Origin of the sequence: Chitinophaga sp. Ak27, assembly GCF_012726295.1 — a bacterium.
Lineage (GTDB): Bacteria > Bacteroidota > Bacteroidia > Chitinophagales > Chitinophagaceae > Chitinophaga.
On the sequence record NZ_JABAOB010000003.1, the window covers coordinates 749,728 to 865,070 of the forward strand.

90 protein-coding genes, 2 tRNA genes and 1 pseudogene (2 of these 93 only partly in view) are annotated in these 115,343 nt (G+C 45.7%); 49 read left to right on the top strand and 44 right to left on the bottom strand.

The window, feature by feature from the left end:
* The 6 genes in view from HGH90_RS14385 to HGH90_RS14410 are tightly spaced (at most 52 nt apart) and all read right to left on the bottom strand, a layout consistent with a single transcriptional unit that may run on beyond the window.
* Positions 1–1,421, bottom strand: the start of a protein-coding gene (locus HGH90_RS14385) for a discoidin domain-containing protein (protein WP_168762094.1). Its footprint begins 2,854 nt before the window's first position; only the first 1,421 of its 4,275 coding nucleotides appear in the window; the start codon lies at positions 1,419–1,421; its stop codon lies beyond the left edge, outside the window.
* A gap of 52 nt (positions 1,422–1,473) precedes the next feature.
* On the bottom strand, positions 1,474–1,995 hold the full coding sequence (locus tag HGH90_RS14390; protein ID WP_168762095.1) for a hypothetical protein: 522 nt from the start codon (positions 1,993–1,995) through the stop codon (positions 1,474–1,476).
* Between the two features lie 35 nt (positions 1,996–2,030).
* The gene (locus HGH90_RS14395) at positions 2,031–2,804 is read right to left on the bottom strand and encodes a heme ABC transporter ATP-binding protein (protein WP_168762096.1); all 774 of its coding nucleotides are present in this window, start codon (positions 2,802–2,804) and stop codon (positions 2,031–2,033) included.
* Complete coding sequence (locus HGH90_RS14400) at positions 2,804–3,835, bottom strand: FecCD family ABC transporter permease (protein WP_168762097.1); 1,032 nt, start codon at positions 3,833–3,835, stop codon at positions 2,804–2,806. The genes HGH90_RS14395 and HGH90_RS14400 overlap by 1 nt, the downstream gene beginning before the upstream one ends.
* Positions 3,822–4,691, bottom strand: a complete 870-nt coding sequence (locus HGH90_RS14405; RefSeq protein WP_168762098.1) for a hemin ABC transporter substrate-binding protein — start codon at positions 4,689–4,691, stop codon at positions 3,822–3,824. Before HGH90_RS14405 ends, HGH90_RS14400 begins: the two co-directional genes overlap by 14 nt.
* 2 nt (positions 4,692–4,693) lie before the next feature.
* Positions 4,694–7,015 carry a TonB-dependent receptor gene (locus HGH90_RS14410; RefSeq protein WP_169191374.1) on the bottom strand — a complete coding sequence of 774 codons (2,322 nt, stop codon included), beginning with the start codon at positions 7,013–7,015 and terminating at the stop codon, positions 4,694–4,696.
* Between the two features lie 672 nt (positions 7,016–7,687).
* On the opposite strand from HGH90_RS14410, the gene HGH90_RS14415 reads away from it, so the two are divergent.
* Both HGH90_RS14415 and HGH90_RS14420 read left to right on the top strand, forming a co-directional pair.
* Positions 7,688–9,400 (top strand): hypothetical protein, encoded by a 1,713-nt coding sequence (locus HGH90_RS14415; protein WP_168762100.1) that lies wholly within the window; start codon positions 7,688–7,690, stop codon positions 9,398–9,400.
* A 181-nt stretch (positions 9,401–9,581) separates the two neighbouring features.
* On the top strand, positions 9,582–11,639 hold the full coding sequence (locus HGH90_RS14420; RefSeq protein ID WP_168762101.1) for a hypothetical protein: 2,058 nt from the start codon (positions 9,582–9,584) through the stop codon (positions 11,637–11,639).
* Between the two features lie 108 nt (positions 11,640–11,747).
* Here the strand turns inward: HGH90_RS14420 and HGH90_RS14425 are convergent, their stop codons facing one another.
* The 6 genes from HGH90_RS14425 to HGH90_RS14450 all read right to left on the bottom strand — a co-directional run bounded on the left by HGH90_RS14425 (position 11,748) and on the right by HGH90_RS14450 (position 25,711).
* On the bottom strand, positions 11,748–13,508 hold the full coding sequence (locus HGH90_RS14425) for a RagB/SusD family nutrient uptake outer membrane protein (RefSeq protein ID WP_169191375.1): 1,761 nt from the start codon (positions 13,506–13,508) through the stop codon (positions 11,748–11,750).
* 19 nt (positions 13,509–13,527) lie between these two features.
* Positions 13,528–16,422: a SusC/RagA family TonB-linked outer membrane protein gene (locus HGH90_RS14430; RefSeq protein ID WP_169191376.1), complete on the bottom strand. Its 2,895-nt coding sequence runs from the start codon at positions 16,420–16,422 to the stop codon at positions 13,528–13,530.
* Between the two features lie 35 nt (positions 16,423–16,457).
* Complete coding sequence (locus HGH90_RS14435; protein WP_168762104.1) at positions 16,458–18,353, bottom strand: RagB/SusD family nutrient uptake outer membrane protein; 1,896 nt, start codon at positions 18,351–18,353, stop codon at positions 16,458–16,460.
* Positions 18,354–18,370: 17 nt separating this feature from the next.
* Positions 18,371–21,541, bottom strand: a complete 3,171-nt coding sequence (locus HGH90_RS14440; RefSeq protein ID WP_169191377.1) for a SusC/RagA family TonB-linked outer membrane protein — start codon at positions 21,539–21,541, stop codon at positions 18,371–18,373.
* An 86-nt stretch (positions 21,542–21,627) separates the two neighbouring features.
* A complete protein-coding gene (locus HGH90_RS14445) occupies positions 21,628–23,397 on the bottom strand; it encodes a hypothetical protein (RefSeq protein WP_169191378.1) in 1,770 nt (589 codons plus the stop codon).
* Between the two features lie 217 nt (positions 23,398–23,614).
* Complete coding sequence (locus HGH90_RS14450; RefSeq protein WP_169191379.1) at positions 23,615–25,711, bottom strand: sensor histidine kinase; 2,097 nt, start codon at positions 25,709–25,711, stop codon at positions 23,615–23,617.
* A gap of 179 nt (positions 25,712–25,890) precedes the next feature.
* Here HGH90_RS14450 and HGH90_RS32120 point away from each other — a divergent pair, with 179 nt between their 5' ends.
* Both HGH90_RS32120 and HGH90_RS14460 read left to right on the top strand, forming a co-directional pair.
* Positions 25,891–26,781: a DMT family transporter gene (locus HGH90_RS32120; RefSeq protein WP_169191380.1), complete on the top strand. Its 891-nt coding sequence runs from the start codon at positions 25,891–25,893 to the stop codon at positions 26,779–26,781.
* Between the two features lie 93 nt (positions 26,782–26,874).
* Complete coding sequence (locus HGH90_RS14460; protein WP_169191381.1) at positions 26,875–28,056, top strand: MFS transporter; 1,182 nt, start codon at positions 26,875–26,877, stop codon at positions 28,054–28,056.
* Positions 28,057–28,416: 360 nt separating this feature from the next.
* Here HGH90_RS14460 and HGH90_RS14465 read toward each other — a convergent pair whose 3' ends face one another.
* From HGH90_RS14465 to HGH90_RS14490, 6 genes and pseudogenes are all read right to left on the bottom strand, one after another.
* Positions 28,417–28,737, bottom strand: coding sequence for a barstar family protein (locus HGH90_RS14465; RefSeq protein ID WP_168762110.1), 321 nt, complete (start codon positions 28,735–28,737; stop codon positions 28,417–28,419).
* Between the two features lie 8 nt (positions 28,738–28,745).
* Positions 28,746–32,927: a DUF6531 domain-containing protein gene (locus HGH90_RS14470; RefSeq protein WP_169191382.1), complete on the bottom strand. Its 4,182-nt coding sequence runs from the start codon at positions 32,925–32,927 to the stop codon at positions 28,746–28,748.
* Between the two features lie 12 nt (positions 32,928–32,939).
* Entirely contained in the window at positions 32,940–33,275 is a 336-nt protein-coding gene (locus tag HGH90_RS14475; RefSeq protein ID WP_168762112.1) for a DUF3592 domain-containing protein, read from the bottom strand.
* Between the two features lie 30 nt (positions 33,276–33,305).
* On the bottom strand, positions 33,306–34,652 hold the full coding sequence (locus HGH90_RS14480; RefSeq protein ID WP_169191383.1) for a hypothetical protein: 1,347 nt from the start codon (positions 34,650–34,652) through the stop codon (positions 33,306–33,308).
* Positions 34,653–34,657: 5 nt separating this feature from the next.
* Positions 34,658–36,499 carry a type VI secretion system Vgr family protein gene (locus tag HGH90_RS14485; RefSeq protein WP_169191384.1) on the bottom strand — a complete coding sequence of 614 codons (1,842 nt, stop codon included), beginning with the start codon at positions 36,497–36,499 and terminating at the stop codon, positions 34,658–34,660.
* Between the two features lie 431 nt (positions 36,500–36,930).
* Positions 36,931–37,347 (bottom strand): annotated as a pseudogene (locus HGH90_RS14490) (hypothetical protein); the annotation flags it as partial.
* Between the two features lie 129 nt (positions 37,348–37,476).
* Between HGH90_RS14490 and HGH90_RS32270 the strand changes: the two are divergent.
* Positions 37,477–37,881: an integrase core domain-containing protein gene (locus HGH90_RS32270; RefSeq protein WP_169191386.1), complete on the top strand. Its 405-nt coding sequence runs from the start codon at positions 37,477–37,479 to the stop codon at positions 37,879–37,881.
* A 681-nt stretch (positions 37,882–38,562) separates the two neighbouring features.
* Here the strand turns inward: HGH90_RS32270 and HGH90_RS14500 are convergent.
* From HGH90_RS14500 to HGH90_RS14510, 3 genes are all read right to left on the bottom strand, one after another.
* A tRNA-Asp gene (locus HGH90_RS14500) sits at positions 38,563–38,636 on the bottom strand.
* Positions 38,627–38,974 carry a hypothetical protein gene (locus HGH90_RS14505; RefSeq protein ID WP_169191387.1) on the bottom strand — a complete coding sequence of 116 codons (348 nt, stop codon included), beginning with the start codon at positions 38,972–38,974 and terminating at the stop codon, positions 38,627–38,629. The genes HGH90_RS14500 and HGH90_RS14505 overlap by 10 nt, the downstream gene beginning before the upstream one ends.
* 58 nt (positions 38,975–39,032) lie before the next feature.
* On the bottom strand, positions 39,033–39,284 hold the full coding sequence (locus tag HGH90_RS14510; RefSeq protein ID WP_169191388.1) for a hypothetical protein: 252 nt from the start codon (positions 39,282–39,284) through the stop codon (positions 39,033–39,035).
* Between the two features lie 319 nt (positions 39,285–39,603).
* Between HGH90_RS14510 and HGH90_RS14515 the strand changes: the two genes are divergently transcribed.
* Positions 39,604–40,437 carry a rhomboid family protein gene (locus HGH90_RS14515; RefSeq protein WP_169191389.1) on the top strand — a complete coding sequence of 278 codons (834 nt, stop codon included), beginning with the start codon at positions 39,604–39,606 and terminating at the stop codon, positions 40,435–40,437.
* Positions 40,438–40,718: 281 nt separating this feature from the next.
* Positions 40,719–43,622: a triple tyrosine motif-containing protein gene (locus HGH90_RS14520; protein ID WP_169191390.1), complete on the top strand. Its 2,904-nt coding sequence runs from the start codon at positions 40,719–40,721 to the stop codon at positions 43,620–43,622.
* A gap of 18 nt (positions 43,623–43,640) precedes the next feature.
* On the opposite strand, the gene HGH90_RS14525 is transcribed toward HGH90_RS14520, so the two are convergent.
* Complete coding sequence (locus HGH90_RS14525) at positions 43,641–43,838, bottom strand: KTSC domain-containing protein (RefSeq protein ID WP_169191391.1); 198 nt, start codon at positions 43,836–43,838, stop codon at positions 43,641–43,643.
* A 239-nt stretch (positions 43,839–44,077) separates the two neighbouring features.
* Here HGH90_RS14525 and HGH90_RS14530 point away from each other — a divergent pair, with 239 nt between their 5' ends.
* Positions 44,078–45,271 carry an ROK family protein gene (locus HGH90_RS14530; protein WP_169191392.1) on the top strand — a complete coding sequence of 398 codons (1,194 nt, stop codon included), beginning with the start codon at positions 44,078–44,080 and terminating at the stop codon, positions 45,269–45,271.
* Positions 45,272–45,311: 40 nt separating this feature from the next.
* Here HGH90_RS14530 and HGH90_RS14535 read toward each other — a convergent pair whose 3' ends face one another.
* Positions 45,312–48,089: a substrate-binding domain-containing protein gene (locus HGH90_RS14535; protein ID WP_169191393.1), complete on the bottom strand. Its 2,778-nt coding sequence runs from the start codon at positions 48,087–48,089 to the stop codon at positions 45,312–45,314.
* A 282-nt stretch (positions 48,090–48,371) separates the two neighbouring features.
* Between HGH90_RS14535 and HGH90_RS14540 the strand changes: the two genes are divergently transcribed.
* The 10 genes from HGH90_RS14540 (at position 48,372) to HGH90_RS14580 (ending at position 59,411) form a co-directional block, all read left to right on the top strand.
* The gene (locus HGH90_RS14540) at positions 48,372–49,697 is read left to right on the top strand and encodes a sugar porter family MFS transporter (protein WP_169191394.1); all 1,326 of its coding nucleotides are present in this window, start codon (positions 48,372–48,374) and stop codon (positions 49,695–49,697) included.
* 10 nt (positions 49,698–49,707) lie between these two features.
* On the top strand, positions 49,708–50,610 hold the full coding sequence (locus HGH90_RS14545) for a carbohydrate kinase family protein (RefSeq protein WP_169191395.1): 903 nt from the start codon (positions 49,708–49,710) through the stop codon (positions 50,608–50,610).
* 31 nt (positions 50,611–50,641) lie between these two features.
* Positions 50,642–52,888, top strand: coding sequence for a SusC/RagA family TonB-linked outer membrane protein (locus HGH90_RS14550; RefSeq protein WP_211172640.1), 2,247 nt, complete (start codon positions 50,642–50,644; stop codon positions 52,886–52,888).
* Between the two features lie 11 nt (positions 52,889–52,899).
* A complete protein-coding gene (locus HGH90_RS31670) occupies positions 52,900–53,715 on the top strand; it encodes a hypothetical protein (RefSeq protein WP_211172641.1) in 816 nt (271 codons plus the stop codon).
* Between the two features lie 18 nt (positions 53,716–53,733).
* Positions 53,734–55,452, top strand: coding sequence for a RagB/SusD family nutrient uptake outer membrane protein (locus HGH90_RS14555; protein WP_169191396.1), 1,719 nt, complete (start codon positions 53,734–53,736; stop codon positions 55,450–55,452).
* Positions 55,453–55,490: 38 nt separating this feature from the next.
* A complete protein-coding gene (locus tag HGH90_RS14560; RefSeq protein WP_168762147.1) occupies positions 55,491–56,990 on the top strand; it encodes a glycoside hydrolase family 32 protein in 1,500 nt (499 codons plus the stop codon).
* Positions 56,991–57,160: 170 nt separating this feature from the next.
* Entirely contained in the window at positions 57,161–57,535 is a 375-nt protein-coding gene (locus HGH90_RS14565; RefSeq protein ID WP_169191397.1) for a DoxX-like family protein, read from the top strand.
* A 7-nt stretch (positions 57,536–57,542) separates the two neighbouring features.
* Complete coding sequence (locus tag HGH90_RS14570; protein WP_168762149.1) at positions 57,543–58,283, top strand: DUF2071 domain-containing protein; 741 nt, start codon at positions 57,543–57,545, stop codon at positions 58,281–58,283.
* Complete coding sequence (locus HGH90_RS14575) at positions 58,271–59,020, top strand: class I SAM-dependent methyltransferase (RefSeq protein ID WP_169191398.1); 750 nt, start codon at positions 58,271–58,273, stop codon at positions 59,018–59,020. The genes HGH90_RS14570 and HGH90_RS14575 overlap by 13 nt, the downstream gene beginning before the upstream one ends.
* Entirely contained in the window at positions 59,004–59,411 is a 408-nt protein-coding gene (locus tag HGH90_RS14580) for a hypothetical protein (RefSeq protein WP_168762151.1), read from the top strand. Before HGH90_RS14575 ends, HGH90_RS14580 begins: the two co-directional genes overlap by 17 nt.
* On the opposite strand, the gene HGH90_RS14585 is transcribed toward HGH90_RS14580, so the two are convergent.
* The 6 genes from HGH90_RS14585 to HGH90_RS14610 form a co-directional block, all read right to left on the bottom strand.
* The gene (locus tag HGH90_RS14585) at positions 59,401–60,027 is read right to left on the bottom strand and encodes an alpha-ketoglutarate-dependent dioxygenase AlkB family protein (RefSeq protein ID WP_169191399.1); all 627 of its coding nucleotides are present in this window, start codon (positions 60,025–60,027) and stop codon (positions 59,401–59,403) included. The two genes, HGH90_RS14580 and HGH90_RS14585, sit on opposite strands and share 11 nt — an antisense overlap.
* A 115-nt stretch (positions 60,028–60,142) precedes the next feature.
* Entirely contained in the window at positions 60,143–60,556 is a 414-nt protein-coding gene (locus HGH90_RS14590; RefSeq protein WP_168762153.1) for an SRPBCC family protein, read from the bottom strand.
* A 3-nt stretch (positions 60,557–60,559) separates the two neighbouring features.
* A complete protein-coding gene (locus HGH90_RS14595; protein ID WP_168762154.1) occupies positions 60,560–61,063 on the bottom strand; it encodes an SRPBCC family protein in 504 nt (167 codons plus the stop codon).
* A complete protein-coding gene (locus HGH90_RS14600; protein ID WP_145671618.1) occupies positions 61,063–61,380 on the bottom strand; it encodes an ArsR/SmtB family transcription factor in 318 nt (105 codons plus the stop codon). Before HGH90_RS14600 ends, HGH90_RS14595 begins: the two co-directional genes overlap by 1 nt.
* Before the next feature lie 60 nt (positions 61,381–61,440).
* Positions 61,441–61,818, bottom strand: a complete 378-nt coding sequence (locus HGH90_RS14605; RefSeq protein WP_169191400.1) for a DoxX family membrane protein — start codon at positions 61,816–61,818, stop codon at positions 61,441–61,443.
* Positions 61,819–62,201: 383 nt separating this feature from the next.
* Positions 62,202–63,332, bottom strand: a complete 1,131-nt coding sequence (locus tag HGH90_RS14610; RefSeq protein WP_169191401.1) for an acyltransferase family protein — start codon at positions 63,330–63,332, stop codon at positions 62,202–62,204.
* A 402-nt stretch (positions 63,333–63,734) separates the two neighbouring features.
* Between HGH90_RS14610 and HGH90_RS14615 the strand changes: the two genes are divergently transcribed.
* The 3 genes from HGH90_RS14615 (at position 63,735) to HGH90_RS14625 (ending at position 65,227) form a co-directional block, all read left to right on the top strand.
* Positions 63,735–64,259 carry a hypothetical protein gene (locus HGH90_RS14615; protein WP_169191402.1) on the top strand — a complete coding sequence of 175 codons (525 nt, stop codon included), beginning with the start codon at positions 63,735–63,737 and terminating at the stop codon, positions 64,257–64,259.
* Positions 64,260–64,432: 173 nt separating this feature from the next.
* Positions 64,433–64,672: a hypothetical protein gene (locus HGH90_RS14620; protein WP_169191403.1), complete on the top strand. Its 240-nt coding sequence runs from the start codon at positions 64,433–64,435 to the stop codon at positions 64,670–64,672.
* 366 nt (positions 64,673–65,038) lie between these two features.
* On the top strand, positions 65,039–65,227 hold the full coding sequence (locus HGH90_RS14625) for a hypothetical protein (protein ID WP_169191404.1): 189 nt from the start codon (positions 65,039–65,041) through the stop codon (positions 65,225–65,227).
* 134 nt (positions 65,228–65,361) lie between these two features.
* Here HGH90_RS14625 and HGH90_RS14630 read toward each other — a convergent pair.
* Positions 65,362–65,435: transfer RNA gene (locus tag HGH90_RS14630), tRNA-Asp, on the bottom strand.
* Positions 65,436–65,607: 172 nt separating this feature from the next.
* Here HGH90_RS14630 and HGH90_RS14635 point away from each other — a divergent pair.
* Positions 65,608–66,561 (top strand): acetyl-CoA carboxylase carboxyltransferase subunit alpha, encoded by a 954-nt coding sequence (locus HGH90_RS14635; protein WP_186452553.1) that lies wholly within the window; start codon positions 65,608–65,610, stop codon positions 66,559–66,561.
* 79 nt (positions 66,562–66,640) lie between these two features.
* Positions 66,641–67,519 carry a 4-hydroxy-tetrahydrodipicolinate synthase gene (dapA, locus tag HGH90_RS14640; RefSeq protein WP_168762160.1) on the top strand — a complete coding sequence of 293 codons (879 nt, stop codon included), beginning with the start codon at positions 66,641–66,643 and terminating at the stop codon, positions 67,517–67,519.
* Between the two features lie 119 nt (positions 67,520–67,638).
* Here dapA and HGH90_RS14645 read toward each other — a convergent pair whose 3' ends face one another.
* Both HGH90_RS14645 and HGH90_RS14650 read right to left on the bottom strand, forming a co-directional pair.
* Positions 67,639–68,547, bottom strand: a complete 909-nt coding sequence (locus HGH90_RS14645) for a ribonuclease Z (protein ID WP_168762161.1) — start codon at positions 68,545–68,547, stop codon at positions 67,639–67,641.
* A 74-nt stretch (positions 68,548–68,621) separates the two neighbouring features.
* Entirely contained in the window at positions 68,622–68,996 is a 375-nt protein-coding gene (locus tag HGH90_RS14650) for a hypothetical protein (protein WP_168762162.1), read from the bottom strand.
* Between the two features lie 293 nt (positions 68,997–69,289).
* Between HGH90_RS14650 and HGH90_RS14655 the strand changes: the two genes are divergently transcribed.
* From HGH90_RS14655 to HGH90_RS14685, 7 genes are all read left to right on the top strand, one after another.
* Entirely contained in the window at positions 69,290–71,824 is a 2,535-nt protein-coding gene (locus tag HGH90_RS14655; RefSeq protein ID WP_168762163.1) for an ATP-dependent Clp protease ATP-binding subunit, read from the top strand.
* Positions 71,825–72,303: 479 nt separating this feature from the next.
* Positions 72,304–74,148, top strand: coding sequence for a hypothetical protein (locus tag HGH90_RS14660; protein WP_168762164.1), 1,845 nt, complete (start codon positions 72,304–72,306; stop codon positions 74,146–74,148).
* Positions 74,149–74,226: 78 nt separating this feature from the next.
* A complete protein-coding gene (locus HGH90_RS14665; protein ID WP_169191405.1) occupies positions 74,227–76,071 on the top strand; it encodes a hypothetical protein in 1,845 nt (614 codons plus the stop codon).
* A gap of 3 nt (positions 76,072–76,074) precedes the next feature.
* Positions 76,075–77,646 carry a T9SS type A sorting domain-containing protein gene (locus tag HGH90_RS14670; RefSeq protein WP_168762166.1) on the top strand — a complete coding sequence of 524 codons (1,572 nt, stop codon included), beginning with the start codon at positions 76,075–76,077 and terminating at the stop codon, positions 77,644–77,646.
* Positions 77,647–77,785: 139 nt separating this feature from the next.
* The gene (gene cmk, locus HGH90_RS14675; protein ID WP_168762167.1) at positions 77,786–78,472 is read left to right on the top strand and encodes a (d)CMP kinase; all 687 of its coding nucleotides are present in this window, start codon (positions 77,786–77,788) and stop codon (positions 78,470–78,472) included.
* 629 nt (positions 78,473–79,101) lie between these two features.
* Positions 79,102–81,054 (top strand): tetratricopeptide repeat protein, encoded by a 1,953-nt coding sequence (locus HGH90_RS14680; protein WP_169191406.1) that lies wholly within the window; start codon positions 79,102–79,104, stop codon positions 81,052–81,054.
* A 61-nt stretch (positions 81,055–81,115) separates the two neighbouring features.
* Complete coding sequence (locus HGH90_RS14685; RefSeq protein ID WP_168762169.1) at positions 81,116–81,886, top strand: LytR/AlgR family response regulator transcription factor; 771 nt, start codon at positions 81,116–81,118, stop codon at positions 81,884–81,886.
* A 260-nt stretch (positions 81,887–82,146) separates the two neighbouring features.
* Here HGH90_RS14685 and HGH90_RS14690 read toward each other — a convergent pair whose 3' ends face one another.
* Together HGH90_RS14690 and HGH90_RS14695 are read right to left on the bottom strand one after the other, a co-directional pair.
* Entirely contained in the window at positions 82,147–83,376 is a 1,230-nt protein-coding gene (locus HGH90_RS14690) for a 4-hydroxy-3-methylbut-2-enyl diphosphate reductase (RefSeq protein WP_168762170.1), read from the bottom strand.
* Between the two features lie 35 nt (positions 83,377–83,411).
* The gene (locus HGH90_RS14695; RefSeq protein WP_169191407.1) at positions 83,412–84,290 is read right to left on the bottom strand and encodes a rhomboid family intramembrane serine protease; all 879 of its coding nucleotides are present in this window, start codon (positions 84,288–84,290) and stop codon (positions 83,412–83,414) included.
* A 355-nt stretch (positions 84,291–84,645) separates the two neighbouring features.
* On the opposite strand from HGH90_RS14695, the gene rpsA reads away from it, so the two are divergent.
* From rpsA to HGH90_RS14715, 4 genes are all read left to right on the top strand, one after another.
* Positions 84,646–86,544: a 30S ribosomal protein S1 gene (gene rpsA, locus HGH90_RS14700; protein WP_168762172.1), complete on the top strand. Its 1,899-nt coding sequence runs from the start codon at positions 84,646–84,648 to the stop codon at positions 86,542–86,544.
* Between the two features lie 345 nt (positions 86,545–86,889).
* A complete protein-coding gene (locus HGH90_RS14705; protein WP_168762173.1) occupies positions 86,890–87,198 on the top strand; it encodes a type II toxin-antitoxin system HigB family toxin in 309 nt (102 codons plus the stop codon).
* Positions 87,199–87,218: 20 nt separating this feature from the next.
* Entirely contained in the window at positions 87,219–87,584 is a 366-nt protein-coding gene (locus HGH90_RS14710; protein ID WP_168762174.1) for a helix-turn-helix domain-containing protein, read from the top strand.
* 427 nt (positions 87,585–88,011) lie between these two features.
* Entirely contained in the window at positions 88,012–88,167 is a 156-nt protein-coding gene (locus HGH90_RS14715; protein ID WP_168762175.1) for a hypothetical protein, read from the top strand.
* Between the two features lie 103 nt (positions 88,168–88,270).
* Here HGH90_RS14715 and HGH90_RS14720 read toward each other — a convergent pair whose 3' ends face one another.
* Together HGH90_RS14720 and hxpB are read right to left on the bottom strand one after the other, a co-directional pair.
* Positions 88,271–89,035: a cyclase family protein gene (locus HGH90_RS14720; RefSeq protein WP_169191408.1), complete on the bottom strand. Its 765-nt coding sequence runs from the start codon at positions 89,033–89,035 to the stop codon at positions 88,271–88,273.
* 62 nt (positions 89,036–89,097) lie between these two features.
* Positions 89,098–89,757, bottom strand: coding sequence for a hexitol phosphatase HxpB (gene hxpB, locus HGH90_RS14725; RefSeq protein ID WP_168762177.1), 660 nt, complete (start codon positions 89,755–89,757; stop codon positions 89,098–89,100).
* 536 nt (positions 89,758–90,293) lie between these two features.
* Between hxpB and HGH90_RS14730 the strand changes: the two genes are divergently transcribed.
* Genes HGH90_RS14730 through HGH90_RS14740 form a run of 3 tightly spaced genes read left to right on the top strand, consistent with a single transcriptional unit; the run spans position 90,294 to position 93,802 of the window.
* On the top strand, positions 90,294–92,405 hold the full coding sequence (locus HGH90_RS14730) for a nitrite reductase (protein WP_168762178.1): 2,112 nt from the start codon (positions 90,294–90,296) through the stop codon (positions 92,403–92,405).
* A 27-nt stretch (positions 92,406–92,432) separates the two neighbouring features.
* Positions 92,433–93,209, top strand: a complete 777-nt coding sequence (gene cobA, locus HGH90_RS14735) for a uroporphyrinogen-III C-methyltransferase (protein ID WP_145671579.1) — start codon at positions 92,433–92,435, stop codon at positions 93,207–93,209.
* A complete protein-coding gene (locus tag HGH90_RS14740) occupies positions 93,209–93,802 on the top strand; it encodes a bifunctional precorrin-2 dehydrogenase/sirohydrochlorin ferrochelatase (protein ID WP_168739658.1) in 594 nt (197 codons plus the stop codon). Before cobA ends, HGH90_RS14740 begins: the two co-directional genes overlap by 1 nt.
* A 4-nt stretch (positions 93,803–93,806) precedes the next feature.
* Here HGH90_RS14740 and HGH90_RS14745 read toward each other — a convergent pair whose 3' ends face one another.
* Positions 93,807–94,148: a DUF488 domain-containing protein gene (locus HGH90_RS14745; protein ID WP_168762179.1), complete on the bottom strand. Its 342-nt coding sequence runs from the start codon at positions 94,146–94,148 to the stop codon at positions 93,807–93,809.
* A gap of 162 nt (positions 94,149–94,310) precedes the next feature.
* Between HGH90_RS14745 and HGH90_RS14750 the strand changes: the two genes are divergently transcribed.
* The gene (locus tag HGH90_RS14750) at positions 94,311–94,967 is read left to right on the top strand and encodes an HD domain-containing protein (RefSeq protein WP_168762180.1); all 657 of its coding nucleotides are present in this window, start codon (positions 94,311–94,313) and stop codon (positions 94,965–94,967) included.
* 97 nt (positions 94,968–95,064) lie between these two features.
* Here HGH90_RS14750 and HGH90_RS14755 read toward each other — a convergent pair whose 3' ends face one another.
* Positions 95,065–95,583, bottom strand: a complete 519-nt coding sequence (locus tag HGH90_RS14755; RefSeq protein ID WP_168739653.1) for an acyl-CoA thioesterase — start codon at positions 95,581–95,583, stop codon at positions 95,065–95,067.
* Positions 95,584–95,918: 335 nt separating this feature from the next.
* On the opposite strand from HGH90_RS14755, the gene HGH90_RS14760 reads away from it, so the two are divergent.
* The 3 genes from HGH90_RS14760 (at position 95,919) to HGH90_RS14770 (ending at position 100,737) form a co-directional block, all read left to right on the top strand.
* Positions 95,919–97,562: a CTP synthase gene (locus HGH90_RS14760; RefSeq protein WP_168762181.1), complete on the top strand. Its 1,644-nt coding sequence runs from the start codon at positions 95,919–95,921 to the stop codon at positions 97,560–97,562.
* Positions 97,563–97,867: 305 nt separating this feature from the next.
* The gene (yidC, locus tag HGH90_RS14765; RefSeq protein WP_168762182.1) at positions 97,868–99,721 is read left to right on the top strand and encodes a membrane protein insertase YidC; all 1,854 of its coding nucleotides are present in this window, start codon (positions 97,868–97,870) and stop codon (positions 99,719–99,721) included.
* A gap of 83 nt (positions 99,722–99,804) precedes the next feature.
* Positions 99,805–100,737: a M20/M25/M40 family metallo-hydrolase gene (locus HGH90_RS14770; RefSeq protein WP_169191409.1), complete on the top strand. Its 933-nt coding sequence runs from the start codon at positions 99,805–99,807 to the stop codon at positions 100,735–100,737.
* Positions 100,738–100,828: 91 nt separating this feature from the next.
* On the opposite strand, the gene HGH90_RS14775 is transcribed toward HGH90_RS14770, so the two are convergent.
* The 5 genes from HGH90_RS14775 to HGH90_RS14795 all read right to left on the bottom strand — a co-directional run bounded on the left by HGH90_RS14775 (position 100,829) and on the right by HGH90_RS14795 (position 103,034).
* Entirely contained in the window at positions 100,829–101,476 is a 648-nt protein-coding gene (locus tag HGH90_RS14775) for a SprT-like domain-containing protein (RefSeq protein ID WP_168762184.1), read from the bottom strand.
* Between the two features lie 5 nt (positions 101,477–101,481).
* Entirely contained in the window at positions 101,482–101,868 is a 387-nt protein-coding gene (locus HGH90_RS14780) for a hypothetical protein (RefSeq protein ID WP_168739645.1), read from the bottom strand.
* Positions 101,861–102,097 carry an AtpZ/AtpI family protein gene (locus HGH90_RS14785; protein WP_168762185.1) on the bottom strand — a complete coding sequence of 79 codons (237 nt, stop codon included), beginning with the start codon at positions 102,095–102,097 and terminating at the stop codon, positions 101,861–101,863. The genes HGH90_RS14780 and HGH90_RS14785 overlap by 8 nt, the downstream gene beginning before the upstream one ends.
* On the bottom strand, positions 102,066–102,488 hold the full coding sequence (locus HGH90_RS14790; RefSeq protein WP_211092314.1) for a polymer-forming cytoskeletal protein: 423 nt from the start codon (positions 102,486–102,488) through the stop codon (positions 102,066–102,068). The genes HGH90_RS14785 and HGH90_RS14790 overlap by 32 nt, the downstream gene beginning before the upstream one ends.
* Before the next feature lie 141 nt (positions 102,489–102,629).
* A complete protein-coding gene (locus HGH90_RS14795; RefSeq protein ID WP_168762186.1) occupies positions 102,630–103,034 on the bottom strand; it encodes a hypothetical protein in 405 nt (134 codons plus the stop codon).
* Between the two features lie 453 nt (positions 103,035–103,487).
* Here HGH90_RS14795 and HGH90_RS14800 point away from each other — a divergent pair, with 453 nt between their 5' ends.
* Together HGH90_RS14800 and HGH90_RS14805 are read left to right on the top strand one after the other, a co-directional pair.
* On the top strand, positions 103,488–106,379 hold the full coding sequence (locus HGH90_RS14800; protein WP_169191410.1) for a tetratricopeptide repeat protein: 2,892 nt from the start codon (positions 103,488–103,490) through the stop codon (positions 106,377–106,379).
* 170 nt (positions 106,380–106,549) lie between these two features.
* Positions 106,550–108,931, top strand: a complete 2,382-nt coding sequence (locus HGH90_RS14805; RefSeq protein ID WP_168762188.1) for a transglycosylase domain-containing protein — start codon at positions 106,550–106,552, stop codon at positions 108,929–108,931.
* A gap of 80 nt (positions 108,932–109,011) precedes the next feature.
* Here HGH90_RS14805 and sucC read toward each other — a convergent pair whose 3' ends face one another.
* A complete protein-coding gene (sucC, locus tag HGH90_RS14810) occupies positions 109,012–110,223 on the bottom strand; it encodes an ADP-forming succinate--CoA ligase subunit beta (protein ID WP_168739639.1) in 1,212 nt (403 codons plus the stop codon).
* Positions 110,224–110,350: 127 nt separating this feature from the next.
* Here sucC and HGH90_RS14815 point away from each other — a divergent pair, with 127 nt between their 5' ends.
* The 6 genes from HGH90_RS14815 to HGH90_RS14840 form a co-directional block, all read left to right on the top strand.
* Positions 110,351–111,172 carry a purine-nucleoside phosphorylase gene (locus HGH90_RS14815; protein WP_168762189.1) on the top strand — a complete coding sequence of 274 codons (822 nt, stop codon included), beginning with the start codon at positions 110,351–110,353 and terminating at the stop codon, positions 111,170–111,172.
* 19 nt (positions 111,173–111,191) lie between these two features.
* The gene (locus HGH90_RS14820) at positions 111,192–113,177 is read left to right on the top strand and encodes a putative porin (RefSeq protein WP_169191411.1); all 1,986 of its coding nucleotides are present in this window, start codon (positions 111,192–111,194) and stop codon (positions 113,175–113,177) included.
* Between the two features lie 146 nt (positions 113,178–113,323).
* Entirely contained in the window at positions 113,324–113,716 is a 393-nt protein-coding gene (locus HGH90_RS14825; protein ID WP_168762191.1) for an HYC_CC_PP family protein, read from the top strand.
* Between the two features lie 82 nt (positions 113,717–113,798).
* Positions 113,799–114,347: a heavy-metal-associated domain-containing protein gene (locus HGH90_RS14830; RefSeq protein ID WP_169191412.1), complete on the top strand. Its 549-nt coding sequence runs from the start codon at positions 113,799–113,801 to the stop codon at positions 114,345–114,347.
* 14 nt (positions 114,348–114,361) lie between these two features.
* On the top strand, positions 114,362–115,225 hold the full coding sequence (locus HGH90_RS14835) for a hypothetical protein (RefSeq protein ID WP_169191413.1): 864 nt from the start codon (positions 114,362–114,364) through the stop codon (positions 115,223–115,225).
* Positions 115,226–115,228: 3 nt separating this feature from the next.
* On the top strand, positions 115,229–115,343 hold the 5' portion of the coding sequence (locus tag HGH90_RS14840) for a helix-turn-helix domain-containing protein (protein WP_247679784.1). Its footprint extends 458 nt past the window's final position; the window shows 115 of its 573 coding nt (coding positions 1–115); it begins with the start codon at positions 115,229–115,231; the stop codon falls past the right edge of the window.

The window sequence follows — 115,343 nt, forward strand, 5'->3', positions numbered from 1 at the left end:
TTTTGCGGGGTGAATTCCAGCTGCATATTATTGGTACCGGTGAAGGGCAGGTTGTAGGAGGCATCACTGCCGGTAACGGACCTTCTTTTCCCGTTGTAATAATACACCTGGCTATTATTGTTGTAGTCGAAGTTGGAGCGTGCGCCCCAGTCGCCGCCCCTGTTGGTAAACCAGGGATTGGTAGAATATTTATAATATAGCTCGCCATTGTCCTGGGTACCAATGCTGATCATATCTCTCCTGATGGGACTATTGGAGGCATGGTACACCTCTGTGGATGAAAGCCCGTTGCTTTTTGGCGTCCAGGTGGTACCGCCGTCGGTGCAGAGCCATACGCCGCCATCGTTGTAGTTAAATAGCCGGCTGTTGTTATAGGGGTCTACTTTAATACCATGCATATCAGTGTGGATCACAGAAGCCCAGTTGGGTTCCATTTGTGTCCAGGTGCTGCCGCCATTGGTACTTTTCCATATGAGGTGACCCACTACATATACGGTATTGGCATTGGTGGGATCGCCGCACATGGACCAGTTGTAGTTGCCCTGACCGGTGGTTGTGCTGGAATAGCCGTTGAGGTTGGGAGAAACGTCGCCCTTCACCTGGGTGAAAGAGGCGCCGCCATTGGTTGATTGGTAGATAACGCCTCCCGCGGAACCGCTATTGGAGCCTACCATGCCCACATATACGCGGTTAGAATCGGCACGGGTAACGCCCAGCCGGGTGCCCTTGGCGCCATTTGCCGGCAGCGTGAGGGTGGTGGCCGTCCAGGTATCTCCCATATTATTGGAAGTATAAAAACTACCATCCATGGTAACCGCAAACAGGGTAGTGGTGTTGGTAACGGCTTTGAATACCATGTCGGTAAACTGGCCACCGACCAATTGCTGCGACCAGGAAATACCGCCATCGGTGGTTTTCCAGATACCATCATTGGTAGCAGCTACAAGCACATTGTGGTCCGTAGGCGACATCAGCAGTTCCACGGCCATACGGGTGCCGATGCTGCTGTTAGCCGGCAACCACGACTGTCCGCCGTCTGTGGTTTTGTAAACACCCAGGGAGGAGCCGTAATAGTTGGGATCTCCGGTGCCCAGGTAAATGATCTGATCATTGGTATTATCGATACACACGGAAGCGCAGGTGGCTTTCGGCAGGTCATCCGTACCGAGCAATTGCCAGGTATTGGCGGTGTCAGTACTTTTCCACAATCCCCATACACTGGTGGCATAAAGCGTACCGGAAGTAGTGGGATGGAATTTCATTTGTGTAACGCGGCCGATACCATTGATCTGACCGGAAGAATTGACCGGGAAGAGCACCGGCCCTATATTCCGCCAGCTGCCATAGTTCTGGGCAAGTGCTGCTGATGATAGCAACAGGCAGGCGGGTAAAAGTAATAACAGGTATTTACGTATATGCATTTTAGTTATTTCTGGTTGATGGGGAAATTATTGTTTCATGCAATGGCTATGTTTAATAGCGTTGCCGGGAGGTACCGGTGTCTTTTTTCTCTTTTTCCATCCTGTCCCTGGCCTGCTTTGCATTAATATTAGTCTTCAATTCTTTTTGCTGCTGCCAGATCCGTATCTGCTGATCCTTGCTGAGAATAGTACCATCTGGTTGCACATAGGGGAGTACCTGCCTTCGCCACCATTGGTATTTTTTATATTCAAATGCATATTGCTGCCCTTCTTTTCTTTCTTCAGATGCTTTTCGTTTAAACAAGCCAAGGAAGCCGCGCTTTCTTTCCGAGTTATTTTTTACATCCAGTATTTCATCTTCTTCTACGGGCAATTCCTTTCCTCTCCAGTAATCATTAAAAGATTTTTCAATGACGAAAAAGTTGACGTTCGGATCATCCATCATGGTAATCCATTCGGGAGCTTTGGTACTTTGGCGAGCATGTTGTTGCGCGGGTGATGCTATACCGGAAAGCAAAAGTGCCACCAGTAAAACATAGCGCCATAGCGGCCTTTTTACGGATTTTGTTTTCATTTGTATTGATTGTTGTGAGTGGATAAATACAATTTTCAAAAGGCCAGGAAATACCGGTCATCTTTTTCATAGATCACCGGCTCCAGCTGATAAACAGCTCTGATGTTTCTTGTTGTCAGTACTTCTTCCCGGCAGCCCTGTGCTATTAATTTCCCCTGGTGCAACAACAGGAGGTTGTCGGCAAACCTGGCGGCGATGTTAAGATCGTGTACTACGCCAACGACCAACAGGTTGGGTTGCTGCAATAACCGCTTCAACAACTCCATCAGCTGAAACTGGTAGTGCACATCCAGGAAAGTAAGTGGTTCATCGAGGAACAGGTAGCGACAGGTATCCGGAATAGGCTCCCATATCTGCGAGAGGATACGGGCAAAGTGTACCCGTTGTTTTTCTCCCCCGGACAAACTCATATAGTCCCGGTCGGCCAGTGCTTCGAGGTCGAAGAGTTGCATCGCTTCCCGGCAGTACTGTATATCCTTAGGGCCGGGGTTTTCCCGTACATGTGGGTATCTTCCCATGATTACCACCTCCCATACCTTTAGCGGGAACGACAATTCCTGGTGTTGGGAAAGCGACGCGCGTATACGCGCCAGCTCCCTGCATCCAAATGCAGCAATATTTTTATCAGCATACCGGATAGTACCGGAAGAAGGCGGGATTTGCCCGCCCATCGCTTTTAATAAAGTGGATTTTCCTGCGCCATTGGGACCTATTACGAGGTGCAGTTTGCCGGCATCCAGTTGCATATTGACAGATTGCAGCAATGGGCGCTTGCCGGCAACAAAGGTCAGATCAGATACTACCAACATCAGTAATAATATTTTTTTCTCCTTAAGAGATAAATGAAAACAGGTACACCGGTAACGGAAGTAACGATACCAATAGGCAGTTCAGCGGGGCGCAGCAGCACTCTCGCGGCAATATCGGCCAGGCTTAACAGGATGGCGCCTGCCAGTGCGCTGCCAATAAGCAGGTAGCGATTATCGGCTCCTTTCCATATCCGCATCAGGTGAGGAACTACCAATCCTACAAAACTGATCACACCAGCGAAAGAAGTGACCACGGCCACCATGATAACGTTGATCAACAGTATCTCTCTTTTGAGCCGTTGAACAGCCACACCTGCCAGCATGGCTTCATCTTCACCGAGTATCAGCAGGTTCAATTGTTTGGCATAAGAAAGTGCGCGCCAGCAGCAGATTACAAGCACTATCGCAGTAATTGTTACTGCATGCCAATTTGCGCCGGAGAGGGTACCCAAGTTCCAGAAAGTAATGGAGCGGGCCTGCGGATCGCGGGCTAAGTAAGAAAGAAAACCGGTGCCGCTCAGGAATAATGCATTCACCGCAATTCCCATCAGCAACAGCGTTCCGATGGCTGCTTTCCCTGTCTGCTTTTTTTCTGATAAACCCAGCACCAGGAAAGTGGCTACCAGCGCGCCAACAGCCGCTGCAATGGGCAGCGTCCATTCTCCGGCATTAAAATGAAGGGATGCCCCCAATACGAAATAAAGCGCTGCTCCAAAAGCAGCGCCACTGGAAGTGCCTATCAGCCCTGGTTCCACAATGGGGTTTCTGAAAAGCGCTTGCAGCAACACCCCACCTACAGACAACGCCGATCCGGCCAGCAAACAGAAAAGCACCCTCGGTAAACGTATCTCCATAAAAATGCGTTCATGTAAGGAGAGATCGCTATGCCCTGAGATGGTTTTACTCATAGCATCCACTATTTCAGCGGTACTGATATTAATAGCGCCATAACAGGCAGATAATAATGCCGTTACTATCAATAACGCTATCAGAACCGGGTACACGCCTTGATATTGTTTATTTACCTGCATGTATCAGTTTTTGAAAACCTTGCACATTGGCGCCTGTACGTGGACCGAGGTATACAATGTCGTGTTCTTCTATCCTGTAGATGCGATGATGCAATGCTGCTTTGGTGCCCGAAACGCCTGGCAGTTCTTTTATTTTTTCGAAAGTTCCCAGCCTGTCATAACCGAAGTCGGTGAGTAGTATAACATCAGGATCAGCCTGCGCAATGAGCTCTGCTGATACCTGTTGCATGCCTTTGTCGCCATCGATGGGAATACGTCCGCCAGCCCATCCTATCAGTTGAGCAGCCGTGCTTTTTTGGGTAAGCGCCAGGTAGATATTCATGGCGCGTCCGAAATGAATAATGACTACTTTGGGGGTATCCGTATATTGATGCGCGTTGGTTAATGCCTGGTTCATTTCCGCATCCAGCTTTTTACAGAGGCTGTCGGCCTTTGGTTCCTTGTGGAAATAAGCACCCAGCTGCTGTATCATGGCTTTGGTCTGCGCGATGGTGAATACGCTGTCCATAAAAGTTTTCATAGGGACTTTCATTTTTTCCAGTTGGCGCATTACATTCTCCGGCCCTATGTTATTGTCGTGTATCACCAGCGTTGGATTTTGCGCCAGTAGTCCTTCCGCACTTAAGGCCCGGTGATAACCTACAGTAGGTAATGCTTTGATAGCGGGAGGATAGGTGCTGGACAAGTCTACTGCTACCAGGTTCTTTTCTGCTCCCAGGGCATAAATCACTTCATTGTATTGTTTGGATAAACAAACAATGCGGGTGCTGTCGTTATGCTGTTGGGGCTGATGACCAAATCTTCCGCAGGAAGTGAGCAGTATCATCACCCATGGAAGGTGTATATTTTTTTTCATGACTAGAATTTATAGTTGAGATTAAACCCGCCATACCAGGTGGCTTTATAAGGACCGGGTAAATAGATATTGGGCGCCGCGCCGCTGAAGTTGGCATTCAAGAATACCATGGTGTAGTATCGGCTGCCAGTGAGGTTGTTGCCGCCAGCAAATACATCCAGCTGAAAATGCTGGCCGATAGCATGACGGTAACCCAGTTTGGCCTGCAATAGCGTATAGGCGTCTGCATAATGCCGGTTGTCGTAAGTAATTGGCATCTTGTCTACGAACTGCCAGGTGGTGTTCAGGTAAACGCCCCATTTGGAGATGAAGTCTACCCCTGCGTTCAGGAGTTGAGGAGGTACACCGGAAGCCTTATTGCCGCTGTAGTCAATAGTTTTGGTATTGTTGTTATTATCGCTCCGGAACTGTTTGTAGATGAAGCTGGAATATGTATAACTTACAAATGGCCGTATGAGGGAGAATATCTTCGGTTGTACGGGCTGTATCGTATAGGCTGCTTCCGCTTCGATGCCACGGTTTTGCTGCCCGCCGGCATTAGTGGTCATGGTATACAGGACGGTGCCGGTATTGTCCGTTACTGCCTGTGAGGTCAGCTTATCTGTTATTTCCATATCAAATACAGCTACCTGGAATGATAGTTTTTTTTGCAACAGGGTGCCTTTGGCGCCCGCTTCGTATTGTATGGATTTTTCGGGCCGCAGGCCTGTGTTCACCTGGCTGATCTGCGGAATAACGACCTGCCCGGATGTAGGCGGGGAGTAACCTTTGCTGATACCGGCATATACCGACACCTTTTCATTCAGCGATTTCAGTACACTGAGCTGCGGCGTGAGCACGGGGGTAAATGTTTTATGGCCCGACTGGTCCTTATGTGCAGGATTGGCGCTATTGGTGAGGCGGTCGGTGATGCCGTATTCAATGTAGTTATTGCCTACGCCGGCGGTAACTATAAATCCCTGCGGCAGTTTCAATTCCCATTGTGTGAAAATGTTGTATTGCATGGCCGACAATTCGATGTCTCCTGTGAGTGCGCCGGTGATATTATTAGACAGCCCGTAGCTTTTTTTGAAGGAGTTAGTTTTCTGAAGCTCAGCGCCTATGGCGCCACTCAGGGTAATAGTTTTGCCGGTGAAATTGAGTCCGAATGCTGTGCGGGCGCCAATGTTCTGCGACAGGTTGCTGGATAGTCCAACTGCAAAAGCCTGCGATTGTTTATACCCTGTAAACCAGGCGCTGGTTTGGTTATTAACATGTGTGGAGAATTGATAGTTGTGAGAGAGCCCGGCGCGATAGGATTCGAAGGCGACATAGCCTTTATTTTTCAGGTAAGGTACTTCCCCGGTATCTTTTCGCTGTGCAAACTGTATGCTATCCAGTTGCCCTGCCAGCTGGTCGTTGGAATTGTTGTAGGCCGCGTACACAGAGAATGTTTGTCTATCATTACTATGAAAATCGCCGATAAAGGAAACAAAGTCTTTCTTAGAGCCGCTTTGAATGCGGTAGCTGTCGTAATTCTGATGGCCATAGTTGAGCATTACCGCTGATTTTTCATCAGCATATTCTACCCGGGTATTGGTTCTAAACAGGCCATAACTCCCAGCTAGCGCTTCCTGTGAGATGCGGGTGCCATAGGTGGCAGGCTTCAGGGTATACATTTTCAATACGCCACCAATACCGCTGCCGTACAAACTGGAGGCAGGCCCTTTAATAACTTCTACTTTCCCCAGTATGGAGAAATCAATATCATCCAGTATGGTGGTACCTTCTGCATCGGTAACGGGAATGCCATTCAGGTAAGCCTTATAGCCGGTGCCATTAAAATTGGTGCTGTTACCATATCCACGGATGGTAATACGCTGGCCGCCAGACATAGTTCTTTTTTCCATGCGTACACCGGGTACGAGGTTCAGCGAGTTTTCGAGAAAGAGGCCATCGTTGCGGTGCAGGTCCTGATGGGTGAGTACGGCTACCGATTTAGGCTGTTGCAGGTTTATGCCAGACTTGCCGGCATACACCTTTACTTCATTCAGGTTGTACGATGCAGCGGTAAGCCCGATCATCAGTTGTGTACTGCTATTTTTAACGGTAATCGTTTGGGATTCATATCCCATGGCGGTTATCGTCACTGTGCAGTTGGAACAGTCTACGGCGAAGCGGCCGCTGATATCTGTGGAAGACAAAAGTTTACCATTGGAATACAGGCCAGCGCCTTTAATGGGCGTTTGTGTGTACAGATCATATACGCTACCATGTGTTGGTTGCTGGGCATAGCTATGGAGGGACCATACTGTTGCCAGTAAGGAATAGACCAGGATTTTCATCAGGGTGTTAATTTGGGTTTTGAAAGAAATTTAACGTGTATACAATGCCGTTAGGCATAGCCACGCTATAGCCGGGGAGTAAATTTTTTCATTGTTTATATGTGATTTGGTTAATTACATGGATAACAAAATTAAAAGTTGATAAAGGCAACTTGTATCAGTTCATTTGTTCACAGTAAAAATCAAGTTCACAGAGCCTTTTGGTTTACAGAAATATCTTACTGTGCGCTGGCACGTCACAATTACATTAGTGCTCAAGGTTCTCTTCTCGTTGTGCTGATGTGTCTGGCCTGTTATAGGGTTACTTTTCCCGTGGTACTCAGGTATTTTAAACAGGATTTTTTGTTGATTGCTTACATTCGTTTCAGAAATTGGTCGTTCGTATCTAGATAAAGTTAATAAAAAAAGTTATCTGAATATCCTCTTTTTTCCTTTGTTTATTTTTTATGACAATAATGCGCGGTTTTGAAAAAGCGATTATCATATAAATGTAATCGACTGTAAGGAGTGGCCCGGATACATGACAGTACAGGATAGTTGTACAGTCATTTCTTTCTAACTTGGGTTAGCATACAGATACGGCTATAGAAGACCTCCGATTTTTCTCTTTGTTATCAACATACTGATATAATATCCCGGCGATTCATATTTCACGTTCATAAATTCCGTCTTATGAGACTTTACGCAGTTTTTTTTATGGCCGCTGTTGTTGCGTTTTTCGGATGCGAGAAAGCGGCATTGCAGCGGATAGCCGCCCCGCAGGCAATGACAACCCAACAAGTGGTTGTATTTGAAAGCACAGATATTCCGGTAACGAGCGTTGCGGCATCATCGGCCTTATGGCCGGTGGCCGCATTGAAAGACAGCAATGATGCTACCATATGGAGTTCCGTCACGCACAGCAGCGCAGGGGTAACCGAATGGGCAGCCTATTGGTTTAATGGCCTTGATAGCGTGAACTACATAAAGATGCTTCCCCGCTATGGTAGCACAGGCGCCCTTGGATTTCCGGTCAGCTTCAGTATTTATACTTCCAATGGAAGCAACTGGGTACTTGCCGCTACTGATACTGCCTTTCCCACACCCCAGAAGGGATGGGTAATATTGCAGTTGCCATCTGCTGTTTATACCAATGGTATTCAGATCGTTGCTACAACATTAGGGAAGGACGATGTAAACAATTATGTATTCCAGCTCGCGGAAGTGGGAGCCGGCTATGATGCGAATTTTGATCATTTTAAACTCATAGGGAATAACAATGTTTATCAACAGAATGAGATCAGGAACATCGGCTCAGGTACTTTCAATCCTGGTAAAATGGCCAATTGGAATTATGACGAACGGAATCCTGTTATAATAGCGCAGCCCGGTGGAAACAGCAACATATATGCACCCAGTATCCAGGCCAACGGGGGCGCATGGAATGTTTATTTTGGCGGCTGGGATGGAACAACCGATGGCCACGATCGCATATCAGTTACGGTTACTAACGATAACTTCCTTACGTTTAATCCGCATGTATTGGTGATCGATAAAGGAGTAATGACGCATATGAATAATGAAACGGTGGTCAAAACGGCGGATGGTATCTGGCGTATGTTTTATACCACTTACGGCGGCTCGCCGGCGATCAATAAACCAGGCTATGCCACTTCCACTAACGGGGTAAACTGGGTGCCCTCTTCGGGTAATGCATCTTACCTGCTTAATATGAACGGTTACGCCAACTGGAGCAATGCCGATGTAAATGGTTCTAATGTGCTTTATTATGAAGGGGGAACCTACCATCTTTACTTTAACGACTTTAATTATACCAGCACCGGTCACGCCTTTGCAGTTCATCATGCTACCAGTACAGATATGGTGAACTTTTCCTATACCGGTGATGTGTTAAACGAAGGTTTGGTAGCGCAGGATGTCAAGAAATTCACTTACAACAACAGCAGCTATTACCTGATGGCGATGCATATTAACAGCAACCAGTTGAGATACAGTATTGGTACAAGCCCCACAAATTTTGCCGCCAGCCAGCAGCTTACTACCAATCTCGGTTCGGCAGACCAGTATATCACCGCTGCAGGGTTCGTGACCAAAGACAATCGGCTGTATGGCGTATTGTATGGCGCCGGGCCGGTGTCTACACTTGATCATAATGCCATCCATGCAAAATGGATGCAGAAAAAAGTGCTTTTTATCAGTGATGCCACTGGGGCACAGTGGGGAGATATAGAAAGAGCCTATGGTCCCGACCGGATTAAGTTGTATATGAATACCAATATTGAGACCGGACATTTTTACGTGTATGATACAGATGGCTCAACCCTATTATACACCAGTCCCCGTGTAACGATGCGCTCAGGAGATATCTGGGAGTATCGCCCATAAACGTTAGCCTGGATAAGAAAACATCTTTCGATAATATCATAATGGATAGGGCAGTCCTGCCACGGGCTGCCCTATCCATTGCACCCCCGTGCTGAAATAGCATGAATATGCGAGGTCAGGATAGTACAGGTTGCCACGATGAATGCAAAGCGATATTTTATTAAACCAATTCTTTCATACTATGCACTATAACATCTTCCTCAGAAATATTTTTATGGGCTCCTTTTTATTTATTGCTTTGAGTGGAGCAACGGTAAATACCTATCATACTGCCGCTGAAGAAAATACGCCGCGGCCTTTGCCTGATACTACCGGCGGCGAAAACTACTACCGCGATCTCTATGCTGACACCTGGGTAGCGTCTGATGCGCTGGGGCGAACCATGCCCGGCATTCGCGAAGCCGGTCCTGTAAAGAAAGACCAGCGACGTGTAGTGGGCATGTTTTATATCACCTGGCATAGTGATGGTAACGCTAACGTAAAAAGCCCTTATACAGCCGATGTTACCAAAGTGCTTTCCGAAGATCCGGAAGCCCGTACCAACGCGCAACACCCGCTGTGGACATACGGCTCCTATCACTGGGGAGAGCCCGAGATGGGGTATTTTCTGAGTAAGGATGAATATGTAATCTGGAAAGATATGTCCATGTTGTCAGATGCCGGTGTAGACGTGTTGGTAATGGACGTTACCAATGCCGTGAGGTACTGGGATGAATGGGAAGTACTTTTTAATACGATGCAAAAAATGAAGGCAGCAGGAAATAAAGTACCAAAATTCTGCTTCTGGGCATTTAATGGCGACGTGATAACAGTTGTACAAGATCTTTACGACCGGATCTATAAAAACAATCGCTTTAGTGACCTGTGGTTTTATTGGGATGGTAAGCCATTATTACTATACAACGGCAACCCGGAATACGACGCCAACGGCAGAGGGGCAAAACAACCCAATCGCCATTATGATTCCACGGCCAAAACAAATGTAAACCATCCACATTACGGCGACCCTGATTATACCGATGTTTTTTATAAAGACTATACCAGGGAAGTGAAACATTTCTTTACCCTACGCGGCATGTGGTGGGGATATTACGAATGGGCGGGCAAACGCTTTATAGGCACGGAAGACAACTGGAGCTTTGGCTATGATCTCGGCAATGAAAAGGTGAGGGGCATGAATGCCGACAGTCTTGTATCGAGGCATAAAGGGATAAAAGAAGAAGCCGCTGTTACACCGGCACAACATCCTGCTTCCCTCATAGGTAAGTCATGGTCAAGAGCCAAAGGCGAACCACTGTTGAATCAATATGATCTTCCTGAACCCACCTACGTGCCCTGGCTGAAAAAGACAGTGAGTAACCCGGAAGGCTTTGGTATTTATTTCCAGGAGAGATGGGACGAAGCACTTAAAGCCGATCCCCAGTTCCTGTATATTAACGACTGGAATGAATGGACTGCCGGGAAATACCAGCCGGAAGGCGGAAAAACGACCTCTTTTATGCGGCGGAACAATGGATACTTCTTTGTAGACCAGTACAACGCCGAATTTAATCGCTCTATCCAACCCATGAAAGATGGGTATACGGACAACTATTATATGCAGATGGCACAAAATATCCGCCGCTACAAAGGCGTACGGCCCATCCCTGAGTTGAAAGGATTATCCAGGATAAAAATTGACGGAGGCTTTGCGGAATGGAAAAATATAAGGGTAGAATACCGGGATACAAAGGGAGATATTGTTCACCGGGATAACAAGGGGTATGGAGGTACCCACTACAAAGATACATCAGGGCGCAATGATATTATCGCCAGTAAGGTGATGGTAGACCGGGAAAGAGTTGCCTTCTATGTAGAAACCGCAGGAAAGCTCTCCTCCTATAAAGATAATAATTGGATGTTGTTGCTAATTGACGCCGATAACAACCCCCAAACTGGTTGGTATGGGTACGACTATCTTATCAACAAGCATATAAAGAGTGAAAGCATTACCACGTTGATGCATTATGATAACAATCATCAGTGGATGAAAGTGGCCGATTTACCTTACCGCTATGCCGGGAATCAATTAGAGCTGGCCATTCCCAGGAAATTGCTGGGGCTTGCGGGCGACAAACTTACATTTGATTTCAAATGGTGCGACAATGTCGCTGCCCTGCAAAATCCGATATCACTATGTACCAATGGAGATGCTGCGCCTAACCGGAGATTTAACTACCGTTGTGTATGGCATAAATAACCGCGGTACCAGATAGTGGATAAAAGAAGCCCGGCAATAACAACATTGCCGGGCATTTCATTTTGCCGTTTCGTCTATTCTCCACTGGCTTTCAGCGCATCTGTCCTGCTAATCCAGCCAACCTGGGTTTTGCCAGTTCTTACCGGTAAGCTGAAATACTTTATTTATTTCTGACTGGTCGATAGGATACATTAAAAACCTGTCTGAGGAGCAACCGCGCCCGGTGAACTTAAAGCGGGTATAGATGAGGTCTGTACCGCTTTTGGTAATGCGCATGCCCGTCACGAATTTATCTGTCTTATCCAGGATTTTCCAACGGCGCACATCGAAAAAGCGATGTTCTTCAAAGGCTAGTTCCACACTTCTTTCATTACGGTATTTTTTTTCGAAAGCTTCTTTAGACATACCTGCAGGAAATGCCGGCATGCCTGCCCTGCTGCGTATGGCGCTCACAGCATCTCTTGCGCTCATAGAGAAATTGCCGCTGGTTACCGCTACGTCGGGACCTACGGATTGATAGGCTGCTTCCGCGAAATTCAGGTACAACTCTGCCAGCCTGAATAAACGGATAGCGCCATCTGCATTGTTATTCTGATCTGATTTGAAATTATTGAATTTGCGGAGATAGTAGCCGGTACGGGTGTACTTCCGGTTGTTGGAAGAAATACCTTCTGCACCGTTCACAAATGTTTCCACTTTTTTGCCGGCGGGCTGGTCGAGGTAGCGCAATGCGCCATTGTAATAAATAGAAGCGTAGAAACGTGGGTCCCTGCCGGCATAAGGATTTTTAGGATCGTAACCGGCTGCCGGGTTGATAATAGGTTGTAACCTGTCGGCATCTGAATAGCCCAGGAAGGCGGGTTCTCCATTGGCCATTTCATACCGGTCTATCAATTCCTGGGTAGGACAGGGACCAGCCTTCTCCATCCCTCCTGTGCCGGGCATGCCGGCGTACTTCCATACTTGCATGGGTACGCCCACCTGCAAAATAGTTTCCTTATCCCTGGCACGCTGGTCATTGGAGGTGATGAAATGATACAATGCATATCCATTTTGTGCGATACCATCGTCGGGCGTTTCATTAAACAGCTGGTAGTCATTTGCCAGGCACTCCGATAACGCCTCGGCTGTAATAGTTTTCGCCTGCTCCCATGTATAGGTGCCGTCGGTCCATAAAGGGCTGGCGGCATAAGTAACAGCTTCCGATTTGATGGCATATGCCACTGCGCGCGACATAATACCGTATTGGTTATCATAGATGCCCCAGGGGAATCCGGTTCTCGTTGCCGGTACCATCAATGCGGTGTCGCAATCTTTCAGGATAAAGGTAACGATGGTGCTGAAGCTGGCCTTCGTATCTTTCGAGAAGTCATAATTCACCGGTAAAGGTTTATCAAACAAAGGCACGCCGCCATACCTTTTGATTAGCTGCAGGTAGTAGAGCGCCCGCAGCACATGTGCCTGTGCTATCCAGGAAGCTTTTTCTTCCGGTGAAGCAATTGTCTTTGAGGCGCCAATGTTGGCCAGGAAATAATTGCATTTGCGGATACCTTCATACAAACTTCCCCAAGGGCTGCCATCTTCCGAAATACTGGCATAGCTCTGCGCGGTAACGCTGCCAGAATACCAGTTGCTGTATTTGGAATTGGGCGTAATATCGTCCGCATCCTGCGCCTCATCGGTATAGGAAGCACGGTCCATATAAGGTGGGGGACAATACCCGTAACATGAATTCAGGTATCCTCTTACGCGGTCATAGTCATTAAATACCTCACTCATGGTGATACGGCCATCGCTTGGCAAATCAAGCTGCTTCTGACAGGAAGAAAGACCTGCTATAGCTAATAATAGGATGATATATTTTTTCATACCAGTAATGTTATGTTAGTTAAAAACCTACGCTCACGCCTACGTTATATACTTTGTAAACCGGGAAGGAAGTGTACCCGCCACCTTCCGGGCCGAAGTCGCCCGATTTCATATGGTGCCAGGTAAGGAGGTTCTGGCCACTTATCAATATCCGGATTTTATCCGCCGCAATACGCCGGGCAACAGATGCAGGTAATACATATGACAACTCAACATTTTTAAGCCGGATGTACGACCTGTTATAACTGAAGAAATCATTGGCTTCGTGATTTACCGTCTTTTGTAATGATAGTGCTGGATAGCTGATCACCTGGTGGTTATCATATCTTTCCTGGGTCCAGGCATTGGCATGTAATGCGCCAAACACGCCATCGTAGTCGGTTTCGTATACTCCCTGCCCACCGTAGATAGAAGAAAATTCACCTACTCCCTGGAACAGGAAGCTGAGGTCGAAAGCTTTGTAGCGCATACCACCATTGATAGCGTATGTTGTGCGCGGCAACATACCATTACCAATGGGGCCCTTATCCCGGTCGTCGATGATGTTATCCCCATTCAGATCACGGTACTTCAGGTCGCCTACACGGGGAGTACCCATGCCATAAGTCAGACCGCTCTTTTCAATTTCGTCTTTTGAGTTAAAGAAGCCATTGCCGTTACGATAGTCCACCAGGTAGCCGAATTCCTGGCCGAAAGAATATCCTTCTTCTCTTTTTACATAAGCATAGTCCGCTGTTCTTACCGCTTCATTCCAGCTGATGATGGTGTTTTTCTGGTAGCTCAGCATGGCACCCAAGGATATTGTCAGATGGCGATTGATGTTTTTAATATAGTTCGCTGTTATTTCATAACCTTTATTTTCAAAGATGCCGGAATTCGTCTGGGGATAGTTATCCAGCGGGATGCCCTGGTAGAGCGGGATCTTGGAAGAAGCGCCTACCACCATGTTCTCCATCCTTTCTTTAAATACATCGAGGGTAATAGTTAACGCATGAAATAGTCCAAGGTCGATTCCGGCATTTTGTTTTGTAGAAATTTCTGCCTGTATTGACGGGTTACCCACTTGATTTTCTTTCACGAGGTACTGCAGGTACCCGATAGGACCGCCACCACTCATCGTTACATTATCCAGGTAGGCAAACCGGGCCAGGCCGCTTTGGTCATTGCCGGTTTTGCCCCAGGAAGCGCGTACTTTCAATTGGCTCAGCCAGGAGAGGCCTTTCATAAAATGTTCATTAGAGAGTTCCCATCCTGCTGAAATGGCAGGTGTAGCTATATAGCGGCTGTTCCTGGCATATTGCTCAGAACCGGAATAACCTGCATCTAGTTTTATGAAGTACCTGTTGTCATATGCATAGGCTACTTCCGCACCCGAGCTCACCCTGTTATAGGGTAGCAACGCAGGAGAGCTCACGTCGGCTTTCGTTAGGTTCTGATAAAACATATACCCCAATCCGCTGATGCTATGTTTATTAAATTGCCGCTTATAATTGAGCATAGCATTGTAAGTAAGATGATAATAATAAGAGCTGCTCTTACTATAAGCCAGGGGCGTATTATTATCGCCTCCTTTTTTTACGAAAACCAGTGTGTCGGGATCATCCGTCCGGATCCAACGCTCATAGTTTTGCCTGGTAGCCAGGCTGCCAACGGCATTTGTCTGATAGGCGAAGGTTCCTGTTAAACTTAGTCCTTTGGTGAGAAAGCCGAGATCCACCTCCAGCCCTGCCTGAGAAGATATATTGGTAACAGTATGCCTGTAATAGCCGGAGCGGTTAAGCATACCATAGGTAGGCGCACCAATCCGCTCAGTAGTAATCACATTTCCATCGGGGGTAAGCGGTCCGTAGGTCGTAGGCGGCATCTGAAAAATGCTGCCATATATAGTCGCATTGCCGGAGCCGGGAGTACGTTCTCTTTTAATGTTGCCGCTTAAACGTAAGAATCCTTTAATATACTTATTGAGCGTCATATCCAGGTTGGTCCGGTAGTTTACCCATACATTGTTGGCGTTGGGATTATACTTGGTCTGATCCGTTTTAAACTGTCCACCCTGGTGCATTACATTGATATTGGAGAAGAACTGCACCCGGTCATTTCCTGCCGATAAGTTTACCGCCACGCGCTGCATAAAGGCAACGTCTTTCATGTATTGTTCATACCAATTATTATTAGGAAAGAGTTGTTTATCTGTTCCGCTGCGGTAACCTGCTATTTGTTTTTCAGAGAATAAATAATGATCACCCAGCCCGTCATTAAATGCGGCCTGGTTTCTCATGGTAGCATAGTCAGCGGAATTGTAGAAAGTGGGTTTGGTAGTTACCTGCTGGAAAGACTGGTCCATGCGGACGTTCACTTTCAGGTTGCCTTTCTGTCCCCTTTTTGTGGTAACCACTATAATGCCATTAGCGCCTTGTATGCCGTATAGTGCCTGTGTAGAGGCGTCTTTTAATATAGAGATGGATTCAATTTCACTGGCGGAAATGTATTCTAATGTCTGGTTGCTGTTGTAGGAGCAGATGATGCCATCGATGATTACCAGTGGGCCATTTTGACGGGCGGAGGAAATACCTCTTACAAAGAGGTTCGTATTGGCCCTGGATAATTCGGAGAACGTTTCCATGGTAGTTAGCCCAGCCAGGCGACCAGCCAGCGTTTGGGTGAGATTGGCTACCGGAGATCTTTCCAGTGTTTCGCCGCTAACGGTGGATACCGCCCCGGTTACTTCTCGGCGTAACTGGGTGCTGTACCCCAGCTGTATTATCTCATCCCGGTAATGTGCATCTCGTTGTAATGTAGTATCTGTTGCTATGGGGATAGTGCCCCGTTGCTGTGCCTGAAGCGTTGCTTCCTGCGAAGCAATGGAAACAATCGTAAAGGTGAGTATGATATGGGTGGTTAATTTAGCTCTCATGTTTTTGGTATTACAAGCATTTACAAAAGTGTTTACTACCAACCTGGGTTTTGCCAGTTATTACCGGTGATGGCCTGTAGACGGTTAGCCTCTTGCAGCGGAACTGGCAGGAGGAGAAATTTGTTGGTGTAATTCCTGCGCGCTGTTTCACGTACCGGCCGGCGTTTATAACTAAAAGTGCCATCGGGGTTGCGGGTAATTTCCATGGCGGTAACCCACTTGTCTGTTTTGGAGAGATCTGCTGTTGGTGTACACCAGCGGCGCACATCAAAGTAGCGGTTTTCTTCCATAGCTAGTTCCACCCTGCGTTCACTGTATACGCGTTTAATCAGTGCTGCCTGGGATAAGCCTGCAGGCAGATCGGGCATGCCTGCCCGGGTTCTGATTTCATTAACAGCGGCCGTTGCTTCTTCGAGCTTGCCTGCTTCTGCAGCGGCTTCCGCAAAATTGAGGATCACTTCGCCCAAACGGAAAAGTTTGCAGTTGGCGCCACCTACCGGGTTATCATTGCCTGCATTGGGATGCTGGAATTTTCTTTCGAAGTACCCGGTGCGAGTAGCTTTTCTGACAGATGGATGAATACCTGTTTGCGGTTCGCCTACATAGGTAGCAATTACCCGTACCCTGTTGCCTATGCCGCCTGGATAATTTTCAAAGGATGCCGGCGTTTCATTGAATGTCCACCAGGCCTTCCTCTTAGAGCCATTGTAATAGATGGAGGCGTAAAAGCGCGGGTCCCGGTTTTCATAAGGCTTGTTTGGATTGTACAGGGTATTGGCAGTGTTGTAATTAGGTTGTGTATGTTTTTCATCTGCATAAGGATTATCTATGTCGAGCACAGACAGCCCATTACTTGTTTCGTAGGCATCCACCAGTTCCTGAGTAGGACAGGTACCTGATTTATAGCCATCCTGTGCTCCAATGCCATCAATATCCCAAATATTTCCCTGCCCGTCCCTGCTCTGGTAAATAGTTTCCTTATCGGTTGGATTGGAAGTGTATGCCATTGTTTGCGTGAAATACTCATTATAGAGGGCGGTGTGTACATCCTTATTAGGTCCAAGGTATGCTTCGTCAGCAAGATAGATCTGCGGCAGGTTTACTTTGTTGTATAATTGGTATCCATTTGCCCGGAGATGAGTGAGCGCTGCTTTGTTGATAGTATATGCTTCCTGCCAGTAATTTTTCCCTGCGTTATATAACGGGCTGGCTGCAAACAGGATCATCCGGGATTTTATGGCTTCTGCCATGGCTTTGTTGACTCTGCCGGCTTCTCCATCTGTAGTAATCCTCCAGGGTAGTTCCGCTGTTGCGAGCGCAGCATCACAATCTTCAATAATAAATTTCACCACATCGTAATAACTTGCCCTGGTAATTTTGGAGAAATCGTCTGTAAAATTACGAGGCTCACGTTCTATTGGCACAGCGCCACCGTACCATCTTAGTAATTCCGCATAATAATAAGCCCTGAGTAAGTGGGCCTCTGCCCTCCACCGGTTACGATCGGCGGGGTTGGTAACATTGGCACTATCAATCCGGCTTATAAATACGGTGCAGTTACGGATAGCGTTCCAGTACCTGGCCCAGTAATCGCCGTTGCCCGCGTCTGCGCTGATATTAACAACGGGATGATTACCTGCGGAGGCATCCCCGTTGTACATGCGTCCTGCCATGATCCAGGGCTCTGCTTCTGCATCGGTGTCCCATGCTTCATCACTCCACACTACAGGACCTCGGCTCCAGAAGAAATATCTGGCGCCTTTTGCAGGCATATTATTATAACAGCTGTTTAAAAATGCGCCTACTTTGGTGTTATCTGCAAAAATGTCGTTCATTGAGATCTTACCGTCCGGCGCCATGTCCAGTGCTTTTTTGCAGGCGCCCACGGCCAATAACAGCAGTAGCAGCAAATATGTATATATCGTTTTCATAACTTCTTTATTGAGTGTTAGAATGTGGCGTTGAATCCGAAATTCATCATGCGGGTAACTGGATAGCCAATGCTGTTAGTCGATTCCGGATCAAGATGACCCATCTTCAGCTTATCCCAGGTAAGCAGGTTCTGTGCGCTGACGTATATCCGAACGGCTTTTATACTGGCTCTCTTTAACCAGCCCGGAGGAAGGGTATAGGCTAATTCTATATTTTTGAGACGGAGGAAAGACCTGTCCATGATGAAAAAATCATTCGCCGTATGATTGGTATTACTTCTTGTACTCAGCGCCGGATACGTAATTTTTTCCCCTTTCGCATATCGCTCTGCGGTCCATGCCGTTTTATGGTAATCGAAATAGGTACCCTGGATAATATATTCATACACCCCCTGGTTAGCGTAATTAGAAGAATACCTGCCTACACCCTGGAAGAAAATAGTGAGATCGACACCTTTGTAACCCAGCGCCAGCGTGGTACCGTAAACGATGCCCGGGATGCTGGTGTATTTGATTGGGGCCAGGTCTTTATCATCTACGATGCCATCGCCATTCAGATCAATGTATTTGAAATCACCTACCCTCGGGCTACCAAAGCCATAAGCGGTATGTGAAAGGTATTTATCCAGTTCTTCCTGCGAGTTAAAGTAGCCGTTCCCATTACTATAGTCAATCTTATATCCCCAGCTTTGACCCAATGAAAAGCCGGTTTGCCGGTACCTGTATGCATAGGCATCACTATTAATGGCTTCATCGATAAACTTCACCGTGTTGTGATTATATCCAAAGTTGCCCCTGAAATTGAGGTGCAGGTCCCTGGTGATACTTTTATTGTAGGTCAGTTCAATTTCAAATCCTTTATTATCCACCTGCCCCATATTAATCCTCGGGATTTTATCGAGTGGCACACCCTGTAGCTGTGGAATGGTACCACGGCTTATCAGGATATCCGAGCGGTTTTCAATGAAGTAATCAAAGGTAATTCCCAGGCTGCCCAGCAATTCGAGGTCCACGCCATAGTTTTGTTTTTTTGCCAGTTCCCAGGTAATGTTTGTATTCCCCAATAATCCCTGGTTGATCCCTTGTCCCATTCCTAAACTTCCCAATGGACCGCCACCCATGGTAATATCACTCAGGTAGAGGAAACGGGCATCTCCCATTTTATCATTTCCTACTTTACCATAGGAAGCCCTTAATTTCAGATTGGTCAGGAGCTGATTTCCTTTCAGGAATTTTTCATTACTCACCGCCCATCCGATGGATACGGCCGGGAAGAAGCCGTAGCGTTTGCCGGGAGCAAATTGCTCTGAACCATTATAACCCATGTTTACTTCTGCCAGGTACCTGTTATCATATCCATAGGTAGCCCTGGCGGCTACGCCTACCACGTTAAAAGGTATTTCTCCGGATGGCGATTCCCAGTAATCGCGTTGTGCCAGCACCATACCGCCCACATCGTGTTTACCCCCAAAGGTCCTGTTATAGTTGATCCCACCCTGGAGATTGATGTTATACCGGGAATCGGCCCCTTTGACCAGGGAGAGCCGGTTTTCACCAGATCGTTTTAAGGCATAGCTTAATTCATTTGTCTGGTAGTTGACCTGGGCCAGGTACAGTTGTTCTGTTTTGTAGCCCTGCATGGCAGTTGTTGCCTTGGAGTCGTAGGAAATCATGCCTTTCAGGCTGAGTCCTTTGGTGACTGTTTTGCTGAGGTCCCACTCCAGGCCCAGTGTGCTGTTAAGGTTGGACCTTACTTCATTCCGGTAGCCGAACCGGTTCATAATTTCAAATGCAGAGCGGTCCATGTAGCCAGGATCTACGATCTTTCCGGCGGGTACGCCAAATCCATCTATTGTAGTAGGACCGGGGGTAATAGGCAGAATGGTTTGCGCCTGGTAAATAAGATCTGTGATCATCCAATCGGTGGAACTGCCGGGATATAAGCCTGCGGAAGGCATATTCACCCGTTCTATATAGGTGCCGATATTTAAGAATGCTTTGAGGGAGCGCGTTATTTTGTAATCGAGGTTAGATCTGAAGCTATAGCGATCCAGTTTGGAGGAAGGGTCATATCCGAGCTGTGATTTGGGTTCTGTTTTAAGGTTGCCACCCTGGTGAAGGTAAGTGGCATTGGCAAAATAAGCCACTTTATCAGTACCTCCGTTAAGACTTACATTCACGCGTGTTTGCGGCGAGTACCTGGAAATATATTCACGGTAGTAGTCATGATCCGGATAAATATAGTTCCGGATCCTGACTTTATTGGCATAATCCGGATCTCTAGGGTCCAGTCCTGCTAAAGGGTTGGCGTATTTATCTATTATTTCCTGCGGGAAAGGAGGGGTAGTGATGCCATCATTTTTTGCGGCCTCATTGCGTAGCGCCATGTATTCAACGGAGTGTAGTCGCTCCGGCTCCCTGGTAAAGGAGGAGTAACTCTGATCCACGCTGATGTTCAGTTCTGCTTTGCCGGGCTGCCCTCTCCTGGTGGTAATGAGTATCACGCCGTTGGCACCGCGTACGCCAAATACGGCCGTAGCGGAAGCATCTTTTAATACGGTTACAGAGGCTACTTCATTAGGGTCTATTGTACGGATATTATCACGGGGTACTCCGTCTATCAGGATAAGTGGATTGGTGCCATTGGTGGTAGCGGCGCCCCGCAGGTACATGGTGGCATCGTCGCGTCCTGGTTGTCCTCCGCCCGACTGTATAGCGGTGAGGCCGGGCAAGCGGCCCGACAATGCATTTGCGAGACTGGCGGAGGAACTTTGTCTGATGTCTTTGGTTTGTACAGAAGACACCGCGCCGGTAACAGAAATCTTTTTCTGTTGCCCGTAGCCGACGACGACCACTTCATTTAATTTTTCATTCGATGCGGCCAGCTGTACGTACAGATGTGGATTGTTGTTTACCATTATGATTTTCCGGTTATAGCCCATGTAACTAAAAACCAGGATGGCATCGGGCGCGGCATCTATGGTAAACCGGCCCTCTCCGTTTGTTTGGGTGCCTTTATCCACTCCCTGTACTTTCACGGTAACACCGGGCAGCGGACTGGCGCCTAAGGAATCTATGACAGTACCTGAAATTTTAATTTTGTCCTGGGCAAGAGTGGCAAATGAGCAGCAAACTCCCAGCAGGAGCAAGCATAAAGTTGCCCCGTGACGGTTAAAATTCTTTTTCATATCGTGGTCTTTTTAGACTTTTCTGCTAACTTGATTTTGGTTTGGTAAAACTTGATTCGGTGAGCCTGTTATCGATGGATCTATTGCTATTCTTTAAAAAAATAGTTGAAACGGCCGGCGGGCGCCACATCTCCGTTTATAAGGAAGTCTATAATGTTTCCTTCCTGTTGCATATTATCCGACCATTTAAACTCGAAGTCCAGCGGATTGTTCCCTGTTTGTAATAGTTTGCGGGGTATGCGTATTTCCAGCTGGTTACCGGCATAGCGATAATCCACTGCTGCTACTGTTTCCCAGTTCCAGCCATGTAGAGACCTTTCTAAAACGGCTTTGGCGCCGGGAGATTTCCGGTTGATCACATAGTCGTATCCTTCCCAGCCGGATTGTTTGTTACGGTCTGTATCAATAAATAATCTCATCCAGGCAGGGTCGTTGGGAGAGGTCAGTTTGTCTGCCGTTTCCACCAAGAAGTATACATACTTTTTGTCGCGGGCCACTTTGGTGGTTACAATATCATTACGACCGGAAGTATTGGTATAATGTGTACCGGGGTAGCCATCGGCATCGCGATGCAGCGTACTCCCGCGGTGTGCTTTATAGATAGGGCGTATATCGGTCCAGTCAGTGAATTTGCCATCGATCTGTATTGTTTTTTCGGAAGATATTTTTCCGGGGGCGGGCATGCCTTTGAAGCGGCGAATATTGGCCACCAGCTGATAATAGTAGTTGTCGTTATGGCCTCCCTTCATGGGCTCAATATCGCGGCTGTTCTCTGTATCAAATTCGTCGGGGAAAGCATTGGGCTGACCGCACCATGTTTCATAACGACCGGCAATCCATTCGTTCCATCCTGTTACGAAGGCCAGTTCTACATTTTGTGTTAGTACATAGTCCCATTGTTCCTGGAAGTTCAGCCCATACTGATGAGCATCCGGCCGGGGATCATGGCCATTTTTATCTGTATAGCTTCTGCCAAAAGCGCCCTTGGCATTCATAGGGTTTAAACCGTTGGCCTTCGTCCAGTTTTGGGAAACACCTACAGTCATCTGCTCAAAACTACCATCCGGATTCTTCGCAAATCCGTGTTGTGGGTATATCTCCAGCCAACCCCATTGGTCGTTCCGTTGAGGCCCTTTATTATATACCGGTTGCCCGGGCCGGAAAGTGAAGAAGTTTTTTATCTCTTCACTGATATTATCCGGATAGGCCATGATGAGCGGCTTTCCCTTCCATTGAAACCATAGGTCTTTGTACAGACCTGGTTTATACAGGTCATTGTATACCTGGTTAATCGCGCTTTTACTATCATTGCTGGCGCCGAATCCCATCATAAAAGCGATTTGCGGTGTGCGGATACCATTTTTCCGCGCTTCTGTAAACACCTCACATAACTTCATGTAAGCCGATTTCCATACGATATCACCATTGGTACAGTCAAACATGATCATGTCTACACCAGCATCTGCGAGCATTTCTGCATGTTTCCATATCACCCATTTATCCAGGCTGGTATAGTAGCCAAAGAGTGGTTCATTCCAGAAATTCATGATGTTTTTTGGCCAGGCCGGGTGATGGAAATCATATAACGCCTCGGGGTGTTGTTGTAAGAAAACCGTGGTGTTATGAGGCCTTAAATTTTTGCTCTGGTCCTGGTGCCAGGTCCAGTAAAACATACCCACAAACCTGTCTTTTTTTTCATCACCTGCTTCCTCATAGGTGGGGAGTTTTCTGCCGAGTGCATCCGTGGCAGGCAATGTGGCGGAATAATTTGTCAGTAGCTGCTGTGCGGAGGCAATAGATGCCGGGGTAATCAGCAGCAGGGCGCCGCTGAAAAACTTTAGCAGAACATTTTTCATGATAGTGGAATTGATTTGGCTGATATTATCCGCTACATAATTACTCACTGTCCCACCGTAGCGTCATCAATATTAAGCGATAAAATCAATTCCGGCAACCTGCTCTATCCTGAACTATCCTGCACTATCCTGCGCTGTATGGGAAGTTATCTGACCAATAACATAACAGGCTAAGATGATGAAGGGCGGAGCGCGATGCTGGGATGGTTGATGGCTATTACTCCAACGGCAGTTTAACATAAAACGTGGTTCCTTTACCGGGGGAGCTTTCAAACCATATGGTGCCGCCGTGGGCCTCCGTAATTTGTTTGGAGATGGCCAATCCCATTCCAAAGGGCCGTTCGCCGCTGGTGCCGGTTCTTTTGGCTTCTGTAAAAAGATCAAAGATCTTGCTTTCGATGGCGGAAGGGATGCCGATGCCCTGGTCCTGCACGGAAACGGTAACGTGATCCGATTCGGTGCTGGTAGCAATATCTATGCTGCTATTGTGTGGACTAAATTTAATAGCATTCGAGAGCAGGTTGCTGAATACCCGCCATATTTTTTCCCGGTTGATATTAAGTGTCAGTTGCATGGTTTGCAGTTCAATATGCTGTTGTTTTTCCATCGCTTTGAGTCGCATCATGTCTACTGAATAGCGAAGCAACTCACTCAGATCTACGGGTTCTTTTTGCAGTTCATACTGTACGCTGTAGTACAGGAGATCGTTAATGAGGTTCAGCGAGCTATGTCCCGACGACTCAATCATCTTCAGCATGTTCCGGTCTTTTTCCTGGTGATGCTGATCGGTAAGCATAATGGCACAAAGGCCGGTAATAGCGCCTATTGGGTTTCTGAGGTCATGGGCCACTACTTTCATAATCCGTGTATTTTCTTCGTAACTCTGTTCCAGCGCTTTGAGTGTTTCTACAGTCTGATGGTTTTTTTCTTCTACCTGTTGGTTGAGGGTAATCAGTTCGGCTATATTCCTGCGGGAGCGTTGAAGATTTTTCCATAGTAAAAACAGGATCAGGATGGTTAATATAGAAAATATCGTGGCCGCCAAAAGATATACAGTTTTGAGCTGATTGTTTTTATGCAGAAGGGCTATCTGGTACTGCTGCCCGGCATCCCTGATACCTGCTTCCAGGTCAGCTTCTTTTAATCCGGCATTGACGTTATTGAGCGAGTCCCTGAGCTGGTAATAGCGCTGGCTGTAATGGTAGGCGCCGGCAAGATCACCGGTGGCTTCATCGTAGTGCCATTTTAATTCATGCCATCGTAACCGGATATTATCATTTAAGATGCTTTTGCCACGTTCAGAATGGATATCCTGCCCGACCTGGTCGAGTAATGCTGATGCTGCGGGGAGGCGGTGATTGTCGAGGTAAAGCCGGATCAATTTAATTTTGGCCGTTTGTGCATCTTCAACAGCGGCACCTGTGCGATCGTTAAGCCGGATGTCTTCTTTCAGATATTGTTCGGCCAGCTCAAAATTGCCTTTCCTGGCATAAGTTCCTCCAAGATTGCCGTATACAACTCCCAGGGCCGTTTCTGCGAAAAGCTTTTTATGAGGAAATTGAATAAGCGCTTCCTGGATAAATTGCTCTGCCTTTTTATAATAGAAGATGGCACTGTCTGGCATGTTTGCTTTTTCAAAACAGAGTGCGATAGCGTTCAAGGCTGACTGGGGGAAAAGAAAGCGGTTGTCGAAATCACGTAGGGCGCCGGCTTTACAGTGCTGGAATTCAGAAAAGGCCTGCTTGAAGTGAACAATCGCCTCCTGGTATTTTTCCTGGCCATATTCAGTAAGTCCGAGTTTACTGCTGAACCGTCCATAGTCGCAGGTATCCAGGTGCTGTTGTACAAATTGCCTGCCGCTGAAATAACTTTTATACGCCTGGGAGTATTGTTTATCTGCCATATCCAGGTCTCCTTTTGCATATAAAGTGCTGGCATACTCCATGGGATAAATCTTCTCTTTACCTTTTAGCACAAAAAACATGCTGTCCAGGTTAGTCTTTGCCAGGGGAATATTTTTTGTATAAAAGGTATACAGGTCAACCAGGTGGTTGTATTTTATCCAGAGATCATGAGGACCCGGTTCCTTAAGTCTTGCATATGCTGAATCCAGGAAATGTGGGATGTTGTTCATTTGTCCGCTGGTAAGCATGCTATCTGCCATCCAGGAAATAGGGTCAACAATCTGGGGATGATCGGGATTGTCTTTGGGTTGTTTACAGGAGGCCATCAAAAGGAAAAAAATCACCACCAGGCACGCAGACTGGCATTTAGAAGGTTTGGCGGATATGGCGCTCATATCTGGTACGGCCATTTGGAGTAAAATAAGTATAAAAATCGGGTTGATATATAAATATAACAAATGTTAGCTTTCCTAAGTTCACAATTTATGCGGAAAGCTGCGCTGTTTAGAATGGCTGCAGGGGAAGCCGCCCACATCTACAATTCCCCCGCAGGTATAGTTTTCGAAATATTCTCGTTTATCTTTGTTGCGTGAAAAATATTATTACCGGCTTACTGTTCGCGATGTTATGGGCATCGGCGTCTGTAGCAACAAAAGTAGGGATCCATTCGGCACCTCCATTGGTGCTTGGCAATGTTCGTTTTTTTATCGCAGGTTTTGTGTTATTAGGTTTCTGTTACCTGGTAAGCAGGGATAAGCAGTACCGCATGCCTGATCGGGTTGAATGGCGGCAGCTGGCTATTTTCGGGGCTTTAAATACCACGGTTTACCTGGGGCTGTATGTGTATGCCATGAAATACATTGCCGCCGGAATTGGTAGCCTGGCAGCATCCACTAATCCGCTGATGATTGTATTGCTTTCCTCCTGGCTGATGGGGCGCAAACCTGGAAAAGGGGAGATATGGAGTATTATCATCGGGATGGCGGGTATTGGGCTGGCCACGTATCCGCTGCTCAACGGCGGTGGTACCAGTTTACCGGGAGTGATAGTATTAGTGACCAGTATGGTGGCAGTTTCCTTTGCCAGCGTTTATTACGCCAGGGTACAATGGGTGCTGCCTAATCTTTTGATCAATGGCTGGCAGGTAACATTGGGTGGTCTTTTCCTGCTGCCGTTTACCCTCTTGTTCAGCGATTTTTCGTCTGTACATTTAGATACAAGGTTTATCTATTCAGTGCTATGGTTAAGCCTGGCGGTATCCGTTACCGGTTTGATCTGCTGGTTTTATTTGCTGAAGATAGATACTGTAAGAGCCTCCCTATGGCTTTTTCTTTGCCCGCTTTTTGGTTTCTTCTATGCCTGGTGGCTGCTGGACGAACCTATTACCTGGTATACTGTGGCCGGTACGCTGATGGTGATTGCGGGGCTATATATCGGGCAGCGGAAAAAATTGGGGCTGGCGCTGCCGGGGGAAGTTTAGTAAGGTTGCAAGGCAACAATTTTGTAGGTTGCCTAAGCGAATATCACATATCTTTAGTAAAAGAGATTTCGAACTGCCTTATTGCCTAAGCGAATGAAATACTTAACGCGCACTGTCTGGATACTTTCGGTCGTCAGTTTACTGACGGACATTGCCAGTGAAATGCTTTATCCCATTATGCCTATTTATTTAAAAAGTATTGGCTTTTCAGTACTGTTGATCGGCATTTTAGAAGGGGTGGCAGAGGCCTCCGCCGGGTTAAGCAAAGGGTATTTCGGAAAATTATCTGACCATGCCGGTAAGCGCGCGCCGTTTGTCCGGCTGGGTTATACATTCAGTGCGCTATCGAAACCTATGATGGCCTTAACCGTATATCCGTTATGGATATTTCTTGCGCGTACGGTTGATCGTGTGGGTAAAGGTATCCGCACCGGGGCGAGAGATGCCATGTTATCAGATGAAGCAACACCGGCGACCAAAGGCCGCATTTTCGGTTTTCACCGGTCTATGGACACGCTGGGAGCAGTAATAGGACCTGCACTGGCCTTGTTGTACCTGTATTTTTATCCGGCTAACTACCGCATGCTGTTTCTATTGGCATTTTTTCCCGGAGTGCTGGCTATCGGCTGCTCTCTTTTACTGAAAGACAAAAAAAGAGCAATGCCTGAAAATAGCACACGTGTGGGCTTTTTTTCTTTTCTGCATTACTGGAAAAGTAGCCCGGTTATTTATCGTCGACTGGTGGCGGGATTGCTGATATTTACTTTGTGTAATAGTTCAGATGTGTTCCTGTTACTAAAAATAAAACAAGCGGGATTAAGCGATACTTCCACGATAGGCGTATATATTTTTTACAATATGGTATATGCGCTTGCTTCATTTCCGCTCGGAGTGCTGGCAGACCAGATAGGGCTAAAAAAGATATTTGTTGCAGGGTTATTGTTATTTACTATCGTATATGCCGGTATGGCCGCTGCCGGGGACTGGTATTGGTATGGACTGTTGTTCTTCCTGTATGGACTATACGCTGCCGCAACAGAAGGCATCTCCAAAGCCTGGATCAGTAATATAACCAGTAAGGATGATACAGCTACCGCCATCGGCACCTATACGGCCTTCCAAAGTGTTTGTACTATGCTGGCAAGTTCCGTTACCGGTTTATTATGGTTTGAGTTTGGTGCAGGCAGCGCACTTTTGACTACAGCCGCCATTGCATTCATGGTGGTGCTTTATCTTTTAATCATCGTTCCTGAACCGGAAAAATTTAGTCATTAATCTTACCGTATTTGTACGTATAAGAGAAAACGGATCAAGTTGAAAGCTTGACCCGTTTTTAACTTGATTTTTATCCGCGCTCATCGCCCACTAGCAGGGCAATCCCCTGAAAGCGAAAAAGGAACGGGGCTATTCAAAATCCTGAAATCAACTATCGAAATGCACTTGTTATGCTATCCAGATAATGTTATACTTATGCCTGTTGATACCTGCTCTTAAAATCTTCAGCGAATTGATTCAGCTTGATTCTTCCGGTCACATTTCCGCCTTGTGCAAAAAAGTCCTTCATCACGATGCCGGCTCTAACACCCGTGAGCAGCTTTATCGTTTAATTAATTAATAATTTAATGATTTTTTACCCTATAGCATACACATGTAGATGCTTGGTGTTCTTCCTCTGCTTAACTCCCGGTTATTGACGTTTTCAATAGCTACGAGTAAATTATTTAAAATAACAACGTTTGATTGAGACAACCCTATTACTTCGATCAATAATATTTCAGTTAGAGATAAAGTAATTTTGCTCATTCCTTCGTCGGGATATCTCATGCTGGATAAACAATCTATCAGCGCATTTACATTAGCACCATAAAAATCAGGGAATCCCATGATACTTTTCATTTCGCTATGGAAATGTTCAATTGATGTTATTTTCCTAAAGTCTAATTGTATTTTTTTCATTATTTGAATTATTGCCAACCTGATAGGTCAATTTTAATATAAGAGTCATAATGGTCATGAGAATAAAAAGCTTCTTTTGTTTGGTTGTTTACCACTATTCGTCTGGCTCCATTATTTCCCACACCTGGTGTTTTAACCGTCCATTCAGTGTAGGTATTCGAGGTGTTTAATCTTTGAGCATCAGGATTACCTATTGTATGGCTATTCGAAAAAGGTGTTCCGTCATTGCTGTAATTTGGAGAATTAGTTTTAATTCTATCAATTGTCTTTTGTAGCTCTCTCATTTCCTGGGCAGACATTTCATGCCCCCATTTGTCTTTGATGGCTGCGTAGGCTTCTTTAGGATTATTAGCTGTATGGCTGCAGATTAATCCGAAGATATCTACCCAGGTATTGGTGTCATGAGCATAAGCGTAGAGGCTGGACTTTCCAGCGGCTAACCCGATTGGATCCTGACTTATATACACTCCTTCTTCCACGTTATAATATCTAAAACGATTATACGCCAGCCCTGTTTCCTGATCCGACACTTGCCCCTGATAAAGATACCCACAAAACCCCGCATCTCCATGTAACATCCTGACATTTCCACAGCTATCAATTTCCCGCTGCCAGATTAACGCCCCGGCCTCATCATATCCTTGTATGGGCGTGCCTAAATGATCGGCAACGATACTATATTTCTTGTCGCCTTTTATCTTGGCTGTTGGCGAGAAATTATTTTCATTAAACACCCAGGTGATCAAATCATCCGCACTGCTTTCCCTGGCATCAAATTCCTTCCATTCGTGCAATGGCTTATTCCCATCCCAGACCCAACGGGTGATCGTATGTTTATATCGTTTTTCGATCCGCCTGCCTAAAGCATCATATTTAAAATTCACCTTCTCTCCGTCTGGCCGCAATACACCCGACAGCATACCGGCGGGATTCCATTCGTATTCCCATACCCGGCCGGTAAGTTCTACTTTGCGTACCAGGTTGCCCATTTGATCGTATTTATAAGTGGCTTTTTTACTTTTCAGCAACCTGCCACCTTTATCGTAGGTCCGGTCCTTTTGCGCAGGGGTTTCAAACAGATTTCCTACGGTATCGGGCATACGATATTCCACGCTGCCATCACCATAGATCACCTCTGCCAGGTTACCATAGGTATCATGTCTGAACTGTTTAGCACCGGTGGTGCTGTCGTGGATACCCGACAGCCGGTCACCATCCCAGGAGTAGCGCCGCTGCAGCCGTTTGTTGCCCCGGGTGGTTACCTGGTCTGCCAGCCGTCCTGAAAGATCGTATTGATTCTGTTGGGTCACGCGACCGGTCATTGATCGTTCGGTTACCTGGCCCTGGTTATTGTATTTTAATTGAGTATGCCAACCATTCGCCTCCATTTGTTCCAGCCAGCTCATGGTGTTGTTATATTGCATGCTCAATGTAGCGCCCATACTGCTTTTTAGTGCAGTGCGTTGCCCCAGCTGGTTGTATTCGCTGCTGAGTACCGTTTCATTGCTGGTTTCCTGGGTAATTGATCCCAACAGGTCACGCTGCAACTGTACGGATGCATGGCTGTTTTGTGCACTGATGAGCTGTCCCATAGCATTATAGCCAAAGGTTTCAGCGCTGCCATCTTTCTCATAATATACTGTTGCTACCTGCCCGGCAGCGGTATATTCATAGGCCTGCTGGCTGCCATCCGGCAGAATGGTACGCATTACCTGGCCCCCCGCATTACGTATATACTGACGCGTTAGTCCATCAAAACCTTTTTCAGTAACGACATTACCTTCTTCATCCAGTTCAAAGCTATAGATTTCCCGGTGTTCATTGATAATATGAAGTAATTGCCCTTCTTTATCGTAGCCGAGTTGAATGACGGTATTACCTTGCCGGCGCTCTACCACATCTCCGAAGAAATTGTAACGAAAGGCGACCGACTGATGCCGGTCCTTGATAACAATGGTATTACCCATGCTGTCGTATTGCAGTTCGACGATATTACCGCTACTGTCTTTTGTCTGAACCGTGTGGCCGAGCAGATTGCACTCCCGCTGGGAAATAGCCCCGGCCGGGTCTGTAATCGCTGTCAGCCGCCCCAGGAAATCATAGTTATATTTGATCCTGCTCCTATTCGGTAAAATAACATCGCTCAGCAATAGCTGACTGTTATATTGCAGGTGGGTAACTGCTCCCAGTGGATTAATGATCCTGCTTTGCAGGCCGTCAGTATATTCAAACTTCGTAGTTGCACCCAGCGGATTGGTGTGCTGCAGCAGGTTACCGGCTTCATCATAATCATACTGCCATATCCCTCCATTTGGTTGTGTAACGCTAACAGGCTGCTGTTGCTGGTTATAAGTGATACGTATTGCCCCCTTTCCTGGCAGTTGCAGGCTGGTCATATTACCGCGGTCATCGTATTCATAGGTAGTTGCAACGCCCAGTTCATTGGTTTCAGCTACCAGGTTATCTGCTTCATCGTAGGTAAATAGTTGTGTGGCGCCATAGCCATTCACTATTTTGTTGACGATACCGCCTGTATGGTAATATGTTTTTTTATGCCCCAGGCTATTGGTGGCAACTGTAAAGCCTTCCAGGTATTCAAATGTATAGCTGTACAGGCCATGTGGGCCCAAAGCGGCTGTACAACGACCCTGCCGGTCGTAATGAAACATAAACGTAGTGCCGTCGTTAAATCGGCGGGAGATGATGTGACGGTTCTCCCACTGAAAAGCATTGTGATACTCTTCTGCATTGTACATTTCATGGAGATTACCTTTGCTGTCGTAGGTATAACGCATCATTTCCACCGTTATGCCGCGATCTCCCAGTTGCGGGTGTGGGGCCTGCACTGCGGTGATCAGGTGATCCTCATTATACCGGATATGGATATTTCGCTGAACGCTGTCAATGATCTTTTCCAACAGGCCGTCCTGGTTATAATAAAAGCGGATAGCAAACCCGTTACGATTGGTGATGCTGCTCAGTTTACCGTGTCCTTGATCATTGTAGGCAGGGCGATTAAAATGATACCGTAATTGATCTTTACCACTTACATAATATTCGCCCGTTTCTGTCCGATGTAATTCATACTTTTCCTTGGGATGGTAAAAGCTGCTACCCCGCTCCAAGATGGGGAATACCACCGGCCTGCCGGCAGTATCGCTCATCACTACGGCGCCATCTTCCTCACTTACCAGCAGCGATATATCGTAGCTATGATATATATTTTTCCCCAGCGGGCCATCGTAGTGGCTATCGCTGTAGTAATTAGCTTCCCAGGTAAAGGGAATCGGGCCAGGCAAACTGAAACCTTCCAGGTAACTGGCCATATGACCGCTGGCAGCATCTACCGGTTCTCCTAAATACTTACAGATAGCCGGTTGTACAGCCGCCCTGAACTTGCTGAATTTAGGGAGACGGGATTCTATTTTTGCCAGTATTTTGGTGAATAGTTTACCCAGCATTTTCAACGAAAACTTCAACCCGTGTAGTAACGCCATAAAAAACAGGGCGTTCATCAGGTCTGAAAGCTTTAGCTGCTGTTCTTCTTTAGGACCTCCTATCATTACCGGTTTACCTATCGGCAATACCACCATCACCGCCGTCAGGAAGTTGAGATAGAATCCCCTAACCGGGTTATTCATCAGGATTTTCCCGATATCCTGACAGGAATAGGCCCGACATAGCCAGGTACTCTGATACATGCCCTGGCTGAGCACTGTTTTACTACCGTGTGATAGCTGGCCTTCATGCGGATGAAAGAACTTGGGCAACAAAAATAATGGATGTGGTATAACAGAATGCAGCAGATTCAGTTTGCTAACAACTTTACCCAGACCTTTGAATTTGCCCATGAAGGGAGGAACAGATGGCATCCCCCAGAGTGCGCCCTGGGCAACACCTTTATGCATGCCGTTGAAATATACTGTTCCACCCATTGGCACATTCCGTGCAATCTCAAATCCCTTATCAGGGGTATACACCGGTATGGCAGGCAGGGTGATATGGATGTAATCCAACGGATCAAAGATCAGCGCTGCAAAGGGAGTGATAGGGCATGGAGTGAACGGCCACGGCACTTTCAGCATGTGAAAATCGAGTCCGAGGACAATATCAAAATGTTTGGCCACCGGTTTCGGGTCAACCGGTGGGTGGGGAGTTAACGGGTTGTTCTTTATTTTTATATATGCCATCAGAAAATTGGATTAAGGTAATCGTGGTACCACTTCATCCTCAGGGTTAGTGGGGTTGTAATAAACGGTAACAGTATCGCCAGGGTTCATATTGGCTCCCAGTTCTATATTGGAAGCAAAATGTTCTTTTCCATCTTTCGTTTTGAATACAACGTGGTAACGGGTTGGCTTGGCGCCATACCTGCTTACTCTGCCTGCGAGTTTATCTGTTATGGTGGCAGTTACTGGCTGATACTCTTTGTATTTCTTTTTATCGGGCTGCTGGCCGATAAAACTCCAGGCAGTATAGGCCAATGAAATGACAACTCCTGTTACAATGAGATAAATGATCGTTTTAGATTTTTCCATGGTTTAAATTCTTTTTTAATCCGCCGTCGGCTAATTTTCACCGGCTCCAGTATAACCTTGATATACCTGGCTATTCCTGATCTTCTGCAACCAATTGTTGCCCCAAAGCCGGTTCATAAACGATTCATGTTTTTTCAACTCCGGGTCATTCAATTCGACCATATCTCTTCCATAGAACATGGCCATTGCATTTTCCTTTAATTCTTCTTCAGGCAGCCGGGACAGCAATTCCCAACCTGCCAGTAAGCTACTGGCTGTTGCCTTATGGCTTTCGGTATGGCGTTGGCACGAAGCCAGCATCTGATAAAGGCCAGCCAGCATCATTGGGTTGGCATCTTTTGCGTCCAGTGCCAATGCTGATTTGTACACGGACGCAGCTTCAGACAGTTTTTTATCGAAATAGTAAAGGTTGCCTTTCGCAATGCGATAGTGAAACTGCTCCTGGTTAGTGTCTGTCAGCCCCTTATGCATTGCTTCATCCGCTAGTTGAATGGCCTTGTTGATACTTTCGATAGCTTTCTCTTTGTTATTATAGGCGTAGAAGTTATGCACAAAGAAATAAACAATAGCCTCTCTTTGCAGCCATCGATACCGGCTGGTAATGTTGCAGCATTGTTCTTTATAAAACAGTAAATCCTTTTCGCTGGTGTAAGTAGCCGCCTCATTTAGTTTAATGAGGTACTGCTGGAACTGGATAATATCTATTTCCTCCTGCGACGTTTTTTGAGCTTTTGTTTCTTCCAGTATCTGGTTCATGGCTCCGGGAATATCCAGGTCGGGTTTAATATACCGTGCGGTGGAATTATGTTTTATGAGCTCTTCATACATTCTCGCTTCTGTGTTATCATATAATAACAACCGTATGGTTGAAGGGATCTTGATAGCGGTCAGTAACGACACCCATTCCACCAGCTTGTCAAAATCGCTTACTTGTTCCGGGAACAAGGCAATAACTAATACGCTGTGTTTTCCATCTATCTTCAAGGTAGCGGACAAGGTGGTCAGGGCCGATATAAATTCCTGTTGAGTAACAGCCGATTTTCCCAGGTAAGGATATTCCCACAAGATCTTTCCTCCATACTCTTTGACCAGGCTGGCGTCCTGATTAAACGCTTGGAAATACTGATGGAGATTTTGTAACAACTCAGCGGCATATGTCGCACCGTCACCTTCAAAGGGGCGTTGATGCAACAGAAAAGTATCGGGCAGCGTTTTCTCAACAGATGCCTGGAACATCACAAAACCCTTTATCGTCTTATATTCCACCAGGTTGGCCCCCATCATGATAAATGAGCGTACCTCCGGATGATCTTTTACTTCCTGGCTCCACAGATCACTTAGCTGCAGTATCCTTTGTGTAATGGCGTTATTCTCCATCTGTATTAATTGATGTTCACTTTTTTACCATTAAGAAAGGATTCGCCGCCTGCCTGCATAGTTAATTTACCAACACAACCTATCTCTGTTTCAGTTTCTGCGGCAATGCTCAGTTTCTTTTTTGCGCCGATATTTACATTGTCCGGGTCTAGCGAGAAGCCGGAACCGCTAAAGGAATCCCCCTCTCCACTGCCAGATCCCATAGTCACCAGTTTAGCGCCCATTGCAGAAACATTTTGTGCCTTCAGCATAATATCTTTTTCTGCAACAATAGTTATTTCTCCCTCTTTATTCAGGGTGATAGAGCTTTTACCAGCGTCCCCTTCTCCACATACAATCGTTACGGTTACTTTACTTTTCAAATGCACATTTCCCGCGCCATCCATTTTCATGCTGTTACCATCCTTGTCTTCTACGAATACACTGCCATCCTTGTCATTCAGGATAACCTTATTACCGCTTCTGGTTTGCAATGCTTTGACATCATTGGCGGCATTGCCAAAACTGTTATTGGCTTTGCTATGGTATACAGCTCCGATGATATAGGGCCTGGTTGCATTGTCTCCTTCAAATCCTACAATGACCTCTTCGTCTTTTTCAGGGATAAAGAACAGGCCTTTACCACCTCCGGCATGTGGGGTTGTAACTCTTACCCATGGTGTTTTTTCTTCACCATTCATCCAGTGAAGTTTTACACGGATCCTGCCTAATCCCTGCGGGTCATGGTTATCTGTTACAATAGCGCTCTGAGCTTCACAAACGGGAATTTCCGGAACTGTTACGGGAGGTAGATGAACTGAAGAAGGAACCGCTGTAAACTGATTATGGTATTCACCCTTGGTATCAACAAAGTGTTCTACGGCCGTCACGAGGTATTCACCAAATGCTTCGGCACTATCATTGAATAAATTATTATTGGTTAAATCAGTTATCGACCCTAACGCTACACCCGGATGACCACTCCTGCCAGTTAACCGCACCATTTTGCTGCTTTCCATGGCGTTGTATAAAGTCGCCATATCGTCCTGTTGTTTTTTACTGCTGGAATATCTGAAACTCCATTGTTTAGGTTGCGTACCATAAACGGTTTTGGCTTTCTCCTGTATTTTTTCACCCAATGCATTAAGCCCTGCCTTTTGGCCAATGGCATCATTTTGTGGGGTACTGGTATATAACTGGCTATTTTTATAATCCCAACCGATGTATTGACGTTGGGTAGGTCTTGCATTCAGGTTGATGGCAAAATGACTGAGCGTACTACCATATAACAACGTTGTTTTAATATCTCCTTTTGGGGGTCCTACTACCAGTCCCTGGCCGTCCCAGAAAAGCCATTCACCATTTTCTGCTGTCAGCCGTTTTAAAAATGACCAGGCTGTTTCCTTATATTGTACGGTATATTCAAGATTTTCCTTGGATAAAGGCTGTAATTTAGGTGATAATACATTTTGCGGGAAATATTTCAACACATCTTGTGCGATATCCTTTACTGCCTTGTTCTCCCAGCTTTTGCAGTGAGGGCCGCTCTCAAGCATAATAGTAGGGCTATATCCGGCAATAATAACGTCTCCGTATTCACCGTTAAGACGGGAGGTCTCCACACTGGTTACAATGCCATTAAATGCGAGATCACCTTTCAGTCCAACACCTGAAATATGTGCACTGAACAACGCGCCTATCAGGTCTCTCGATGAGGTAAAAATACCTGTTACACCATCTATTGTCTGGGCGGGACAAACCAATTCAAATTCGTGGTGATCAAAAATGCTTTGTTTCAGGGCAAAGGTTCTGAATTGAGATACTGGGTTACCATTAATACTAAATATGGCATCTGTTAACTGGGTCATAAAGAAACGGGTTTAACTCAATACTATTAAATGGTGAACGGTTTTTCAAACGATAAAACTACATTAAATAACAGAAATTATGTGCAGAAAAGGTGAACTTTTTTATAGACTGTTAGCATACCAAACTGATGTCCTGGTAGCTATAAAAACAGGCACATCACTATAAAATCAATACAGCAAAGGTGTAAGCAGCCGTGTGGGGATGAAATATGGTGTCACTGTATTTACTTTTGCCCCACCGATGGATACTTCCAATCCGTCGCACGCATCGCTCACCTGTTGGACAATACGCTGAAAATGCAAAAGGGACAAACCATCCAGCGGATCATTTGTCCCTTTTTTGCGGGGTGGGGAATAATGTTCGAACCGTTTTGCAAATACTTTATCTGAAATTGATCGATTCTCAGGGGCAGAAATCAAAGAAATATCAATCAATACCCCCTGATTATTGCATAGACCCCATAGGATTGTTGATTGATATCACTTAACGGGCGCAAAACAAAAGTCTTTCCTCCATTCTTCAACTGGAAAACATTCCCGCCAGCAACGGTTATGTTTTTTAAGATTTTGTCCCTGGGTCCTTTCAATATGAATTCTGAATCCGTTTCAGCCGCCAGCATAACAGGGCCATAAAAAATGGCAAAAACGTTTTCATCGTCGGGCATTGGCTTCAGATAAAAATCGTAATGGAATACCAACCTGATCTTATCATTTTTTTTCCATACCCGCTGTAATGACAGATAAGTGCCTGGACGGACATTGATCGTTTGTTGCTGATCATTGACGTACATCTCAAATTTTTTCGACCAATTCGGAATCAATAGATTTAATGTAAGCGTTGTCGTTTTCGCCTCTTTGAAAGGTAAATTCTACAACTGAGTCAACCGGGAAGTTTCCGCTTTGTTCCAAAGAAAGCGATCGTACTTTCCAATTTACCAGAGATGGGAGTACATATTCACCCATAATGTCGAATCGTTATGATAATAAATACCGCTGTTCAATGCTGCAAATGCCTCAACGGACGACCCGTTACAGCACCGGAAATTAAACTGGTTTATATCCAACCGGGGAAACCGACACAGAATGCGTTTATAGAGCGAAGAAAAGGAAGTCTGCGCAGAGGACTGTTAAATGCTTATTTGTTCTACAGTCTTGCAGAAGTTCGCCTTATGGCGGAAGAATGGAGAATAGATTACAATACTGAAAGGCCTCATAAGGCTCTCGGCTATCTGGCGCAAGCAAATATGCCGAGCGTTTTTATCAAGGACTATTACATCTGGAACTCTAATCCCGACTGGCCTAGTTTTATGGGAAGCTTACAATTAGAACACAGCTTCTGTTGCCTTTTCTATAATGGGTCATATTTTTTGTTACACTCCTGAAAAGTTAGTTCATAGTTTACAACAGATTGATGTGGGAAGTCATGGTACTATATTCCATTAATGTAAACCTACCAGCTCTATTCCGTTTTGCGGTTATTCCCCTGAAATGAATGAACTTATCAAATAGAGTGGGAATGGGGCTTTTAATTTGATCTGGTATTGGTGGAATAAATACATCTGGAAATAGTGCCTACTGTCTATTCTGTCAGAGCTTATAATTCAGCAGCTAAAAAAAACGCAACCAAGGCGGGAAGAATTAAAAAAGGAAATGCGGAGTCTTTAAGAAGAGCTGCACTCTACTGATAGTGCTCGGAAGTAGTCCAATGGCTAACAGTGTTTACTAAACGAGGGTTTAATGCGGTTTAAAAACACGGCTAAGCCGCCACACGAGGCTATGACATAAAGTATGTCAGTAAAAAGCTCTTTAACTTTAGATTTCCATACGAATATTGAAAAGCAAAACTTTAATTTCGAAGCCTTCAAGAAGCAAGCAGTGAGCCGTTTGAAGAACGGAGACAAGGGAGAAAGGAAAAATCAGTAATTAATAGTCGTATCATTTGTAAATGACAGTTAATATTAATAAGGTAGTATAAAAAACGAGAGAGAGTTAATCGGAACTCGGTTAAATACTCGACTTAAAATAGAAAACCCGCAACTAGTGCGGGTTTGTAAAGATCCTTGCGGACCGGACGGGACTCGAACCCGCGACCTCCGCCGTGACAGGGCGGCATTCTAACCAACTGAACTACCGATCCTCGCTACAGACAAGCCTTTCGGCCGATCTATATCCCCCGATTGGGATTGCAAATGTAGCAACATTATTTTTAATCAACCAAATAAATTTGCAAAAAAATTTAAATTTCTTGTTCCAAGCAGCGATGTCCGGGCAGTGGGTCACAGCTGCCGCAAAGGCTTCGGTTTGCCCATAACGGGTTTTCAATAGCCTCCGGTAGGGAGAATAATATTGTTCGGTATCTGTTTTAAACAATTGTACTGCCTCGTCGCAGGTGGCCAGCATGATGGTTGCCTGGGCCGCTATTTCTTTATCAGTGCCTGCCCGAGTACCTGATGGTACATGAGCATCAACCTGCACTCATCCGGCATATGTTCTGGTTCGCAGCTAGTAGTGCGGGGCGTCCTGGATAATTTTTTCATATTTGTTGGTTGTAGGTAAATACGTAATTGATCGCCTTCCCGGAAATAGTGTTGTCAATCACCGTATCCCGCTGGAAGCGGTAGCGATGTGGCGCTGATGTAGTCAGCAAAGTAGTATCGGCCACAAACTGTTCCTCCTGGTGTACAATGCTTTTAAACCGGCCATCACGGAACCAGACATACCAACCAAATACAGGGAAGGCCAGGTCTAATGGCCATATGAAGCGACTCGCTCCAGTCAACGTCAAAATAATGAAGATAGATGCGGCCCGTTTGCCAGCTCTTCAATTGTTCTACCTCTTCGGAAGACATTTCAAATGTGGGCTTCCAATAATAAAAGGAATGGCCGTTCTGGTGCTTCGTCCCGGGCTTGCAGGAAAAAAGCAGCAACAGTAAGAGATACAGGCAATATCGCTTGGGATACATGAAGTAAAGAAGTATACCTTAAAGCTAGGTGGTTTTTTCGAATTAACCTCTTTGTTATCTAGCGCAAATTTTAATGTATTTTAAGTATTTTACATGTCACTTATATACCCGACATCAGACCCATAAAAAATTCCCTGATCCATGAATAACACCGGAATGATAAGCCTGGCTATTGCCCTTGCCAACTTCATTTTCTCTATAAAAGGATTTAAAGACCGCGCTTTCTTCGATAAATACGCTTTCAGGGTAGAAAGGATATTATTGTTTAAGGAGTATCGCCGGCTGGTGACTTCCGGCTTTCTTCACGTCAACTGGCAACACCTGATCTTTAATATGTTGTCATTGCTGGCCTTTAGCTGGCTGCTGGAGGCCGACCTGGGAGCAGGTGCTTTTTTGCTGATCTATTTCGGAAGCCTGATCGGCGGCGACTTACTCTCGCTGTTTATACACCGGCATGCAGGCGATTATAGTTCGGTTGGGGCCTCCGGGGCTATCTGCGGAGTCATCTTCGCTTGCATTGCGCTGTTCCCGGGCATGGAAGTGAGCTTCTTTGGCCTCCTGGCTATACCTGGCTGGCTCTATGGTATTTTGTATACGGGTTACGCAATTTACGGTATTACCTCCCGCCGCGATAATATAGGCCATGACGCCCATCTCGGCGGAGCTTTGGTAGGCATGGGGCTGGCGGCAATCATAGCGCCACAGGCTATGCTGGCAAACCTGGCTACCTGTATCACCATTATGGTGCCCTGCATTTTTTTTATGTATATCATCATCTCCAAACCCCACGTACTCCTGGTGGATAATTTCTTCCACAAACAACATGGAGATATCGATGACAGGTATGTTTTTGAAAGGGCCAACCGGCAAAAGGAACTCGATGCCATTTTAGAGAAGATCCACCAAAAGGGAATCAACAGCCTGTCTAAAGCTGAAAGAGAGAAACTCGAAAGATATTCACAACAGATCAACTGAGAAAACCTCCGGCCTTTACCTGATAAAATACTGCCAATACCCGCATCGGTACAGGCAGCATCTCCTGGTCAGGTAAATGCCGGAGGCTCACTGTATATCAGTTTATCCCCCACATTATTTATTTTCGTGAACGCAATGGGGAAAGCCGGATGATACCAAAATTACATGGTAAGTAGAGTGCTGCCAACTTTTCTACTACATCTATATTTCATCACGTTTGCACAAATGATTGATTATTAATAAATTTAAACTACATCATTACTACATCTAATCCCTGTTTTATGAAGCTTTTGTGGTTGTTTTCTTTATGGGTTATCGCCTGTTTGCCCGTAGCCGGACAAAACACGATTGGATTGCCCCAGATGATCAACTACAGCAAAAGCGATTATCACGCAGGCACCCAAACCTGGGACATTGAACAGGACAGCAGGGGTATGATGTACTTCGCCAACAACGAGGGGATGCTCACCTATGACGGTAGTCACTGGAAAGCCTATCCCTTGCCCAACAAAACGATTGTTCGCGCCCTTGCCATAGATAGTACCGACCGCATTTATGCCGGTGGCCAGGGGGAAATCGGTTATTTTAACCCCGGCACCAACGGCAATCTTGTTTACACCTCCCTGAGAAGCCAGGTGCCTCCAGCCTATAATAAGTTTGCCGACATCTGGAAGGTGGAGATCTATAAAGAATCTGTCTTTTTCCAGTCATCAGACCGCATCTTCGAATACCGTAATAATACTATCCGGGTATATCCTAATGATTGGATGTACCTCAAGCGCGTAGGCGATAAATTATATGCGCAGGATAAACGTAATGGGCTCATGGTGTTTAAGCAACAGGAATGGATACCCGTAAATACCGGCCCAAAAATGAATAACCTGCTGATATCTGGTATTGTGGATATTGGAAATGATAGCCTGTTGATCAGCACCCAAAGGAATGGCCTGTATTTTTTATACCACGATGCTATCATAAAACACCAGCCATTTATCGCAGGCAGCAATATCAATACTACCGCCCAGATTAACGCCACGGGGTTGGTAGCTGGCACCTCGGCCGATGGCTGTATGATTTTTGATCTCAACGGCCAGATCATACAAAAGATTTCCCGTGCTGAAGGATTACAAAATAATGATGTCATCAGCGTTTTTCTCGATAAGAACCAAAACCTGTGGACCGGTCTTAATAATGGAATCAGCTTTATCGCCTACAATGCAGCAATTAAATACATTGCCCCCAATAAAAGCAACGAGGTATCCGGACACAGTACCCGCATCTTTAATAATGAACTGTATATCGGTACCACCGATGGGGCCTGGTATGTACCGTTGGCAACCACTTCCGGCGATCTTAGTTTCTCTAAAGGAGATTTTACACACGTTAAAAACAGCAAATCGGAAGTGTGGCGCCTCGATGAAGTGAATAATCATATCCTGATGGCACAACATGGAGGAGCTGCGCTGCTCCAGGACCATAGCGCCGTTACCTTGTCCGACAGCACGGGAGCCTGGCTGTTTAAACCCGTTTCATCGGTGTTTCCTGCCCGCAATATCCTGGTAGGCACGTACACTGGCATCCGGATGCTGACCTTTAATCAAAATAAGTTCACCGACGTAGGTAAACCGGACGGCATTTCAGAATCGCTGCGCTTCCTGGAAATAGATAATAACAACACCATCTGGGCTTCACATCCTTACCGCGGCGTGTATAGGTTGCAGTTATCGGCAGATAATAAGTCTATCAGCTCCCGGCTCCTCACCGATAGCGCCGGACTACCCTCTGCGCTGGGCAACTATGTATTTAAAATCAAGAACCGGGTAGTATTTGCTACCAGCAAAGGAGTATATGAGTTTGATACGGCTACCGGCCGGTTTATCCCCTCTGCTTTCCTGACGCCGGTATTCGGTAATATGGAAATACGTTACCTGAGTGAAGATGCAGAAGGTAACATCTGGTTTTGCAGCGGTAAAACCATCGGGGTGGTCAACTTCCATCAACCCTCGGGTAATAAGCCCTTTACCATTACCTGGATACCAGAACTGACAGGCAAAATCTTGCTGGGATTCGAGAATATTTATCCCTTTAATAAAGAGAATATTTTCATCAGTTCCGAAAAAGGGATGATCCACCTGAACTATGAAAAATATACCACCAACAAGCAGGTGATAAAGGTATTACTGGGCCAGGTGAAAGCCATTGGGAAGACTGACAGTATCCTTTTTGGCGGCTACTTCCACCAGCGCAATGCAACAGGCTATTACCAGGATGAACGGGAAATTTTTTCCTTGCCGAAAAATTACAACTCCTTTCATTTTGAATATAGTTCCCCCGCATACGGACTGCAAAACAATATTGAATACAGCTACCAGCTGGAAGGGTATGATCACCAATGGTCAGCCTGGTCGGCGAAATCAGAAAAGGACTATACCAATTTGCCGGATGGCAAGTATGTTTTCAACGTGAAAGCACATGATAATCTCGGGCATGAATCGGACGTAGTGAGCTATAGCTTTATAGTAAGGCCCGCCTGGTACAAAACAATCTGGGCCTATCTGCTCTACGTGGTGCTATTCCTGGGTGTCCTTTACCTGCTGAACCGCTGGCAGGAAAGAAGCCTGCACAGGCAACAGCAACGTTTCGATGAAGAACAGCAACGCCTGAAATATATTCACCAACTGGAACTGGAAAAAAATGAAAAAGAAATTATTAAACTGCAAAACGAGAAACTGGCCAGTGAAATACATTTTAAAAACAATGCCCTGGCAGATGCCTCCATGCACCTGGTGGAAAGAGGCGATGCCCTGGTAAAAGTAAAAGACATCCTGGCAGCGGTTTACAAGAAAAATGGCAATAACCCGGAGATAAAAAATGCTCTGGGATTATTAAATGATGCGGAGAAGAATAATGATAATTGGGAACAGTTTGCCGCTCATTTCGACGCTATCAACAACAACTTCCTGAAAAAGTTAAAAGCCGCGTTTCCGGCACTGACTCCCACTGATCTTAAAGTATGCGCTTACCTGCAGCTGAAGCTATCCAGCAAAGAAATTGCCCAGCTGATGGCTATTTCAGTGCGTGGTGTGGAAATTAAGCGATACCGTTTAAGGAAAAAACTCAACTTACCCACGGCATTATCAATATCAGATTTCCTGAATGAATTCGGAGAAGCAAAAGCTGATTGATCGTGAGCACCTTCTGCGTTATTTGACTTTCGTAAACGCGTAATGCCCCTTTATATATTTATTGAGAAAGGTACCCTTAGAGGTCGCGGATTTCATGGCCCTGTATACGGTTTCGGGAACTTCTTTATAATCATATATCATCCCGGATACAAATACTATCCGCAGGATATGCTCTGTTGCATGATAATCCATATGAGCTACAACGGTAGAAGGCATACCTGGCAGGCCACAATTACCATACCTTAAGCCACTTATTTTTTATGATATAAAATTAACAGTTGTTTGGAATTATTAGCCATTTTAATGATAATTATATCAGACTAATTAAAATTTTCATAAAAGTATCGTAGGATTTAAGAAAGTTTAATTATCTTGAAGATACAGTCATTTGATCGTGCTGTTTCACTTGTTATTATATTGATGTAGATTTAAGCCAAAGCAAACAATAAATCTAGATGGTGCCCGATCGCCAGGAAGTTTACAAAAAGACGTTATTAAAGCAGCTGTATTTCAAGAGAGAGCTCTCTTGTGCCGATTTGAGTATACTCACCGGTAAAAGCCTGCCGCATACTACCAGGGCATTGTATGAACTGGTGGAAAGCGGGCTAGTGCTCGAATCCGGCTATGCCATGTCTACAGGTGGCCGGCGCCCACAGATGTACTCCATAAAACCGGATTTCATGTATATCCTCGCGGTAGCAATGGACCAGTTTGTGACCAGTATCAGCATTATGGATATGCACAATAACATGATTGGTGAAGAATACCTGGTACAACTCGACCTGTCAGCACATCCGAAGGCTATTAATATCCTGGGCGAAGAGCTGAAAGCATTCATCGATCGCTCCTCCATCCCTAAAGAACAATTTGCAGGCATTGGTATAGGAATGCCAGGATTTGTAGATGTGAAGAAAGGGATAAACTATTCTTTTTTTAATACCGACTTCTCCAGCATCAACAAATACCTCCAGGCGCAGACCGGCTTGCCGGTGATTATCGACAACGACTCCAGCCTGGTGGCATTGGCCGAGTGGAAACTTGGTGCCGCGCGCGGCAAACAAAACGCATTGGTCATCAACATCGGCTGGGGAATTGGCCTTGGTATGGTACTCGACGGCCGCCTTTTCCGCGGTGAAAATGGATTTGCCGGTGAATTCAGCCACATCCCGCTATTCACCAACAACAAAATTTGTAGCTGCGGTAAAATGGGATGCCTGGAAACAGAAACCTCTCTCTCTGTAATTGCAGAAAAAGCGGTGGCAGGCATACAGGAAGGCAGGCCCACGGTGATGAAAGGGCTGTCGATGGATAGCCGCGATGAAGCCTTCAGGAAAATAATGGCCGCCGCCAACAAAGGAGATAAGTATGCCGTGGAATTACTGTCACAGGCAGGCTACCACATCGGAAGAGGGATCGCCATACTGATACATGTATTGAATCCGAACCGGATCATATTGAGTGGAAGAGGAACCTTGGCTGGAAAGTTATGGTTGGCCCCCGTACAACATGCACTAAACGAAAACTGCATACCTAAAATAGCAGAAAGTATAGAGCTAATGGTATCACCGCTCGGGTATGCCGCAGAACGACTCGGCGCCGCCGCCCTGGTGATGGAACATTTCGATTCCCCCCAACTGTATAAAGCATAGTCGCCACTACTTATTGTATCAATAAAAAACGAAGATTTGGTTACTCCCCCGCCTTTTTACTTCCCTGGTCCCTGAATGCTTTGGGAGTTTGTCCTGCCCTGGATTTAAACACGGTTGAGAAATAGGCGGGAGAAGAAAAACCGCAGGCATAGGCAATTTCAGCAATAGAAAACTTAGAGTTCACCAACAGGTAACGGCCTTTTCGTATCCTGGCTTCCAGGATATAGTCGTTCACGTTAACATTCAGCAACTGCTTTACCTTACGGTATAGCTGCATCTTGGAAATATTCAATTGTTGGGCAATGTCTTCTACGGTAAACTGGTCGTTGCCCAGGTTGTCTTCTACAATTGCAGTAAAATCATTGACAAATTTCCGGTCTGTTTTATTGGATTGTGTGCTGTGTACACGCGTGTCTGGCCCGGCAATGTAATGATCTTTCAGCAATGCCCGGTTGTTGAGTATGCTGCTGATACTTTGGGAGAGATATTGCAGGTTAAAGGGTTTGCTGATATAGGCGTCTGCGTTATATTGCATCCCCTTGATCCGTTGCTCTTCGCTATTGTTGGCGCTCAATAAAATAACCGGTATATGAGAGGTCCGGATATCTTTTTTGAGGGTTTGCAATACCTGTATACCATCCATGCCCGGCATCATAATATCGCACAGGATCAGGTCCGGAATATGCCGGAAAGCGGCTTGGAGTCCTTCTTCCCCACTGGTGGCATGAAAAACTTCGTACTGCTCCCGCAGGTAGTCAGCCAGGAAATTATTCAGGTCGGGGTGATCTTCTATGATCAGCAACGACCATTCATGTTCTTTTCCCCCGTTATCGCCTGTCGCCAGGGATAACGGTTGCGCGGTATTTTCAATATAATTATGCAGCGCATCATGGATTACATTCGTACTGGGCGCTTCCGCCTGAATTTCTTCCGGGGCAAATGGCGCAGCAGTACCCGGAAGCGTAATACTAAAAGTAGTGCCGGCGCCTTTACTGCTCTTTACTTCAATGGCGCCATGGTGCAGGGCAATGATTTCACGGGTCAGCGCCAGGCCTATGCCCGTGCCTTTGTGTTCATTGTTGCGGCTTTGATAAAACAGCTCAAAGGCATGTGCCAGCGTATATTCGTCCATACCTGTTCCATCATCTTCTATACGTATCAATACGTCGCTGTGATGCTCCGGCTTTTCCAGGTAGATGTGTATTTTGCCATAGTCGGTGGTAAACTTAAACGCATTGGAGAGCAGGTTATATAATACGCGGTCAAACAGGTGCTGGTCGAACCAGGCTTTAATACCCGGCTGCCGGCTAATGAGCCGGAAATCGATATGCTTCTTCATGGCGATGCCTTTATAGGCTTCCATAATATCTGTCATAAACGAGGGCAGGTCATTTTCTGATACTTTCAGTGGCAGCTTACCACTCTCTATCCGGCGAAATTCCAGTAGCTGGTTTACCATGCGCATCAGGTGGGTCACATTCCGGCGCATCAGCTCCAGCTGTTGCTTCTGTTGTGCCGATAACTGACGGCTGCTCATCAGGCTTTCCAGTGGCGCCTGTATCAGGGTAAGCGGCGTACGGAACTCGTGCGATAGGTTGGTGAAAAAGCTGAATTTGGCTTCAGTGGCTTCCTGCGCTTTGGCCGTCATTTCCACCAGCTGATCCCGTTGCTGTAGTATTTCATCCCGTTGTTGTTTCAGCTGCCGGTTAATACGCCGGTTGGTCCGTAAAATGAAAAACAGTACAATCCCCAGCAGGAAGGCAATGCACAGCGTTGTTACCACGATACGCAGCAGGTGTTGCTGGTCCTGGTACAGTGAGCGTTGCTCCTGTAACAGCGATTGTTGTTTTTCTATTTCCTGGTGCTGGGCTTGTATCTTATCTATCTGCAGCCGCATTAGCTTTACGTTGCTGCTGTCTATCAATACGGTTTGCAGCAGGGTATTGCGGGGCACCTTTTTTCCGGCCAGGATATCCGCGGCCATACTAATGGCTTCCTTACCGCCGCTGGGATACAGGAGGGAGGCACTCAGCACGCCCCTCGATACCAGGTCGATACCAGCATCAGGATAAGGAGAGGCGTCCACGCCGATAAACCGGGTATGGGTAATGCCCTTGTCATGACAATAACGGTACATGCTATACGCCATCACATCATTTTGGGCAAAGATGATATCTGCTTTTTGTATAGCCGAGTCGTTACTGGCTGCGGCAGTTCGTGTTTTATCCGCTACCCAGCCGCCTTCCAGCGTGGCAATCACCTGCAGACCGGGGTAATGCGCCAGGGCATCACGAAAGCCCTGGTGTCGCTCTACGGTAGGAGAGGAGCCCCGGAGCCCTGTTACCTCGATAATGCGTCCTTTGCCTTTCAGCGTAGCCGCAATATAGGCGGCCGCCAGTTTCCCGATATTATAATTATCGCCCCCAATATAAGCAGTGAAAGAATCGGTGGCAGCTTTACGGTCCAATATGATCACCGGGATACCTTTGCCATACACTTCGGCAATCACCGGCGCCAGTGGCGCCGCCTCGTTGGGGGATACCACCAGTATGTCTATCTGCTGCGCCAATAGTTCCCTGATCTGGGCTACCTGCCGCCGGCTGTCGCTTTCTGCATCTTTATATAATAACTGCATCTCCGGATGGTAGAAAAGCTCCCTTTTCATTTCCGTGAGCATGTTCTTTCGCCAGTCGTCATTACCCGTACATTGGGAAAACCCGATGCGATGCTGCGGTATCGTCTCCTGACGACACCCGCTGGCATATATCAACACCCAAAGCAATAATAAAATGAAATATCTCTTCCCTATAACAGACAACGTGGCTGATTTTAGTTGATGCAGTATGTTTCTTTTTCTAAAAACAATGATACAAAATTGAAAAACATCTGTTCGTAATATATTATATTTAATGTATAACTAATTGATTTAAAATTTAATAATTACTTTTTGGCCCTTGTTACTATTTTGAAAGAAAAGGATGCAATAGCGTAACTACAGCCCCGCTCCCCGTTGTAAGTTTGACCCATCACGTTATGAAACCGGACAAGCTAAAGCAGGCCTGCGAGGTTCCATCCTACCAAAAAACTAAACGACTAACGGATGAACAACATTGTTTTTTTCTGGGCTTTTGTAGTAGCGCTTGGCGGTTTTCTTTTCGGCTTCGATACAGCCGTTATCTCCGGAGCGGAACAACACATTCAACAGTACTGGCATCTAACGGAAGTGCAACATGGCTTTACCGTATCTATTGCTCTCATAGGAACAGTTTTCGGCGCCCTGGGTGGTAGCCTCCCCTCTGATAAGCTGGGACGCCGCGCCACACTTTTGTTGGTGGCGCTGATTTATCTCGTATCGGCAGTAGGTACCGCCATGTCTACCAACTGGTATTTCTTTCTCATTTGCCGCTTCGTTGGCGGCCTCGGCGTTGGTGCTTCTTCCGTAACGGCCCCGGTATATATATCGGAGGTATCGCCCGCGACCTACCGTGGACGTATGGTGGCGCTTTTCCAGTTCAATGTGGTATTTGGTATTCTCATCTCCTACCTGTCTAACTATTTCATTGGCGGTTATGGAGGCGAAAACGCATGGCGGCTCATGCTGGGTATACAAGCCATACCCGCGGCCCTGTTCCTGGTACTGCTGCGCTGGGTGCCCGAAAGTCCCCGCTGGCTGTTACTGCATCGCAGAAATGAGGTCGCCGCTATCAACACGCTGAAAATTATTAATCCAGCTAGCTACCAGGAGGATATCACTGTCATCCGCCAATCACAGCAGGCGGTAACCGGTGTGCCGGCCGAACGCCTCTTCTCGGGAAAATACCGCACCCCGGTGATGCTGGCAGTACTGTTTGCTGTCTTTAACCAGGTGTCAGGCATTAATGCCATTATTTATTATGCGCCCCGGATTTTTGAAATGTCAGGAATGGGAGCAGGGTCTTCACTTTTGTCTACTGTGGGGCTGGGCATCGTCAATTTCGTATTCACCCTCACGGCTATACGCTTTATAGACCGTATAGGGCGTCGGCAACTGATGCTGATAGGTACCGGTGGACTGATCGCTACTCTGGGACTGGTGGCCATCTCTTTTTATATGCACACCGGCGGCATTGCAGTCATCTCTTACCTGCTGGTATATATGGCCTTCTTTGCTTTTTCGCAAGGGGCGGTAATCTGGGTATTTATCTCCGAAATTTTTCCTAACCAGGTAAGAGCAAAAGGACAAACCCTGGGAAGCTTCACCCACTGGATCATGGCAGCCCTCATCGCCTTTACTTTTCCTTATCTCGCCAGCCATATCGGTGGTGGACATATTTTCCTCTTCTTCTGCCTCATGATGGTATTGCAGCTGCTGTTCGTATGGCGCTGGATGCCGGAAACAAAAGGACAAACACTGGAAGAAATAGAAACGACCATGATGGTACATTAATTTTTTTGCTATGATAAAGTATAACATCGCCTGCCTCGGAGAAATATTGTGGGACATTTTACCGGATAAAGAACTACCAGGCGGCGCCCCTATGAATGTGGCATACCACCTGCAACAGCTATCGCAGCAGGTTGCCATGGTGTCCCGCACAGGAACAGATGAGCATGGCCGGCGGCTCCTGCAGCTCATGGAAAAAATGGGGCTGTCAACTGCCTATGTGCAAACCGACCAGCAGTATGCCACCGGTAAAGTAAACGCCTGGATGGATCCCCACAACGACATGCAATACGACATCCTCTATCCCGTAGCCTGGGATTTTATTAGCTGGAATCCCGCACTGTCGGAGCTATTAGAGGAAGAAGGATTACAATACATGGTGTTCGGCAGCCTCATGACCCGGCACGATGTGTCGAAAGCTACCTTGCTGAAAGCTTTGAAATCGCCCGCTAAAAAGGTACTGGATATCAACCTCCGTGCGCCTTACTACTCCACCAGCAACCTGGAATGGCTGATGCAGGCATGCGACCTGCTAAAGCTCAATACAGCGGAGCTGGAATTAATCAGCTCCTGGTATGGCCATTATACCACCCACGAAGCATGTATCCAGGCATTATCGTCCCGCTTTGATATACCGGTGATAGTTGTCACATTGGGGAGTAAAGGCTGTATGGGATATATCGACGGGCAGTTCCACTACCAGGAAGGACAACCTATTACCGTAGCCGATACCATTGGCAGTGGAGATGCTTTCCTGGCGGGATTCCTCGTATGCCAGCTCCAGCGCCGGAGCCCTGCTTACAGCCTCGCTTTTGCCAATGCCCTCGGCGCCCTGGTGGCTTCCCGCCCCGGCGGTTGCCCGGCCTATGATCCATCGGAAATTATCACGTTAATGAACGCGCCACAACACAGTTAATCATCTGTAATACAAATCCACAAATTCCGTTATGAAAAAATTATTTTACCTGCTACCCTTGCTGTTGTTTGGCCTATATACACTGGCACAACAAAGAAGCATTACCGGCACTGTTATCAGTAAACAAAATCATACGCCCCTGCCCGGCGTTACGGTGCAATCAGGCAATCAACACGCCATTACCAACGGCAGCGGACAATTTACCCTGTCGGTCGCTCCCGGCGATGTACTCACCTTTTCCTACATCGGTATGAAACCCCTGTCGCAAAAAGCCACCACGGGGAATATGCAGGTGGAGATGGAAGACAATGCCACCGACCTGAATCAGATCGTGGTAACGGGTTACCAGACACAAAAGAAAGCCGACCTTACAGGCGCCGTATCAGTAGTCAATGTCAGTGAAATAAAAGACATCCCATCCGGCAATCCGGTTAAATCACTGCAGGGCCGGGTACCAGGTGTATTCATTACCACCAGCGGCGATCCCAATGCCAGCGCCACAGTGAGAATACGCGGCATCGGAACCCTGGGCAACAACGATCCCCTGTACGTGATTGATGGTATTCCCACCAAAAGAGGCTTGCAGGAACTTAATCAGAACGATATCGAATCCATACAGGTGTTGAAAGATGCCTCCGCCGCCACTATCTACGGCTCCAGGGCCGCAAACGGCGTGATCATCGTTACTACAAAGAGAGCAAAGAAAGGATATAGCCGCATCTCCGCAGACATTTCCGCCTCGCTCCAGGACTATACCACCAAGCTGAAAACACTGAATACAGAAGGCCGTGGCCGTGCCTACTGGCAGGCGGCTGTGAACGACCATGCAGATCCCAACAACAACCAGATTTATCAATACGATTGGAACGGTGATTACAACAACCCGGTACTCAACAAAGTATTGCTGCCCGAATATATCGATGCCGCCAAAACCATGAAGCCGGCGGATACTTACTGGTACGACCAGATCGCGCAAACCTCCCTGCTGCAAACCTACAACGTAGCCATTGCCAATGGCAGCGAAAAAGGGAACTCGTATTTTTCGGTAGGCATGTATAACAACAAAGGCATCGTAAAAGCTACTAATCAGCAAAAGCTCAATGCCCGCTTTAACACCGATTATTCTTTCTTCAAAGGACGTTTGAAAATCGGTGAAAACCTGTCGGCTACCTACACCCGGGATGTATTAATCCCCTCCGGCGATGTACTTTTTGCAGCGCTCGTACAACAACCCGTAGTGCCGGTACATACCGTGTCTGGCGGCTGGGGTGGTCCCGCACCCGGAATGACCGATCGCCAGAATCCTGTCAGACTTATTGAAGACAACCGCCAAAATAAAAGCAATTTTGTGCGCATCTTCGGCAATGCCTATGCAGACCTGGAAATTATTCCTAACCTGCATTTCAAAAGCAGCTATGGCATCGACTATAACGGTACTTACCAGCGGGTACTGCGTAAATCCTATACCTCCGGATTCTTGTCAGATAATTCCAACTTCTCCCAAACCTCACAGGATTACAATGGAAACTGGGTGTGGCAAAATACTCTGACCTACAACCTGACCCTACAGCGGCACCGGTTCGATTTCCTGCTCGGCGCAGAACAGATCAAATACATGGCGCAGAACTTCTATGCCAGCAGGCAGGGCTACGCGTTGGAAAACATCGACTATGCCTACCTGAATGCCGGCTCCTCCAATAAAGATAATGGAGGTATCGGCAGTGGCTATACGTTGTTGTCTTATTTCGGTAAGGTCAACTATGCCTACGATAATAAATACCTGGCCTCTGTAACGCTGCGCCGCGACGGTTCTTCCCGTTTCGGGAAAGACAACCGCTTCGGTATGTTCCCCGCCGTATCACTGGGATGGCGTGTGAGCCAGGAAAACTTCCTGAAAGACAATGTCCCCTTTTTATCTGACCTGAAACTGCGTTTCGGCTGGGGCAAAACCGGGAACCAGGAAATTGCCAACAATGCTACTTACACGCTGTACTCCGCTATATATGGCATTGACCCCACCTGGGATTTCGATTCCGGCAGCGCATATGACCTGAACGGCGCAGGCTCAGGACAGCTGCCTTCGGGGTATACGCTCATCCAGCAAGGCAACCCTTCCCTGAAATGGGAAAGCACCACAGAGTCGAATGGAGGAGTTGATTTTGGATTATTCAACAACCGGTTAACCGGCTCGGTCGACTATTTCGTGAAAAATACTTCCGATATCCTTATCAGTCCCGCTTACCTGGCAGTAATAGGAGAGGGGGGACTAAGTTCGTAAATGGCGCCTCCATGCAAAACAAAGGCCTGGAAGTATTGCTTTCCTATAGCGGTAATATAGCGCCAGGCTTATCGCTCACCGTAACAGGCAACGTAGCTACCTACCGCAACAAGGTAACCAAACTGCCGGCAGAAGTACTTACTTCCTATCCCGGCAACGGTCAGGATAAAACCATCCTGGGACGCTCTATCAACTCTACCTTCGGTTATGTGGCAGATGGACTGTTCCGTTCCCAGAAAGAAGTGGACGACTATGCGAATCAAATCGGGAAGGGCCTGGGCCGTATCCGTTATAAAGATCTGAACAACGACGGCGTCATTGATGACAAAGACCGCGACTATATCGGTAAAGGAGACCCTGAATTTACCTACGGTTTAAATGTATCGCTGGAATACAAACATTTTGATCTGAGCTTCTTCCTGCAGGGTATCCAAGGCTTACAGGTATATAACACCTATAAAACATATACCGACTTCTCCTCACTATGGCCAGGTACTAACTGGGGACAACGTACCCTGAGCGCCTGGACGCCACAGCATCCGGATGCCACTATCCCGGCGCTCACGCTGGTAGACCGCAATAACGAAAACAGGACTTCTACCTATTTCCTGGAACCAGGATCTTACCTGAAATTAAGAAATCTCCAATTGGGATACAGCTTCCAACACTTATTCAGCAAGCGTTTGCAAACAGCGCGGGTATATATCCAGGGTAGTAACCTGCTCACTTTCAAGAGCCGGAAGTTCACCGCTACAGATCCTGAAAATCCTAATAACGCATATCCTATCCCCGTGATAGGCACCATCGGTCTGAACCTGTCATTCTAACATGCTAACACCGCTATCATGAAGTACACAAGATATATTCTTTTATTGAGCTGCCTGCTGCTCGGCGCATGCAACAAATTCCTCGACCAGGCGCCCCAGGGCGTTATCTCCGGCGATGACCTGGACACACCACAAAACCTGGAGAAAATGGTGGTCGCCGCCTACGCATCTTTAGGCAACGATCATTACACCGCTCCCTATTCCAGCATGTGGCCCTACGGTAATATCCGCAGCGGCGATGCCTATAAAGGTGGCGATGGCGCCGGCGATATCAGCGACTTCCACTTCTATGAAACATTTTCGCTCAACCGGGTCGACAATGGCTCTTCCGACCTGTTATGGTTTCGTTTATACGTGGGCATTGGCCGCGTAAACGATGCGCTGGCACGTTTGAATAAAGCTACAGAAAGCGCTTTCCAGCAGAAGACTGTACGCCAGGCAGAAATGCGGTTCCTGAGAGGACATTACTATTTCCTGTTGAAAGAATTGTTTAAATACGTGCCTTATATCGACGAATATGCGCCTAAGGCAAGCTATGATACGATTTCCAACAGGACGTATACCAGCGACCAGCTTTGGGCAAAGATCGCAGATGACTTTACTTTCGCCGCCGCCCATCTCCCCGATATACAACCGGAAGCAGGAAGGGCCAATAAGTTTGCAGCTAAAGCTTACCTGGCCAAAACCTTGTTGTACCAGGCTTATAAGCAGGACGATAACAACAACGTAACCAGCATTGACGCCGCTATGCTGCAACAGGTAAACAGCCTTTGTGATGAGGTGATCAACGCAGGTAAATACCAGTTGTCAACCGACTACGCCAATAACTTCCTTTCTAAAACAGAAAACGGTCCAGAATCGGTATTTGCCATCCAGTATTCAAAAGAGGATGGTACGCCCAAAGGCCGCCTGGATTACGGGCATGCGCTCGATTATCCCATGAACCAGGACTATGGCTGCTGCGGTTTTCACTCGCCCAGCTACAACCTGGTCAATGCCTTCAAGACCGACAACAGCGGCCTGCCCCTGTTCGATACTTACAACAATGTAAATGTGAGCAAGGAAAGTGATTTCCTCACCAACACCTTTGATCCGCGTTTAGATCATACAGTGGCCATTCCGGGACATCCGTATAAATACGATCCGGCATTTATTTATCAGCGCTCCTGGGCCCGTGCACCGGAAGTATACGGCAGTTATCTCAGCCTGAAAGAAGTGGTATTACCTACCGATCCGTCTTTCCAGAAAGTACCGCCATTTATGTCGAGTGCTAAAAACTGGACAATCATCCGCTTTGCCGACGTGTTGTTATTTAAAGCAGAAGCGTTGATAGAGCTGGGGCGCCCGGCAGAAGCCCTGCCGCTGATAAACCGTATCCGCGAAAGAGCCGGGAACAGCACCACCCTGCTAAAACAGGCCAATGGCAGCTTTACCTCTAATTATAAAATAGGCGTTTATCAGCCCGGCGTTAACTGTACCTGGACGCAAGACTTTGCCCGCAAGGCCCTGCGCTGGGAACGCCGGCTGGAATTTGCCATGGAAGGCAGCCGGTTTTTTGACCTCGTACGCTGGGGTATTGCAGCCGATTATCTCAATGCTTATTTTGCTGTTGAAAAAACACGCAGCGCGCATTTAAATGATGCAGCTTTTAAGAAAGGGAGAGATGAATACCTGCCGGTACCCTTAAATCAGATCAATTACAGCAAAGGGCTGTATAAACAAAATACCGGCTGGTAATCAATAAAAACCGATTTCATTTATATATTCATCTTATTATGAAAAGAATACTATTTCCACTACTGTTGGCAGCACTATTGCCCGGGCTACTCCAGGCCCAGGAAAGCACGATACCCACGCCACAATGGCGTCCCGTATATCATTTTACACCTGCTAAAAACTGGACCAACGATCCCAATGGATTAATTTACCTGGATGGCGCATATCACTTGTACTATCAGCATAATCCATTCGAGAATAAATGGGGGCATATGAGCTGGGGACATGCTACCAGCACCGACCTGGTGAATTGGAAACACTTACCGGTAGCCATCCCGGAAGTTGAAACCAAGGATACAACTACCTGGATATTTTCCGGATCGGCGGTATTGGATCAGCACAACAGCAGCGGCTTTGGCAAGAACGGTAAAGCGCCCATAGTAGCCATTTACACTGCCGATCAGCCCAAGCAGCAGAAAGAATCGCAGTTTATTGCTTACAGTAATGACGGAGGGCTCACCTATACGAACTACGCCAACAACCCGGTGGTAGATATCCATAAGAAGGATTTCCGTGATCCCAGCGTAATCTGGCTGGAAGACCAGCATAAATGGCTGATGACGGTGGCTGTACCTGCCGAACATAAAGTACAGTTTTACGGTTCGGTCAACCTGAAAGATTGGGAGCTGCTGAGTGAATTTGGTCCACAGGGCGATGCCCGCAAGATCTGGGAATGCCCCTCACTCACACCCCTATACGTAGATGGCAACCCCGCTAAAAAGAAATGGCTGCTGATGATTTCATCCGGCAACCAGGATGCTGCTACAGGCATGCAATATTTTACCGGTGATTTCGATGGTAAAACCTTTACCAACGATCATACTCCCGAAACGCAGCTCTTTGTAGACTATGGCAAGACATTTTATGCCGCTATTCCCTACAATCATCTGCCTGCTAACCACCAGATGATGATAGGATGGCTGATGCCTTTCGAAACGGCTACCTGGCCGTGGCGGGGACAAATGTCTATCCCCCGCGACTTGCAGCTAAAAACTACGTCGGCGGGCATACGTTTATTTCAACAACCGGCCACAGTATTGAATGGCTACCTGGAAAAATTGCCAGCAACTAAAAAATGGCAGCAGCGCAATGTTTCGTTGAACAGTAAAGTATTGCCCATTAACAATAGCCGGCAGTTTAATACCAATGCCAACTGGATAGATGCTACATTTACCCCGGGCACAGCCAGCGACTTTGGTGTAAAAGTAGCGCAACATAGTAATGGCAGTGGGGTAGTAGTGGGCTATAATGTACAGCGCCAGGAAATATATATCAATGATGGCAAAGATACCCAACATATGCCGGTACAGCCGGTCAATGGAAAAATTCGCCTGCAGGTATTACTGGATAAATCTTCGCTGGAAGTATTTGTAAATGATGGCGAAAAGGTGATGACTACACTGATATTTCCCGCCAAAGATGCTACCGGATGTGCAGTATTTGCAGAAAATGGGGGAGTACAGCTGAATACCCTGAAAGTATGGAATATGGATAAATAAAGAGAGAAGAGGATCAACACGGGGCGTTGCTGATGCGGGCAGCGCCCCATATTTTTTTATAGCAATTCGCTGCCGGATAAATTTGCTGCATGCAGTATTCGCTTAATTCCCCGAAATCATCCTATCTTGCTGTAGGTTAACCGGGTGCTGTTTTCATAAAGGAACAAAAGATGAAGGAACGAATTTATAAGTTCGGAAATATAGCCATTGCCATTGTTTGGATTGTAAACGGGCTGTTTTGTAAGTTATTAAATGGTGTAACCCGCCACGAGCTAATAGTAGCACGGATCCTGGGCCCAACATATGCTTCGCCTCTTACCCGTATGATTGGCTTCCTGGAAGTGTTAATGGCGGTGTGGGTATTATCGGGAATCAAGCCGCGATGGTGTACCTTGTCGCAAATGGTGTTGGTAGGTGCCATGAACATCCTCGAATTTTTTTTGGCGGGAGATCTCCTGCTTTTTGGCCCGCTGAACATCGTTATCGCAGCAATATTTATTATCTTACTGTATATACACGGCTATAGGCTGTCTGTAGAAAAATAAGCTGGTTATGTGGTCCCTTCTCAAGAATCATCCTTTTGCAGTACAGGCTTTTTTTGAAAATTCATTGGTACTCACCTATGCGCTTCCGGCAGAAGCACTGCAGCCGCTTGTTCCCGCCCCGCTTGAATTGGAGCGGTTTCAGGATAAATGGGCCTTTGTGGCATTGGCACTGGTGAAAACAAAAGGGCTACGGCCCAAAGGATTTCCGGCTTTTATGGGCAATGATTTTATTTTAGCCGGCTACCGGGTTTTTGTAAGGTATACTACCAGCCAGGGGAAAAGGCTAAGGGGATTGTTTATCTTGAAGTCGGAAACGAATAAGAAGAAAATGCAGTACCTGGGAAACTTGTTTACACACTACCATTACACCACTACCGATATGAAGATGATAACCGGCAATGAACTACTGGAGGTTACATCGGCACAGTCAGGTATACACATATCGGTCGATACTACGCAACCCGATACCGCGTTGCCAGCCACTTCGCCGTTCGACAGCTGGAAGGAGGCCCGGCGATTTGCAGGCCCACTGCCGTTTACATTTACCTGCGAACCCGGATCTGATAAGGTATTGATCATTGAAGGGGTAAGAGAACATTGGACGCCGCAGCCAGTGAAAGTTAATCATGCGGAAGTCGGTTTTCTGCGTGAGCCGGCTTTCCGGGAGGCGCGGCTGGCCAATGCTTTTCTCATCCAGGAAGTACCCTACTGTTGGAAGAAAGGAAAAACAGATGTATGGAAAAGATAGACAGGAAGCCATTCCAGGGTGTCGTAAACATCATCCGTTTCAACTGGCACTTTTACGTCATAGCGGTATTGCTGCTGGTGTTGTTGGGCTGTTTCAGTGAATACCTATTCTTGCAGGTAGCTTGCTGGCTACTCGCAGGAAGTGTGTTGTTGTCGCTTACAGCTTCCTGGTATATCTACGACAGGTCAGCATTGTATAGCCTTCATTGGCTGGATGACCTGGTTACATCGCCGGGTAAACAACTGATGAACGTGCATGCAGGATTTGATGAAACCAGCTACCTGCTATTACAAAAGTATCCGGAAAGTAAACTAACGGTATTCGATTTTTATGACCCGGTCAAACACACCGAAGTGTCTATTGAACGGGCACGCAGGGTTTATGCAGCTTATCCCGGCACTCAAACCATTACCACGGCTAACATACCCGTGGCTACGGCATCGGCCGATATGATCCTGGTTTTTATGGCAGCCCACGAGATTCGTGATGAGGCTGAAAGGAATATTTTTTTCCGGGAGCTGCGCCGCAGTTTACAAAGCCAGGGAAGGATTGTAGTGGTAGAGCATCTCAGGGATATCCGCAATTTCATGGCATATAACCTGGGGTTCCTGCATTTTTTTTCCAGGTCAACCTGGCAACGTACTTTTCTCGCTGCCGGTTTGGACATGGTTAGCGAAATAAAAATAACCCCTTTTTTATCAGCCTTTTTATTAGAGAAAAATGGAATGGCATCTTAAAACCATCGGATATATACTCGTGTTGCTGGCGCTATTGCACGCTTTTTTTCCAAAGTATTTTAATTGGAGAGAAGAATTTGCGCCGTTGACGCTTTTAAGCAGGCAAATTATGTATGTGCATACTTTCTTTATTGCCTTAATAGTACTGTTGATGGGAATAGGATGCATTTATGCGGCAGAAGATATCTTGCATACCCGCCTGGGGCATTTGTTGTCATTGGGCCTGTTCATTTTCTGGATTTGTCGTTTGTTCTTCCAGTTTTTTGTTTACTCTCCCTCGCTATGGAAAGGCAAGCGCTTTGAAACCACTATGCATATTATCTTTTCTTTTCTCTGGGGCTATTTTAGTATAGTCTTCTTTATGATATTTAAGGCCAATATCAATATTTAATCACCCGGAAGGTAAGGTTAATCCGCTCTTTTACCGGTTTACTGGTTTTAGGCACCTGGTGCTGCCAATGATGTTGCAATGCGCCCTGCATGATGAGCAAACTGCCATGGGTTAAAGGAATCTCTATTTTTTCTTTCGTTTGAATATGCCGCAAATGAAACTTCCTGGTAGCGCCAAAATTCACGGAAGCAATCACAGGATGCTGCCCCAGTCCCGGCTCTGCATCGGTATGCCAGGCAATGGAGTCGTTTCCATCGCGGTATAGGTTCAATAACACGCTGTTGAAAACAACTCCTGCCAGTGGATTGATGCGTTTGTTGATATCCATTAAATCGGCCGTCCATGGTTGGGGATGGTGCGTAACGCCGGAAAATGTATAGGAGGTCCCCTCTTCGCCATACCATGCGCTTAACCGCGGAAAATTCACCAGTTTGCCATAGAGCTGCATTGACTCCTGCTTCCACTGGATCTGTTCTTTCAGTGAGGTAAAGAATGCATCACTTTCCGCTTTGGTGAAAAAGTCAGGCTGGAAATAATAGGCGCCATCGCGAATGGTATGTAGTCCCGGTGATGCGGGGTGATTAGCGGCGTCTTCAAATAAATCTAATTGGCCCATGATTAAAGGTAGGGAAATCGTGGGAATGAAGGCATAACGTGTATGTTTAATGCAGAGAAAAATAAAAAAGGGAGATGTCATCACATCTCCCTCCCAATACATATATTTGTTATCATTAATTTGCTTCCGTATAACTTTTAAAGTTATTCAGGATCGCCTGCCACCCGTTTTTCTGCATTTCAATCGGGTGTTCTGTTTCCGGGTCAAATGCAACATCTACTTCGGTTTGGTCATCCTTCTTTTTGAAGGATACGCTTGCTTGCCGGCCGTTAGGCATGGTATAAGTAAATTTTTCGCCATCCACTACTTCATCATATACGGCTTCAAAGTCGAAGCCAAAACTTCCGTCCTTGGCTTCCATCCGGGCAGCGTATTTTCCGCCTACGCGCAGATCGTTGGAAGCGGAGGGGCAATGCCAGGAAGGATCAGCAAAGTTCCATTTTGTAATGTGTTCAGGACGATTATAATAGTCCCACACTTTTTTACGGTCCGCATGTACGGTGGCGGTTACGGTTACTTTGTTGCTCATTTTTTATGACTTTAAAGTGAGTAATAATTCATCGAGTTTATTCAGGGTAGCAGTCATTCCTTGTTCCATGCCCATTTGAATGACTTGTTCCAGGTCTGCCAGCGATTTGTAGGTAACGATGGTTTCCACCAGGGCGTTTTCTCCTTTATCAGTAAAAGTAACTAGCCATTCTGCGCGGGGAAGCGCTTCATTGATTTCAGCGGCTTCATTACTAAAAGCATCCAGGGAAGTGTAGAAGTCAATGGCTTTGATCTTCAGGTAGGCGGTATAGCCCCAATACTCTGTGCCGTTGGGTTCTACCATGGCATAGTGCCAGTGACCTCCTTCGCGGAAGTCCATCGATTTTGTTTTGGTAGTTAATGGAGCGGGGGCAAACCAGCGGTCCAGTAATTCACTTTTGGTGTAGCAATCCCATACCAATGGCCTACCGGCCAGGAACTCACGCCTGATAGTCAGCGTATTATTTTTTTTATCTGCGATGAAGTCAAATTGCAAATTAGGTTTCATTATTTTTTCTTTTTTATAGTAGCTAAAAGTTGATCAAGTTGGTCAAAGCGGCTTTCCCAGATTTTCCTGAATTGTTCCAGCCATTTATCTATTTCTTTCATTTTATCAATTTCGAGTTGATAAAATATTTCCCGGCCCTGGTGTTCCTGCTTCACCAATTCACATTCCGTGAGGATCTTCAGGTGCTTGGAAATAGCTTGCCGGGTGGTATCGAAATGCTCAGCAATCGCGTTGGGGGTCATGGCCTGTATGGCAATTAAAGCGATAATCGCTCGTCTCGTCGGATCGGCAATGGCCTGGAAAATATCTCTTCTCATACAGGTGTCATTTCATTTTTTAGTAGATCAGGAGATGCGCTCCGCCATTCTACCAGTTTATTACCTGATCATCGGCAGGTACTTTTCCCTGTTGTCGATCATTACCCAGGCAATGATGGCGATGAGCACCAATACAATAGGCAACCCTGATGGGGCCATACTGATATTGGCCAGCAAAATACCTATTAAAACCGGTAGAATAACAATAGCTCCCAGCGCCCTGGTTTTTGGGATCATTAACAGCAGGCCACCAAGCACTTCTGTGGCGCCTACCAGCGGCATCAGCCAGCCTATTTCCATAAATGCCATCCCGGCTTTTACCATTTTCTCCGGCATGTCTTTAGGCATAGGCATGTAGTGGAAGAATTTGTCTAACCCTGCATTCATGAACATCAGGCCTGTCAACAGGCACAACACAAAAAGGATTTTGTTTTTCATAATGACGTAATTATAGTAGTGAAACCAATTGGTTGCAAATATATGTGCAACTGATCAGTTTCGCAAATTTTTTTGAAGAAAATTTCGGGAGAGTGTTCGCATTGAGCATCAAGGCAATGTTCAGACGAATCGCAATCAGTATCGGGATTTGGCAGTCCCCAATAAAAAATGATACTAAAGGCCATTCCCGCTCCTAACGTGGCAACCGCGCAACTGTTTGGTCCTGTTCGGGATAACTGCCTAGGCAATGTTGTCAACATTGCCTAGGCATGGAGACAATACAGGGGGCAAGCTGGCCGGGTTGACATTGTACTTGCCGACGGGAGGGGCTTCCCACTATTCTTTGGGACCTAGAAGATTCGGACCCAATATTGATCGAAAAATTATCCTATTAATGACGACGGCAAATGGTCTCTTTTGGTAAAATGTCGTCGTAGATTCATCATAGGTACTTCGTAAAACCGATATAAGAGAAATGAAAATACGATAGTTACTACCCAAAATAGGAGCAATTGAACATATATATTTATAAGGAAGGTTTTGGCCAGCTTCTGAACTAGCATGCTCTGAACTATAGTGTAATTTATCAAATACATCGAATAAGATATGTGACTTATGAATGTGATGCTCCGATAAAATATTCCATTGGATTGCATGGTTAGTGAAGATAATTTAGGGAGAAGCAGTAGCGTCCCTATGGAGAAGAAGGTAAGATTGTAGTAATTGAAAGGCAGAACAGGAATGACCCAGAAAAGCCGGTATATGTTGGGCGCAAAGAGTATAAACAAGCCTATAAAGAATAGTTGATTTTTATATCTTTTCCATATCTCGAAATCATAAAACATTAGGAACGCCCCAAGGAAGCCATACATGATTCCGTCTAATCTGGTAACAACCTGCTGTCCAATCATTTTTCCATAATTGGCATCTGGGGCTAACCCAAGTATCCGGAATGACCTAAAAACGGTTACAGCTCCGATTACCATAATAATGCAAGCGATAATTGCCTTTTTCTTTTCTACTTTCAGAATGGATATAGCTATAAACAGTGCAGCCGGAATCAGCAAATAGAACCACTCTTCCACTGCCAGGCTCCACGCTTCAGAAAAAAAATTGGGATGAGGGAAAAAGAGGCTTTGAGAGAAGAAAAAATAGCTTACCAGGTTATCAGGTAATGTATCTGGCCTTATCAACGCTAAGAATAAGGCAAGTACAGACAGAACTAAGAAGTAATTTGGAAGTGTCCTTAACCATCTCCTCAGCCAAAAATTAATTAAATCTCCCTTATTGAATTCATCTCGATGAATCGTTTGTAAAAGTATTCCTCCAATTAAGAAGCCGCTTAGAACAAAAAAAATACCTACACCATCCACTAGGAAGAAGCTAGCTATTGTACTTGGAAGTATTTTTTCTAAATACACGTAGCTATGTGTATACATAACTAATATTATGGCGCTTGCACGGAGGATATCTAGTCCAAAAATCCTTTTGGGTTGCTTAGAAGCTACAATCATTATAGTATGTTATATTGCGCAAATATAGTATGTATAACGTTATCCTCCAAGCATTTTCATTGAAATGTGTGCTGGATAAGCATTTCATGGGCTTACATTTTTACAGGTAAATTCCAGGCTAATTCAGGGTATTGATGGTTCTGATGATATAACGGCAACGCTGTATAATCTTATGTTTAAGTCGATTCGTGAATATTTGAATCTTTTTCTGGGAATAGGTGTAGATTGGTATGTTCGCGTACCCCTATACTCACACACATGCCACTTACGAAACGCTGTGGAGAAAAAGAATCCGGATACCTTCCCAAACACCCCTATTAACAGGAGTCTGGAATAAAAATTGCGGCCTTAAGCTGTCGGACCTTTTATTGTATTTTTTTCCACATTTTAAAAATATAGACAATGAAAAAGGTGACCACAATTATTCCCGCCATCATGCTGCTATTTATTTCTTGCAGTAAAACAGAAATTGATAACCAAACCAAATTAACGACTGATTCAAAGCTTGCTACAGCTAATTCGACGGCAATGGTTGCCCAGGGCAACACGACATCCGGGATTAAAAGCACTATACCAGCTTATTATGACTCCTCCCTTTTCAAGATCCAATTTGTGGAATTCTCAGCCCAGGCTGAGGCAAGCCAGATTGCACACAACAAGAGCCTGAATTTCATTTATCAATCTGATCCCGGGTTGCCCAACAACCAGCCTTTTATTAGCGTGATAGATGCTATCCCCGGAGATGGCTTCAATCCTGTTTGGAGAGAGGTGCAGATTGTATTTAATGCGGGATTCACCCCACGCCAACTGTTTAGTGATAATGAGGTATTGGCTGCGGCTTCGGGAACGCACCCTGAAATTACGCTGAACATGACAAGCGAAGTATACTGGTGTCCGGTTATAGGTCAAAAGCCGGTTACAAAGTAGCGCTTATTTGAGGGTATTTTCTTAAGATTTGGTTGCACTATTTCATTTTGCAACCAAATGAGAGTTAATTATGCCTGGCTTTTCAGGCGAGGTATGCCAGGTACCTGGAATCGATTTTTTTAAAGTACTATGTCGTTTTGCCACGTGTATATTTTATACATGATAGTATTGTCATGTATAATAAAGAATACGCTATGGTTACAATAAATTTTGAAGAAACTTTTGATCCGGTAAGCATTGAAAATGATTTTTCTCAAATGATTTTTAATTCACCCCAGGTTGATGGAACAATTAAACAGATACTGGTGAAAATCGATCCGCATCCAGATTTGTATTTGCCAAATGTATTTAATCTTGGTTTTGGTCCACCTGATGAAACTGGAAACTTTCATGATGATATGATATACGCTTAAAGCATACCGAAAATAGTAAGGTCTTTTCTACTGTTTTATTTCATGGGCTAACCTTTTTGCAAGTAAACCCTGACTTAACTCTAGGTATTGATGGTTCTGATGATGTTAGAGCTACGATGTACCATCTTATGTTTAAATCAAATCGTGAATATTTGAATGATTTTTTTGTGGGTATAGGCGTAGACTGGTATGTTCGTGTATATAGAGATTGGAGCTATGAGGTGGATACTGCCGGGAATATTTTATCTAAACCTAAACCAGAATTATTTAATTATGAGCGGACCAGGCATGATCTTTATCGATATTACATGTTTCAATTGAAGTGAGACAAGGATATTGACCAAACTATTTAACTATATTTGTGGTATGAATCAAAATATTCAACAGAAGATAGATCAGTATAAAAAAGCTGCCCAGACGAGTCCGGGTAGCAATCCCAAGCCTGTACGATCTAAATCAGTTCGTGTTGATAGTTTAGCGCAGGTAATTCGTTCTCAAAAGGATGCTGAAAACTTCATGGCAGAACTTAACAGTATTGTTAAACGGGCGCAATAAATAATAATATTTTCAATATTGATCTAAAAAGGGATGACTTATGTCATCCCTTTTTAGATCCTGGAACGGCTACCGTCACCTTTATCTCCACAAAGCAAAAAAGCCACACCTTTTTAAGATGTGACTTTTATTTGCGGACCGGACGGGACTCGAACCCGCGACCTCCGCCGTGACAGGGCGGCATTCTAACCAACTGAACTACCGATCCGTTACTGAAATAAAAGGATAAAATATCCCTATCTTTCTGTATCCCAATTCGTTGTATTCCTCCGTTTTGGGATTGCAAAGATAGTAACAAAGTTCCCAATTAAGCAAATCTTTTTTAAAAAATATTTTCAGCATTATCTTTACACCCGATCTTTAACCAATTTAATCAAATTATGCAATTCCTGGATTTCGAGAAACCTATCGCTGACTTATATGAGCAGTTGGATAAGCTGAAGGAGAATGGTGCAAAATCTGGCGTAGATGTATCGGCTACCGTAAACGAATATGAACAAAAAATTGCGGCTACCCGTGAACATATCTATGACCACCTCACCGCCTGGCAGCGCGTACAGCTGAGCCGTCACCCAGATAGGCCCTATACTATGGCGTATATCGAAAAAATGTGCACCAACTTTACGGAACTGCATGGCGACCGGAATGTAAAAGATGATAAGGCAATGGTAGGCGGTTTCGCCGACCTCGATGGCGAAACAGTCATGTTTATCGGCCAGCAGAAAGGTATCAACACCAAAATGCGCCAGCTCAGAAACTTCGGAATGGCCAATCCGGAAGGATATCGCAAAGCCCTCCGCCTGATGAAACTGGCTGAAAGATTCAATAAGCCCATCGTAACGCTGATCGATACGCCCGGCGCTTATCCTGGCCTGGAAGCCGAAGAAAGAGGTCAGGCTGAAGCCATCGCCCGCAATCTCTTCGAAATGGTAAAACTCCGCGTGCCCGTTATCTGCATTATTATCGGTGAAGGCGCTTCCGGTGGTGCATTAGGCATCGGTATCGGCGACCGGGTATTTATGCTGGAAAATAGCTGGTACACCGTTATTTCTCCGGAAAACTGCTCCACGATCCTCTGGCGTAGCTGGAACTTTAAAGAAAAAGCCGCTGAAGAACTTAAACTTACCTCCGATTACATGAGCCAGTTCGGACTGGTAGACGGTATTGTACGGGAGCCCCTCGGTGGTGCCCACGTAAATCCCGATGAAATGGCCACTATCCTGAAAAAAAGAATTAAGGAAACATTGGCAGAATTAAAGCAAATCGATCCCGATACCCGCATAGAACAACGTATCGACAAGTTCTCCCGCATGGGTTTTTACGAAGAGAAATAAAAAATATTTAGAGATCACAATAAAAATTTCGAATTTCGGCCTTCGGAATTCGAAATTTTTATTTTCCCGTAAACGCAATATGGAACAACTAAAAGGCACCGGGGTGGCATTAGTAACACCCTTTAAAGCAGATGAAAGCATAGATTGGAATGCTTTGGAAAAATTGATCAACCATGTGATCGATGGCGGCGTTAACTACGTTGTAACCCTTGGTACAACTGGTGAAACACCTACGCTTTCTGCAGATGAAAAGCTGGATTTGATAAAATTCACTTTCGAAAAGGTGTCGAAGCGGGTGCCTGTAGTGGTTGGTATTGGCGATTACAATACCCGGGATGTGGTAAAAAGACTGGAAAAATGCCCGCTGGAGGAAGCTGCGGCCGTCCTCAGCGTTGCACCCTACTACAGCAAACCTACCCAGGAAGGGATATACCAGCACTATAAAACAATTGCAGCGGCCTCTCCTAAGCCCATTATCCTGTATAATGTGCCCGGTCGTACCGGCCGTAATATGACCGCCGAAACCACTCTGCGCCTCGCGCATGAGGTGGAAAACATCGTGGCCATGAAGGAAGCCTCCGGCGATATGATGCAGTGTATGCAGATTATTCGCGATAAACCGAAAGACTTCCTCGTGATCAGCGGCGATGATGCCCTGGCCCTCGCACAGCTGGCCTGCGGCATGGACGGCGTTATTTCCGTGGCTGCCAACTACTTTGCCACCGATTTTTCCAGTATGGTGCATGCCGCACTGGTAAATGATTACCCGGCAGCCCGCTCCCTCAACAACAAGATGCTGGAAGCATTTGACCTGATGTTCTCCGAAAACAACCCGGCCGGCATCAAAGCATTCCTGCACCACGACGGTATCGTCGGAAATAATTTCCGCCTCCCCATATTACCCGTTTCTGATCCGCTGTACGCCAAAATTTCCGCGTACCTGGAACAATACAAGTAAGCAGAAGACGAAAAGCGTAAAGCAAAAAGCTATTGTAGCGAATGATCTTAGCGATTATTTAAAAATCGCTTTGGTTATTCGCTACAATAGCTTTTTGCTTTACGCTTTATGCTTTCCAGCTATATAAGATATGTTACTCCTTCCTCCGCAATTTCCGTAGCTGTAAAAACAGGCCGGGATTCGTCCAGGAAAGGTTGTAACTCGGTGTATTTGGAAGAAAAATGCCCGATCAGCAGCTTCCCGGCACCGGCTGCCGCCGCAAGACTGGCCGCCTGTACAGAAGTGCTGTGGTAACGTTCTGCCGCCCTCTCCTGTAAATCATGCAGGTAGGTGGTTTCATGGTAAATCATATCGGCGCCCTGTAACCAGGGTAATAACCCGGTATCGTAAATGGTGTCTGCACAGTAAACATATCGTTTCCCGGGGGGAGGAGGAAGCGTCACCCAATCGTTTTTAACGATATTCCCGTCTTTTTGCTGATAATCGGCGCCATCCTGGAGTTTGGAGTAATAGGCTGCCGGGATCTCATATGCCCTGGCCTGGTCCGGCAACAGTTTCCGCTTGCGCTTCCGCCATTCAAAGGAAAAACCAAAGCAGGAAATCCGATGCTGGGTAGGAAAACAACGTACCTGCAACTCCCGGTCCTCGAGAATAAGGCCACTATAGCCTTGCTGCAGCGGTACAAAAGACAACTCGAACTTCAGTACCGTAGCGGAACAATCCAGCTGCAGCTGGATAATCTGCTCCAGTTCTGGAGGCGCATATACGCTGAGCGGCTCCGTACGCCCCATCAGGCTAAGGGTATTTAACAAACCAATTAACCCGAAATAATGATCGCCGTGCAGGTGGCTGATAAATATATACCTCAGCTTACTGCGCCGGATGCCGTACCTGGCCATTTGTATCTGGGTGCCTTCTCCGCAGTCGACCAGCAGCAACTGGTCGTTGCAGGTAACTATCTGAGCGGTGGGGTGCCGCGTCAGGGTGGGAATCGCGGAATTGTTACCTAATATTGTGACTGCAAACATTTAAATAGCTTTATCTTTCTGTGGTTAGACCGGCGCCCGGCCAAAATTTACCTCATAGCGCCCCTGGCCCTGCTTTATTCCATACCATCCAGTAATTCCCGCTCCAGCTCCTCCATCATGATAAGGTCGATCGCTTCCGCCATCGTAGGAGCAAGATTAAGCATATCATCACCCGCCGCCTTCAGGTTGGCTGTTAAAATGTTGTTAACTCCGGTGATGGCGCAGGAAAAATGATTGTCATACATACACCGGTAGACTGTTAAAATGGCTTCGATGCCTTTCTCGTCTGTTTTCTCCACCAATGCCATATCCAGTATGAGATTACGTCCCGCCAACTCCGGCAGGGAAGTTGCCGTGTGAATGAAGTCTTCTGCCAAATTAGCATCCAGGACGGATATTTCCGGACAAAAAACGACTATTTTTTCTTTGGTATCAATTTTGAATTTCATGCGTTGGACGTTGTTTTATACTTGGTAATGGAATGTTGAACAGAGGGAAGCCGCCTATAAAATATAACCGCAAGAGATCGAAACATAAACCTCCGTTTCTTCGTAGATATTTTTAAACGAACGTACCCGCATCAACGCAAAAATAATTCTTATACTATTAAAGTGTAAGTTGTTTAAGTTGAAAAAAGGAATAACTTCATTACAACATAACGTGATAATCTTAAGTCAGAATTATTCGTTATTATTGTATAGGCAAGCCCCCGTAAGGGTTTTTATAATTTAATAATCTCACAATGGACCAGAATTTTTCACCGCAAGTTAAGGAGATCATTTCGTTCAGCAGAGAGGAAGCTTTACGACTGGGAAATGACTTCATAGGTACTGAACACCTGCTGTTAGGTATTATTCGAGAAGGCGAGGGCACGGCCGTAAAGATTCTGCAGGCTTTGAACGTAGATCTGTACGAGTTACGCAAAGAAGTAGAGCTGGCTGTAAAAGATAAGACCGGAAAGAATATTGCTAACATTAATAGCCTCCCGCTTACCAGACAGGCAGAAAAAGTGATACGTGTCACTGTATTGGAAGCCAAAGCACTCAAAAGTGCTACGGTAGAAACAGAACACCTCATGCTTTCTATACTCAAGAATAAGGAAAACGTTTGTACACAAATCTTACAACAATTTGACGTGGACTACGATACTTTTAAAAACGAACTGGGCTTTGTAAAATCTGCGGACCCTAAGTCAGAATTTGACGATCCGGGCGAAGAAGAGTTTGAAGACGAAAGAAAGAGTTACGCATCCAAAGCCAAACAGACAAATACCAAATCCAAAACGCCCGTACTGGATAACTTTGGTAGAGATATTACCAAGCTGGCCGAAAGCGGCAGCTTAGATCCGATTGTTGGCCGCGAGCAGGAAATTGAAAGGGTTTCCCAAATACTTTCCCGCCGCAAAAAGAACAATCCGATTCTTATTGGTGAACCCGGTGTAGGTAAAACCGCCATCGTGGAAGGTCTTGCGCTCCGTATCGTGCAGCGTAAAGTTTCCCGCGTATTGTTCGACAAACGCGTGGTAAGCCTCGACCTGGCCGCCCTGGTGGCCGGTACTAAATACCGCGGCCAGTTTGAAGAAAGAATGAAGGCCATCATGAATGAACTCGAGAAAAACAGGGACGTTATCCTCTTCATCGATGAAATTCATACCATCGTTGGCGCAGGCGGCGCTTCTGGCTCCCTCGATGCCTCCAATATCTTTAAACCAGCCCTGGCCAGAGGAGAACTCCAATGCATTGGCGCTTCTACCCTCGACGAGTACCGTATGTACATCGAAAAAGATGGAGCTCTCGACCGTCGTTTCCAGAAAGTAATGGTAGAACCGCCTTCCGTGGAAGAAACCATTATGATCCTGAACAATATCAAGCCGCGTTATGAAGAATACCATAACGTTAGCTATACAGACGCAGCCATTGATGCCTGTGTGAAACTGAGCGACCGTTACATGACCGACCGTCTCCTGCCAGACAAGGCAATCGACGTTCTCGATGAAGTGGGCGCCCGGGTACACCTGAAAAACATCAACGTGCCACAGAATATCCTCGACCTGGAAAAACAGATCGAAGATATCAAACAGGAAAAGAATAAGGTGGTGAAAAGCCAACGCTTCGAAGAAGCCGCTGCGCTCCGCGATACTGAAAAGAAACTGGGCGAAGACCTGGAACGCGCGAAAGCCATGTGGGAAGAAGAAGTGAAGCACAAACGCTACCCCATCGATGAAGAAGCCATCGCAGAAGTAGTCAGCATGATGACCGGTATCCCTGTTAAAAGGATGGTACAGGCAGAAACTGAAAAGCTGCGCCGCATGGGCGAAGATCTGAAAGGAGCCGTGGTTGGACAAGACGATGCCATCAGCAAAGTCACCAAAGCCATACAGCGTAACCGCGTAGGGCTGAAAGATCCTAAAAAACCAATCGGTACCTTCATATTCCTCGGACCTACAGGGGTGGGTAAAACAGAGCTAGCCAAATCACTGGCCCGCTACATGTTCGACTCCGATGAAGCACTCATTCGCATCGATATGAGCGAATACATGGAAAAATTCTCTGTAAGCCGTCTCATTGGTGCACCTCCGGGATATGTAGGCTACGAAGAAGGTGGCCAGCTGACCGAAAAAGTACGCCGTAAACCTTATTCCGTCATCCTCCTCGATGAAATCGAAAAGGCACACCCGGATATTTATAATCTCCTGTTGCAGGTACTGGACGATGGTATCCTCACCGACGGCCTCGGTCGTAAGGTGGACTTCAAAAATACCCTCATCATCATGACCTCCAATATCGGAGCCCGTCAGCTGAAAGATTTCGGTGCAGGGGTAGGGTTCTCTACCAGCGCAAGATCCGGCGGCGAAGAAGAAAATACTAAGTCAGTGATTGAAAAAGCACTGAAACGTACCTTCTCCCCCGAGTTCCTCAACAGAATTGACGACGTTATCATCTTCAACTCCCTGGCGAAAGAACATATCTATACTATCATCGATATCACGATGAAGAGCGTATTGAAACGCCTGAACAACCTCGGTTTCAGCCTGGAATTGACAGACGAAGCCAAAGGCTTCCTGGCCGATAAAGGCTACGACCAGCAATTCGGCGCCAGACCATTGCACAGGGCTATCCAGAAATACCTCGAAGATCCCCTGGCAGAGGAAATCCTCAACATGAATATTCATGACGGTGATATACTCGTAGCAGACCTGGATAAAGAAAATCAAAAGCTGATCTTTACGCTGCAAAACAACTCTTCTAAGAGTAAATCCGAAAAATCAGAGGCGTAAACCACGCTAAATAAATCAATAAACAACGCCCATCAAGGTATAAAAGCCTTTGATGGGCGTTCTGTTTATAACATCTTCATGTTAACGCCCTTACATATTAATAGTTTTTACCGGTATTCTCTGGCCATAACAGCCTCTGCTATGTGCCATTCTCCCTATTTAAACCGACGTCATAACACTCATTGGGTAGTTTTTGTACATCCCAAGGCAAATATTTCAAACTAAAATGGTATGATCATGTCATTTTTTAAAAACATTTAATATGTCACATTTGCAGTATGTATTCTATATAACCTATATAAGTAGGTGCTTATGAAAGATAAATAAATTATGTTTTTTTAAGTATTATTTAGAACAGACAAACCGAACCGAACGGGTTTTCCTATAACCTCCGAATAACACCTTTAGATCCTTGTAATTAACCCTTCGGCATTATATGCGCCGAAGAAACTGAGTATTAATTATTTATCCTTATATCTATGCAAAAATCTTTACGCATCGCAGCCCGCGTTATGCTAATAGGTGGTGTAAGTCTTATCGCCACCCAGGTACATGCACAGTTGAAAGTAGGTAAAAACCCTACTTCAATCCAGAAATCAGCAATTCTTGAACTGGAATCAGACAAGCAAGGTTTACTGTTGCCACGTGTGGCCGACACCTCACTGATGACCACCCTGAATCCACCCGACGGTATGATCATCTACTGGACAGCAACCGGGGTAGAAGGTTTTTATGTAAGACACAATTACAAATGGGAAAGAATGGCTACCAAAGCTTCCTCCTGGGACCTGCTCGGTAACTTCATTACAGATGCTACCACCCAGTTCGTCGGAAGCACCAACAACGTACCCTTCGTCCTGAGAGGCAACAACAAAGAAGGTCTCCGCATTGATGACGGGAACGTAATTGTGAAAAATGACCTCACACTCAGCGGGATCACCGCTGGCGCCAACACCCTGATGGACGCCGTAATTGTGGATCCAGCCGGTAAAATATACAAACGTACCCTCACCGCCGCCGCTTTTTCCGACTTCATGATCAACGGTTCTAAAATGCTGGATCAGCAGATCAATACCGACAACGCTGCAGGCGACTATAAATTTACTACCACCACTTCCGGCACCACAACTACACACCAGCTGAGCATCGCTACTCAAACCGGTGGAACAACCGGGCCAGCAGTAGGTTTACTGACCAGGGCAGACTGGAATACATTTAATACTGCGGCTAATAAAGCACTGCAGATAGCCAACTTCATCGATGCCGCAGATGCAAAAGGTTTAACAATAGGTACAGATGCCTCTAGTAATCCTACCATCGCATTAAATGCAGCCACAGAGCTCACACCGGGTGGTGTAAATATTGGTACCCAAACTTTTGGCGGAGCTAAAACATTTGCCGGAAAAATTACCGGTAAAAACGGACTCGATGTAACAGCAGGTGGCGCCAACATCACCGGCGTAACAAATATCACCGGGGCCACCAATATTACCGGTCTTACTACCATCACCGGTAATACCGAAGCAGGTGGAAACCTCCATGTAACCGGTACTTCTACACTCGACAACAAATTAATCATCACCACCGGCGGCGCAGATGTAACTGGTAACACCGGCATCACCGGCGACTTACACGTAACCGGCAAATCAGCGCTCGATAATACCGTTACACTTGGCAGCACGGCCGCCGGAACTACTTCCGATCATAAAGTATTATTGCTCAATGCCAGCAAGGAAATCATTACCAGGGACCTGCCGGAATCAGCATTCACCGACGTGACCTTTGCGTCAGATCACACCGGTACGGATCTGAAAGTAGTAAAAGATGCCACCGCCAATAAAGTAACGGTGAGCATCCCACAGGCCGATCCATCTGTTATAGGCGGTCTGGTAAGTAATGTATCCCAGTCTTTTGCAGGAGATAAAAGACTGGCCGACAACCTGTCTGTTCAGAAATATGTGAAAATCGGTGATACTACATCCCTCGCCAATTCTACCTTACAGGTAGCAGGCTCCGTATCTATGGCCATTAAAGAAATTGCATCCGGTCCATATACGGTTGATGCCACCGATTATACCGTAGTCGTAAAAAGCGGTAGCGCCGTTACTGTTAACCTGCCCACCGCCGCAGGCTCCAAAGGCCGCATCTACACCATCAAAAAAGCCGCATTTGATGCTACCAACAATCTTACTAACACGGTAACTGTGAAAGCCCAGGCCGGCCAGTTTATTGAAGATGGCAACTCCATCGACATCTACAACGACTGGACCTTTATCACCGTGCAATCAAACGGTACCGATACCTGGTATATTATTAAGAAATAAGGTTGGACAGTATTTGAAACGGCTACGTATAACCGTAGCCGTTTCCTCCCTCTTTCGTGCTTATTTAAATGATGATGTATGAAGCTGCAAGGGCTTGTAAAAGTATGTGCTGTAATGCTGTTTTGTTTGGGCAATCAGCGTTTGCTGGCACAACAGTTAAAGCTGGGTACTAATCCCACCCTGCTGGATAAAAATGCGTTGCTGGAGCTTAACAGTGACAAACAAGGATTTTTACTCCCCCGTGTTATAAAAGCGCAAATCCTTTCCGGCGGAGCCTTATATGGCGCCTCCGAGGGTATGCTAGTATATATAACAGATGATAAAGCACTATACCTTAAGAAAACAACCGGGTGGGAAAAAATAGACTTTTCCATCCTGACAGCCGGCACAGGTATCGGGATTGCCGGAAATACGATTAGCAACAACGGCGTAATCAGCTTCAATAGCCGCACAGGCGCCGTAGGACCGGCCAGTGGCGATTATAACCTTAGCCAGATGGGAGATGTGACGATCACTACGCCCACCGATAAACAAATATTGCAATACCAGGGCGCCACCAGCAAATGGGTGAATATTACCCCCTCATTTGTAGACGCTTCAAGAAAATTAACATTACAAGCTGGTACAGGGATTAGCAGCGTTGCAGCTTCTCCTGTAGGTACTGACCTGTCGGCCGACAGAACCTGGACGATCAAGGCAGACAATACCAATGCAATCTGGAACGCTAATCAAATTCAGGGAAAAAGCATATTAACCACCACTCCCAATGAGGGCGACCTCTTCACCTTTACTGGTGGAAGCTGGACTCCCAAAGCTTTTAACTCCTCCGCCTATATTCAAAATACTACTGCCACCCAAACTGCTTCCAACTTTAATATATCAGGAAACGGCGTCATCGGCGGTACATTGACAGTAAAGGGATTGACGCCTGGTTCTGTGCCATATGTCGGGACTGGCGATGTAATCTCCGAAAATAATACACAGTTGTTCTGGGACGGTACAAAGTCATTGTTGGGAGTGGGCACTAATACTCCGGTGAATAAAGTAGAAATTGCGGGGCCTCCGTCCACCACAGCACCTTTCTCTACCAGTACTTCCGGGCTCCGGTTAACAAACCTGGCAACAGCCACACCAACATCAGCAACTTCTAAAGTACTTTCTATCAATAGCTCCGGCGACGTAATTTTAACAGATAACCCCGCTACCACCAACTGGTTAACAGGTGGTAATGCCGCTACCAGCACACAGTTCCTGGGAACGACGAATGCTGTTGATATGGTAGTGAAATATAATAGCAAAGAACTTTTCAGGGGATCAAGAGGTCAAACTGCTGCAGAAAGTGGTGGAGCAGATTTTTCTGCATATACCTTAACGCTCATGAATAATGCTACAAAGTTTAATGGTCACCCACTGATAATACGAGCAAATGGTAATGATGTATTGGCATTTGAAGATGCAAATGGCGTCCCCAAATGGCACTGGAATATATTGGGGGGCGGATTAAATTTTGTGGAAACCAATGTAAAAGACTACCGCTTGTTTTTGCAGAACGGGGGAAACGTAGGGGTAGGAACAAATACACCAGCTGCCTTACTGGATGTAGCAGGTACCGCTAAAATCGGAACCGGTGGAACGGTATTAAATGGCGTATACAGAGCGGTAAATGTTAATGCAGTAACTACGAGTATTCCAAATAGTACTACGGCAACCACTACGGTAACATTCACGGTCACAGGTATCGACGGAACATTGGGCGGAAATGTTATTATAAACCCAAGATTTGACTTTCCATTTAATCTTCGGTTGATCTCCTCAAGAGTGAGTGCAGATGATACCGTGACTGCGATTTTTGTTAATACAACTGGCGGTGCATATTCTTTGACCGGAACAGGTAAACGCTTCGATATTACTGTTATCCAATAAGAAATGTTGTTGAAGAAGCTATATATTATACCGGCTCTTTTATTGCTGGCGGAGTACGGTTCCGCCCAGCAAGGCGTATACATCCCTACCGGCGCCACCGTGTGGCTCTCCGGTAATACCAACGTGGGCATCTTCTCTGATATGACCAACAATGGTAAGCTCGGATCTAATCCTAACAGCATTTTTTATTTCCTCAGTAAATTATGGACTAACGGCAACGGAGCTACGTTGCCCGATGAAAGTGCTGATGGCAACTCCGGCACCGGCGGTACTTTTGTCTTTTCCAATACAACACAGCAAAAGATATTCGGTGGCTATAGCTTTATTACCAAAGCCGGGCCCAGCTTTCCTAACCTGCAACTGAACAATATATCCGGCTTGTTGCTGGATGACCTAAGTGACCTGAAAATCAGGAATAACCTGCATTTCGCCAGCGGGCATATTTATCTCAATGGATGGAATTTGCAGGTCGGCGATAAATCGCCCGGCACCATTACCGGTTACAGCGACAAACAATATGTTGTCACTGGCAACGGTATTGCCGGCGGTTTACTGTATCGTGCCGCTATTAACAATGCTGCGGGTAAAGTGGTATTCCCGGTAGGCACCGACGAAAACAGTTATGCTCCCGCAGCGGTATTGATCACCGGTGCTACAGATATGATTGGTGCGCGTGTATACGATAGCGTATTTACCGTAGCAGCGGGGGGAGCAGCATATAAAGACAGCTTCGTCAACAAAACCTGGAACATCCGCCGGGAAGATAATAGTGGGGGAGAAGTGGATGTTATCCTGCAACATATGGATGCGAGCGAACTACCTGCCTACGCCTCTTCCCGCGACAGTAGCTTTATTACCCGCTTTGTGACAGGGGTATGGGATCAGTTAACAGTCATCCCCAATAAGCCTTTAGCAGGTACACTCACCACCAGTCCTATGTTAGCCCCCGCTACTATGCACCTGCGGCATTTCGACGCGTTGGGGACCAACGAGTTTTTCGCGAAGACAGCTCTGATAGGTAGTGTGAAGCCGGTCACCTTCCTCAACTTTGAAGCGTTCAGGATTGCGCCGGTAATGGTGCAGCTGGACTGGACCACCCTCCGGGAAGTGCGCAATATGGCATTTGAGGTGGAACGCCGTTATGAAAGAGAGGAAACTTTCCGAAAAATCGGGGTGGTGCTCACGAAGGCCGTCAATGGTAACAGTAGTGTGCCGCTCGGCTATACCTGGCAGGATCCTAATGACTACGACGATTGGACCTATTATCGTATAAAAGCAATAGGACTGAATGGCAAAGTGGTGTATTCTGAAGTGCGTGCTGTGCCGCCATTTGTGCAGATCAACGTATTCCCGAACCCCAACAATGGTACGTTTAAGGTTCAGCTCCGTGGCATCCGGGGAGCTATGTTGCTCCAAATGCGCGATGTATGGAGCCAGGTAATGCGTCAGTATGAAGTGAAGTCAGATATGGATATCGATATCAGGGATCTGCCTTCCGGCGTCTATTTCCTGGTCATTTATCATAAAGACACTATGAAGTTGGCCTACACCTGTAAAGTAATTGTAACCCGGTAACCATTCTATTTGGGTATCTCATGCTGGCAGTTATGTCAAAATGGGATACCCAATTGTTATTGGTTTGCTATTCTCAGAGATTTCCCTCAATTTTGTAGCGTTCTTCCCTATTAACAGGTTCTTATTTAAATAGATAGTTTTGAAAAAAATAATCATCACGATAGATGGCTACTCATCATGTGGCAAAAGTACATTAGCTAAGCAATTGGCTAAGAAGCTGGGCTATACGTACATTGATAGCGGCGCTATGTATCGTGCAGTGACCCTTTATTTTATTCAAAACCGTATTGACTGGCTTTCCCACGAAGCAGTGGCGACAGCCCTTAAAGATATTCACCTGGATTTTGTGATCAACTCCCTTACCGGTTTAGGTGAAATGTACCTGAACAATGAAAATGTAGAGCACCTGATCCGGGAAATGGTGGTGGCCGAAAAAGTGAGCGAAGTAGCGGCTATAAAGGAAGTTCGCGATTTTGCGGTAGCCCAGCAAAAGAAAATGGGTGTCCGTAAAGGCATCGTAATGGATGGCCGCGATATTGGCACAGTGGTATTCCCACACGGCGAACTCAAAATTTTCATGACTGCGGAGATAGAAATCCGTGTTCAGCGCAGGTTTAAAGAATTATACGAGAAAAATAAACATATTACCCTGGACGAAGTGAAACAAAACCTCGAACTCAGGGACTATATAGATGCCAACCGCGAAATTAGCCCGCTTCGTAAGGCTGAAGATGCTATTATCCTGGATAACAGCCACTTAAACCTCGAAGATCAACTCGATTTAGTGATGCAATGGGTGGAAGATGCTATCATGGCGCACTCCTGACAAAATATTATTTTCTTTTATTGAAATTCTTTTATACATTTGCGGTATGGCGCAATATGGCCAGCATCCCAATAATTTTTTTCCACATCCTCCCGAATTTCCAATAATTTTTATTTGCATGCCCGGCAAGTGTCTTTTTAAGATGCTATGCATATAACCAACCTTATCCTCCCTGAGAAATACTGCTTAGGTAATTTTTGAATGGAGTCAATCGTGTGGTTGACGCGTGTTGTTGTGAACTGAATAAGACAGATTGAAACAGTGCGTAAGACGCGTTATATATATCGTACACGGGGAAAGTCTTATCCTAGCTATATCCACAAGGAGCCTTTGCTATTAACCGACTAGCTGATAGCGTATATTATAAAAATCCGGTTTGTGGCAGCGTAGGTGCTGCATACAAACAGTAAAGGTAATGTGGGATGGCATGGTTTGCCATGACTATTCCATATTTTCAGTAGGTGTATTCGGTTAATAGGAAGAAGGGGCGAATTCTTTCGCCCTTTCGCTTTTTTAATCAGCCTGGATAGTCAGCCGAACTTACTTGTGGCGAGCACCCCATATGTGCTGAAATCGCCGGCAGTTATTCGTAATTCTTTTTTAAATTGTGTAGTCACACAGACCAGCCAATGTCTATTAAAGGTGTATGTTTTTTGTGCTGGCTCCTGCTGGGAGCCTGTTTGGGAGCGAGAGCCCAGGACTCTCTGCGCACATACCGGCTGCTGGATTCCGTTCGCCAGCTCCGTGCAGACACGGCAAAAGTGTCGCTGTTGATTAAAAAAGGCGGGGAAAATGCCCGTTACTTTGATAATCATAAACTGGACAATCCTTTCTGGCAGGAGGCGCTTACCCTATCCCAGCAACTCAGGTTTTTCCAGGGAATATCCCGTGCCTATAACGAAATCGGTACCAGCAAAAGAAATAAGTCGCTCTATATTGTTGCGGAAGACTACCACGAGAAAGCCCTGAAAGCGGCAGAAGAAGCGAAAGACACTTCCCTGATTGTTTTCTCTCTCAACAATGCAGGGGTGGATTGCCGCCGGCTCGATAAACTTCAGAAAGGATTTGATTATCATATGAGAGCCCTGGTATTGGCCGAGCAGATCAACGATATCAGGAATATTTGCGTGGCCACCAACAGCATCGGCAATATCCAGCTTACTATGGAAAAATACGCAGATGCCATTCAACACTTTAACCGCGCACTGGCGCTGGAAGAAAAAAGCCATAACGACCTGGGAGTAGCCATCAACCTGGGAAACCTGGGTTATGCCTACCAGGGGCAGGGGAAGCTGGACCTGGCCATCCAATATTATAAACGCTCCCTGAATATGAACCTGAAAATGGACCGGCCTATTGGGATCGCCATTTGCTACAACGCGCTGGGAGCGGCCTATAAAGAAAAAAAGGATTATGCAGCCGCTATGTATTACCTGGAAAAAGCACTCGAAGTAAATGACCAGGTAGATGATAAAGTGCATGTGGCAGAGAGTTACCTCAGCATCGGCAAACTATTGGGCGCCCAGGCGAAACATGAAGAAGCCAGGAAATATATTCAACAATCCATCGATGTAAGCACTTTCTGGGGATTCAAATCAATGCTGATGGATGCCTACAAGGCCCTGGCAGAAGATTATAAGGAAAGCGGCGATTTTGAAAAATCATTGGAAGCAGTAGATAAATCCCTGTTGTATAAAGATAGTATCCTCGATGAAAAGTCGGCCATGGCCCTGACCCAGATGCAGACCATCTATGAAGTAGACCGGAAGGATAACCAGATTCGTACCCTGGAACATGATAAAATGCTGGGAGCACTCCGTACTAAACGGAATGTGGCGATCTCTTTTTTCCTGGCAGCTTTTCTCCTGATGGCCATCGTTGGCGGGTTTTTCTATATTCGTCACCGTAACCTGAAGGCCAATAAACAAACTTTACAGCTGGAGCTGCGCTCGCTGCGTTCCCAGATGAACCCACACTTTATCTTTAACTCCCTCAGCTCTATCCACCGGTATATATGGAGTAATAACCAGGAAGAAGCATCTGACTACCTTACCAAGTTTTCCCGGCTCATGCGCCTGATCCTGGATAATACGCAACATACCTTTGTAACCCTTAATAAGGAACTGGAGTCGTTAAGACTTTACCTCGACCTGGAGTCCCTGCGTTGTAATGGTATTTTTGAATATAGATTTCAGATAGATACAGCGATAAATGACGAAGAAGTACTGATCCCGCCCATGATTTTACAACCTTATGTGGAAAACGCTATCTGGCACGGCCTCGTACATAAGTTGTCAGAAGAGAAGGGATTACTGGATATCAGTATTATCTTGCAAAAGCGTAGCCTGGTATGTACCATCACCGACAATGGTATTGGACGAAAGAAAGCAATGGAAATAAAAGACCGGAAAGGGCGTATGCATAATTCGGTGGGCATGAAAGTAACAGAAGGAAGGATAGACCTGATAAGAAAAATTAATAATAAAGAGGCAACAGTAACCGTAACCGACCTGGAAGACGAGTCAGGAAAGGCAACCGGCACCCGGGTAACCATCGTATTGCCGGCAGAATTTATATTTTAAGATACCGACAGACAACCAACAATCATAACTGTAAAACGCTAAATAGCTAAAAGCTACTTATATGAGCGAACTAAAAGCTATCATCGTAGATGATGAGCAGCACTGCATAGATGCACTGCAAACAATGCTGCAGAAAAAATGCCCAGGTGTGAATGTCGTAGGCTGGGCCAAAAGCGTGGCAGAAGCCAAAGGGCTGATAGATGAACTGCAACCGGATCTCGTATTCCTTGATGTGGAAATGCCCTATCAAAACGGATTTGAACTCCTGAAGCTATTTGAAAAAGTTCATTTTGATGTAATATTCACCACCGCGTACGAGCAGTATGCTTTAAAAGCGATTAAGTTCAATGCATTGGACTATCTGCTGAAGCCCTTTAGTATTAAGGAGCTACAGGATGCCCTTGAAAAATGTAAGGAGAAGAAAAACAACCGGGGAGTGAAGGAAACAGGTGGGGTATCACCCATGGATGTGTTTTTACAGAACATGAAAACGTTGCAACAAACCCATAAGAAAATAGCTTTACCTACTATCAATGGACTGGTATTTATGCCGGTACAGAACATTGTGCGTTGTGAATCTACCGGCAACTATACCCGCATTTTCTTTACCGATAAGAAAAACCTGATGGTATCCCGTCCCCTGAAAGAATTTGAGGAATTATTGTCTGACGTGGATTTCTTCCGGGTCCATAATTCTCACCTCATCAATATGCAGCAAATGCAGTCCTATATCCAGGGAGAAGGCGGTTTTGCGCTGATGAGCGACGGTACCCAGGTAGAGGTGTCCCGACGGCGTAAAGCGGACTTTTTAAAGAAGGCCATGCAATTCTAAGTAATGATTTACAAGGGATTTAGCGGGAAGCACTCCGATTTTATACGTTTTCATACCAGTTACAGGAAATTAACTACCATATAATAAATGGCTATTGCAGGCATATGATAGATAAACTACTTTTGAATTACGATTTCAATATTAACACCATATAAAGATTTTATACTCTGCATTACTAGCGTGATTAGCCCCAAAGAAAAAAGACACCGTTCTGGTGTCTTTTTTGTTTTATATGTTGATATACGGTTAGTTAGATGTGTTTATGATTCATTGACTGTTGCCAGTTCATCTGCCTTATGCTCCAGTTGGAAGAAAGACAGTAACCGCCGAATCACCCCTTCTACGAGCGCGTCCGGACAGGAAGCGCCACTGGTCAGCAGGATAGTTACCTGGTCTTTTTTGGGAAGGAACTGATTACTGTTGATGGTTTGCTTATGATGAAAATCCCAGTGCTGAATTGCATCTGCCGATAATATATGTTCGGGAGAAGAGATAAAATAGGTAGGCAGTTTTTCTTCACATAATTCCACGAGATGGGAAGTATTGGAGCTATTATAACCACCTACTACGATGGCCAGATCGGCAGTTTCCTGTAACATACCGGTAACGGCGGTCTGATTATCATTGGTAGCATAACAGAGGGTATCCCGGGTATCTGCAAATCTTTCGCCCACATTGGCGTCTGTCAGCTGAAAGGTACTGATCATGACCTGTTTGATGTGGTCTGCGATGGCCTGAGTTTCTGTGGCCAGCATAGTGGTCTGGTTCACAACCCCCACCCGTTGCAGGTCTTTTGTAACATCAAATCCGGCAGAATACTGGCCTTCAAATAAGGTGTAAAATTCTTCGGGATTTCTTTTCTCACTGATGAAGTCGGCCAGTAATGCAGCTTCCTTAATGTCTTTTACGACTACGGTCGGAGTACCGGCCTGGCTATGAGAAAAGGTAGCCCGTGTTTCTTCATGCTTGGGCTTACCATGTACAATGACGGTGTAGTTTTTCTGACCAATCTGTTCTGCCTTATTCCATACCCTTTCTACAAAAGGGCAGGTGGTATTGTATTTCAACGGCTCTATACCCAGGGAAGCGAGTTGTTTCTCCGTTTCCAGGGTAGTACCGAAAGCAGGAATAATAACGATATCATCTGCCTGTAAGCTTTCCCAGGGTACCAGCTGTTTACCGGCAGTATCCATGATGAATTGTACGCCCCGGTCTAGCAGGTCGCTATTGACATGTGGATTGTGAATCATTTCACTCAGCAGGAAAATGCGTTTGTCAGGGTTTTCATCTACTGTTTTGAAGGCGATTTCAATGGCATTTTCTACACCATAGCAAAAGCCGAAATGGCGGGCCAGCAGAATCCTGATAGGGCCAAAATCCAGCTCAGTAGGGGTAAAGTCCTTTTTCATGCGGTCCTGCTGTTTGCGCTGGTTTTTAATGGCGCTGATCAGCGGACTGCGATATATCACCGGAACGTTAAATGTTTTCATGTGTTAAATGACGGAAAATTGAGTGACAAAGTTAATCAGTTTTCTTTGCTCACTTTGTCTAACCAGGCTTTTTCTTCAGCACTCAGGCTGTTATAGCCTTTTTCGTTGATTTTATCCAGTAGCTGATCCAGGCGGGATTGGCTGCTATCATCTGTTTTCCGGACTACTTTCAGTGGTGATTTTTTGGGTTTAAACTTCCGGTCAGCCTTCCTTTGTTCCTGGCGGGTACTGGCGTCAAATACCCAGATCAGCGGTTTACAGAGGTCGGTACCGGCCTGCAGGATGCGTATATAGAAGAAGCCCAGCAGGGCGCCACCCATATGGGAGATCAAACCGCCAATGTTGCCATTGGGAATAGAAATCAATCCCAGTAATACCAATGCCAGTGCCAGCCACTTTAACCGTACGCTTCCCAGGAACATGAGGCCTATTTCGTAGTTGGGCATCAGGGTGGCAGCAGCCACAAGTATGCACATAATCGCAGCAGAGGCGCCTATCATGGTATAGCCCATGTAACCGGGAAACAAGCTGGCGCTCAGCAGATACAACAAACCACCGGCAATCCCGCCCAACAGGTATAAGGGGAGCACCCGTTTGTTGCCCAGGAAATCGCGGAATAAGTTGCCAAACCAGTAGAGGTTAATCATGTTAAACAGCACATGAAATATCTGTTCATGAGTAAACATGTAGGTAATAAGCCCCCATGGTTTCAATATGAAAGCGCTCAGGGGAGCGTGAATGGCCAGTTGATCATACGTCCAGATAAAAGGACCAGGTTGTTTGGTCAGAAAAGCAATAAGATGTATAATATTAATGCCCAGGAAAACGATAATATTCCAGAAAAGCAAATGGTTCACTGTGTTACCTTGCCTGAGCCAATAGCGAATATCCGATTGAAAAGAGGTCCCGTTCATATACACAAATTAAAATAAAATCCGGGATTTCGGTATACAAATTAACATTTTGGATGATGGAAAAATAAGCTGCATGACCGCAGGTGGACAGCAGCTTGCTCCCTATGTTTATCAACAATCAATTGGCAGTCTGGTTGCTTTTTTTAGAAAAAATTACCAGGAAAATGCAGGCTAAAATATTGACGTAGTGTATTTTTTAATAATACAATTTAAAAATATCTGAAAACTGCGGTCTGTTCTACCATCAATAGGCTATTTCTTCAATAAATATGTCGGTAAACGGGTAATTTTTCGTATTTTTGCCGTCCCATAAAACAGGGAGTCCGGGTATTCCGGGCTAAAATTTCAATTTTTTATGAGCGAAAACATCATTCCTAACGAACAAAACGCTGAACAACAGGCTGCTGCACCAGCAGTAGAAACAGCGACACCAAAGGCGCCTGTGGCGAAAGTTGAAACTGCACACGACGATTTCGACTGGAGCGTTGACAAACGTAATGTTTCTTCTTACAGCAAAGAAGAAAAAGCTAAGTACGATGCTACTTACGATGGTACTTTCAAGGTGTTTGAAGAAAACAGCCTGCTGACCGGTACTGTAGTAGGTTTAACCAACACAGACGTAGTAATCAACATCGGTTTCAAATCTGATGGTTTGATTTCTCTGAACGAATTCCGTGATTTACCAGGTCTGAAGATCGGTGATGAAGTGGAAGTGCTGGTAGTAGAAAAAGAAGACCGCGATGGTAACCTGCACCTGAGCCGTAAACAGGCTCGTCAAAAACGTGCTTGGGAAAAAATCGTGGAAGTTTACAAAACAGGCGAAGTGGTTACCGGTACTGTTACCAGCAAAACCAAAGGCGGCTTGATCGTAGACGTATACGGTATGGAAACATTCCTGCCAGGTTCTCAGATTGATGTGAAACCAGTTACCGATTACGACCAGTTTGTAGGCAAAACTATGGAGTTCAAGGTGGTGAAAGTAAACGAAACCATCCGCAACGCCGTTGTTTCTCACAAAGCGCTGATCGAAAGCGATATCGAACAACAAAGAGTGGATATCATCAGCAAACTGGAGAAAGGCCAGGTGCTGGAAGGTACTATCAAAAATATCACCGACTTCGGTGCGTTCATCGACCTGGGTGGTCTGGACGGCTTGCTGTATATCACCGATATCAGCTGGGGCCGTATCTCCCATCCGAGCGAAGTACTGCAGATGGATCAGAAAATCAACGTTGTTGTGCTTGACTTCGATGACGAAAAACGTCGCATAAGCCTGGGCTACAAACAACTGACTCCGCATCCGTGGGATACTTTACCAGCTACCATCACTGAAGGTGCTAAAGTAAAAGGTAAAGTAGTAAACATCGAAGATTACGGTGCATTCCTGGAAATTATGCCAGGTGTGGAAGGTCTGGTACACGTATCTGAAATCTCATGGGCTTCTACTCCAATCAACGCTAAAGAATTCTTCAAATTAGGCGAAGAATACGAAGCAGTGGTAGTTACCCTGAGCAAAGAAGAGCGTAAAATGTCTCTGTCTATCAAACAACTGACAGAAGATCCATGGTCTACTATCGAAACTAAATTCCCTGTTGACAGCCGTCACAAAGGTATCGTGAAAAACATCACTCCTTATGGCGTGTTCGTTGAACTGGAAACCGGTATCGGTGGCATGATCCACATCTCTGACCTGAGCTGGATCAAGCGTTTCAACCACCCATCTGAGTACACTAAAGTAGGTAGCGAAATAGATGTAGTTATCCTGGGTATTGACAAGGAAAACCGTAAACTGAGCCTCGGTCACAAACAGATCGAAGAAGATCCTTGGAACACTTTCGAAACTATCTTCCCGATCAACTCTGTACACGAAGGTACTGTTGTGAAGAAAGATGATAAAGGTGCTACTGTTCAACTGCAATACGGTCTGGAAGCTTACGCTCCTGCACGTCACCTGAGAACAGAAGACGAAAAACCAATCAACGTTGAAGACGTGAAAGAATTCATGATCATCGAATTCGATCGCAGCGAAAAACGTATCCTGGTTTCTCACACCCGCGTTTGGGAAAAAGCTCAGGCGGAAGAAAAACAAGCTATCGTGAAAGAGAAGAGAGAAGAAGCTGACAAAACCCGTAAGGCTGTGAAAAACATCCAGGGTAAAGTTGAAAAAGCTACTTTAGGCGATCTGGGTGCTTTAGCTGAACTGAGAGAAAAACTGAAACAATCTGAAGGTGGCGAAGAAAAAAGTGCACAATAAGGTTTAAGTTTCGTTAAATAATAAATCCCGCTCCGAGTAATTCGGGGCGGGATTTTTTATTGGGTAAGTCGAGAAAGCATAGTACGGGGCCTGGTTTTAATGAGTATAGACTACGTAATGTTTCAAGACATTTTTAGTGCTAACAGTGATCCCAAAGAAGTGTCAAACATAATGTTTTGTTACACTGAAAGTTTTCAAATAAAAACTTTATTTACAACTGTAAAATTTTATTTACATTTGAAAACGAAGTATAAAGCAGAAACGCAGCTGCTTATCAATGTCTGCGGTTACATTGATCACTCTAGATAGCCTTAAAAAACATGATAAAATTAAAATTGTTAGAGAATGCGCATTATATCAATGCCTCCTATCTACGCATTTGAGGCTAAACATCCAGTATCGGCAACATCGCTAAATGATTGGTGTAGAAAGATCAAGAAGGCGCAATGCCGCAACTTTAATGAGTTAAAAAATGAGGTTGCTGGCTCAGTGGATTATGTTGGTGGTGATTTGTATGTTTTCAATATTGGAGGTAACAACTATAGGTTAGTAGCAGGTATTCATTTTAACACACAGCTCGTATATATTCGCGCAATACTGACGCATGCAGAGTATGATGAACATAATAAGAATAAAACCTTGCTGAGTTTATAAAGAAGGATAACATATTTAATATGAAAATAGCGACTAAACAGGAATACTTTTCTGCGATGGCTGAAATTGAAGGACTTTACCAAAAAGGCTTTTCAAATTTGAATATTGAAGAGGAAAAGAAGTTAAATCTGTTAGCAGAAGCAGTAGAAGCATGGGAGGCGATTCATTATCCTATGCCATTGAAACCTCGATTCCCTGATATTATTGAATATCTGTTGAAAAGCAGAAGAATGAATCAGAGTACGTTGGCGGAAGAATTAAGTATATCAAAGGGGTTTCTCAATCAATTATTGCACGGTAGTAAGTCTCCTAACACAGAAGTTCTTAAAACCATGCACAACAAATTCCATATTGATGGAAATTTGTTACTTGAAAGCCTGATATAGAATGCGTTCGATCGCAGGCTCACTATAATTGGCAGTATTATTTTTTGATGTTCTATATAAGAAACGAATATTAATGCGTGCTTGTAATACCGGAGCTTTTTTTTAAATGCAGACCTGCCAAAAAGGGCATTTTATCGGATAATTTCCGATGTCTATATGAAAATTTGACAAACGGATTTCGTAGACGAGGCCCGGAACCTTTCTTTTGGCAAACCATCTGGACGGTCCCAGTTATGTCTCACTGGAATCGGCCTTAGCCTATTACGGAATGATACCGGAACGGGTACACGAAACAACTTCTGTTACAACAGAAAGTAACAAGACTTTTAGTTCAGCTGTTGGAAGATTTAGTTATCAGCATATTCCTCTATCTTATTATAGTTTTGGTATTACAATCGCAGATCACAGCTCCGGACAAAGCGCTCAGATGGCAATCCTTGAGAAAGCCGTTTGTGACAAGATTATCACTACCAGTGGCGTTAACTTACGCAGTATCAAACAGACCAGGGGTTTCTTGATTGAAGATCTCCGAATAGATGAAGAACAATTAGAAAAGTTGGATAGCCAGGTGATCGCATCCTAGCTAGATGATAGCCCCAAAAAAAGTAGCATTAAAATCCTTCTTAAGACCTTGTGCGTACTGCGATAAGAGATTCCGAATATACTCCTAAAGGCAAAACAGTTTTTTACTCAAATATCGCCACAACCCTCGCCGGCGCCGCACTGGCTCCTTTTATTTTCAACGGAAATACACTCACTTTAAACCCAAATGCCGGCAATGTGCCCAGGTTAACCAGCTGCTCCATATGGCAGTATTCCTTTTGCTGTCCTACCAGGTGGGCCTGCCAGAAATAATCGTCCCGTTGAAGTTGTTTGGCTTGCTGCGCCATATATTTTAAAGGCAGGTCGAATCCCCACTGATCTATTCCCATTACTTTTACGCCCTGGTCTATCAGCCAATGGGTGGCTTCTGCGCTCATACCGGTGCCCCTCATCGCGTATTCTTTGGTACCAACGTATTTATCGCGACCGGTATGAATGAGCACAATGGTACCAGGAGTAATTACGGCGCCGCTCTTTTCAAGGTCGGCACGTATATCCGCCACTGTTATCTGTTCAAAATCTGCTTTGTGGGTCATATTCAATACTACCCCGTTACCATAGCACCATTCCAGCGGAATTTCATCGATGGTTTTGGCAGGTGCCCCATTTACAGTGGGCGCATAGTGCCAGGGGGCATCGATGTGGGTGGCGGCGTGTACGCCCATGCCGATAATTTTATCATCAGCCCAGCCTTCAAATCCTTTAGGGAAGAGCTTTGCAGGAAGACCCAGGAAAAAACGGATCAGTCCTTTGCTTTGTCGATGCGTTTTGTGCTTGATTTTGATACGCATGAACCAGGGATCCTGTTTGTTGTAGGCGATGGTTTTGGATAGATCTATGATTTTCATATTGGTTTTTTGGCGTCAATTGCGCGCGTAAAGATGATCAACAAAATATCATCTTCCAAAAACTATTTCGTGAGCAGGGCCAGCTTGGCGTCATTAAATTCCAGCAGGGAGTCCAGCTGCATATTGGCCAGGGCATACCGGGGATCTTTCCTGTTATGGGCTTCCGGTACCACCACGGTGGTCATACGGGCAGCCTTTGCAGCAGTCATACCGGTCACCGAATCTTCAAATGCCAGGCAATCCAGCGGATCGCTGCCCAGGGCTTTGGCACAGGCCAGGTATACCGCCGGATGAGGTTTACCATAATCTTCAAACTCGGCAGAATATACGGCCTGGAAGCGGTCTTTTACCTGTAAATGATCCAACACCGCATTGATCAGGCGCAGCGGGGAGGAGGAAGCCAGTCCCATTTTGAACCCTTTCTCCCTAAAATACCCAAGAATGTAATGTAACCCTTCCATAGGTTGCCCGGTGGCGATGATTTTGGCAATTACGCTGTCAATGATTTCATTGACAACCTGTTCCGGGGATTTGCCCTCCCATTTATAATAGCTATGCCAGTAACTTACTACTTCTTTGGTACGTAAACCCGTGGTAAGATGCGTCAGTTCAGGCGATAGGCTAACGCCCACGGTGGAAAATACTTCCCGCATCGCAATGCCCCACAGCGGTTCAGAGTCGATCAACAGGCCATCCATATCAAATATTACCGTATCTATCATGAAATTCCCTTTTTTATGCGCGGCAAAGATAAGAAGATATGCGGCCAGATCACAGTGGAATCAAGCGAAAGGGCACCGGTCATGTCCTTCTCCTATAACAATAAGTTATACCGGATAAATTTTGGTTATTGGCTCGCTGCAGGTTTATACTTCCACCGGCTGCCGGATTGGGCTACAGCATTGTGTTTTCGCTGCTTTTTTCATCCAGCCCCAGCCCATTGCTAATTCCACCCCTTTTTGGGGGCTTATTCAATTCCCAAAAAAGTTTTGGAAAGATGGGCTGCATTTCTATCTTTGTATTACTCTACTAAAATTATAGGGAATATGGGTAATGGAGTGTCATATCGTAGAAATAATGGATGTAGCTGTTGTAACACAACACCTGCGGGGCGCGTGTAATGGGAAATTCCAGTGATCAGTTTACTGTAAATCTTTATACGAGCCTCCGAAAGTACCCCGGGGGCTTTTTGTTTTTATAGAAAACAACTATCCCCGCTTAGAAAATTGCTTTTTACCACCACCTGAAAATACTTTTTATGCAAAGCTTCAGAACAGAACTCGAAAATCCAATTGTTGAACAGGATATCATAAACCTGGAGAAAAAGATTCGCCAGTTCCGCGAAGGGAATATCACGGACGAAAAATTCCGCAGCCTTCGTCTGGCAAGAGGGATATATGGGCAACGCCAGCCAGGTGTGCAAATGATACGTATCAAACTGCCCTATGGTAAAATGACTTTGCAACAATGGAACCGCATTACTGAAGTATCTGATGAATATGCTACCAGCAACCTGCACCTGACCACCCGCCAGGATGTGCAGATCCACTACGTTAGCCTCGACAGAACGCCGGAACTGTGGACCAAGCTGGAGCAGGATGGGATCACCATCCGCGAAGCCTGTGGTAACACGGTACGTAATGTAACCGCTTCCGACCGCGCGGGTATCGATCCTGACGAGCCATTTGATGTAACACCTTATGCAGACGCGGTATTCCGTTATTTTCTGCGTAACCCGGTGAGCCAGGAAATGGGACGTAAAATAAAGATCTCGTTTTCCTCTTCAGATAAAGATACCGCCTGGTCTTTCATGCACGATTTCGGTATGATTCCCAAAGTGAAAATCATCGACGGTAAAGAAGTGCGTGGCTTCAAAGTATTGGTAGGCGGAGGCTTAGGCGCACAACCCTTCCTGGCTAAACCAGTATATGAATTCCTGGAAACAGACCAGCTCATTCCTTATATTGAAAACGTACTGCGCGTATTTGACCGCTATGGTGAAAGAACCAGCCGGAACAAAGCCCGCATGAAATTCCTCATCCAGAAAATTGGTATGGAAGAATTTGAACGTTTGGTGAAAGAAGAATATAAAGCAGTAAAACTGAAAAGCGTACCTATCGATGCAGACGCCTGGGTAGCTACCCAACCCGCTCAGGTAGGTACTATTCCCGCATATTCCATCAAGGACCCTAAAAAGTACGAAGCCTGGAAAACTACCAACGTTTTTGAGCAGAAACAAAAAGGTTATTACGGCGCCTACGTTAAAATAACCCTCGGTAATATCGGCTCTGCCATCAGCCGCCAGCTGATCGAAGCACTGCGGCCCGTTATTGCAGACGACGTGCGGGTAACCGCCAACCAGGGACTCCTGTTGAAATACATACTGCCGGAAAATCTGCCCTATGTATTCAGCGTACTGGAAACTGCAGGCTTTGCGAATGCCGGTTTCGACAGTGTTGCTGACATCACGGCTTGCCCGGGTACCGACACCTGTAACCTCGGTATTTCCAGCAGCACAGGAGTGGCTAAAGTATTGGAAGATGTGATCACAGAAGAATTCCCGGACCTGATCTATAATAAGGATATCAAAATCAAAATCAGCGGCTGTATGAACTCCTGCGGTCAACATGGTATTGCCAGCATCGGCTTCCACGGCTCTTCCATGAAGAGTGGCGGTAAAGTATTGCCGGCTCTCCAGGTACTTTTGGGGGGCGGTATCGTAGGTAACGGCGATGGACGTGTAGCAGATAAAGTAATTAAAGTGCCTAGCCGACGTGGTCCCGACGTGTTGCGCAGCCTGTTGCACGATTTTGAAATCAACGGAGGGGAGCACGAATTGTTTAACCAATACTACGATCGTAAAACAGAAAAATATTTCTACGAACTGCTGAAGCCATTGGCAGACCTGAGCACCCTCACTGCGGCTGATTTCATCGACTGGGGACAGGCACAGGACTACGCTACTGCCATTGGAGTAGGAGAGTGCGCAGGCGTTATTATCGACCTGGTGGCTACCCTGCTGCTTGAAGCAGAAGAAAAGCTGGAACTGAGCAGCACAGCACTGGCCGGCGGCGCCTATGCGGATGGCATTTACCACGCTTACTCTTCCTTTGTACAGGGCGCCAAAGCGCTGCTGCTGAGCGAAGCGATCAGTGGTAACACACAGATAGGTATCATCAATGACTTCGACAAACACTTTGTAGCTACTGGTAAATTCAGCTTCGAGCCTGACTTTAAAACAGTAGTGTTACAGATTAACGCGAACGAGCCTACGGAGAGCTTTGCAAAGTCTTATTTCGCACAGGCAGAATCTTTTTATACCGCAGCGCAGGTATACCGTCAACGGACAAACGAGCTGGTGCAGGCTTAATTATTCATTCATCTCAACATTAATATCATGCAAGATATACAACCGAAACTCACATTGATAGGTGCTGGCCCAGGCGATCCGGAGCTGATTACTGTTAAGGGGTTAAAGGCTATTCAAAATGCCCGGGTCATCCTTTATGACGCATTGTCCAGCAACGAACTGCTGGACTATGCGCCGGCCAATTGCCTCCGCCGTTTTGTGGGCAAGCGCGCAGGCATGCATGTTTATTCGCAGGACGAAATAAACAGGATGATTGTAAAATATGCCTTAACTTATGGCAGTGTAGTGCGGTTGAAAGGAGGAGACTCATTTGTGTTTGGCCGTGGCCAGGAAGAAATAGCTTTCGCACAACAGTTTGGTGTTACCGCCGAAGTTATTCCAGGTATTTCCAGCGCCATTGCGGTGCCTGGCGTTAACAAAATCCCGGTAACCAGCCGCCACGTGAGCGAAGGCTTTTGGGTGATTACCGGTAATACCCGGAATGGCAACTTGTCCCGCGACCTGGAACATGCCATCAAGGCCAATACCACCGTTGTCATTCTCATGGGAATGAGCAAGCTGGCGGAAATTGCCGGCATCTACAGCGACGCAGGAAGAGGCAAAACGCCCGCCGCTATTATCCAGAATGGTACGCTGCCTACCCAAAAAATGGGATTGGGAAATGTGGCCGACCTCGTGGAAATAGCCGCTACACACGATCTGCATAACCCTGCTATCTTGGTAATAGGAGAGGTGGTACGCTTCCATGAAGCGTTCCAGGCACTGCAGACCAAAGTGTCAGCCGAACTTAAAATTGCCGTATAATGGAAGAAAATCATTTATTTCCGGTGTTTTTCAAATTACACCGCTTGCAGGTACTCGTTGTAGGCGGTGGTAATATCGGATTAGAAAAAGCCAATGCCATGCTGGAAAATTGCCCCCAGGCAAATGTTACCATCGTGTCATTGGATTTTTTGCCTGAGCTAACTTCGCTCACGCATCAATATCCTAATATTACCCTGGTACAGAAATCGTTTTCCTGCGGGGATTTGCTGGGGAAAGATCTCGTGATTGCAGCTACCAACAACCGGGAGCTGAATTATCATGTATGGGAAACTGCCAAATGCAGCAAGGTATTGATTAATGTAGCCGATACCCCCGATCTGTGCGATTTCTATCTCGGTTCTATTGTACGTAAAGGCAACCTGAAAATTGCCATTTCTACCAATGGTAAATCGCCCACCGTTGCCAAACGCCTGAAACAGGTGCTGCAGGAAGCTATTCCGGATACCATCGATGAAGTATTGAATAAGTTATCGTTGATCCGAGACAAATTAACCGGCGACTTCAGCGCCAAAGTAAAAAAGCTGAACAGTCTCACCGATGTATTAGTAAAATCTGAAAATGATCCTTTGTAATAGATTACTTTTTCAGTAATGTTAACAGTATTTGCGCCTGATTGTGCGTTTCGTCTTTAGCCCCGTATAACAGTGTTACCCGATGGTGTTGTGCTTTCTTTTTGATAACTGCCAGTAACTCTTTTTTCTCCTGTAATTCCTTCAGATATTTTGTTTTGAATTCAGCAAATCTTGTTGGGTCATGGTGAAACCATTCCCGTAGTTCATTGCTGGGCGCTATTTCCTTGACCCATTCATCTACATGGGCCCGCTCTTTTGTAAGTCCCCTGGGCCATAAGCGGTCCACCAGGATGCGGTAACCGTCAGTGTCTGCATAATCTTCGTATACGCGTTTAATCTGTATCATAACTAAATTAACAACCCGGTGAATTATTTTGTTCCCGTTTCCCGCAAAGACGCTAAGGAGTAAAGACACCAAGAAATTTATAAGATAGAAAATATCATTGTGCCTTTGCTCCTTAGTGTCTTGCGAGACAAAACTCGCTGAAAATTAATATTATTGTAGCTTATGACAGATCATTCATCGATTATAGCGGCAACAGTCAGTTACGTAAAACAGGAATTAGCCGACGCAGAAGGAGGCCACGACTGGTGGCATATTTACCGGGTATGGCAGCAGGCAAAACATATTGCAGCCACGGAAACAGTCGACTTACTGGTAGTGGAGTTAGCTGCATTATTGCATGATATTGCAGATTCCAAGTTCCATCACGGAGATGAAAATATTGGTCCCGCTAAAGCCGTGGCCTTCCTGCAAACACAGGTAGTGCCGGAGGCCGTGATTACACATGTGGAAAACATCATCCGGCATATTTCCTTTAAAGGGGGAAACCAGGAAAAATCGTTTTACTCGCCTGAGTTAGGCGTGGTTCAGGATGCCGATCGACTGGATGCAATGGGCGCTATTGGTATTGCCAGGGCATTTAATTATGGAGGGTTTAAAAACCGGCTGCTGCATGATCCGGCGGTACAGCCTAATATGCAGATGACGAAAGAGGAGTATAAGAACAGCACAGCGCCTACCATTACGCATTTCTACGAAAAGTTACTGTTGCTGAAAGACCGGATGAATACCCCTACCGGAAAGGAGTTGGCGATAGAGCGGCATACATTTATGGAGCAGTTCCTGGATCGGTTTTACAAAGAATGGGAAGGGGAGATATGATTAATTATGTTAATATGGATGAAGAAGAATGAAATTAGTTATTTAGATATTTGTCGCCGAAAGTGAAAGTAAATATCTAAATAACTAATGAGAAAATTTATATAGAGAACAGTGCTTTCAGTTCATCAGCATCTTCCGGTTTCATCTTTCCCCCCAGGATGAGGCGCAGCTGGCGGCGACGTAAGGCGCCTTCATATAATCTTTTTTCTTCTTCTGTGTCGGTGATGATACCAGGCACAGGGCGGGAATTACCATTAGGGTCCAGTGCCACAAACGTCATGAAGGCCTCATTGGATTTGTAACGGTATTGCTGAACCGGGTCTTCTCCCCATACTTTCATATGTACTTCCATGGAGGTATTGAAAGCGCGGCTCACTTTAGATTCTATATGTACTACGTTGCCCAGCTTAATAGGATTTTCGAAAGAAATATTATCCACGGATGCAGTTACCACAGGGGCGCTGCAATGTTTCATGCAGGCCAGCGCGGCGGCAATATCCATCCAGTACATCAAACGACCTCCCATCAGGTTGCCGAATGTATTGGTATCATTCGGTAAAACCAGTTCGGTCATTTGTATCAGCGAGTCTTGAGCTCTCTTTGGTGTTAATGTCATCTTTTATGTATTTCGGACGCAAATTTACAGTATATATATTTATAGTAGCGAAAGCATTTAAATGAACGAAGATGCCGGATAAAGGTTTTTAATAAATAATTTCCTGTACTTGAAAATTCTTTAAAACGCCCGCCAGATCAGTAATGAGCGCTGAAGATATTCTCCGAAAAATTAACAAACAAATAAAGCCGGCGGGTAAAAAACTTGGGAGCGAAGCAAATTTGTGTAACTTTGCATGACCTTCGGAAGTAGTTTACTTGATCGGTATTACACCAAACGCAGTCCGGCACTTCCCCGTTTATAGGTCAAGTACATTTAGCTGAATTTTAGTTTTTATGGCAAAATATATCTTCGTTACGGGAGGTGTTACTTCCTCTTTGGGTAAAGGAATTATAGCAGCTTCGCTTGCAAAGCTATTGCAGGCGCGCGGCTTTAGAGTGACTATTCAGAAATTTGATCCATATATCAATGTGGATCCGGGAACATTAAACCCTTATGAACATGGTGAATGTTATGTAACGGAAGATGGAGCAGAAACCGATCTGGATCTTGGACACTATGAGCGTTTCCTGAACACGCCTACCTCTCAGGCCAATAATGTTACTACAGGCCGTATTTATCAAACCGTGATCAACAAGGAAAGAGAAGGCGCCTACCTGGGTAAAACCGTACAGGTAATCCCTCACATTACCGATGAAATCAAACGTCGTATTCTCCTGTTGGGTAAAGACGGTAAGTTCGATATCGTGATTACAGAATTGGGCGGAACGGTAGGGGATATTGAATCCCTCCCTTACATTGAGGCCGTTCGCCAGTTACAGTGGGAGCTGGGCGAAGAAGACTGCCTGGTGGTACATCTGACCCTGATTCCTTACCTACGTGCAGCTAAAGAGTTGAAAACCAAGCCTACACAACACTCTGTTCGCCTGCTGAGCGAATATGGCGTGCATCCCGATATTATCGTTTGCCGTACAGAAGAACCGCTGTACCGCGACCTGAAAAAGAAAATAGCCCTCTTCTGTAATGTACAGGTGGATGCAGTGATTGAAGCCAATGACGTACCTACTATTTATGAAGTACCACTGGAAATGATGCGCGAGAAACTGGATGTATCTGTGCTGAAGAGACTGGGATTACCAGTGGAAAAAGAGCCGGAGCTGGCCAAGTGGCGCGAATTCCTGGATAAGCTGAAATATCCGAAATCCAAGGTAACCATCGGTTTGATAGGTAAGTATGTGGAATTACAAGATGCTTACAAATCTATCCTGGAATCTTTTATACATGCCGGTTCGCTCAACGAATGCAAGGTAGTTGTACAAAATATACATTCTGAACACCTCACTCCCGAAAATGTATGTGAAAAACTGAAGAACCTCGACGGCCTCCTGGTAGCGCCCGGCTTCGGTCATCGCGGCATTGAAGGAAAAATTACGGCTATCCAGTATGCCCGCGAAAATCAGTTGCCATTCTTCGGTATCTGCCTGGGTATGCAAATGAGTGTAGTGGAATATGCCCGTAACGTGCTCGGATGGAAAGATGCGCATTCCGTTGAAATGAACCCCGATACTTCTCATCCGGTTATCAACCTCATGGAGGAACAGAAGAAAGTAACCGCTAAGGGCGGTACCATGCGTTTGGGTGCTTATGCGTGTGAAATTACTCCTGGCACCAAAGCGGAAGAAATATACGGTAGCACGTCTATCAGCGAAAGACACCGCCACCGCTATGAGTTCAACAACGATTATGTACAGCAGTTTGAAGCCGCAGGCCTCCGCCTTTCCGGTAAAAATCCGGAGAGTGGATTGGTAGAAATCGTGGAACTGTCTGAACATCCTTTCTTTGTGGGCGTTCAATTCCACCCGGAATTGAAAAGTACCGTGGAAAATCCGGCGCCTATTTTCGTGTCCTTTATCAAAGCGGCTAAGCAGTATGCTGAAGCTAAAAATGGTAAGGCAAAAATGGAAGAAAAGTTAGCATAACCCATGTTATGCACTAACTAACGAAGAAAAATCATTTACGTTATAAAAGCAGAAAAACCGCCTGATGCATTATCAGGCGGTTTTTTGTTGAACCCGATTTATATTAATCGCAAATATTATATTATTAACAATCGACTGAGAATGACATCACTTCTGGGTGCAAATATTATTTGTTTATCAATAATATACACATTCAGATTGCTTATCTATTACTTTAGCCGCATTTAACAGGGGTTTCACCTAAAAAGCATGGTCATTTCATAAAATCATGCTTACCTTTGCTGCCTAAATTTTAATTGCATTTCATGGATAGAAATTCGGTCATTGGGTTTTTACTGTTGGGCGTTTTATTGGTAGGATATATATTCTATAATCAGAAACAACAGGCAGGAGCCGCAAGGGAAAAAGCCAGGCAAGATTCCATCGCAGAGCTTAACAAGCCTAAAACACCCGTTACAGATACCGCAAGTCTCGCTGCAGCCGCGGCAGGTGGCCCGCTGGACTCGGCTCACCAGGCATTATTAAGCGGAGAGTTTGGCGTATTTGCCGCTGCCGCTACCGGCAATGTTCAAAATACCGTACTGGAAAATGACGTGGTAAAAATCACTTTTAGCAATAAAGGTGGTCAACCGTCAACTGTACAGCTGAAAGACTATAAAACATATGATGGCGCGCCATTAATGCTGGTACAGGGGTCTTTCAACCGTTTATCCGTAGAAGTGCCTGCCAGTTTAACCAAAGTGTTGAACAGTGCTGACCTCTTCTTTACTGCCGGACAGCCACAGGAGCTGGCAGGAGGCGTTAAATCCATTGCTTACCGCCTTAATACCAACAATCCCGCATCTTATCTCGAGTTTATTTATTCCCTGAAACCAGGCAGCTATGTGGTAGACTACACTATCCATGCAGTAGGATTACAAAATATCCTGCCAGGCAATCAGAACTACCTGAACCTGCAGTGGAATGCACAGGACGATAAACAGGAACACGACATGCAGAACGAACGCCTGAACAACCAGGTACACTATATGTTCGAGCATGATAAGCACGATTACTTCACCCTTAACCGTACCAGCCATGAAAAACTGGAGAATAAACTGAAATGGGTGAGCGTAAAGCAACAATTCTTTAACACCACGCTGATCGCTAAAAACGAGCTTTTCAATAACGCGGACGTAAATACCAAAGTACCGGAAAGCCCGAATATCGTGGGACAAACATTCACCACCATCCAGATTCCGTACAACCGCGCGAACGACTACTCCTTCCCGGTAGAAATTTACTACGGTCCTAACCACTACAAAACACTGAAATCTTTCGATATCGGTTTGCAGAAGATCATCCCGTTGGGTACTGGTATTTTTGCTTTTGTGAAGTATGTTAACATCGGCATTATTATCCCGGTGTTTAACTTCCTGAGCGGATTTATCAAGAACTACGGTATCATCATCATCCTGCTTACCATCTTCATTCGCTTGCTCATTGCTCCGTTTACATACCAGAGCTATGTATCCCAGGCTAAAATGAAGGTTTTGAAACCGGAAATTGATGAGCTGAAAGCTAAATTCGGCGATGACCAGCAGGGATTTGGGGTAGAACAAATGAAACTGTTCAAGAGCGCAGGAGTGAACCCACTGGGAGGTTGTTTACCTGCAGTACTGCAGTTACCTATCCTGGTAGCGATGTACAGCTTCTTCCCATCTTCCATTGAGCTGCGCCAGGAAAGCTTCCTGTGGGCCAAGGACTTGTCGACCTACGACTCTATCCTGAACCTGCCGTTCAACATACCTTTCTACGGTAACCACGTGAGCCTCTTCACCATCCTGATGACTATCACCAGTTTGATCCTGGCTTTCTACAACCGTGGAATGACCGATCAGAGCAACCCGGTAATGAAGTACATGCCTTATATCATGCCTATCATGCTGTTAGGTATCTTCAACCGTTTGGCGGCAGCCTTAACCTTCTACTACTTCCTGTCTAACGTAATCAGTATCCTGTTGCAATGGGTGATTCAGAAATTTATCATCAATCACGATAAGATCCACGCCCAGATCCAGGAAAATAAGAAGAAACCGAAGAGCAAATCCAAATGGCAGGAGCGACTGGAAGAAGTACAGAAACGCCAACAGGAAATGCAGCAACAGAAGAAGAAATAGGATTAATACAATCTGAACAATTCAAACATAATTTTTAGCAGAAGGCTTCCTTTTCAGGAGGCCTTCTCTATTTTTGACCAGATATGAAGAAGAGTTGGTTACTATTAGTATGCGCGGCTGGTTTATACACCAGCGCCCTGGCACAGGACACGATTCCTGATGCCAAACGAATCCAGGGAATTGTAAATTACCTGGCATCCGATAAGCTCAAAGGCAGAGGTACTGCGGAAAAAGGCGGACTGAAAGCCAGTCGCTATGTAGCAAAGCAGTTTAAAAAGCTGGGACTGAAAACCGTGAATGGCAGCAGTTATTTCCAGGATTTTACATTTAATAAAAATGCCCATAAGGACATCCCCAGCCGGAATGTGATTGGATTCCTGGATAACGGTGCTGACCGTACGATTATCATCGGCGCTCACTACGATCACCTGGGAACGGCCGCTTTATTTGATGGTAAATATCCTGTTGGCCAGATTCATAATGGCGCCGACGATAATGCCTCCGGTGTAGCTGGATTGCTGGAGCTGGCCCGTTATTATGTGCATAACCATACGTCCGAGCCTTTTAATTTTCTCTTTATTGCCTTTGGCGGCGAGGAGCTGGGCTTACAGGGATCTAAATATTATACCGCGCATCCTTTGATGCCCCTGGATAAAATGCATTTCATGTTAAATATGGACATGATTGGGCGTTACAACCCGGAAAGAGGTATCGGTATTGGTGGTTATGGCAGCGCAGCCGAATGGCCGGTTGTTTTTAAAGAAGTACAGCAGCTAGGTATTAAATTCTTCACAGATGCAGCAGGAAAAGGCGCTTCAGACCATCATAACTTTTATGTGAATGGGGTGCCAGTAATGTTTTTTCATACAGGCGGGCATGATGACTATCACAAGCCAACCGATGATGCGCCTAAGTTACAGGCTGCCGCGGAAGCAAATATTATCCGGCTGGAAATACAATTGATTAATCGTGCTATGACTTTCCCCGAGTTACATTATTTAGAGCAGAAAGCATAAAGCTGAAAGCAAAAAGCTATTGTGGAGAATGATCAAAGCGATTTTTAATACTCGCTAAGTCCTTCTCCACAATAGCTTTTTGCTTTCAGCTTTATGCTTTCTGCTCTCTGTTTTCTGCTCCTTCTACTAGTTCCACCTCGTATACGGGGCTAAAAAGATACCATCGCTGCGAGGCAACCTCTTCGCAGCGATATCTTTTCCGGATCCGGGCTCCCCGGCGGAATACGCGTCCGTCTTTTGTTTTGAAGAAACCGCCGAGCGGTACTTGTTCTACAAAAAAATGATTTTCTTTCTGGCGATCGTAGTTTTTGAGTACCCGTAGCAGGTTTTCATCTGCGCAAGAACTGGCGGCCGGATTAGCCATACTTTGGCGCACGGCTTTTTCCACATCGGGAGGCAGCAGGCTTTTGCCCACAAATCCATGTAAGATATAACTGAATTCCTGTTTCCACTCTTTACCATGTGCGGCTACGCGGTTGGCATATTTATTAAAAGTGGTCAGGTGGGCAATTTCATGCAGTAAAGTAAGGAGAAAGGAATACTTGTTCAGCGAACCGTTTACGCTGATCCGATGTCCTTTGCCCTGTCCATCCGGGTGGCGGTAGTCGCCCAGGATGCTGGACCGTTCACGGGTAATGGTGAGGTGTACCTTATAGGTAGTGAGAAACTCCATTACCTGTCCGAAAGTACCTTCGGGTAAGTAGGACGCTAAAGCATTTAATGGCGCCTCTTTTTTCAAATGGATTATTTTTTAAGCCTGGTTAGCCGGAAGAGGCTGAGTGTTTCAAAAACAGTATATACCAGGTAAAGGAATAACAGTGCAAAAACGGTCAGCTTGCTGACGTTGGGCCGATACATCAGCACATACACCGCAACGCCGATAACACAAAGGAAAAGTTTGGCAAGGGTGGCGCCGTAAACGGCCCGGATAAATGCGTTGTGGTTGGAAGAAGCAAGTCCCTGGCGACTTATCAGGTAAGACACCAGGGATATAATGGCCATAATCAGGTTACCAGCCATCAGTACGTTTACGTGTGTACCAATATCCAGCAACCTGGGTTTGAATATGATGAGAAGTCCGTTTAAAATTCCAAAAACTGCGAATAACCGAATAAAAAATCTATCACTCATGCCTGCGGGTGTCTTTTATAATTTGCCACAAAAGTATGGCTAATGCAATTAAAGAAAAAATGATAAGGAACACAGGGAACCGCCAGCCTATACGCTGGTCGATTTTATATCCCACAAACACCCCTAATCCCAGCGTAGCCATCATTTGAAAGGCCAGGCCGGCATAGCGCAAAAGTGTGTTACGGCTATTGTCGTTATTATTCTGCTTCCTGGAGGACGGATTTTCCATGTTTCAGATTATCTGCCGGCTGCTGATCATCCATATAGCAACGGCCATTGAACTTCGCAGTAGGCTCCATTTCAAAATGCGCAGTATACACATCACCTTTCACTAAAGCATTGCCTTTTAAAAACAACAGTTCTTCTACTTTGATAATGCCTGTCACTTTACCCAGGATGTCAGCGCTCTGGCATACCAGGTCGCCCGTAATATCGCCTTCCGGACCTACCACTATCTTAGCTTTGGTAGATACCAGGCCATTTACCTGGCCATCAATTCTAATGTCTCCTTCGCATACTATATCACCCTGGATAGTAGTACCATTACCGATAATGTTAACCGTAGAGGTAGGCAACATGGTCTTATTGTCACCTTTTGATTTTTGATTGCTATTAAACATAGGGAGTCAGGTTTTTCAAGTTTAGTGATGTAATATAAATAAAATATGAAATATTTTGATATTTATATATTTAGACACTTTATGCACACATTTCCGCACACTCATCCTTGCATATGAAATAATAAAATAACTAAATAATAACTAGTAGGTACTGTTGTCTACAGTAGGGACTTTCAGCGTAGTCGTGTCCAATTTCCCGGTAAATTCACCGTTGATCACCTGTTTGATATTGTTCAGATACTGGTCACGGGCATTAATAGCCGTTTCCAGTGAGTCGGCACGCATTTTTAAATGAATAAATTCCTTGCGCTGCTTCAGGTCTCCATAGCCGGGAATATAATAGCGCAAAGGGGTAAACACGACAGTAGCCACCGTAATGGCCACCAGGAGCACAAAAAGGGTACTGAAGGCAATATACACGCTCATACGGGAGAGTTTGAACGAGGTCACTTCTTCATAGGTATCGTCATTCATAATGACCAAACGGTACTTATGACTGAGTTTTTCCAGGTTTCTTCTGTTGTTTTTATTCCCCTTCTTGGCCATGTTTGTGTTACTACTTAAAGAAATTAATCCTTTTAAGGCGGGCTAAAGTTAATCATTATTTTGAAAGCTAAAAGCAGAAAGCGGAAAGCAAAAAGCTATTGAACAGGAGATATTCGCAGTTAATCTCCGGGCTAATAGCTTTTTGCTTTCCGCTTTCTGCTCTCTGCTTTAAAAAAAGCCACTATTTTATACTATCTTTAAAATATTTTTTCAAACTATAAGTTATATATATTTAGCCTATACACCCTGGCATCCATGAATTGCATCAAACTGCTTCTTAAATATCTGGGAATAATTGTATTGTCATTTTGCCTGGGTTTGCCGGCGGTCTGGGCACAGAACAGACCCCAAAATAGACCATCGCAAACAAACTACCAGAATCAGACTCCAAGTCCCGGCAATCAGCAACAAAGGCCTGCTGTCAAACCCCTTTTTAAACCCCGGGAAAATCATGTGGTACAGGATCGGCGCCCCCCTTCAGAAGTAATGCTGGAGAAAAAGAAATGGACCTGGAAAAGGCGGTTCTTCCAGAACATGGCTACCCGGTTTAATTATTACTTCCACGCCAAAGTGAAGCTGGACCGCGTAGTAAAGTCGGCTAACCGCGATGGGCAGGATAATTACAACTTGCTGCTCCCGTTTTACCCCTACAGCCTCCAAAGCCAGGGCTTTAATAAAGGGGAGCTGGACTCTGTGATCGACAAAACCACTATGGCCGTACAACTACACGATCCCCGTGGAAAATGGATAGATGACTGCTTCCTGCTGATGGGAAGGGCCTATTTTTATGAGGGTGACCTGGATAATGCCAATAAAACATTCCAGTACGTCAACATTACCTTTGCACCCAAAAGCAAATCAGAATATAAAACAGTAGTAGGTGCCCGGGAAAATGACCAGATTTCTATTGCCACCAACGAAAAAAGAAAAGGCTTCTTCGGAAAGCTCAAACATACCAAAGCACGTAACGACGCCTTCCTGTGGAGAGCCAGAACCCTGCTGGAGCAAAAGGAATATGACGAAGTTCAGGCCCTGCTCAATATCCTGCACACCGATCCCAACTTTCCTCACCGGCTCGACGGCGAACTGGCAGAGGTACGCGCCTACAGCAACTATATCCAGAAAAGATATCCCGAAACAATTGCACCTTTAGAGGAAGCCATTAACCTGAGCCGCAACCGGGTTTCCCGCGCCAGGATGTCCTTTATCCTGGGGCAGCTATATGTACAGCTGAATCGTCCGGATTCCGCCCTGGAGCAATTCAGGAACGTAATTGGCATGAAACCCGATCCTATGATGGATTTCCAGGCCAGGGTTCAAATTGCTAAAACCAACGCCCAAACCACCGGCGATATCGCTAAAAGTATTGCAGGCCTCCATCATATGCTCAGGAAAGAGCGGTTCCAGAAATTCCGCGATGGTATTTACTATACCATGGGAACCCTGGTAGCGCCCAAAGACCCGGAAACAGCCATCGGTTATATGAAGCAGGGGCTTAAAATGCCGAGCGACAACCTGATGCAGCGTACGCTCAACTATAAAGGCATTGCAGATATCTATTACGAACAACGCAATTATCCCGACGCAAAAAAATATTACGACAGCACCGCCGGTGTAATGACCCAGGACTTTGCAGATGCCGCTACAGTGAAAACACGGAAAGAAGTGCTCAGCGATGTGGTAGCCAAACTGGAAATCATTCACCGAGAAGACAGCCTGCAGAAAATTGCCGCCATGTCGCCTTCCGACAGGAATATCTTCCTGACCAAAATGGTGGCTGGCATTAAAACCAAGGCCGCAGAAGAGAAGAAAAAAGCGTCTGAGGAAGCGGCACATGGCCTGGATGCCGCATCGCTCGGTATGAATGTGGGCGGGGCTTACTCTCCAAAAGACGAGAAAGGCGAATGGTATTTTTACAATGCCGCCAGCAAATCGGCCGGTTATTCCGAATTTAAACGCAGGTGGGGAAACCGCCAGCCAGGCGATAACTGGCGCCGCAGCCAAAACGGCGTTGTCAACGCAGCCAATAGTAACGCCCCTATTGAAATTGCCGAAGATCATAAAACAGCCACCAAAAACATCTCTCCGGATAGTTTAACTACGGATATGCTAAGCGCCGATCTGCCGCTTACCCCGGAAAAACTGGCCGCTTCCCAGAAGTCGGTAAAAGAGGCCTGGTTTGACCTGGGCAAACTATACCACGATAAACTGGAGAACTACCCGCTGGCCATAGAAACCTACGATTCATTACTGATCCTTTTCCCGGATCATCCGCGCAAACCGGAAGTATTGTATTCATTGTACGTTTGGCATAATAAACTGAATCATACTGCACAGGCAAATCAATATAAAACATTGGTGCTTAATCAATATGGTAATACCAACTTTGCCGATATCATCCGTTCCGGCGGCCTGAATGATGCCGATGGGCCCAGAAAGAAGCAGATCAGCGCCCTCTATGATTCGGCCTATACAGCCTTCCTGGATGGCAATTATGATAAGTCGATGGCGTTGAAGCAGCAGTCTGACAGTTCGTATGGCTTTAGCTTCCTGAAACCGAAATTCGACCTGCTGGAAGCTATGTTGATTGTAAAAACAGATACCGCCTTTGTTACTGATTCCCTGCAGCGTTCGCGCAAGGCAGTGCAGGCCGTATTAACCAAATATGCAGCAGATGAGCCTATCCGCACCCAGGCCCAGGCCTTGATGGATGCGCTGGACCACCGGGCGGAATTAACCGCTTACCTGGCTAAACTGGAAGTACGAAAGAAAGATGCCAATGGGCAACTGTTGGATGAAAATATTACCATGCGGTACCCCTGGCAAAATCCGCAGTCGGTATTGGCTGATAAAGTGAATGTTGCCACCGCCAAGACGCCGGTAGATTCTTCCGCTATTAAAGCCGGCATTATAGCCCCTATTCCGGGGCCTATAGCCACGGTAGCGCCGTCTAAACCGGTTACCCCTTATAAAATCACACCAGATAATCCATTTTTCGTAGTGCTTTCCTTCCAGCGGGTGTCGAAAGAATTGATGGATGAAGGGCTAGCGCAGTTTACCCGGTATAATGCTTCTAAACATGCCGCCGATAAAATTGAGGTAGGCAGCTTCGTGCTCACCCCTAATGATGTGATGCTGATCTTCCGGTTGTTCCCGAACGAGGATAAGGCACTGGCTTATTTCGATGAAATCCGCGATGAAGCCGCTATTTCCATTATTCCTAAGATCAGGCCTACAGAGTATAACTTCTTTGTGATTTCCCGGGATAATTTTATCCTGCTCAACAGCACCAAAGACCTGACAGGATATCGTAAGTTTTTTACAGATAATTATGTAACGCAGTAAGTAATGTTATAATTTTAAATAGCTTTGTCGGTCAAACTGCCCTAAACAGGCGTGTTTATTGCAGTTGAACTTTATTGAAAAATTTATATATATAGCCAACGGATAGTAATAAATTGCCGGAAATTCGGAAGAATGAGGCAATTTGGCCATAAAACAAATTATATAAGCGCATGAAAAAATCGGTGAAAATATTGTGGCGGGTGGCTTTTGGTATCTTAGCATTACTTGTTCTCTTTGTTTTACTCATCAACTTCCGCGTGATAGGCAGTATGCCTTCCCTGGAGGAGCTTGAAAACCCAAGGGCAGCCCTGGCTGCTGAGGTGATCGCCGATGATGGAACTATTCTCGGTAAATATTACCAGGTAGATCGTTCGAGCAGTGATTACAATGAGATATCCAAAAATGTGATCAACGCGCTCATAGCAACGGAAGAAACCAGGTTTTACGATAACTCCGGTATTGACCCCAAGGGGACCCTAGCCATTCCCTTTTACCTGCTCATTGGTAAAAAACGTGGTTCCAGTACCATTACCCAGCAGCTGGCACTGAACCTGCAAACGGATGCCCTGGGGAAACAACGTTCCGGTAATCCTGTTGGAAGAGCTTTCCAGAAGATACAGGAGTGGATTATGGCAGTAAAACTGGAGCGTAACTTCACCAAGCAGGAGATCCTCACGCTCTACCTGAATACTGTAGCCTTTGGCGATAACGTATATGGTATTGAAAATGGTGCCCGGACTTTCTTCAGCAAAGATGCAGGGCATTTATCCATTGAGGAAGCAGCCATCCTGGTAGGTATGCTGAAAGGTAATACCATCTATAATCCACGGCGTAATCCTCAAAATGCGCTGAATCGCCGTAATACGGTGATCGACAATATGCAGGATGCCGGATTTATTACCCCGGCAGAAGCGGCATCTGCTAAGAGTAAACCCATCGTACTGCACTATAATAAGATAGACCATAACAAAGGATTGGCGCCTTATTTCAGAGAAGTACTGCGCGATGAGCTGAAAGGCTGGTGTAAACAACACAAAAAAGCAGATGGATCAGAATACAACCTCTATCGCGATGGTCTGAAAATATATACGACGATTAACCCAAGAATGCAGTTGTATGCGGAAGAAGCGGTGGCCAAACACCTGGCAGTACTGCAAAAATCCCTGTCTGCACAAAGCGATGTCAAAACCGGCAGTATATGGAAGAAGTGGCCTAAATACCTGGATCAGTACATGAAAGAATCTGACCGGTACCGGGCTATGAAAGACGATGAGGAAGATGATTCTACCATTGCCCGTGTATTCAATACACCTACCCGTATGAAGGTATTCGCCTGGAAGAGCTCTACAGAACCGGATTTGAATGAAACAGATACGGTAATGACGCCGATGGACTCCATTAAATATATGCGTGCTATCTTGCAGGCCGGCTTTATGGCCATGGATCCGGAAAGTGGAGAGGTAAAAGCCTGGGTGGGCGGACCGGATTTTCGTTATTTCAAGAACGACCACGTAGCTAAAACCCGTCGCCAGGTAGGATCTACTTTCAAACCCTTTCTGTATTGCTTTGCGATTATGAATGGTTTTTCGCCTAACACCGTTTTACCTAATGAACCGATCAATATCAATGGATGGACGCCCCATAACTCTGAAGGTAGTACAGGTGGCTCCATTACCATGGCGGGTGCACTGGCCAAGTCATTGAACCTGGTGGCCGCTTACCTGATCAAACAGATTGGCGCCAAGTCATTTGCGGATTTCGCGAAGAATAAAGTGGGCTTCAGTAGTGATATTCCCGCTTACCCGGCCATCGCGCTGGGGGCGGTGGAAATATCGCTGTATGAGCTGATGCAGGGGTATACGATGTTCCCGGCCAGGGGTATTAATACCAAGCCTATTTATATTACCCGTATTGAGGACAGGAACGGCAATATCCTGGAAACATTTGCGCCGGTTAAACGTGAGGTGATCAGCGAGAAAGAATCCTACACTATGGTGAAAATGATGGAAGGAGTGGTAGCTCCCGGCGGTACAGGTGCGCGTATGCGTTCCCGTTATAACATCCAGGGCGAGATTGCCGGTAAAACCGGTACCACCAATGATAATACGGATGGCTGGTTTATGGGATATACCCCCAAATTGCTGGCGGGCGCCTGGGTAGGCTGTGAAAACAACTTTATTCATTTCAGCACCACGGCCATCGGGCAGGGTGCGAATACCGGCCTTCCGATCTGGGCTTATTTCATGCAGAAAGTATATGCAGATCCTACGTTGAAAGTTAGTGCCAGCGATCATTTCCCCGTGCCGAGAAACATGAGTGAAGATGATATCTACATGAATTATGATTCCAACGTAAAACCAGGTGCGGAAGCGGAAAATGTAGGTAATGGTTCTGCAGATGATTACGGCTCCGGCGATGCCAGTGACTATGCTACGCCGGGTGCTGACAAACCTGAAAAGGCGGAAACCACTGCGCCGGCCAAGCCTAAAGAAGAACAAAAAGATAAGCCCAAGGCAACCATGCCTGCACCGGCTCCTAAAAAGAACGACTAAACGAAAAGATATACAAAGAGAGAGGGCTGACTACACTGGTAGTCAGCCCTCTCTTATTTTAAGGATTTGTATGCTTGATATTAGGCTACGGCTTTGTTTACCAGGGCAGCTGCTTCGCTGAGGAGGATCGCTGACTGTACTTTCAGGCCGCTTTCTTCGATCAGTGCTTTTGCTTCTGCAGCGTTGGTGCCCTGCAAACGTACAATGATAGGTACAGTGATGTTACCGATGGATTTGTAAGCATCAATTACACCCTGCGCTACTCTGTCGCAACGAACGATACCACCGAAGATATTGATCAGGATAGCTTTTACTTTAGGATCTTTCAGGATGATACGGAAGCCTGCTTCTACGGTTTGGGCGTTGGCAGTACCACCTACATCCAGGAAGTTAGCCGGCTCACCACCACTCAGTTTAATCATATCCATGGTAGCCATGGCCAAACCGGCGCCGTTAACCATACAACCTACGTTACCATCCAGTTTTACGAAATTCAAGTTAAACTTGCTGGCTTCTACTTCGGTAGGATCTTCTTCTGAAATATCGCGGAGTGCTTCCAGGTCAGGATGACGCATCAGGGAGTTGTCGTCCAGGTTAACTTTAGCATCTACAGCAATAATCTTATCATCACTGGTTTTAAACAGCGGGTTGATTTCCAGCATGCTGCAATCCAGTCCTACGTATGCGTTATAGAGGTTGGTGACAAATTTTACCATGTTTTTGAACGCTTCACCGGTCAATCCGAAGTTGAACGCGATGTTGCGTGCCTGGAAGGGCTGCAGGGTCATATTTGGCTTTACCCACTCTTTAAATATTTTTTCAGGTGTGCTGTGTGCTACCTCTTCGATATCCATACCACCTTCGGTAGAATACATGATAACATTCTGGCTTTTAGCACGATCCAGCAGGATAGACAGGTAGAATTCCTTTACCGGATTGGCGCCCGGATAGTAAACGTCCTGTGCCACCAGTACCTTATTTACCAGTTTACCTGCTTCGCCGGTCTGGATGGTTACCAGTGTACCGCCCAGTATATTACCAGCTATGGTTTTGATATCTTCTGCATTTTTTCCTACTGCCACACCTCTTTGTTCTGTACCACGGATCTTACCCTTTCCGCGTCCACCAGCATGGATTTGAGCCTTAACAACGGCAAATTCATTACCAAATTGCACTTTCAGCTGCTTATATGCTTCCGCAGCCGCTTCAGGGGTATCTACCGGGATACCTTCCTGTACCGGTACATTATATTTTTTCAACAGTTCTTTAGCCTGGTACTCGTGTAAGTTCATCGGAATAAAATTTGCCGCTAAAATAGGTCATTATGATTTAAATATAAAACTGCAGTCATTTGTGAATTAAAAAATAACTTTGCGCGGGTTGATTTTTAAATCCGACTTTTAACTAATGTATAAACAGATGAGTGAACTAACAGCAAAGATCACCACAGCGAAGGAATATATCAGTAAATTCTGGGAAGAAGAGCCAGTAGCAGGCATTATACTGGGCAGCGGGTTGGGAAATCTAATCCAGGAAATAGAGCGTAGCATAGAAATCAAATACAGCGATATACCCCATTTCCCCGAATCGACCGTAGAAGGACATTCAGGCAAATTGATCCTGGGATACATGCAGGGCAAGCCTGTAGTGGCCATGGCAGGGCGTTTTCACTTTTATGAAGGATTTTCCATGAAGGAAGTCACTTTCCCGGTGAGAGTTATGAAAGCCTTGGGAATCCATACTTTATTTATATCCAATGCTGCCGGAGGCATGAACCCCGCTTTTAAAGTGGGCGATCTGATGATTATCCGGGATCATATTAACCTGCAGCCAGAACATCCGCTCAGGGGCAAGAATGAAGATACGCTGGGGCCACGTTTCCCGGATATGAGCGAACCCTATAGCAGGGCGCTGATTACGGCGGCCAATAAAATTGCAGCCGATAATAATATATTTTTACACAGTGGTGTATATGTAGGAGTGCAAGGACCTACCTTCGAAACCAGGGCAGAGTATAAATACATGCACATTATCGGCGGAGATGCCGTAGGAATGAGCACGGTGCCCGAAGTGATTGTAGCAGCGCATGCCGGTTTGAAAGTATTTGCCATGAGCGTGATCACCGATATCGGTATCCGGGAAGAGGAAAATGTGATCACCCACGAGGAAGTACTGGCGGCTGCCAAAGAGGCAGAACCAAAGCTTACGCTTATCTTTAGTGAATTAATCCGGCAACTATAAAAGCTTTTGTTACTTTCGGATGAGGCAACTTTTCATTTTCATAGCCCTGCTGTTTTTTTGCGGGAATCAACTGATGGCGCAGTACAACACTGGCCGCTTCGGTAATATGGGCGGCGGTGGAGGCGGCAACAGTAAAATGCAGCGGGACACTGCAAAGCATACACACGAGCCAGATACCATCACAGTTACCTACCGAATACTCGGTGAACCCACCGATTATAAGATAGACTCCTCTGTGAACGATTTCCAGACAAAATACCTGCGGGTACCATCTTCCTATACTACTTTGGGAAATACCGGTAGCGCCGCGTATAACATGATATTTACCCCTTTGATGAAACCCGGATTTGATGCGGGCTTTCACTCCTATGATGTATATTCCAATTCCCATGCAGATGCCCGCTTTTATCATACCACCAAGCCTTATACGGAACTGCAATACCTGGTAGGCAGCAAGCAGGAACAGGTAATAGGACTATCGCATACGCAGGACCGTACAGAACGCTTTAATTTTGCCTTCGACTATCGCAAAATCAATGCGCCGGGATATTACCGTACCCAGAATACAAACCACGATATTTACCGGTTTACCGCCCGTTATCAGAGCAAGAATAAGCGCGCTAATACCTACATGAGCTTCTACTATAACAAAATTAACGGGGGAGAAAATGGCGGTATCAGGAGCGATACATTTATGAACGCAGGAGGATATGGGCAACGGAAAACTATCCCGGTAAACCTGGGTAACAATACCTCCCAGGCTTATGCATTCTTTGGCGGCGGTAGCTTACCAGTGAAGTCCAGTTACCGGGAAACCGGCTTCCTGATCCAGCAGCAATACGACTGGGGAAGGGGAGATAGTATTCATGTGAATGATACACTGGATATATATAAGTATGACCCGGTATTTCGCGTTCAGTATACTTTTAATTATCAGAACGATAATTACCAGTTCATAGACAGTTCTCCGGATTCTACTTTTTACTTCTCCCATTATAATTTTTATCCCCTGAGCAACCAGGACACCGTGACGGCAAAACACCAGTGGAAAATGATTTCCAACGATCTGTCGCTCATACAGTTCCCGGTACGAGGCAACCTGGCGCATTTTATTAATGTAGGAGCCAGGTTTGAATCTATTTCGGGCACCTTCCTCGATGCTGATATCAACTTCAGTAACCTGGCTTTGCACGGCGAGTACCGTAATAAAACCCGCAACCAGCAGTGGGACTTTTCTGCCAAAGGCGAGTTTTACCTGGTGGGCCAGAATAGTGGCGATTATGCTGTTTCCGGGATGCTCAGACGCCATATCAATGATCTTTTAGGAGATGTACGCCTGTCGGTTAACAACGTAAATAAGGAACCATCTTATGTATACAAGTATTTCAACAGTAACAAGGATGCCTGGTATAACACCTCCTTATCCAAGGAAAATATTACCCAGCTGCAGTTTGCTACGGACAATCATAAGCTGAACTACACACTGGCAGTAAACTATTTCCTGTTTACCAACTACACTTACTTCGAGGATTATAGACACAGCGCGCAATATAATTCGCTGTTCAACCTGCTGCAGATAACGTTCAGCAAGAAATTCTCTATCAAGCCTTTTGCCTGGTATGCAGACATTGCCTTCCAGCAATTGCATGGTAATGGCCCGTTGAATGTTCCAGCTATCTGGACCCGCCACCGCTTTGCCTTTGAAAAGAGACTATATACTAACCTGAACCTGGTAACGGGTATTGAGCTGCGCTATAACACCAGCTATTATGCGGATGATTATTCCCCGCTGAGCGGACAGTTTATTTACCAGAACAAGGTAAAAATCAGTAACGATCTGCCGGATATTGCCGCTTTTGCCAACTTCCGGATCAAATCATTTTCAGCCTATATACGGGCAGAAAACCTGAATACCTTCATTGGCAATAATAACTTTGCCGGCCCATTATACCCATACAACAATTTCGCTTTCAGGGTAGGTTTAAGATGGTGGTTTATCAATTAGTATAAAGACATAAAAAACACAAAACAAAAAGCTATTATGTAATATGTTTTTTGCAAATATTTAACATCGCAATGATCATGTTACATAATAGCTTTTTGTTTTATGCTTTACGCTTTCGGCTTTTTCGACTATCTTTGTTATTCAACATGAAACGCTTTTTTACCATATTACTTGCCATTCTGTATGTGACGCTTACCAGCGGATTTGCGGTAAATGTGCATTATTGTATGGGGAAACTGGCATCGGTGGAGTGGCTGGATACGCCGGCAAATTTTTGCCAGCAATGTCATAAGCCATCGAAAGGCATGGATTGTTGCAAGAATGAATTCAAGTTTTGTAAGGTAACCGAGTCGCACCAGGCAGCCAAAGTAGTGCAGCAAACATTGAGCGTTACTACTACAGACATGCTGTTGCCGGTAAGAATACTGCCCGTTCCTGCATTATCTGTTGCTGCTAACTGGATTAGCGGTAATCCCCATGACCCGCCGGATCTCGTTACTACCCCTATTTTCCTCCGCAACTGCACTTTCCTGATCTGATGCATACTGTTGTCCGTTTACTACGGAATTGTACAGTTATGACGTTTCTATTCATTTTATTTATTTAATCAGATCATTCATCATGAAAACAATATCCATTATATTGCTCGCATTGAGCTTGACTTTTGGCGCCAATGCCCAATTTAAAAAAGCCAGCGTACATGCTACCGGCCTTACCTGCGCCATGTGTTCAAAAGCAACTTATGAAGCCCTGGAATCACTGCCCTTTGTGGATAAGATAGATACCGACCTGGATAATACCACCTTTATACTCACTTTCAAGTCCAATGTGCCGGTAAATATCGATGCCATCAAAGCAAAAGTGGAAGACGCCGGATTTTCTGTAGGTAAGCTGGTGATGACGGCAAATTTTGATGGAGTGAATATTAAAAACGATGCCCATGTGGCTTTTGCCGGTAATACCCTGCATTTCATGGATGTGAAAAACCAAGTGTTAACAGGCGATAAAGATATTACGGTGATCGATAAGGATTTTGTGTCTGCCAAACAGTTCAAAAAATTCAGTACCGAAACAAGTATGCCCTGCTATAAAACAGGAATGATGACAGGCGATTGCTGCAAAACAGATGCAACGGCTGCTTCTAAACGGGTATATCACGTTACCATTTAATACTTGCCGGCTATATGAAAAAAATTTTGATGATAGCAGTGGCGATCATGGCTGGCAACGGCATCCTATCTGCCCAGGAATTATACGTAAATACAGAGCCGGCGAGTAATATGCCGGCCCACTCCCTTGGCATACGACTGACCAATAAGTTTTTTAATATGGAGCATTCCCGGGAGAACGGGATGCGTTTTGAGCCTGAAATCATGTGGGGCGTCAACAAGAAGCTGATGTTACACCTGCAGGGATATGCGTCCAATATGATGCAGTCGTCTGTTCGGGCGGAAGGAGGAAGCGTTTATGCAAAGTATCGCTTCCTGTCGCTGGACCAGCAGCATGCGCATTTCCGCATGGCGGCATATGTGCGGGGTGCTGTGATCGACAACCCTTACTACCCGGTGATGGCTGCGGGCGCCCATCCCATGCAGCCCTATAATAATAAGGAGCTCGACCTGGAAGGTGCTGCTTCTGGCGTAAACGGGGGGATTATTGCTACCCAGTTATTGCATAAGCTGGCGTTGTCTACCACGTTGGGATATTCCCGTTATATGAATAACGTGAAAGATAATATTCCGGATGATTTCTCCCGGAACGCCATTAACTACAGTCTTTCAGCAGGTTACCTGGTATTGCCGGTGAAGTATAAGAGCTTCCAGCAAACCAACCTAAACCTGTACCTGGAGTTATTGGGAAAAACGAATACCGATGGGATAGGCCGTGGTTCCTACCTGGATATTGCCCCTGCCGTACAGTTTATTTTCAACAGCACCACGCGCCTGGATTTGTCGTACCGTGCGCAGGTAGCCGGCGATATGCCAAGAAATACGTTTAACTCTTTTTTAATCAGGGTGGAACACAACATCTTTAATATCAAAAAGTAGTCGATGCCTACAACAGATCTGTATATAAAAAATATGGTTTGTCCACGTTGTATTAAGGTGGTCACGAATATACTCACGGAACAGCAGCTGGATATTCTGGATATTCAGCTGGGAAAGG

Excerpts from the sequence above, each read along its gene's own strand:
- HGH90_RS14785 (WP_168762185.1), bottom strand. The coding sequence starts at position 102,097 with ATGGAAAATCCGTCCTCCAGGAAGCAGAATAATAACGACAATAGCCGT.
- HGH90_RS14805 (WP_168762188.1), top strand. The coding sequence starts at position 106,550 with ATGAAAAAATCGGTGAAAATATTGTGGCGGGTGGCTTTTGGTATCTTA.
- HGH90_RS14435 (WP_168762104.1), bottom strand. The coding sequence starts at position 18,353 with ATGAAAACGATATATACATATTTGCTGCTACTGCTGTTATTGGCCGTG.
- HGH90_RS14780 (WP_168739645.1), bottom strand. The coding sequence starts at position 101,868 with ATGAGTGATAGATTTTTTATTCGGTTATTCGCAGTTTTTGGAATTTTA.
- HGH90_RS14795 (WP_168762186.1), bottom strand. The coding sequence starts at position 103,034 with ATGGCCAAGAAGGGGAATAAAAACAACAGAAGAAACCTGGAAAAACTC.
- HGH90_RS14440 (WP_169191377.1), bottom strand. The coding sequence starts at position 21,541 with ATGAAAAAGAATTTTAACCGTCACGGGGCAACTTTATGCTTGCTCCTG.
- HGH90_RS14680 (WP_169191406.1), top strand. The coding sequence starts at position 79,102 with ATGTCTATTAAAGGTGTATGTTTTTTGTGCTGGCTCCTGCTGGGAGCC.
- HGH90_RS14540 (WP_169191394.1), top strand. The coding sequence starts at position 48,372 with ATGAACAACATTGTTTTTTTCTGGGCTTTTGTAGTAGCGCTTGGCGGT.
- HGH90_RS14755 (WP_168739653.1), bottom strand. The coding sequence starts at position 95,583 with ATGACATTAACACCAAAGAGAGCTCAAGACTCGCTGATACAAATGACC.
- HGH90_RS14740 (WP_168739658.1), top strand. The coding sequence starts at position 93,209 with ATGGAAGAAAATCATTTATTTCCGGTGTTTTTCAAATTACACCGCTTG.
- HGH90_RS14650 (WP_168762162.1), bottom strand. The coding sequence starts at position 68,996 with ATGAAATTCAAAATTGATACCAAAGAAAAAATAGTCGTTTTTTGTCCG.
- HGH90_RS14770 (WP_169191409.1), top strand. The coding sequence starts at position 99,805 with ATGAAGAAGAGTTGGTTACTATTAGTATGCGCGGCTGGTTTATACACC.
- HGH90_RS14835 (WP_169191413.1), top strand. The coding sequence starts at position 114,362 with ATGAAAAAAATTTTGATGATAGCAGTGGCGATCATGGCTGGCAACGGC.
- HGH90_RS31670 (WP_211172641.1), top strand. The coding sequence starts at position 52,900 with ATGCAAAACAAAGGCCTGGAAGTATTGCTTTCCTATAGCGGTAATATA.
- HGH90_RS14720 (WP_169191408.1), bottom strand. The coding sequence starts at position 89,035 with ATGAAAATCATAGATCTATCCAAAACCATCGCCTACAACAAACAGGAT.
- HGH90_RS14600 (WP_145671618.1), bottom strand. The coding sequence starts at position 61,380 with ATGAGAAGAGATATTTTCCAGGCCATTGCCGATCCGACGAGACGAGCG.
- HGH90_RS14730 (WP_168762178.1), top strand. The coding sequence starts at position 90,294 with ATGCAAAGCTTCAGAACAGAACTCGAAAATCCAATTGTTGAACAGGAT.
- HGH90_RS14820 (WP_169191411.1), top strand. The coding sequence starts at position 111,192 with ATGAGGCAACTTTTCATTTTCATAGCCCTGCTGTTTTTTTGCGGGAAT.
- HGH90_RS14570 (WP_168762149.1), top strand. The coding sequence starts at position 57,543 with ATGTGGTCCCTTCTCAAGAATCATCCTTTTGCAGTACAGGCTTTTTTT.
- HGH90_RS14470 (WP_169191382.1), bottom strand. The coding sequence starts at position 32,927 with ATGGCATATATAAAAATAAAGAACAACCCGTTAACTCCCCACCCACCG.
- cobA (WP_145671579.1), top strand. The coding sequence starts at position 92,433 with ATGCAAGATATACAACCGAAACTCACATTGATAGGTGCTGGCCCAGGC.
- HGH90_RS14715 (WP_168762175.1), top strand. The coding sequence starts at position 88,012 with ATGGCAATCCTTGAGAAAGCCGTTTGTGACAAGATTATCACTACCAGT.
- HGH90_RS14595 (WP_168762154.1), bottom strand. The coding sequence starts at position 61,063 with ATGAAACCTAATTTGCAATTTGACTTCATCGCAGATAAAAAAAATAAT.
- HGH90_RS14480 (WP_169191383.1), bottom strand. The coding sequence starts at position 34,652 with ATGGAGAATAACGCCATTACACAAAGGATACTGCAGCTAAGTGATCTG.
- HGH90_RS14620 (WP_169191403.1), top strand. The coding sequence starts at position 64,433 with ATGTATAATAAAGAATACGCTATGGTTACAATAAATTTTGAAGAAACT.
- HGH90_RS14615 (WP_169191402.1), top strand. The coding sequence starts at position 63,735 with ATGAAAAAGGTGACCACAATTATTCCCGCCATCATGCTGCTATTTATT.
- HGH90_RS14610 (WP_169191401.1), bottom strand. The coding sequence starts at position 63,332 with ATGATTGTAGCTTCTAAGCAACCCAAAAGGATTTTTGGACTAGATATC.
- HGH90_RS14445 (WP_169191378.1), bottom strand. The coding sequence starts at position 23,397 with ATGAAAAATGTTCTGCTAAAGTTTTTCAGCGGCGCCCTGCTGCTGATT.
- HGH90_RS14760 (WP_168762181.1), top strand. The coding sequence starts at position 95,919 with ATGGCAAAATATATCTTCGTTACGGGAGGTGTTACTTCCTCTTTGGGT.
- HGH90_RS14460 (WP_169191381.1), top strand. The coding sequence starts at position 26,875 with ATGAAATACTTAACGCGCACTGTCTGGATACTTTCGGTCGTCAGTTTA.
- HGH90_RS14390 (WP_168762095.1), bottom strand. The coding sequence starts at position 1,995 with ATGAAAACAAAATCCGTAAAAAGGCCGCTATGGCGCTATGTTTTACTG.
- HGH90_RS14475 (WP_168762112.1), bottom strand. The coding sequence starts at position 33,275 with ATGGAAAAATCTAAAACGATCATTTATCTCATTGTAACAGGAGTTGTC.
- HGH90_RS14565 (WP_169191397.1), top strand. The coding sequence starts at position 57,161 with ATGAAGGAACGAATTTATAAGTTCGGAAATATAGCCATTGCCATTGTT.
- HGH90_RS14580 (WP_168762151.1), top strand. The coding sequence starts at position 59,004 with ATGGAATGGCATCTTAAAACCATCGGATATATACTCGTGTTGCTGGCG.
- HGH90_RS14530 (WP_169191392.1), top strand. The coding sequence starts at position 44,078 with ATGGTGCCCGATCGCCAGGAAGTTTACAAAAAGACGTTATTAAAGCAG.
- HGH90_RS14560 (WP_168762147.1), top strand. The coding sequence starts at position 55,491 with ATGAAAAGAATACTATTTCCACTACTGTTGGCAGCACTATTGCCCGGG.
- HGH90_RS14485 (WP_169191384.1), bottom strand. The coding sequence starts at position 36,499 with ATGACCCAGTTAACAGATGCCATATTTAGTATTAATGGTAACCCAGTA.
- HGH90_RS14660 (WP_168762164.1), top strand. The coding sequence starts at position 72,304 with ATGCAAAAATCTTTACGCATCGCAGCCCGCGTTATGCTAATAGGTGGT.
- HGH90_RS14695 (WP_169191407.1), bottom strand. The coding sequence starts at position 84,290 with ATGAACGGGACCTCTTTTCAATCGGATATTCGCTATTGGCTCAGGCAA.
- HGH90_RS14750 (WP_168762180.1), top strand. The coding sequence starts at position 94,311 with ATGACAGATCATTCATCGATTATAGCGGCAACAGTCAGTTACGTAAAA.
- HGH90_RS14410 (WP_169191374.1), bottom strand. The coding sequence starts at position 7,015 with ATGAAAATCCTGGTCTATTCCTTACTGGCAACAGTATGGTCCCTCCAT.
- HGH90_RS14415 (WP_168762100.1), top strand. The coding sequence starts at position 7,688 with ATGAGACTTTACGCAGTTTTTTTTATGGCCGCTGTTGTTGCGTTTTTC.
- HGH90_RS14555 (WP_169191396.1), top strand. The coding sequence starts at position 53,734 with ATGAAGTACACAAGATATATTCTTTTATTGAGCTGCCTGCTGCTCGGC.
- HGH90_RS14465 (WP_168762110.1), bottom strand. The coding sequence starts at position 28,737 with ATGAAAAAAATACAATTAGACTTTAGGAAAATAACATCAATTGAACAT.
- sucC (WP_168739639.1), bottom strand. The coding sequence starts at position 110,223 with ATGAACTTACACGAGTACCAGGCTAAAGAACTGTTGAAAAAATATAAT.
- HGH90_RS14425 (WP_169191375.1), bottom strand. The coding sequence starts at position 13,508 with ATGAAAAAATATATCATCCTATTATTAGCTATAGCAGGTCTTTCTTCC.
- HGH90_RS14645 (WP_168762161.1), bottom strand. The coding sequence starts at position 68,547 with ATGTTTGCAGTCACAATATTAGGTAACAATTCCGCGATTCCCACCCTG.
- hxpB (WP_168762177.1), bottom strand. The coding sequence starts at position 89,757 with ATGATAGATACGGTAATATTTGATATGGATGGCCTGTTGATCGACTCT.
- rpsA (WP_168762172.1), top strand. The coding sequence starts at position 84,646 with ATGAGCGAAAACATCATTCCTAACGAACAAAACGCTGAACAACAGGCT.
- HGH90_RS14395 (WP_168762096.1), bottom strand. The coding sequence starts at position 2,804 with ATGTTGGTAGTATCTGATCTGACCTTTGTTGCCGGCAAGCGCCCATTG.
- HGH90_RS14655 (WP_168762163.1), top strand. The coding sequence starts at position 69,290 with ATGGACCAGAATTTTTCACCGCAAGTTAAGGAGATCATTTCGTTCAGC.
- HGH90_RS14710 (WP_168762174.1), top strand. The coding sequence starts at position 87,219 with ATGAAAATAGCGACTAAACAGGAATACTTTTCTGCGATGGCTGAAATT.
- HGH90_RS14670 (WP_168762166.1), top strand. The coding sequence starts at position 76,075 with ATGTTGTTGAAGAAGCTATATATTATACCGGCTCTTTTATTGCTGGCG.
- HGH90_RS14685 (WP_168762169.1), top strand. The coding sequence starts at position 81,116 with ATGAGCGAACTAAAAGCTATCATCGTAGATGATGAGCAGCACTGCATA.
- HGH90_RS14705 (WP_168762173.1), top strand. The coding sequence starts at position 86,890 with ATGCGCATTATATCAATGCCTCCTATCTACGCATTTGAGGCTAAACAT.
- HGH90_RS14575 (WP_169191398.1), top strand. The coding sequence starts at position 58,271 with ATGGAAAAGATAGACAGGAAGCCATTCCAGGGTGTCGTAAACATCATC.
- HGH90_RS14420 (WP_168762101.1), top strand. The coding sequence starts at position 9,582 with ATGCACTATAACATCTTCCTCAGAAATATTTTTATGGGCTCCTTTTTA.
- HGH90_RS14590 (WP_168762153.1), bottom strand. The coding sequence starts at position 60,556 with ATGAGCAACAAAGTAACCGTAACCGCCACCGTACATGCGGACCGTAAA.
- HGH90_RS14605 (WP_169191400.1), bottom strand. The coding sequence starts at position 61,818 with ATGAAAAACAAAATCCTTTTTGTGTTGTGCCTGTTGACAGGCCTGATG.
- HGH90_RS14825 (WP_168762191.1), top strand. The coding sequence starts at position 113,324 with ATGAAACGCTTTTTTACCATATTACTTGCCATTCTGTATGTGACGCTT.
- HGH90_RS14665 (WP_169191405.1), top strand. The coding sequence starts at position 74,227 with ATGAAGCTGCAAGGGCTTGTAAAAGTATGTGCTGTAATGCTGTTTTGT.
- HGH90_RS14815 (WP_168762189.1), top strand. The coding sequence starts at position 110,351 with ATGAGTGAACTAACAGCAAAGATCACCACAGCGAAGGAATATATCAGT.
- HGH90_RS14585 (WP_169191399.1), bottom strand. The coding sequence starts at position 60,027 with ATGGGCCAATTAGATTTATTTGAAGACGCCGCTAATCACCCCGCATCA.
- HGH90_RS32270 (WP_169191386.1), top strand. The coding sequence starts at position 37,477 with ATGATAATAAATACCGCTGTTCAATGCTGCAAATGCCTCAACGGACGA.
- HGH90_RS14525 (WP_169191391.1), bottom strand. The coding sequence starts at position 43,838 with ATGCCTTCTACCGTTGTAGCTCATATGGATTATCATGCAACAGAGCAT.
- dapA (WP_168762160.1), top strand. The coding sequence starts at position 66,641 with ATGGAACAACTAAAAGGCACCGGGGTGGCATTAGTAACACCCTTTAAA.
- HGH90_RS14790 (WP_211092314.1), bottom strand. The coding sequence starts at position 102,488 with ATGTTTAATAGCAATCAAAAATCAAAAGGTGACAATAAGACCATGTTG.
- HGH90_RS14550 (WP_211172640.1), top strand. The coding sequence starts at position 50,642 with ATGAAAAAATTATTTTACCTGCTACCCTTGCTGTTGTTTGGCCTATAT.
- HGH90_RS14690 (WP_168762170.1), bottom strand. The coding sequence starts at position 83,376 with ATGAAAACATTTAACGTTCCGGTGATATATCGCAGTCCGCTGATCAGC.
- HGH90_RS14625 (WP_169191404.1), top strand. The coding sequence starts at position 65,039 with ATGAATCAAAATATTCAACAGAAGATAGATCAGTATAAAAAAGCTGCC.
- HGH90_RS14450 (WP_169191379.1), bottom strand. The coding sequence starts at position 25,711 with ATGGCCGTACCAGATATGAGCGCCATATCCGCCAAACCTTCTAAATGC.
- HGH90_RS14745 (WP_168762179.1), bottom strand. The coding sequence starts at position 94,148 with ATGATACAGATTAAACGCGTATACGAAGATTATGCAGACACTGACGGT.
- HGH90_RS14545 (WP_169191395.1), top strand. The coding sequence starts at position 49,708 with ATGATAAAGTATAACATCGCCTGCCTCGGAGAAATATTGTGGGACATT.
- HGH90_RS14830 (WP_169191412.1), top strand. The coding sequence starts at position 113,799 with ATGAAAACAATATCCATTATATTGCTCGCATTGAGCTTGACTTTTGGC.
- HGH90_RS14635 (WP_186452553.1), top strand. The coding sequence starts at position 65,608 with ATGCAATTCCTGGATTTCGAGAAACCTATCGCTGACTTATATGAGCAG.
- yidC (WP_168762182.1), top strand. The coding sequence starts at position 97,868 with ATGGATAGAAATTCGGTCATTGGGTTTTTACTGTTGGGCGTTTTATTG.
- HGH90_RS14400 (WP_168762097.1), bottom strand. The coding sequence starts at position 3,835 with ATGCAGGTAAATAAACAATATCAAGGCGTGTACCCGGTTCTGATAGCG.
- HGH90_RS14430 (WP_169191376.1), bottom strand. The coding sequence starts at position 16,422 with ATGAGAGCTAAATTAACCACCCATATCATACTCACCTTTACGATTGTT.
- HGH90_RS14515 (WP_169191389.1), top strand. The coding sequence starts at position 39,604 with ATGAATAACACCGGAATGATAAGCCTGGCTATTGCCCTTGCCAACTTC.
- HGH90_RS14520 (WP_169191390.1), top strand. The coding sequence starts at position 40,719 with ATGAAGCTTTTGTGGTTGTTTTCTTTATGGGTTATCGCCTGTTTGCCC.
- HGH90_RS14405 (WP_168762098.1), bottom strand. The coding sequence starts at position 4,691 with ATGAAAAAAAATATACACCTTCCATGGGTGATGATACTGCTCACTTCC.